Raw genomic sequence first — 115,343 nt, 5'->3', positions numbered from 1 at the left:
TAGAAACAAACATAGAACTTTTACGAGTACATAAAAATTATGACATAATATACAAAGAAATAATAATTAATAAAACAGAATCAATTTTATATGAAGATAAAAAGAAAAGAATAGAATATATAAAACTTAAACATTCAATAGACTGTATTGGATATCTATTTATAGAAAAAAATAAGCCTGGAAAATTTGATACCCAAAAGGCAGAAAGTTTAAACATACCAAAAGGACCTATTAGAAAAAACTTACAGGAAGGACATGAGGTAATACTTAATGAAAAAAAAATATTACCTTCTGATATACTAGGAGAGCCGCAAAAAGGCCTAAAATTTGCATATATTACAGACACGGCTTACTTTGAAGAACTAAGCACACATATCAAAAACTTTAATCTAGTAATTATTGAGAGTACATTCAAAAACGAATTAAAAGAGGAGGCTAAAAAAAAATTGCACTTAACAGCAAAATTAGCAGCAAAAATTACAAAAGAAGCAAAGGTACATCAAACAGGACTGATCCATTTTAGTGAAAGATATACACTAAATAAAGATCTATTCGAGTTACTAGACGAAGCAAAACAAGAATATCCAAATGGAGAGATATTTTTAACAAAAGATGGAATGAGACTTAAAGCAAATAAAGATAAATTTATTATAAAATAATAGTACTTAAGGAGATATCATATGATAAATGTAAAGAATATCACTAAAACATATGGCTCATTTACAGCTCTCTTTAATGTTAGCTTCAAAGTTAACGAAGGAGAGGTTCTTGGAATACTTGGTCCAAATGGAGCAGGAAAATCGACATTAATCAAAATTCTAACATCATTTCATTATCCAAATAAGGGCAATGTAAAAATCTTTGGCAAAGATATTACAGAAAATTCAAAAGAAATATTGCAAAATGTAGGATACATACCTGAAAAACTGGCTCTTTATCCCGAATTATCTGTTAAAGAGTATTTAAATTTTATATCAGAAATTAAAGGTGTTAAAAATCCAAAAAAAGAAATAGATAAGGCAATAGGTATTTTTAAGCTTGAAGGTGTCCAAAATAAACTAATATCTGCACTATCAAAAGGATTTAAGCAAAGAGTAGGCATAGCTGGTGCTATAATCAATAATCCCAAACTTGTAATACTTGATGAACCTACAAATGGGCTTGATCCAAACCAAATTATAGAATTTAAAGAATTTTTAAAAGAACTTACAAAAAGTAGTACAATACTGTTTTCTTCTCACATTTTAAGCGAAGTTGAATCAATTTGTAAAAGAATAATTATTATTAATAATGGAGAAATTATTGCTGATGATACTAAGGAAAATATAGTTAAAAACAGACTTAAAGAAACTGAGCTAGATCTAATTATTTATAAAGATTCTGGAACAACAAAAGAACATTTCAGTAATAATGACATATTTACCTCAATTAAAATAGAAGAGTATGAGACAGAAATAAATGTTTCATTAAGACTTGCACCTGATAAAACTGAAAAAGAACTTTTTAATTATGTTGTAAGTAAAGGAATGATAATAAAAGCAATGATTCCAAAACATGAAAGTTTAGAAAAAATATTTAGTAAACTAACAAAGGAGAAAAAATAATGAAAATAGATCTAAGACAATCCTTAGCTTTGTCAAAAAAAGAATTAAAAGTTTTATTTGGCACACTAACTGCATATGTTGTAATGTTATTTTTCCTAATATTTGTAAATTTTTCTTTTATTTTCTTATCAGGATTTTTTATTAAAGACAATGCATCATTAATGTCTTATTTCTCATCAATGCCTATCATTTTAATGTTAGTGCTTCCAGCTCTTAGTATGGGGGTATTCTCAGAAGAGCATAAAACAGGAAGCATTGAATTACTTTATGCACTACCAATAAGTCCACAAGAGATAGTACTTGGCAAATTTATCACACTTAAGATATTTACATTAATACTTTTTGCTCTCACACTACCACTAACAATAATGACAATTTTTATGGGCGAATTTGACCTTGGTATAATATTTCTTCAATATTTAGGAATAATCCTTTATTCTTACTCAGTGCTTAGCATGGGAGTATTTATATCATCTATTACTAGAAGTCAAATAGTATCTTACATACTAAGTGTGTTTATCTTAATCATAATAGTCTTTTCAGGAAAGTTAGTAATGATATTTGGAAAAGACAATATATTTGGACAAATACTCAACTTTATCTCAATTACTAATCATTTTAGTTACTTTAATATGGGAATATTAAACTTATCAGACTTTATCTATTTTATTACATTTTCAGTTACATTTTTGATGTTAAGTTCATATAGCATAAGATTAAAAAAATGGAGATAATTATTTTATGAAAAATAAACATAAAGAGATTCTAAATTTAACTTTAAATCTTACAATAATATTTTTGCTCTTTTGCAACATATCTATTTTTATTTTTAAAATAGATTTTACTAAAAACAGAGCTTTTACAATTTCTAAAGTTACAAAAGATTTGATTTCAAATGCAAATGAAAACATATATATTACTTACTATAATTCTGCAAGTCTCGGAAATTATTTTGCATTTCCAGAACAAATAAAAAACTTTCTAACAAGCTTTGCCGATTCTTCAAGCGGAAAAGTAATTTATAGGGAAATAGATGCAGACAAATTAACCACTCCTTTAGAACAAATTGGAATTTCATCACAACAAATAGATCTAAGAGAAATCAATCAACTTTCAATACTCAAAATATATTCAGGAATTGAAATAATTTATGAAGGCAAACGTGAGGTACTCCCAATAGTAACAGAAATTAGCAACTTAGAATATGATCTTGCAAGCAGCCTGGATAAGCTAATAAATAATACAAAAAAAGTATTAGGACTTGTGTTTGGAGATGCCAAATTAAAAGCAACACACAAAAATTTCATAGAAATAATGCAGAAAGCTTTCAAAACCGAAGTTAAAGAAATAAACCCCAATAATGAAGAATTAAAAGACATAAATGGATTATTTATAATTGGCTCTAAAGAAATAAATGGGGAGACTTTGAGAAAAATTGACGAATTTATTGTCAATAACGGAAAAGTCTTACTTACTACAAGTAAAATTGATTATAATCCTCAAAGCCCATATACCACAACTTCAATCAAATCCGAACTTTTTAATCTAATTGAAAGCTACGGCATCAAATATAATGATAATATTATCCTTGATAAAAGAGCACCAAGTCTTTTTTTAGGGGGCAATTTTCAAACTTACTACCCATGGATCTTGATTGATAAAAGTAATATCATAGATCTCGGTAATCCCTTACTTAAAAATTTCTATGATGCCATAATTCCTTGGAGTAATTCAATAGATCTGATAGAAGCTAAAGACAATAGCGATATAAAATATTTACCCCTATTTGCAAGCTCTAAAGAATCTTGGCAAGTTAATGATGAAGAAGTTGCAAGCATAGCTATGCATTCATTTAACGTTCCAAAAACCTTTAACAAAGAAGATAAGCAAAAAATTCTTGGATATTCGGTTGAAGGACAAATTAAAAGTTTCTATAAAGATAAAAAATCTGAAAATTCAAAAATAATTTTATTAGGCTCAAGCATGATATTTAGTGATTATATGTATAATGGTTCGCCCTCAAACTTTGAACTTGCCGGAAGAATTTCTGATTACTTGATGCAAAAGGAAGCGTTTTTTAGCATTAAATCAAGAGAAGTACGTTCAAAACTAAATTTTATAAATTCATCAAAAGAAATGTTAAATGCAAAATTTTCATTAATAATCATAAATTTAATTATATTGCCTATAGCAATAATAATATTTGGACTTATTAGATTTACCAAAAAAAGAAGAATCAACTAATCAAGGAGAGTTTATGGAAAATAAAAAAATGTTGCTAGGAATGAAAGAAAACATAAAAATAGTAATAATTATAATATTAATATCCACATTTTTGTTAGGAATAATATTCTCCAATCAAAATCAAGTTGCAAGGCTTCTAGAAGAAAAATTTTTTGCAGTCGATTTCAATCAAACTGCAAAAATCGAGACAGAACTTGACGGAATAATTACAAAATCGGGAAAAGGTTGGGAACTTCAATATAACGACATAAAACTTCCAATTGATAACAAAAAAGTCAACTCTATGATCCAAGATCTAGAAAAACTTCAAAAAAATCAACTTGTAAGTAGAGATCCAAAAAAACATAAAGAACTAGGAATAAAAGAAAAGCCAGATTTTAAATTCTTCGACGATAAAAATAATTTGCTAACAGAAATATTTATTGGAAATTCAGATGAAGGAGATTCAAGATTATCTTACATAAAAAGCAGTGATTCAAACGTATATTTAACAAACAATATCTTCTTACCTTACAAAGGTAACTCTTACAATACATTCTCAAATACTAAACTTTTTGATGAACAAAACACAAAAATAGAACGTCTATCTCTCAAAGTATTAAATAAGCCAAAAAAAACTGAAGAAGATACAATACACAATGATTATAATATATCTATTCAAGACGGTCTTTACTTCTTCAATAAAGAAGTATTACGCAAAGAAAGGCTCTTACAAATGATCCAAGAATTTACAACAGATGGTCTTGAAATAGATAAAACAAAAATTAACGACTATGATCTCCAATATAATATCGAAATACAATGGAATAACAAAGGTGTCAATAATATTGATGTTTATTTCAATAAAGATGAAAAAAACAAAGACATCCTACTAAAGAGAGATAATGATGTATATTACCATATCACTAACAAGTGGACTTTCTTCGACATATTCAACTTAGAGAAAAAGATAAAAATCAAAGATAATGATCCTAATGAAGCTAATCTAAAAGATAACAACGAGCATCATGATCCCCACCATTAATATCTCGATATATGCAATATAAAACAAAAACAGAAAAACAAAAATAGGCAAGAGATATTACAAAGAGATAAAAATGTAAAATGTATAGTATCCTGCTCTTTGGCAGGATATTATAATATACAACTAAACTAACAAGGGCATTATTATTCAATTCAAAATTGACTTTAATTTTTTTTATAAAAACACTATTTTTAAGAAAAGTCGGTTCTAATTTATCACTCAGTTTATAAATTGAATCATCTTTTGATTTATAAATCAACATTCCACTAACCGATGAGAGTAAATAATAAGAATTAACCAAATCATTATCAAATAAAGTTTTATCGAAATAATTTTCTAAATCTAAATCCTTAAAAAATTTTATATTATATGACTTTACATCATCTATTAAATCATCAAAATCAAAATCAATCTGATTTAAAAATTTATTAATGAAATAAAAAAAAGTTAAAAATAAAAATAAAACCGAAGCAACAAAAAACAAAAAATAATATCTAATTAAATAAATAGCCCTACTCTCTTACTAGTAAACGCTTAATTTTTTGTAAAATCTCATATTCTTTTTTAATTTTAAAACTATTACCCTTAGGACTAGACGCAAGATCGCTTTCCAATTTACTAATAAAACTAATTAATGCAACCCGTTCTTTATCACTCAACTTAATCTTACTCAAATAATCATTGTCATTAAACTTATTTATTATAGTCTCAACATCAGAAAAACTAAAATCGGAAGCATAATTATCATCTCTGATCTCTTGCCCCTTTAAAGAATATGAATTCAATTCTTCATCCTGCTCCAACTTTTCTTCCAAATCACTTACCTCAGAATCATAAAGATTGTCTTCTTCAAAATCTTCAATACAACATTGCAAGTCTACACAATTTAAATCTGCCTTTAACACATCTTCAAAATTATCAAGCTTTTTTAAACCAGAAGAAATATTATCAATTTCTTGATTTTGTCTCAAAGAACCATTATCAACAACAACATCTCTTTTACGCAAAGATGCATCATCACTCAAATTTATATCCACACTATCAATTTCATGAATAGCAATATCATTAAAATTACTTAAATCTTCATCTTCTTCCTTAAATTGTTCGCTATTTAAATCTTCTAAGCTTTTGTCTAAATATTCAATTTTATTTAAACTATCACCCAAAGAATAATTATGATCTCTCAAATTATCTTGCTCATAAGATGAAACATTCTCTTCCTCTACACTTTCTACATTGGAGAATTCTTCATCAAGGACAAAATTACCTAAATGAGCACTATTTTTTACCTCTAAGGCAACATTAACAGAACTTTGATCAACTATAGGTTCTCTTAAAATTTTATCATCTCCATCTAAGTTTGTCACCAAATCCTGAACCTTACTATCATCTCCATTAACAACATTAGCTAAACCAAGAGAAGAAGACTCACTAAACAAATCATTATCCTGGGATGTAGTAAAATTAATACCCACAGGCTCTATATCTTCTTTATCTTTTTTATTAGATAACGAATCAACAACATTACGAGTATTACTCTCTGCATTTGAAGACAAAGTATGATCGATATTCACACTACTAGATTCATCTTCAAGAGTTTTGTCAAAAGAAATACCTATATCTGCATCATTATCCGATTTATTGCTACTACTAAAACTTTTTTTGTTATCCCTTGAAATTTCATTAAGTCCTTCAAGTAGAGCATCTAGCTCTTCTTGATCAAGTGAAACATTTGGTAAATTATTTTCTTTTCTTACTAATTCACCAAACTCATTATCTTTAACATTAGTATCATTCTGAAAATTCATAAGATTCATTGTTTTCAAATTAGAATTATCAAGTTCCTCAAGAGAACTCAAACTACGCCCAAGTATTTCGCCTTCAACCCTTGAAATACGACCTTCAACTTTTTTTAAATAATCAACTAACTCACCATGTCTTTGTTTTAAAGAACAATCAAGTTGTAATAATTTTTCATCTAAAAGATCTTTAATCTCCTCAGAACGCAGAGAAATAATTTTACCATTAACTGAATGCTGTAAAAACACACCATCTATATCAAAATCAACTTCTCTAGGACCCTCCTTGATAAAAAAAGAATTTTTATGATTTGTCATATTAAAAAGTTCTTCTCCAAATCTATTAAACAAAAATTATTACAAGTGTATAGTCAACAACTATACACTTGTAAATATAATATATTAAAGATATAATTACAAGGTAATATGTCTTTAACAAAAAAAATTATGCTATCTATTTATACAGGAATAATAAGTTATTTCATAATTACACCAATCTTTGGAGAAACAGGGATTATTAATTACAACAAATTAAATAGTAATCTAATTTTAATGAAAAACCATACTGAAAAATTAAAAGAAATACAAAAAGATTTAACAACAAAGTATATTAACTTGCAAATATCTAAACCAACAATTCTAAAAGAAGCTAGTAAATTAGGATATTATCCAAAAAATTCCATAATCATAAAGAATCTTGATGAAGATGAAAATTACTACCAAGGCAATTTTTTAAATATAAAACACACATCAGAAAACAAAAATATAGGCAAAAATTTTTACTTAATATCAATAGTAATTTCACTGATATTTTACTTTTTATTAAGTTATCTAGACAAAATAAAATTCTTAAATAAAGTAAAATAAAAGGAGATAGAGTTACAGCTGCATTTATTCTAAAAAATATATTATATATGTTGCTTAATGCTATTATATCAACGTTTTTTTGCATATCATTGCTAAACATATTTTCGAACAATAATAATTCAAATATCCCATTTATACAAAAGAATATATTTAAAGATTATTTAGAATACATTGGAATACTTAAGAGCATCGAAAGCTATAAATTAATATACGACTTTGATCCAAACATCCCCCTAAGCAAAGATCATTTTGTTAAACATATTGTAAATAACTTATACATAGTTTATGAAACAAAGTATAAAGGAGTAATATGGGGAAAACCTCACAATTCCCCTCTTACAAACGGCAAATCGTCAATGAGCACAATTTTTAGCAAAATGAAAAACACATTAAAAATATCAATACCAGGTATCGTACTGTCTTATGTAATATCCATTTTTTTTATTATCATTTGGACTTTATTTATAAAAAATAAAATTTTAAATAATATTTTAGAATACATAATGTTATTCTTACATTCACTACCAAGAAATCTGACTGTAATATTAATCGTTTCTCTACTATACTATCTAAAAGTAAATCCAAAAAATTTAATAATAGGTGGATTTGCATGGTTTTTTTCATTTTTCATATTTAATGCTGTCATTTTTAAACAATCACTAGACAAAAATTTATCCGAATTTTATATAATATCTGCAAAATCAAGGGGAATAAAAAATTTTAAAATAATAACAGTTCATGCATTAATTCCCTCCTTAGTTCCATTAATTACCAATCTTAGACCTACTCTCGCAACAGCTTTCTTTGGTTCATCTTTCATTGAAATAATGTTTGGAATTGATGGAATTGGAACTCTAACAATTAATGCAATAAAAAATAATGATTATATTGTCTACAGAGATTTGTTATTCGTCGGTGTATTTATTATGCTCATACCAAATTTAATAACAGATATTGTAACATATAATATTAATCCTTATAAGGACGTATTAGAATAATGTATAAATTCAAAAAACTATATGTTATAGTATTAGGAATCTTCATCTCATTTTTAATGATAACTCCTAAGTTAATTAATGAAGGTTCAAAATTTGCAATATACAAAAAAGATCCAAATAAAACATACATTCATACAATAAACAAACTACCTCAAACACCAACAGCCTCACATCCTCTAGGAACGGATAAAATGGGCAGAGATATATTGGCAAGACTAATACTTGCCACTAGAAACTCTATTTTACTTGCTTTTAGTTATGCAGCAATTTCTGCAATAATTGGAATTTTTATAGGAATAATAATAGGAAACTTAAAATTTAAAACTTGTTTGATAATTTCAAAACCAATAGAAGCACTACAAACAATACCATTTTCTTACATATTAATGCTAATTTTTTACTACTTTGCAAAACAAAAAAATTATAACATATTAGAAGTTTCATTCACTTTAGCCTTAATACACGGATGGATCAAATTTTCATTCATAACAAGAAATAACACACTACTAATTAAAAACCTTGATTATGTGTATGCAAGCAAGATTATGGGTGCAAGTCAATTTAGAATAATCATATATCACATATTTCCGGAAGTTTTAGCATCAATATCATCAATACTTCCCCTCCAAATCTCAAAAAGTCTAACTACCTTTGAAGTAATAAATTTTTTACAACAAGAAGATAAAAGCTCCTATCCAAGTCTTGGAGAACTTTTAGGATATATAGAAATGGGAAGAGAATACTTTTGGATATGGGCAAAACCCCTAATCATATTACTAATCATTAACATTATACTAACATCAATAAGTTTAAAACTTAAAAAACATATGAAATCTTTCATTTCATCATAAAACTACAATTAAACAAGTCTTGGTGCAAATTTCTCTAAAAAACAATTCTTGCAAGTCTTACTACGTGAAGTACAAATAGCTCTTCCATGCTTATTAATAGCCATAGAAAATTTATATTGCTTATCATAAGGTATTTTACTCTTTAAATCTAATTCAATTTTTAAAGGTGTTCTTTCAAATGTAATTCCATGTCTGATAACAACCCTACTAAAATGAGTATCTACAATTATAGCTGGCTTATCATAAACAACTCCAAGAATAACATTAGCGGTTTTCCTACCTACTCCTGGCAAAGACACAAGATCAAAAATATTATTTGGAATAATACCTTTAAAACTTTTTAAAACCATTCGTGCACAGTTTATAATATTCTTAGATTTATTTGAATAAAATCCTAACTTATAAATTAAGTTTTCAACATTTATCAAATCAGCATTCGCCAAACTCTCAAAATCCCCATATCTTTTAAAAAGCTCAGGTGCAACCTTATTGACCATATTATCAGTCGTCCTTGCGCTCAAAATTACCATTATCAAAAGCTCGTAACTATTTCTGAAAGTTAAAAAAGGTTTAACATCTGGATATCTGGATAGAGTCTCATCTACAATTAAATCAATATCAAGCATAAAATAATTATAAAACATACACAATTTTAACAAAATACAAAGTAATAATATTTTTATTGACAAGGGGTTTTCAACATGATATACTCAATTTTAGGCTCAAAAGCGCTAATAGCTCAACTGGACAGAGCAACAGACTTCTAATCTGTAGGTTTTAGGTTCGAGTCCTAATTGGCGCGTAACTTTTTCGGGACATGGCCTAGCGGCTAAGGCACCTGCTTTGGGAGCAGGGGATCGTGAGTTCGAATCTCACTGTCCCGACTGTTTCTATAATAATATAAAGGAAGAACAAAATTTTGTTCTTCCTTTTTCAATTACTTAAACAATGTTTAATCAAAAAAATAATTTAAGATACTTTTTTTAAAGTATTTAGATCCAAAATAATAATCTTTTTAGATGCATCTTGCAAATAAACATGACCTGCATTAACAGTAAAACTTGTAAATGGCAAAACTTCATCCTCTGATAAAATAAACTCACTCAAGTCTCTTGAAGAAAATTTTGCTAATTTCCAAACATTTTTATCCTTAACAACTACCAAAATCATTTTTGAATCAACAAAAAGAGAAGAATCTCTACTTAACTCAAAGTTTGCTTCAGATTCAACTTTTAAATTTTTTGTTTTATTAAGCAACTGAAGCTTTGCAACACCTGAACAAAGTTTGATAGCTACAAAATCATCTTCTCTCTCATAAATTCCATACCTTCTAATACCATACTGAGAAGTTTTCTTATCCAATTGGTCTTTATCTGAGTCAATTAACCTAAGAACTCCTAAATTCGTATTGGGATTTAAAACCTCTAAAAACACAGGTTTATGATTTTCATTTTCAAGAGATAATTTATCTACAGCTTCTTGTTGACCCAACTGATCTTTAGAATTTAAAGGCTTACTGGACAAGGGCTTATTAGATCGATTATTTGAAACACTAGAAGTGCTCTTAGGAGTATCAGCAGTAGCTCTCTTAAGTTGTTTTTTCAACTCTTCAGCTGACTTCAATTTTGTATCTTTTGCTGATGAGCTTACTTCCCCGGTTTTTGGCAAATTTCTATCTTTTTTAACTATATTTTTTTGTTTATCTAATTTTTTCTGTGACTTCTTAAGACTTCCTGTCTTATCCTTTAAAACATTCTTCTCGACTATCTTATCATCATTAATTTGCTTTTTAATATCTGTCTTTTCAACATCATCAGTAGCCTTCTCAAGTTGCTTTTTCAACTCTTTAGCCGACTTTATTTTTTCATCTTTTTTTGATGAACTTACTTCCCCAGGTTTTGGCAAATTCTTATCTTTAACTGCCTCCCTTTCAATTATCTTATCATCAATCTGCCTCTTAATTTCTTCCTTCTCAGCATCATCAGTAACCTTCTCAAGTTGTTCTTTCAAATCTTCAATAGTTTCAGTTAATTGCAATTTTTCATCTACTTTTGGCGAAATTATGTCCCCAGGCTTTGGCAAATTCTTATCTTTGTTCTCCTTATCAATACTTTCTTGTATTTTATCTTTAACTATATCCCTTTGCCTATCCAATCTTTCCTGAGAACTATCTAATTTTTTTTGTGACTTCTTAAGCCCTTTTGTCTTATCCTTTAAAATATTCCTCTCGACTATTTTATCATCAATTTGCTTCTTAATACCTGTCTTTTCAACATCATCAGTAGCCTTCTCAAGTTGCTCCCTTAAATTATCAATAGTCTCGGTTAATTCATCATCAATGCTTCTCAAAGTAACAGACTCAATATCAATTTTTTCCTGATCAACATCACGAATTTCATCCTGTACATCGGTTAGATCTCTTGCAAAGTCCGTACCAACTTCTTCATTTTCACTTAAAAGAGATATTACCACCTTTTCTGTAACTATTTTGTCAAGATCAACATCTGATTCAATGTTGCCTGATAAAATATTTCTCTTAAGAGGAATAAAAATATGAGTCTTCCCAGCCCATTGGCTATAAACTCTTGAGAGTCCTACATTATGCTTACTTAAATCTTTAAGGGCAGGTTGAATATAGGAATCACTATAATACTCCAAATCACCTCGATAAGTAGCATTATATATTGTAATAGCTTTAGCAAGTAATTCTGCACTCTCTTTATTGTAACTAAAACCTTCCATTAAATACCCTATTAGTATTTTTCTAAGATTTAAAATACTATCAAGAGAAGATCTCTCACCAATAATAAAAACATCTGAACTACTCTTTTCATCCTCACTGTCAATATACCTATTAACATAATATTTATTGTAATAATTAGATTTGTTATTGATTAAATTCCTAGCTAAAAATTCACCAATACCTACTATTTGCTGATAAGTATCTGTAGAATCATAAGGACCCCGATAATTAACAAATTCAAGATCCATATTAACAAAATCTTTCAACTTTTTCTTATCAACTTCTCTAGCATGAAAAGTAAAAACATTTAAAAAGATGAATAAAAAAATAAAAAGTACCCGTATTCTTTTCATAATAAAATTCTCCCATAGTCAATTATAAACCCTATTATTAACTAAATCAGCATAAATTAAACATCAATTCTAACACACTATAATAAGATGTATTTAACAAATCATAACATAAAACTAACAACAAAATGAATCAAAGCGCTATAATAATTTCATTAACACACTGATTAATTTTGTCAGAAAAATTTTGTCGCTTTATAAATTTCAAAAGAGTTAAATATTTATTTCTATACTTTTTAAGATTATCCTCTGTAGAATTCAAAATTATCTTGCGCAAGCTTAGAAGAACAGCATAAGCTATCTCTAAACTGCCCTGATAATTCAATATTATATACTGAATATAATTATACACAAGTTCATCTTGCCCATAATAATATTCAAACTTAGCAATACTTTCAACCAATTGAATTACATTGCTAATATCCTTTTCTTCAATCGCCATATTAATAAAATTCTTAACTGAAGCTGCATCATCAACATATATGAAATACTTATAAAGTTGCCCCCTTTGAGCTATTCTATCAATTCCATTTTTTGGAGCAAGCCAATTATTAATAGCTTTTTTATATAAATTCAAATATTTTTTAGGAAAACTACCATATTGAATTACCAGAGAATCTAGAGTACCTAAAAAAGTATCATAAACCCTCCTATTATAGGGAGAATTCAACATTTCATCAAGAGCCAAATAAATATCCTCATGATCTATTAAATATTTTTCGATAAAATCTATCCTATTTTGATGATACCTATTACCTAATGTATGATTCCAAACAATAACATCAAGCTCATCTTTATATTCATAATAATAAGCAGTTAATATCCAATTAAGCCCGCCAGTAGCAATTATTCCAACATTAGCCACAAGCCCCGATATTTCCTTCATACCATCATATCTATCAACCAGGTTGAAATATTCATCAAGAGCTAAAACACCATTTGATTTAATAACAATAAAAAGATTTTTGTTATCATAAAGCACAGCTTCCTTAAGCTTTAAAGATAAATTTTTAGAAAACATAAGTTCAAAGTTTTTACTTAAATTAAAAAAAACCCCATTATCAGACACTGCAACATATTCTCCATTAAACTTTTCAAATAAAAAATTAATAGGATAGTTCAAACTAATAAAATTTAACATATCACCAAAATCACTATCATACACAACGATATCTCCAGATTGATATCCAACAATTATCTCATTATTAGTACTTATCATTAATACATTGGGAAAAGACATAAGAGAAGCACTCCATATTTTCTCTCCCTCAGGATTAAAAGCAAACATTCTATAATGTTCATTTGCAATATAAAAATTACCATTTTCAAGAACAACAGAAGAAGTCACTGCCTTTCCTTCTATATTCACCTCAAAAATTTTCTGACCATCACCAAGTCTTAAAGCAATAACTCTCTCATCAGCCTGAGGAATTAAAATATAACCATTCCCCATTGAAGGAGCTTTTATAGGAGAAGCATCTAAACTATATCTCCATATAAGCTTTCCTCTTCTAATCTTTTGAACTTCATTACGTCCTGTAATAACATAATATCCACTACCAAAATCCTTTAATAGGAAGGGATACGGTACTCGATCTAATCTATAAGAATATTTTTTATCTAAAGACATAGTATAAGTTATCAACCACCTATCCTTTGTTAACACTGTAATAGTATTACGTAGCTCATCAAGAATAGGACTTCCTAAAATCTGTCCTGTTAAAGCTTTCTGGAAATAAAGGTTAACATTTGCTGAAAGTGAAAAACAAACACCTAAAAATATAAAAATACAAATATTTAACTTCAAAACAATAAACATCCTGTAATGGTTAAACATATAACTAAAGTTTCAAGCTGGCATGTCCTTCATAAAACTTATCCCTTAATTCCTTAACTTTAGGGTCATCAATATACTCTGAAAAAGTCATAAAACGATCAATTATACCATTAGGTGTAAATTCAATAATCCTATTAGCAACGGTATCAATAAATTGATGGTCATGAGACGTAAATAATACAACTCCTTTAAAATCTCGAAGACCGGTATTTAAAGATGTAATTGCTTCAAGGTCTAAATGATTGGTCGGTTGATCTAATAACAATACATTAGCTCCACTAAGCATTATCTTTGAAAGCATACACCTTACCTTTTCACCCCCTGAGAGGATATTAACTTTTTTTAAAGCCTCATCTTGACTAAAAAGCATTCGTCCCAAAAATCCTCTAATATAAGTTTCATCCTGATCCTTTGAATACTGCCTTAGCCAATCTACCAAACTTAAATCCACACTAAAATATTTTTCATTATCCTTCTTAAAATACGCAAAATTAACAGTACTACCCCATTCATAATGCCCCTTATAATCTCTATCTTCATTGGTAATTACATCAAAAAGAAAACTTGCTGAGATTGGACTGCCTAAAAAAACAACCTTTTGCCCAGGTTCTACAACAATGCTAAACTTGTTTAAAATATATTGTCCTTCAAATTCCTTAGTCAGATTTTTAATTGTAATAACATTTTTTCCAAGATCTCTCTCACTCTTAAAGTTAACATAAGGAAATTTCCTTGAAGATGGTTTAAGATCTTCAACTTTAATCTTATCAATTAACTTCTTTCTTGAAGTTGCTTGTCTAGATTTTGATGCATTACTTGAAAACCTTTGAATAAACGTCTTAAGTTCTGCTATTTTCTCTTCAGATCTTTTCTTAGCATCTTTTAGTTGCTTATTAAGAATTTGACTGGTTTCATACCAAAAATCATAGTTACCAAGATAAACTTGTATTTTTCCATAATCAATATCAACAATATGAGTACAAACTTGATTTAAAAAGTGCCTATCATGTGACACAACAATAACTGTATTTTCAAAATTAATCAAAAATTCTTCTAGCCACTTAATCGATTGAATATCAAGGTTATTAGTAGGTTCATCAAGAAGTAATATATCAGGCTCTCCAAACAGAGCTTGCGCTAAGAGTACCCTTACTTTTAAAGCCCCCTCAATATCTCTCATCAAATTAGAATGAACCGACTCATCTATGCCTAGCCCTTTAAGAAGTACCGCAGCATTAGACTCAGCCTCATAACCTCCAAGTTCGGCAAATTCAGCTTCAAGTTCTCCAGCCCTAATTCCATCTTCATCGCTAAAGTCAGGCTTTTCATAAATTTCATCTTTTTCCCTTTGAACAGCATAAAGCTTTTTGTGACCCATGATCACAGTGTCAATAACCCTAAAATCATCATAAGCAAACTGATTTTGCTCAAGCACAGCCATTCTTTGATTTTTTGCAATTGACACGTCACCCTTGCTAGGTTCAATCGTTCCACCTAAAACTTTTAAAAACGTACTCTTACCTGCACCATTAGCTCCAATTATCCCATAACAATTTCCAGAAGAAAACTTAATATTAACATCTTTAAATAAAATTCTCTCCCCAAATGCAACTTCTAAATTACTTACTGTTATCAAACTATTTTTCCACCTAAATTTGACATTTTATTAAAAGAATTATCTTTAAAATTAGATGAAGTTTCAAGTATTATCTAAATATATTGACTTAATACTTAAATTTTTCGTATATTTATATTATCAAATTAAGGAGATGTTTGAAAATGAAAAATATTAAACCTTTAGCCGATAGAGTTTTAATAAAAATAAAAGAAGCCGAAAGTAAAACAATTTCAGGACTATATATACCAGAAAATGCAAAAGAAAAAACAAACATTGGAACAGTTATAGCTATTGGCTCTAGCAAGGAAGACATTACTGTTAAAGTCGGAGATACAGTGCTTTATGAAAAGTACGCTGGAGCTGCTGTCAAGATTGAGGAAAAGGAACACTTAATTCTAAAAGCAAAAGAGATAATAGCTATTATAGAAGAATAAAATAACAGAGAAACTAAACTTAAGCTTTAGTTTCTCTTAAAAAGGCAAAACCTTAAGATGAGCGGTTTACATCCTATTATCCTAGTCAAACAAATCAAATTCAGGTTGATATATGACAATAATAATATCACTTTTAAAAGTAGTAACTTTTTTTTAAAGTGAATTTTTATCAATGAGTAAATCACTCTGTGATTTACTCATTTGTTATTTTACTCATGAACAAATTAATATTTAAAGATAAAACTATATATTCAAGTAAATTTGAAGATATTTATTATAATCCACAATATGGACTTGAAGAGAGTATTTATGTATTCATCAAAGGCTGTGAACTAGATATAGATTTAGCAGAGCTACAAAGTGCAACAATTGCAGAATTAGGATTTGGAACTGGTCTTAATTTCATAGCACTTTTAAAATATTTAAAAGAAAATAACCTCAAAACAAAAATTAATTATTACTCAATTGAAAAATTTCCACTGAAAAAGGAACAAATCAAAAAAGTATCACAATTTTTTAGCAAAGATATAAGTTATTTTAAGACATTGCTTAAAAAATATCCTAACACCCCAACAAAGAACATAAAGTACAAAATAACAAACAATATTAATTTAAAAATCTTAGTTGGAGAGGCTAGAGAAAAGCTTAAAGAGCTACCAAAATATATAGACTACTGGTTTTTAGATGGGTTTAGTCCAAGTAAAAATCCCAAAATGTGGAATAAGGAAATATTCACCATAATTGCAAAAAAGAGCAAAATTGGAGCAAAACTTTCAACATTTTCTGCAGCAAGAATTGTAAAAGATGGATTAAAACTCGCTAATTTCAATTACTCTAGAATAAAAGGATTTAACAATAAAAAACATATGATAAAAGCACAAAAGAAACAATAAGAAGGCAAAATATGAATTTTAAAAACATATCTTAATGATTATACACAAAAACTGTTTCAATAAACGAAATACTAAAAATACTGACCGTCAACGCAATGTAATTACAAGTAACATCACAATTTAAAAGGTTTCCACTATTTTTTTAAATTATGAATATAATTGTTAATTTTTGCAATGAAAGAATCAAATTCTTCTAATTTTGACTTCTCAAGATCAATAATCTCTCCAGGAGCATTTGACAAGAAATCTTGATTTTGAAGCTTTGCCAAAACTAAATGCTTAAGTCTCTCATATTTCTCTAGTTGTTTACCAAGCTTTACAAGCTCTTTATCAATATCTATTAGACTCTTAATATCTGCAAAACTCTCAAAATCAACATTAGGAACCCCTATCATACCAACATAATTCTCATTGTAAAAGATACAATTAAAATTAATAAGCTTCTTTGCAATATGCTCATGATCCTTAAAATATCTCTCGTATTTAAAAGTATCACCAAATCGCAAAGCAACATTAATCTTAATATTAGGAACTATACTAAATTCACTCCTAAGAGTCCTAATTGACACAATAAATTCTTTCAATAAATTAAACCGATGATACTCTTCCTTAAAATCTCTTTGACTAACACACTCAGGATACTTTTCCAAAGCTAATACATCTTGCAAAGACGTAAGCTTAGAATAAATCTCTTCGGTAATAAAAGGTATAAAGGGATGCATAATGAGCAAAGATTCTTTCAAGAAAAATATCAGTTTAGAAATAGTCATATTTTGAAGATTAATATCATTACTATTTAAATTAATTTTACTAATTTCAATGTACCAATCACAAAAATCATTCCAAAAAAATTCATATACTGCTTTAGTAGCCTCATTATACTTATAATTTTTAAAAGCCCAATCTATAACGGCAACAGTTGAATTTAAACTCGTAAGTAACCATTTATCGATATCATCTAACTCAAAATTGTCTAATACTAGCCTACCTTCTAAATTTGATAAAATAAATTTAGACGCATTAAATACTTTATTTAAAAACTTAGCTCCAAACATAAAATCTTTAGTGCCAATATTCAAATCCTGACCTTGCACAGATAAAAATGCAAGAGTAAAACGTAAAGCATCACTTCCATACTGATCGATAATTTCAAGAGGATCTATGCCATTACCTAAAGATTTTGACATTTTTCTACCCTTTTTATCTCTTAAAAGGGGTGTTATATATATATCTTTAAAAGGAACTTGTCCTGTAAACTCAAGTCCTGCCATTACCATTCTTGCTACCCAGAAAAATATTATGTCATAAGCGGTAACCAAAGTATCTGTAGGATAATAATTTTTAAAATCAAGAGTAACTTTTGGCCAGCCAAGAGAAGAAAATGGCCATAACCAAGAAGAAAACCAAGTATCAAGCACATCTGGATCTCTAAAGAATCTTCTGCCCTTATACTCTTCACTTAGAGAAGGATCAAATTCACTAACAATAATCTCTCCTGTTTTAACATCATACCAGGCAGGAATTCTGTGTCCCCAAACCAACTGTCTAGATATACACCAATCTCTAATATTTAATAACCAATGTTTATACGTATTTTCCCACTTTTTAGGATAAAACCTAATCTCACCGTTTATTAAAGCTTGTAAAGCAGCAGCAGCTAATGGTTTCATCCTCACAAACCATTGCTTTGATAAATAAGGCTCAATGATCTCTCCAGATCTATGACAATGCCCAACCTGATGTTTATGATTCTTAACATCTATTAAAAATCCTCTGTCTCTTAAATCTCTCTCTATCTTGTCTCTTGCAACACTAACACTTAAACCTTGATACTCAATTGGAACACTTTCATTAAGTTTTGCATCCTTAGTTAAAATATTTATCTTAGCAAGATCATGCCTTTTTGCAATTTCAAAGTCATTAGGATCATGGGCAGGTGTTATCTTTAAAGCACCACTACCAAATTCCATATCAACATAACTATCTGCTATTATTTTAACCTTTCTATTTGCAATAGGAATTATAACGTCTCTACCAATCAAAGATTTATACCGATCATCACTAGGATTAACAGCAACAGCCATATCTCCAAATATTGTCTCAGGTCGAGTGGTTGCAACTTCAATAAAGTTACCATCATCTAATAAATACTTAATAAAATAAATCTTTCCAATAACCTCTCTGTACTCAACCTCTTCATCACTAACAACACTGCCAGACCCAGGATCAAGGTTGACAAGATATTCTCCCTTATAAATAAATCCCTTATTATATAAATCAATAAAAACCTTATTAACAGCCTGACAAAGCCCAGAATCAAGAGTAAATCTCTCTCTGGAATGATCATAGGAAGCCCCTAGCCTTTCTATTTGATTAACAATTATTTCTCTATGTTTATCCTTTAATTTAAAAATTTCTTCAACAAATTCTTCACGACTAAAATCATCCTTACTTTTCCCAAGATCTCTAAGTTGTTTTTCAAAAACTACTTGGGTTGCAATTCCAGCATGATCTGTCCCAAAAAGCCAAAGAGTATTAGCTCCCTGCATTCTCTTGTAACGAACAAGAATATCTTGCAAAGTAAAATTAAGGGCATGTCCCATATGAAGAATGCCTGTAACATTTGGAGGTGGTGCTACTATACTAAATTTAGGCTCAATCCCATCATTAGGAATAAATACCCCATTATCTAGCCATTTTTTATAAATTCTATCTTCAAAAATCTTAGGATTATAATTTTTTGAAAGTTCATCACTCATTACTTAAGATTATCTCCTATAATATCCATTCGACTTAGATTTTTAAAAAGCTCCTCATAATTACTTGAATTCATAATATTATGAAAATACTCGCTACATCTTTCATCTTCATTAAAATAAATTTTAAAGTACTTCTTAAGTTTATTAAAATCCTTAGTAAGACTCCAAGTAGAATGAAAATCTGTTATATGCAATTTTAATATATTTAATCTAAAATTTAAATTATTACTCAAAAAGTTAGGCAAACCTTTTCTAAATAAGTTTAAATTTCTAAAAATTCCACGACCAAACATTACTCCATCAATAGAATGTTTCTCTACAATTTGATGAGCTTGCTCTAAACTCAAAATATCTCCATTACCAATAATTAATGCAGAAGGATTGATTTGATCCCTAAGATTAACAAGTTTATCAAATACAGAAACATCTATCGAACCTTCACTTTGATTAATAGCAAGCCTGGGATGCACGGTTAACATATCAATACCTAACTTAAGTAAAAATCCTAACCAATCTTCAACCTCAGAATAAAAAAATCCATGTCTTGTTTTAACACTAAGAGACAATCCAAATTTTAAACACGCCTCTTTACTTGCCATAATTATCTCACAAGCCAAAGATTTATTATTAATCAAAGCGGAACAAACTCCCTTTTTAACTATTTTCTTCTTAGGACAGCCCATATTAAGATCAATGCCCCAAAATCCCAAATTACTTAAGATTTCTATTGCTTTAAAAAATTCATCAGGATCATTGCCCCAAATTTGAGCAATCAAAGGTCGATTCAGTTCATCATTTTTTGTCAAAATATGTTGTATTGACTGCTTTGATTTATTTAAAAGACCTTTTACAGAAATAAATTCGGTAAAATAAATATCAGGACCATCCTTTCCATTGCCTATCAAATGAATCAAATTTCTAAAAACAGTATCTGTAACATCTTCCATTGGAGCCAAAATCATAATTGGACGACTCATATTGCTTAAAAAATTCATAAAATAAATATATAATAAGACAACACCATGGTAAAGAAGTGCACAAAATGAATTTTAAAGAAACTAATATACCTTTCAAAAGAATAAAAAAATTCTCAATATCAACTACAGATGGATTTAAGAGCATATTAAAAATTAACAAAAACATAATAATTCTTCTTTATATCAATTTTCATTATTATAAAAATATTCAAATTGCAATAAACAATCATATAAACTTTATGGAAAAATCCCTTGATTAGAGATAATAATGATAATTTGGAGCAATATTGCAAGAAATGAGCTCAATTTATAGCAACTCAAAATTAAATAATTTCACAAATAATATTTATAAAAATATTTTTAAAGAATCAATAAAAAGGATACTTAATAAAATTGAACTTAATTGAATATATATTCAAAAAAGCAGAGTTAAACATCAAAGGCTTTGTAAAAAGAAATACACAATTAAAGATGATCGAAAAAATAAGCAAAGCCCTTGAAAATGAAAATTTTTTAGTTATTGAAGCACCAACAGGAACTGGAAAAAGTTTTGCCTACTTAATTGCTGCTATTGACTTCATTCAAAAAACACAAGAAAAAATAATAATCTCAACAGCATCTATTAACCTTCAAGAACAATTAATAAAAAAAGATATCGAATCTCTAGAAAAAATCATTCCTTTTAAAATGAAGTTTGGAATAATTAAAGGAATGAAAAACTATCTCTGCCTTCGCCGGCTTAAAGAATTTGAAAGAAATCTTTTAACATATACATTTAATAAAAAAAATTTACAAGCATTAATCTACTGGTCACAAAATACACAAACAGGTGATAAAGACGAACTTAATTTTATTGATGAGCAAATCTGGGAAGAAGTATCGGCAAGCCCTGAGACATGTTCAGGTATTACCTGTCCTGATGACAATAAATGTTTTTTTAAAAAGGCAAGAAAACAAATATTAGAATGTGATATTATCATAACCAATCATCATTTACTCCTAAATGATCTCTACATAAAAAATGAAATATTAACAGAAAAAGAAAATTATGAAAACGACTCTGAAAACAATGATGATGAGATTAATTTAATATTGCCTAATACAAAAAATATAATAATTGATGAAGCTCATTATCTAGAAGAAGCTGCAAGGACATTATTTAGCAGAAGTTTTTCAAGAATTGGAATAAAAAAAATTTTTACTAAAATAGATAAAATAATAAAAAGACAAAACATAAATAATAAATACAAGAAAAATTTTGAAAATTCAACAATTCAATGCTTTGAAAATATTGAATATATAATACAAACACAAAAAGATTTTCCATCAATCTATAGAGTTACTAATGATACACATAAAACAGATTTTTATATAAGAATTAAAACACATTTACAAAATGTCATATATAACTTAGAAAATTACAAAGCAACCATAACATCTTTAACACAAGAGATAGAAAATAAAACAGCAAAAATAGAACTAAACAGACTAATTAAAAATATAGAATATAAAGAATCATTAATTAAAATTTTAATCTCTGAAAATCAATATGACAATCTTTGTTTTTGGATAGAAAATAAAACAAATGTGCTTATATTTAAAATATCAGAGATTTATTTAGGCCCTAGTCTAAATAAAATTATGTATAAAAGAGTAAAAAGGATAATTTTCACCTCAGCTACTCTAATGACAAATCAATCATTTTCATATTTTTTCAATCAAACAGGATTGAACTTAAATGATCAAAATATCAAAATGGAAAAGTTGTCATATTCTTTTCCTTACAGGCAAAGATCAATACTCACCGTTATATCAGATATTGAATACCCTAATAAAGAAGAAAAATTTTTAAATCAATCAACACAGTATATTAAAGAACTTGTAATGTTAAACAAAGGCGGTACCTTAATTCTTTTAACCTCACTTAAAAGCTTAGAATATATAAGCAAAAACATTAAAGACTTTTTATTTACAAATAATATAAACCTCTTCATACAAGGAAAATTGCCAAAAAATGAATTAATAAATTCTTTCAAAAAATCACAAAAAAAAAGCGTACTCATAGGAATAAAAAATTTTTGGGAAGGAATTGATATTAAAGGAGACAAATTAACAATGGTAATAATTCCCAAACTGCCATTTCAAACTCCTTCTGATCCAATTTTAATAGCAAAAAACGAATTGGCTACAAAATTGAATAAAAATTTTTTCACACAAGAAACACTGCCACAAGCAATAATGAAATTCAAACAAGGATTTGGAAGATTAATTAGAGATCCAAAAGACTATGGGATCATAGTATGTTTTGATAAAAGACTTGTTGAAAAAAATTACGGTACATTATTCCTACAATCCTTACCTAATATTAAAACTTATTACTCAAACTTTGAAAATATCAAACACATAATAGACACATTCTTTAAAAAGATAGATCAAAATACTAATCCATAGAAATACTATCTCCTGGAATTTTAGTCTTTCTTACCAAAATATCCCTATATCCTGTAGATTTAATAAGTTCAACATTTTTATGAATATCATCAGCATAAGTAGGAATGAACACTGTAAAAAAAGGTCCATGAGAATTCACTAAAACATTAAGTCCAGCTTTTTGAAGTATTCTATAAGCTCTTTGAGCATAATCTTTAGTCTTATAAGAACCAACTTGTATATAAAAATCTGGTTCTTTAGTCGAATTATCTAAAATCTTTTCTGCAACTTCAGAGTGATCGTTATCTAAGGCAGCATTACTGTTTAATTTTGAACCCGAAACAACTGAATCATCCTTAGAAAAATCTTCAGTATTAACAGTTTTTTTAGATTCCTGCGTCACAACTTTATTTTCATCCGATTGTTCCAATATCTCAATTTTTACAGGAGCAACACCTATTCCTAGAAAATCTAACTTTTCAGCAGCAGATTTTGACAAATCAATTATTCTATCCTTCCTAAAAGGACCCCTATCATTAATTCTTACAACAACTGTCCTATTATTAAGTAAATTAGTAACTCTTACAATAGTATTAAATGGAAGTTCCTTGTGAGCAGCCGTAAGAGCTGTCATATCAAATTTTTCACCATTAGCAGTAGATTTGCCATGAAAAGCCTCGCCATACCATGAGGCAAGTCCAACAGTAGCACTGTTTAATTGAGTAAAAGCAAAAAACAAAAACAAGAACCCAAATCTAATATCTATAAGATTAAATAAATTTACCATGACATGTATTATATCATATTGCATATTACAATATAAAGCTTAAGACTTATAACATAAAATCAATAAGTTAAGTTAACCTAAATTGTTTATTTACAATTTTTTTGCTTTAATAAATAAGTAAGTAAACTTAATAGGAAATGACATTAATGAAAACAGAGATCATAGAACAACTCGAGATAAAAAAAGCAGCAAAACTTATAAGAGCAGGAGAATTAGTAGTATTTCCTACAGAAACAGTATATGGCATCGGAGCTAATGCATACAATGACGATGCAATACGAATGATCTTTCTAGTAAAGAGGCGTCCTATCACAAACCCTTTAATAGTACACGTTGAATCAATAGAAAAAATAAAAGAACTTGTAGAATATATACCAAAAAGTGCACTGATTCTAATGCAAAAATTCACTCCAGGCCCTCTAACATTTATACTTAAAAATGCGGGTAAAATATCTAACTTCATAAGCGGAGGACTTGACAGCATAGCAGTAAGAATACCATCAGAACCTGTAGCTCTCAAGTTAATAAAGATGAGCGGAGTTCCAATAGCAGCCCCATCAGCAAACTTATCAAGACGTCCCAGTGCCACTAATTTTGAAATGGCAATCAGGGAACTTGATGGTCTAGTTAAGGGAATTATCAAAAAAAATGAAGAATCAAAAATTGGTATAGAATCAACCGTTATAGGATTTGACTCTAAAGGAAATATATCAATACTAAGACCAGGTTCAATCACGAAAGAGATGATAGAAAAAGAACTTAAAGGAAAATTTAGAGTAGAATACTCAGTAGGAAAAGAAATGCTATCTAAATCACCTGGAAATTTACTAGAACATTACAAACCACGCATACCTGTTTATCTATTTAAGCAAAAAGATAATATAAGACAGTATGCATCAAGACAAGATACAAAAGTGCTCATCATGAAAGCTACTCTTAATTCATATTGGTTTAACAAATCTTGGAATATGAATAATATCTGCGTTTTTAATACATTAGAAGAATATGCAAAAAACATCTACAAAGTATTTGTAGAATCTGAGAAAACATACAAACAAATACTTGCTGAATTTGTAGATAACAGTCAACTTGGATACTCAATTAATAATAGACTTAAGAAAGCAAGTCTTAATAAATTTATTCCTTAAAAGCAATACAACATATAATTAAAATTCACTACTCAATAGTTCTAAATATTTAAGGGCAATAGGATCACTCGAATCATATTCAAGAACTATCTCAAAATACTCTCTAGCCTCTTTCTTGCGTCCCATCTTTAGATAAAGAATTCCAAGATTTGAAACAATTTTGATATTATCAGGTTCAAGCTTCAAAGCCCTAAGTAAATATTTAAGACCATCATCAAACTCAAGTAGTTCCATAAAACAGATTGCAAGTTCGTTCATAGCATCGGCATTCTTAGAATCAAGAGATAATACCTTAAGAAAAGCGTCTTTTGCCTCAGAGTAAAAACCCTTTCTTCTATATCCCCATCCAAGCAAGAACCAAGCATTCCAAGAATCTTTATGATATTCTAAAAGTTTAACAAGTTTAGAAATAGCCTCATCTTCCCTCGATAAAATTATCAGATCATATATTCTCTCAAGATTTAAAGCTAAACTTTTATGAACTCCTATAGCATTTAATACTTCACTTACCTTATTTTTTAATCTTAAATTATTAGAAATTTTTAAATAATGCTTAAGCAACTCTTGAGCCCTGTCCAATTTATATTGCTTAACAAAAAAAAAGCCAGCATTTGCAAACACATTTTCATTGGGACTCTCAAATTCTAAAAGTTTTTCATAAATCTCTAAAGCATTTTGATTACTAGTCATAGCATGCATGTTTTGATCAACCCTTAAGAAGTTTTCAGCCATCTTCTCATACAATAATGCCAAATTAAAAAGAAGAACTTCATTTTCATTATCAATACCTTTTAATGCCAAAAAAATTTCAAGAGCCAAATTATAATCTCCCTCATCAACTTTAGTAAGTCCAACATGAATAAGCGTATTGACAATATTAGGATTTAAAGCTAAAAGAAGCTTTTTATAATAAGCAAAATTCACATTACCTTGATCATAAGCCGAAATCTTAAGAATCGCGGACATAATAGCCTCAAAATTAAGTTCATCTTGAGAAAAATGCTCAACATCATCAACCTCAACGGGTAAGAGTACCTTAGGATCAAATATAAAATCTTTAATTTGACTTGTAAAATCTTCTGGAAGAGAAATATAAACAATATTTTTAAGCATAAATCCTCTAATTAAAATAATCATGAATTAACATGGTATAGTCAAGGGGAATCTTTTCCTCGCAGAATGCAATGCCTAAAGCTAAAACTTTTCCATTAGGAGTTTGAATAACACTCAAATTTTTTGCCTTGCCCACAATAGATACTTCCTTGTCTGCAATATCAAAACTTAAAGTTAAATCAGCATTACTTTCATCCATTTCCTCATAATCAAAATAAGATATTAAAAGTGCACCTCCATAAGAAAGGTCTTTAATCAAGCATTTATGCTTAACACCCTGAACTTCAATAAAAGCTTTATCAGAACTAAGATTAAGCTTTCTAAGCGAATCTTTATCAATAATAATACGCTCATGTATTCTTTGATTCTGTCCAAGCTTTAAATCAAGCAGTTTGCCAATCTTAACTGCAACCTCTTCTGGCATAGGAGATAAAAAATCTAGAGTCAGCAAATTATACTCTTTCTCTTGTACAGAACAAGAAGATGTATTGACCAACTTCACAACTAAAGAGGGAATAAAAAAAGAATCATCTCCAATATTATCAAAACTCTTAAGCTGAATATTGCCTGAATTTCCATTTTGTGCTAAAACAGGTAAAACTTTATCTTCTTGCAAAATAACCTTAATAGCATTCATAGAAATAGAATAAATTACACCATAGGCCTCATAATTACCAACTCTAATTTCAACAGAATTTTTAATATTAAGGAAACTGTTGATTTCAGTACTCATCTTAATTTCTTTACCTCTATATTTAGCTTCATAATCTTTTATTTTCCTAGACAAAAACATAAACCTCTCCTTTAAAATCTAACAAACATGTTAAAATCGACATTCAGGAACTTTAAAGTAATAACATTCAAAAAATTTTAAGTTATGCATACACTTTAAAATAATTTTATCCCAAAATATTAGATACAACCAATAGTTAATAACTTATTCAACATATCTACGAAAAACACATTAATACCCCAAATAAAAATCAAAATGTAAAATCAATTGTATAAAAAAAAACACAAAAAAAAGCCTTAACAAAAGAGAAGCCCTTACTTGAACTTACTTTAAATCCATATTCTCATTTCTTGCCAATTTGCATTACAGAATCCACATAGTATATATAAGAAGGAATTATAACAATATTTTCACATTAATAACAACTCATGAAAATATGTTAATTCTAACATATTTATAGTATAATTATATTGGAAGGGTATAATTTGAAAAATCTTAACTTTAGTAAAAAAGCTAACTTACTCATTTATCTAACATATTTTACTATTAGTTTCTCTATTATCTTACTATCAATTGCAATAGTTGAGACTGTAAACATTCAAAGAGACAAAAATTTTGGGGACGTAAATCCTGCCATACCTTCAAAGCTTTTTGATACAAATGGCAGGATAATAACACAATTTATATCCGACGAGAATAGAGAATTACTCTCTTTAAGAGAAATACCTAATAACTTAATAAGTACGCTTTTAATACGCGAAGATCTTAGTTTTTTCTTTCACAGAGGCTTCTCACTAATGGGAATTCTCAGAGCTGCTTTTAATATTGCTATTGGAAGATACTTTTCAGGGGGAAGTACTTTAACACAACAATTGGCAAAACTCCTTTACACCAATCAAGCAAGACGATCAATCTTAAGAAAGCTAAATGAAATTTGGTGGGCCATACAACTTGAAAAGAAACTATCAAAATATGAAATCCTTGAAAAATATTTAAATAAAGTGTATTTTGGAAACGGAAATTACGGAGTAGTAGCAGCCTCAAAATTCTTTTTCAATAAAAGTGTAAAAGATATTAACACTGCAGAAGCGGTTTTAATGATTATACAACTACCAAATGCCAAACTCTATTCACCATTTTACAATCCAGAATTCGCTAAAAAAATACAAAAGGCAGTATTGCATCAAGTAGTATCTAATGGAATTATAAGTACTGAACTAGCTGAGAGAGAATTTAATGAATACTGGGAAAACTACGATTGGACTCGTATGGCAGACACATCAGCTATCTCTGATAAAGAAGATCATGCACCTTATTTCTCAGAATACATAAGGCAAAGAATAATTAAACATCTTCCATCCGGAGCAAACATATACAAAGACGGGTACTCAATATACACAACACTTGATCTTGATGCACAAAAGTATGCAGATGAAATTACACAAGAAATGATCATAAAAACAAGAAAAATGTATAATTCTACTAAATCATCTGAGACACTAGTAATTAACTCAGAAATAGTTCCCATAATTGATACAATATCTGATCTGTTTGGAATAAAAAGCACTAGAGTAAATGGAAGACAATACAAAAAATTAAGAACAAGAAAATTTTATGAAGACAATATTGATTTAATTGCAAGTTTCGCAGCAATATTAGGCATTGATAAAATAGACAAAGCAACAAGAGAATACACAATAAACAATAAAACAAATCCAAACTTCATTGTACAACCAGAAGGCGCATTCATAGCACTAGATACCACAACAGGAGCAATAAAAGCAATGGTTGGGGGAAGCGGATATAGAAAGGGAAGCGAATTTAATAGAGCAACCCAAGCAAAAATACAACCTGGAAGTGCATTTAAAGCCTTATACTTTTCAGCAGCTATTGATCTTAAAAAAATCACAGCTGCAACAATGTTTTCAGACTCTCCAGTAGCATTTTTTAATCAAGAAGGAGAAGTCTATGCACCTGAGAACTACGGAGGAAAATGGAGAGGTAATGTATTAACACGTAAAGTACTAGCTTTATCACTAAATATTCCTTCTCTTAGAATACTCGATACATTAGGATTTGAAAACGCAATTAAATATTCTGCTAAATTATTAGGAATAAAAGATCAAAATGAAATAAACAAAACATTTCCTAAAGTATATCCTCTTGCACTCGGTGTTATATCAACATCTCCAATACAAATGGCAAGAGCATTCGCAATTTTGGGCAATAATGGCAAAGAAGTGGAACCATATGGAATTAAATATATTGAAGATAGGAATGGAAAAGTAATAGCAAATGTAGAATCCGAAACACTAACAGCAATTAAAAACAAAGGAGCCAATGCACAAATAGTATCTCCTCAAACTGCCTATATTATGACAGACATGATGAAATCAACAATTCAATATGGAACCTTAGCAAATCAAAGACATACAAATCTTAAAGACTTTAAATCTGACATTGCGGGAAAATCAGGAACTACTCAAAACTGGGCTGATGGATGGGCAATAGGATACTCACCCTATATAACAACGGCTTTATGGGTTGGTTTTGATAAAAAGGGATATTCATTAGGAATTGCTGGAACAGGCACAGGACTTGCTGGTCCTAGTTGGGGAAAATTTATGGCAGAATACCATAAAAATTTACCTAGAAAAGTTTTCATAAGACCTAAAGGCATAATTAATGTACAAGTACAATCAGAAACAGGACTATTACCAGAAGGAGTACCTAACGAAATAACAATAAATGAAATATTCATTGCAGGGACTCAGCCATTTGAAAAGTCAAAATACTATGAAAATAAATCTGAATTTTTAAATAAAATGGAATTTAATGTTTATGGAATCGATAGAATCGATGACAATAATGAGTTAAACATTGAGGTTAATGAATTTGAATATCTTATAGATGATTTTAATTCATTAAATAAAATAGACAACAAAAAAGAATTTGAAAATGATATCAATGAAACTAATAATAGTAGTTTGGATAATAGTTTAGAAAATGAACATAATCAAGAAAACGTGAATCATGACATACCAGATATAAATCTAGATAATAACATCAACAACACAAGGATAGATGATAATGATGACAACATTAATATAGATGATACTAATATAGACAACAAAGACAAAGAAAATAATGCAGAAATTAAAGCAAATTCTCTCATTGATGAAAATGAACAAATTGATGAAAATGAACAAATTGATGAAAATGAACAAATTGATGAAAATGAACAAATTGATGAAAATGAACAAATTGATGAAAATGAACAAATTGATGAAAATGGGCACAAAGATGTAAATGGAGAAAATATTCAATTGGATTAAGAAAAATGTTAATAGATTTAGAACAAATAAAAATAAAAAAACGAATCAGACAAAATATAGGAGACACCTCAACTCTTAAAGAAAGCATCAAAAAACATGGTTTAATCTACCCAATAATAATAGATAAAAACAAAAATCTAGTAGCAGGTTTTAGAAGATATCAGGTATTAAAAGAACTTGGATATAAAGAAGTCGATGTCAAGGTAATCCCCACAGAAGATAAAAAAATTTTACTTGAAATTGAACTTGATGAGAATAATGCCAGAAAATCATTTACAAAAAGTGAATCAGAGACAGGGGAAGAACAATTAAAATATTATTCAGAAAAAAACATAATAATCAGGTTTTTAAAATTAATAATACTTAAAATAAAAAAAATACTAAAAAGAAAAAAACAAAATAAAACTTAAATATATAAGAACTATTGGAGGAGGCTTCATGCTCAAGTATATCAACCTTAATAAACTTAAAAATTTTCAAGAATTAAGACAAACCAATCCCGAAGAACTAAAAAAGACTCTAAGTGAGGATAGAATAAAAAAATATGACATCAAAATAGAAGGACATCAAGTACATTATAACTATGCTACAAAACAAATTAACGAAACTCACTTAAACATATTTCAAAATTTAAGCGATGAAGCAAATCTAATAGAAAAATATAAAGAAATCATCGATGGAAAACATATTAATATCAGCGAAAATAGAAAAGTTCTGCACCATTTGACAAGAGAACAACTTGGAACAGAAGTCATAGAGAATAATGAAAATATGAGGGAATTTTTTGAAAGAGAACTTAAAAGGATTTTTGAATTTGCAAAACAAGTTCAAAACGGATCGATTAAGAGCATAAGTGAAAAAGTCTTTAAAAATGTGGTACAAATCGGAATTGGTGGTTCAAGTCTTGGTCCAAAAGCACTATATACCGCGATCAAAAACTACGCTAAGCAGAAAAATTTACACCTGATGAAAGCCTATTTTATTTCAAATGTTGATCCAGATGAAACAGAAGAAGTATTAAGTGAAATAGACCTTCAAGAAACCTTATTTATTATAGTATCAAAAAGCGGAAACACACTAGAGACAGCAGCTAATATGCAATTTTTAATTAAAAAATTAGAAAATAATGGTATCAAAGAATACCAAAAACAAATCATAATCATTACATCAAAGGGAAGTATGCTAGCACTTGAAAAGGGATATCTTGAATACTTCTTTATGCACGATTCAATTGGTGGAAGATTTTCACCAACATCAGCTGTTGGACTTACCTTAATTACTCTTTGCTTCACAGAAAACGTTACAAAAGAAATATTAAAAGGAGCTTGTGAGGTTGATAAAAAAGCATTAAATAAAAACGTAAAAGAAAATGCGCCTCTCTTAGCAGCACTAATTAGTGTATATGAGAGTAACATTCTTAACTACAGTAGCAACTGCATTATTGCATATTCAAAAGCAATGGAAAACTTTTATCTTCATCTGCAGCAACTTGAAATGGAAAGCAATGGGAAAAGTGTAAACAGATTTGGAGAAAAAATTGATTATAAAACAGTAAGAATAATTTGGGGAGGAATTGGAACGGACGTTCAACATTCATTCTTTCAAATGCTTCATCAAGGAACAGATATAGTTCCAATGGATCTAATAGGTTTTAGTGAATCTCAACTAAAGCAGGATAGCACCCTAGAGGGAACATCAAACAATGATAAGTTAAAAGCAAATCTAATAGCCCAAATAATTGCATTCTCTTATGGAAAAGAAGATACAAACAAAAATAAAAACTTTGAAGGTGAGAGACCTTCTGCATTAATATATTCAAAAGAACTTACACCTTATACAGTAGGTGCAATACTATCCCACTATGAGAACAAGGTAATGTTTGAAGGATTCTTACTAAATATAAATTCATTCGACCAAGAGGGAGTTCAACTTGGAAAAGTCATTGCGACTAAGATTTTAAAGGAAAATAACTTAAAAGATAAAATAATAAAATCTTATGATAGACTACTTCAATAATAAAAAAGTAACAAAGCTAATTCAAGAATTTATGATTACAATCATGCTCATTACATTAAAATTTATAAATAAGAGGCAAAAAGGATGAACACAACAATAATATACACACTCCTAAATATCACAATCATGCTTACATTAATAGGACTTCTATATTTTCTACACAAAAAACACATCTCATTTACAAAAAGACTACTAGTAGCCTTAGGATTAGGAATAGCCTTTGGTATAACTATGAAATATTATTATGAATCAGAATCAATAATACTAAAAGAAACTATTAAATGGATTAATATCTTAGGCATAGGATATATAAGACTCATTAAAATGATGGTAATACCACTTATACTTGTTTCAATAATATCTGCAATAGTAAAACTAACAAATAGCCAAGATATTTGGAAAATGAGCTTATCTGTAATACTTATGCTTATATTTACAGCAGGAATTGCTGCAATAATTGGAATTGGTACCTCTCTCTTCTTTAATTTAACAGCAGAAGGACTTCAATCTGGAGTAGATGAAATTACACAAGGGAAAAAACTAAATCAAGGTCTTGAACGCCTACAAAAAACCCCAATTACACAAAAATTATCAGAACTGATCCCTGAAAATATATTTGCAGATATGGCAGGCACAAGATCAAACTCAACAATTGGAATAGTAATATTTGCTGCCTTAGTAGGAATCGTTGCTCTTAAAGTTGCCAAAAAAAAACCAGAATCAATAGAATTTTTTAAACAAATAATATCCACAGCACAAGATTTGACCTCTGGAATGATAATTTTAATCTTAAAATCAACACCTTATGCCATATTAGCAATGATTACAAAAATATCGGCAACAAGTGATATTTCAAGCATAATGAAACTTGGAAAATTTGCACTTGCTTCCTATATTGCCATTGGCATTACAATTTTAATGCACATGACACTAATTGCACTTAATAGGCTAAATCCAATTATCTTCATTAAAAAAGCATGGCCGGTTCTGACATTTGCATTCATATCTCGTTCTAGCGCAGCAACAATACCTGTTAATGTAGAAGTACAAACTAAACAATTAGGAGTCAGTGAGGGAACTGCAAACCTTGCAAGTGCATTTGGGGTATCCATTGGACAAAATGGTTGTGCAGCACTCCATCCTGCAATGTTAGCAATAATGATTGCTCCTACCCAAGGAATAAACCCAACAGATCCTTTATTCTTACTCCAACTTATAGGAATAATAATAATAACCTCATTTGGAGCAGCTGGAGCTGGAGGAGGCGCAACAATAGCTTCTTTAATGGTTCTCTCATCAATGAACCTACCCGTTGAACTTGTTGGACTTGTAATATCTATTGAACCTTTAATTGACATGGGTAGAACATCTGTCAATGTGAGCGGCTCAATGGTTGCAGGAATAATAACCGCTAAAAACCTTAATCAATTAGACAGAAATATTTATAATAATCAAAATGAAATAGAAAAATAAGGCATTTTTATGAAAATAATAATTATTGGGGGAACTGCTGCAGGAACTAGTGCTGCTGCCAAAGCAAAACGAACAAATAAAGAATTAAATATCACCATTTATGAGAAAACAAATACTACATCTTTTGGGGCTTGTGGATTACCATATTTCATCGGAGGCTTCTTTGATGAACCAAACAATATGATAGCTAGAACACCTGATGAATTTGAACAAAATGGAATATCAGTATTCACTGAACATGAAGTTATGAGAGTAGATATCAAAAATCATACCCTTCAAGTAAAAAACCTTAAAACAAAACAGATATTCAATGATACTTATGATAAATTAATGATTGCAACTGGAGGCAATCCTATCATTCCACCAATTAGCAATATCCAACTAACAAACTTTTATACTCTAAGAAACATGCAAGATGGAAAAGAAATAAGAGAACTTTTTAAGAAGAAAGATATAAAAAACATAGTAATAATTGGAGCTGGATATATTGGAATTGAAATGGTAGAAGCTGCTAAAGCTTTAGAAAAAAATGTAAGAATAATTCAACTAGATAAACGAATACTAACCGAATCGTTTGACAGAGAAATTACTAATATAATGGAAGAAGAATTAATAAAAAACAATGTTCTACTCCACACAGATGAATTTGCAAAAAGCTTAATAGGAAAAGAAAAAGTTGAGGGAATCATTACAAATAAATCCGAATATAAGGCGGATCTTGTAATTCTTTCCACCGGTATCAAACCTGCTACTGAATTCTTAGAAGATCAACTTGAAACCCTAAAAAATGGTGCAATTATTGTCAACGAATATGGAGAAACCAGCGTAAAAAACATTTTTTCTGCTGGGGATTGCGCCACAATTTATAATCTTGTAAGTAAAAAAAATGATTATATCCCCCTTGCAACAACAGCTAACAAATTAGGAAAAGTAATTGGTGAAAATCTAGCGGGAAGACACGTTGCTTTTAAAGGAACACTAGGATCTGCATCAATTAAAGTCTTATCGCTTGAAGCAGCTAGGGCTGGTCTTACAGAAGAAACTGCTTTAAAACTTGGAATTAAATATAAAACAGTATTTATAAAAGATAAAAACCATACAAATTATTACCCAAATCAAGAAGATTTGTATATTAAACTGATATACAATGAAGAAACAAAAGAAATCATTGGGGCACAAACAATTGGTAAAAATGGAGCGGCAATAAGAATGCATGCATTATCCTTAGCGATCTATTCAAAACTTACAACAAATGAAATTGGAATGATGGATTTTGCATATTCTCCACCATTCTCAAAAACTTGGGATGCATTAAATGTTGCAGGCAATGCAGCAAAATAAATAATAAGAATACTTTTATTTCTTGTTCTTCATACTAAATGGCTGACCAGTACTTGCAAGAACATCCCTCCAAAAAGAACCATTTATATTGACTTTATTTCTGGCAATTACTGCCATTTTTATTGGAATATGTACAAATTTTGTACTCCACAAGCTAATTAATAATTTTGTCTTACCTGCCATAGCAGCATGAACAGCATTGGAACCAAGACGAGCACAATAAAGAGAATCACTAGCATTAGCTGGAGAACTTCTCACAAGATAACTAGGATCAATATACTTAAGATTAATTGAAATATTTTTGGACTTAAAATACATATTAATCTTATCTTTAATATAAAGTCCAATATCTTCATAAAGCAAGTTACCAGAATCGTCTTTTTTACGACTACTAGGATCAAAATACTTTTGTCCTGCGCCCTCTGCTATTAATATTACTGCATGGGGCATCTCATCCAAATTCTCTTTTGCCAAAAGTCGTCTTTCAAGATGTTCAAGAAGCCCATTAGGCCCCTCAATATCAAAATCTAGTTCTGGAATCAGACAAAAATTAACATTATTAGAAGATAAAGCAGTATGAGCAGCAATAAACCCAGAATCTCTACCCATAACTTTAACAAGACCAATTCCATTATAAGCACTATTTGCCTCAAAGTGAGCACCAGCAACTGCAGCAACTGATTGCTCCACAGCTGTTTCAAATCCAAAAGATTTTTGAACAAACATAAAATCATTATCTATTGTCTTTGGAATACCTACAACAGCAATCTTCAAATTTCTCCTCTCTATTTCCTCAGCAATTAGAACAGAACCTTTTTGTGTTCCATCTCCACCGATATTAAAGAGCATATTAACGCCCACTCTCTCTAAAGTATCAACTATTTCAACAGGTTTAATTCCTCCTCTTGATGAACCAAGTATTGTACCACCAAGTTGATTAATATCATCTACTACATCAGGATTTAGCTCAACAAAACTTAAATTAGACTCTGACAAAAGTCCCTGATATCCGAATTTAACTCCATAAATATTATGCACTCCATATACTTTCCATAAAGTTCTAACAATTGAACGAATAACATCATTAAAACCTGGACAAAGACCTCCACAAGTAGTAATTGCCGCTTTAACATTCTTTGGAATAAAATAAATTTTATGTCTAGGTCCGGCTTTTTCTAAAAAAATATTCTCATATTGATCCCACGCCTCGTCATTTTTATAAACATTAAATCTAATCTTATTAGCCTCACCAGTAAAATGAATATGACTCTCATCAGCATAAAAATTAATTAAAGGATTATCTTGTTTACATTCTCCTAAATTTTCTATTGTAAAATCTAAATTCTTATTCCTATGTCTATGCATTAAGTTGCTCCTCCATAATAAGTATCATTATAATTCAATTAATTCCTAATAAATTGACTTTGATCCTTAATCATATCGTATATATCATCATAAATATAAGGTGAACCTTCAACAGGAGACTTAATTAAATTACCTGCAATAAACTCAAAATACTTATTGAGCTTTGATTTTTTATCAAAATCAATAAATGGAATTCTATTATTAACAGATTCTCTAAAACTCTTTGCAAACGGAATAAAACCAATAAATTCTACTGGTATATTAATATTATTTTTAACAACATTGATTAAATTTTCACACATAGCTATTTCTTCACTAGATTCTATCCTATTTAGTATAACTCTAGGATAAAAACTGTTCATCATCTTTTTTATCTTAAGTGATGAACTTAAAGATATGACTTCAATTCCTGTAACTAAATCTTTAAACTTAACGTTTGTACCTTCTATTTTATTTTTAAAAAAATTACTAATATATTCACGTTCAGCGCTCTTTGGGGGAAACCCCAGATATAGAAGCCGATACAGTGCATTTTTCAAAAAAGAATAAGCGTTAAGTATGGAAGGAGTTTCTGGAACAGTAACGATTATACCACTGTAAGCTGATAAATAAAAATCCACTGTATTATAAGATGTACCTGAACCTAAATCTATAAAAACAAAATCAGCAACAAGATCTCTTTGAATCGAGTCTATTATTCTTTTTTTAATAGAAAAAGGAATATTGGCTGTTCCCGTATAAAGAGCATCTCCTGGAATCAGATAAAGCTTCTTATAAGGTGTTTTAATAATTAAACTTGAAAAATCTTTTTCACGCTTATTAATAAAGGAACCTATTCCAACACCAGTATTCTTAACACCTAAACATGTATGCAGATTAGACCCACCAAGGTCAAGATCAACAAGTATTACAGTTTTACCTAAACATGCAAGTTTATAACCAATATTAGCAACAAAAGATGTTTTTCCAACACCTCCCTTTCCACTTGCAACAGGAATAATCTTAGTCATCTAAAAATCCTATTAATCGTTTTTCCTATCTTTACTAAACTTTTTCATGAAATTAAAAAACCTTAAAAATCCTAATTTCTTGGAATTTTCCATGTAAGAAGCATCCTCTGATTTAGAAACTGATATTAAGTCTTTAATCAAATCCTTATTATTTGTAAAATTCTCAATTTTATCAGGCTTCCCACAAATTACAATTTTATCATCCTTTAAGAAAAAATAATCACCATCTACAAACTCATACCTAGAATTGCTTAAATTTCTAACAGCAATAACAGTAATGCCCTTCTCCCTTCTCAAGTCAGCCTCAAGAAGAGTTTTTCCTACATACTCTTTAGGAATAATAGTCTCAGCAACAATGATATCATGACCAACAATACTGTAAGTTGAAAGATTAGGCGATACTAATAGTGGGGTTAACCTTCTTGCAGCATCCTTACTTGGAAATATAATTTTTGTAGCACCAAGTGTTTTTAATATCTCAGCATCATCCCTATCTTCAGTTTTAACACATATCTCTTTAACACCTAAAAGATTACAATAATGAGTAACAAGAGCACTCTTCCCAAGATCATTATCAAAATCAATAATAACAGCATCAGTATCTACAGGTATAACTTTTTTTAAAGTATTTTTAGTAAATTGGTCTAAAATAAAGCTTTCTGTAGAAATAACATCATATTCCTCAACCAATTCCTTTGAAGTGTCAACAATAATAATTTGGCAATCAAGTTTACTCAAATTTTCAAGAACATGAATCCCTAAATTGCTAAGACCAATAATAACAAACGTTTTCACTCTTTCCTAACCCACTAAAATGTCTTGTCTTGGCCTTGTAAATTCTTCAAAACGAGATCTTCGTGAAACAAAAATTGCCATAGAAAAAAGTCCTATCCGACCTGCAAACATAGTAAAAATTATAATTACTTTACCTAAAAATGACAAATCCTGTGTAACACCAACTGACAAACCAACAGTACCAAAGGCAGAAAAAACTTCATATCCCAAATCAATAACTCTCCACTTTCCACCACTCTCAGCAGCAAGAAGAACAAAAAATGAAAAACACAAAATAAAAACAGCCCTTACAAAAAATAAAAGTGCAAATCTTATGCTATCAATTGAAACTTTATAAGAACCAATAATATAACCATTACCATCTTGCGATTTTATTACCGCAAGAATAATTAAAAAAAAGGTAGTAATCTTAATCCCCCCAGCAGTTGAACCTGGAGCACCACCAATGAACATAAATGGCAACGAAAGCATTTGGGTTCTACTTGTGATAAGAGAATTGTCAAGATAATTAAAACCAGCGGTCCTTGTGCTTATTGAATAAAATATTGAATTAAATATGAGAGTTCCAAGTGAATAACCTTCCTTAAGTTTATGCATTTCTGAGAAAAAAAATAAAATTGTACCTAAAATAATCAAAAAGAAACTCAGTAAAAAAACAATTTTAGCATGAAGAGACAACTTTTTCCGATATTTAATCGTATTCGTAATATCACGATATACCATAAACCCAAGTCCTCCACAAATAATCAAAATAGCAATAACAACTATTGCCTCAGGAACATCACGCCAAGCATAAATACTCTCAGAATGCATAGAAAATCCTGCATTACAAAAAGCTGAAATTGTTGTAAATAAAGCTTCAAGTAGTGAAATATTAACACCTCGAAGTCTAAAACACACTAATATTAACAATACTCCAATTAATTCAATTAAAAAAGTTACAAAAAGTATACTTTTCAAAATCTTGATGGGATTATACTCAATATTTGAAAGAGAATATTGTTTAATTATCCGAGCATCGGTTAAATTCAACTTACGCTTAGGAATAAGCAAATAAAAAGTAGCAATCGTTATAAAACCAAGACCCCCAAACTGAATCAATAACATTATGATGATAAAACCAAAAGTAGAAAAATTTTCCATCTTAACGGTAACAAGGCCTGTAATACTAACAGCAGATACAGATGTAAACAAAACATCTATGTACTCTAACTTTTTCTCACCATTCCAAGAAATAGGCAATGACAACAATAGAGAGCCTAGGAACATAATCAAAATAAAATAACTGAAAAGAAAAAACCTATCACTAAACTCAAATTTCAACATAAACAAATAAAATATAACAAAACATATAAGATATCATCATCAAACTTACAGGTCATTGAAATATTACCATAATTTTATTATTTTTAATACATGTTTGAAATTGAATTGAAAGCTTTTATTCCCAAAAATGAACTTAAAGAAATTTTAAAATTGGCTAATCAAAAATTCAAATTTATCAAAGAAGAAATCAAAGATGATACTTATTACTGTAACACAGAAAAAATAATTAGAATAAGAAAATTTAACACTTCAGAAGAGATTGTAACCTTTAAAATTAAATCTTTAGAAAATGACATAGAAATAAACAAGGAAATCGAATTTAAAGTAGACCAAATCAACAATTTTATATCTTTTCTAGAAGAAATAAATTTTAAATTTTTATACAAAAAAATCAAAAAAAGTCTAATTTATAAAAAAGAAAATTTAAACATAGAAATTAATGAAATTGAAAATCTTGGTTTTTTTTTAGAAATAGAAAAAATAATTTATGATAAGAATGAATTAAGTCTTGCCAAGACAGAAATTTACGAAACAATCAAAGAATTCAAATTACAAAACAATATTGAAAAAAAACCCTATTTTGAACTAATACTAGCTAATCAATCTAAAGTATAAAACCTTAAAATCTAAGCTCAGATATGACAATATAAACCCTTTATCTTCATATTTTGAAAACTGGGGCTTACAAACAGATTTTTGAAAAATTTCAGATTCATTAAAAAAATACCAAGTATCATCATCAAAATAAATAAGCCTGATATCATTACCATCTTCAAAAGTTAAAAACAAATCATTCCTATAACTTAAAATATCACTAGTTACTCCATCAATCTTAATATTTGGACTTATATTTTGCCACTTATCATATTGCAATGTAAATACACTAACAACAGGTCTATCCTTTGTTATATAACTTAAAACAACTTGGTCAGATTTAGAATTAGAAAGAATTTTGACAGAATTTGCTACATTTGCAGACTGAATATTTGCATTTCCCCAAGTTTTACCACTATCAATAATAAACTCAGAATTAACATAATCATTTACTTTATAATTATAAAAAATCCCCAGAAAAGGCTCAGAAATAATACCAATACTTGAAACATCATCAACATCAGCATTGCCTTTAGACACATAAGAATCCATGACACTATTCCAAATATTACTATATCCTTTATTTGCAACAAAGTTTACTTTATATTCATTGCCAATTTTCCTTAAGTAAGCTACATACAAATTATCTCTCTTATCGATGCCAATATTTACCAAAAATCCAATATTATCCCTAAATTTAGGACTAATATCAATCCACTTTCGACTATTAAATTTCTTGACTATAAGTTCGCTAGAAAAATCACTGGTATTCTTAGTCGTAAATACAACATATAATTCTCCTTTAGAATTAATTGCAAAATCAAAATATGCAATATCAGTAATATTATCATTAACAGCAGTACTTATATCAAACCAACCAATATTCTCAATAAATGAAGAAACCTTAATATCATCATCACCTTCTAGCTGATAAGCAAGATAAATACTGCGATTATAAGTCCTTAAAATATATCTTTTAAGCTTCGAGCCTAATTGAAAATTTGGCAAATCTTTTAATAAAAAAGTTTTATCTTTTTTCTTTATACCAGATATTTTAGCTCTTAAAGAGCTATCACTTATTATCGACAAATCTAAATCAGTAAGGACAAAATTAATATTTACATCCTCAGATGTGACATAGATCACAGCATAAAGAATATCTTTATTCAATTTAAGCTTGACATCTTTTTTTCTTATCTTATCTGTTATATATTTTTTATTAAAAATATCATATACCATATAGACAAAATCTGAACCTGAAGAAACATCAAAAGTTAAGATATAGTTAGAAGACTTGCTAACCTTTAGATAAACACTTCCCTTTCCACTTTCACTTGAAATACTTAAAGGCTTAACTTCCGTTAACATTTGCTTTAACTGAGCATGAGAATAAAAACCAATTAGTAACCAAATAAATATTAATAATACATTACTTCTCATATTTGCTAAGATACAAAAATATCACAACATAATCAATTAATGATATGACAGTTAGAAAGGCAGACATAGCATATATCATTCCAACAATAAAAGAAAAATTAAAATCTAGATTTAAAATTGAACTAATAAAATTCTCAATCAATGTAGTAATTCTCAACTTGTTTAAACTATAAAAAAAAAGACTAGCAAATGTTGCAATAGCATAGAATAACGACTTTATTTTACCCAAAAATTTAGCTTGTTGGACTATATCAAACTGAATAATTAAATTCCTAACAACACCAACAGAAAGTTCACGGTATATAAATATCATAAAAAAATAATATGGTGTAATCCCTTTATAAAAGAAAAAGGCAAAATATGTTAAATGTTGCAACACATCTGCATAAGGATCTAAAATCTTACCTACATTACTAACTAAATTATATTTTCTAGCAATATATCCATCAATAACATCTGTTATTTCATTAAAAATAATTAAAAACCAAATCAGAATTAAAAATAAATAAGAATTCCAAAGATCTTCAAGACATAATATAAATAAGATAACAAAAGATAATATAATTCTAAAAAAAGTTATTTTATTCGGACTCATTATACTTTCACTATTCAAACTATAAAATCTCCTTATTAGATACCTTTAATTTCACAAATTCAAGTGCTTCTTTCAGCTCAAGTCCATTAATCTGCTCATTTGTCCTGGTTCTAATCGAAATTTTTCCCTCTACTACCTCTTTTTCTCCCACAATAAACATATAAGGAACTTTTTGGGATTGATATTGTCTAATCTTTGCATTCATTCTCATATTACAATCATTATCAAGTTTTATTCTAATTCCTTCATTTTTAAAACGAGACAATACCTCCAATGCATACTCTTCTACAATATTGTTTACAGGAATAATTACAACTTGAAGAGGTGCCAACCACACAGGAAATGCACCACCATAATGTTCTACCAAAATTCCAAAAAATCTTTCAATAGAACCAAGAAGAGCTCTATGAATCATAAAAGGTTGCCTCTCCTTACCATCTTCTGCTGTATAAGTCATTTTAAATCTCTCAGGAAGATTAAAATCAAATTGAATTGTACTCATCTGCCATTCTCTCCCAAGAGAATCTATTATTTTAAGATCAATCTTAGGTCCATAAAAAGCTCCACCTCCCTCATCAATATCATAATCAATACCTAAATTAATCAAAGCTTCCTCTAAGACTTTCACAGACATTATCCAATCATCCTCATCCCCTACAGATTTTTCCGGCTTTGTAGAGAGATATGCTTTTAAAGCCGTAAATCCAAATTTATTCCACATATAAAGAGCAAATCTTAAAACCTCTTGGACCTCAAACTTAACTTGATCATAAGTACATATAATGTGTGCATCATCTTGAGTAAATCCTCTAACACGCATAGTACCATGAAGCGCACCTATCTTTTCATAACGATAAACCGTACCAAGTTCAGCCCACCTAAACGGCAAATCTCTATAAGAATGCCTACCGGTATTATAAATCGCAATATGAAATGGACAATTCATAGGCTTAACATAATAATTACTCTTATCCATCTCCATTTTCTCAAACATGTTTTCTTTATAAAAATCTAAATGCCCAGAAGTTTCCCAAAGCCAAGATTTGCCAATATGAGGCGTAAAAAGTATGTCATAACCATTCTTAAAATGCTCTTCTCTCCAAAAATCTTCTATTAAAGCTCTTATTCTAGCACCATTTGGATGAAAAAATATAAGACCAGGTCCTATTTCTTCATGAACAGAAAATAAATCAAGTTCTCGACCAAGTTTTCTATGATCTCGCCTTTTTATCTCTTCTCGCAACTTAAGATATGCTTTTAAGTCCTTTTCATTGTTCCATAAAGTCCCATAAATACGAGTAAGCATCTTATTTTTCTCATCGCCACGCCAATAAGCACCTGCAATACTAATTAACTTAAATGCCTTTGGATCAATTTTTCCCATATTATCAATATGGGGGCCTTTACAAAGGTCAGTAAAATTATGACTTTTATATATTGAAATCTCATCTGCAATATCAAGCTCATGAATTAAATCAATCTTATAAGGTTCATCTTTGAAAAGAATTAAAGCCTGTTCTTTAGTTATCACTTCCTTTACAAAAGAACTCCCTGTCTTTAGAATCTCTCTCATCTTTTGTTCTATTAACAAAAGATCATCTTCTATAATATGTTTTTCAAAATCAAAATCATAATAAAACCCATCTTTAATCGGGGGGCCTATAGCAATCTTAGTATTTGGAAATAATTCAATTACAGCTTCGGCCATAACATGCGCAATTGAATGTCTTTTTTTATAAAGAACGTCCTCTTTATCTAATTTCTCACTCATAATAACACCTTACAAACTCTAAGATTCTAAATTAGAATATCATAATAAACTTAAGAACTAACCACAGTTATAGATAAACAATAAATCTTCTCAATACAATATACAAAAAAATTTAGTAAAAAAACAGACAAAACAAAAAATGTAATAAAATTTTCTAATCCATAGTGACTATAGACTCAATATTAAAATAAAGAGCCATAGCCAAAAAGAAAGTAATAGTAGATGAACCACCATAAGATAAAAAAGGCAAAGGGATACCTGTAATTGGCAAGAGCCCTAAAGACATACCAATATTAAAAGAAGTATGAAAAAACAAAAGACCCAATACACCAGCAAGTACCAAAGACATATATTTATCTTTACTTTTATTCATTATTATTAAAATCCTAAAAAAAATAAGAAAAAATAATATCAAAACTACACTAACTCCCAAAAAGCCAAATTCTTCAGCAAGAATTGAAAAAATAAAATCTGTACTCTGAGATGGAACATAATTTGCATGAGTGTAAGGACCTTTTAAAAATCCCTTACCGAATATACCTCCAGAACCAATAGCAATTTTTACTTGATTTAAATTCCAACCAGCCCCTTTAAGATCGATATTTGGATCTAAGAAAACCAAAAATCTTTTAATTTGGTAAGGTTTCATGAACTTTGACAAAAATTTAGAAAAAAAAGCCGCAATTAGTAAAATTGAACTCATAAATAATATATAAAAATAAATAAGTCTAATACTGAAATTATACTTTGAAACAAAAAATCCTATAACAGAAGATAAAAACACCAAAATTAATACTAAAAAAGCTAATTGAAAATAAAAATTATTAGAAAAAATCAAATATAATACATTTCCCATATTTGCCTTGTATTCATACCAAACAGGCAATACCACAAAAAGAAATGAAAAAAATCCCGTTAACGCAAAATACAAAATATAGTGTATATCTATACCAGCAAAAAAGGAAATAAATATAAACATATTCAAATAAACTACAGCAGTACCAAAATCAGGCTGTAAAAATACAAATAAAATAACAGGCACAATTAAAATAAAAGCAAAAATAAAAACAAAAAAATTATGATATTCATTCCTACTACTATAGAACTTAGCAAGGGTCAAAATACTAATAATCTTACCAAACTCTGAAGGTTGTCCACCTAATTTCCAAATTCCAATCCAAGATCTAGCTCCATTAACAGTAACACCAAAAAGCGCAGTAAAAACCAAAGAAGCAACCAATAAAAAATACAAAGGATAGATCATGCCATGTATAATCTTAAGATCATATTTTCCTATTATAAAAATTACACAAAATCCACCAAGAACCCATACAATTTGTTTGATATATTCAATCTTCATCAAAGAACCATTAGAAGTATAATCACTAGAATATATAAGCAAAACTCCAATAAAAGATATCATTACCAAACTAAATAATGTTAAACTATCATAACTTTTTCTAAAAACAGCCATTTACTTTACCTAATATACCATGGTCTATACTCTTTAAGAATATCCTCATAACTCTGATTAGCAAAAATCCCTTGCATCATTAAATCTACAGATTTAGCAGACCACATATTATCTGTATTACTTCTTCCTTCAACCAAACTAAAAATAACAACTTGTTCACTAGGTGCAGCATTATAAGGAGCAAGAGCAACAAAAGAACTATTTTCAAGTCCAGTAACACCAGTTTGACCTGTACCAGTCTTTCCTAAAACCGCAACAGCTTTTGTAAGAACTGAATTTCTAGCAGTACCATAAGTTATAACATTTCTCATATATTTTTTCAAAAACTTAAAAGTATTTCGACTAATAATATCTGTTTTCTTAAGGACTTCAGGAACATTTTCAATAATAACTTCATTAGTACTACCATTTAAAATCCTATTAACAATTCTTGGTTTATAAATAACACCTTCATTTGCAATCATAGCTATCATATTGGCAATCTGCATAGGGGTAGCATTTAAAAACCCTTGGCCTATTGAAAAATTGACAGTATCGCCACCTACCCAAGGTTGATTAAAAATTTTTTCCTTCCACTCAGAACTTGGAAGAAGTCCTGAAACCTCATTTGGCAAATCAATCCCGGTTTTTTCACCAAATCCATACTCTTTTGCATACTTAAAAATTTTCTCAACACCAAGATACTTAAGTCCCAATACATAAAAATAAACATTACATGAATGAGCAACAGCATGTTCCAAATCGACATAACCATGACCACCTCGTTGCCAACAATGAAACACTCTATTGCCTACTCTAAAATATCCCGGACAATAAATTTTTCTAGCCCTGTCAAGGACCTTTTCTTCTAATAACGCTGTGGTCAAAACCAATTTAAAAACAGATGCAGGGGGATAAACTGATTGTATTGCCCTATTTAGAAAAGAATAATCTTCTTTAGAATGCTTATTATAAACATCATTCATGGAATAGTAAGGATAATTATGCAGTGCTAAAACACCACCTGTTGAGGGTTTTAACACTACCACAGTTCCATACCTTTTACCTAAAGTGTGCTTAGCAAGCAGTTGAATATCCTTATTAATATTTAAAACAATATTATTACCAGGGGTCATATGCTCTATAATAGAACCACTATCTATTTTTCTTTCTCTAGAATCTACCCTATATTTAATTAAACCTTCCTTCCCTCTGATATAACTATCATAAATGTGTTCAATGCCTAATTTTCCTATTGTAGAATTATTATCATACCCTTTAACATTATAAAAAGAACGAAGTTCCCTTTGATTAATCCTACCAACATACCCAATAGGATGAGAAAAAGAATCATCTACCAAATAATTCCTTTTAAAAGAATATGTCCATAAAAATGCAGGATAATAAATTCTCTTCTCAGCAACTCTAAACAACATTTCTGGACTAAGTTCAACTATTTCTACATCCTTCAAATATCCTCTAGGAGCCTCAATTTTAGAGAGAATAAGTTCTCTTTCAATACCTAAAATACTTGATAAAAAATCTAACATCTCGTCCCTATCCTCAAGAGACATGCCATAATATTGTTCCAAACTAATCTTTAAAACAAATGCTGTAAGATTATTTGCAAGAACATTAAAGTTTGAATCTAAAATTTCACCCCGTGAAGCCTTAATTTTTTCAACTCTAGATAAAAGAACTGTTGCTTCTCTATCATAAAACAAGTGTTTTCCAATCTGCATTTTAAATAAAGTAAAAAGATAAGAAAAAAAAACAAAAAATAAAAGCAACAGGCCAAACATATATCGGCCCTTCAAAATAACTTTCATTTTAATATTCCTCTTTAATAGTATAAATATTTCTCGTACAATAATTTAAAATTGGATACAAAAAATTTAAAAAAACTATATTTATAACAATATTAAAATCAAATATCGAATAATTGAATCCTTTAAGATCAATAAAATCTGCAAAAGTCATTGCTACAAACCAAATAACAAATTTTGAAAAAATAAAAAATATTGTTATACTAAACATGCTCTTTGGAACAATCAACTTAACTTTTTCAAGAAGATAAAATATCAAAACATAACTAAAAACAAAAAAGCCAAGTGGCAAACCATTGAAATATTCCATAATAAAACCATGTAAAATACTTGAAATTAAACCTATATTAAAAACAAAGTTTAGAGAATTAAAAATTAAAATAATTAAAAATATATCTATTGAAAAAGAAAAATTAATATCACAATAATATTGAAAAACTTGTCCCAAAAATATACTAACAATATAATAGAGTATAAAAGATATCACTTTTCTATCCTCTGATTACCCTTAATTAAAAAAACATATTCTAACTTATCTAAAACTATGATAGGTTCTATTTTAATACTTAAAAGAGAGTTATATTCAAGAACATCAAAATGAGTAACTTTTCCTATATAAATTCCACTAGGATAATCACTAAATCCAGCAGTAACAACCGAGTCTCCAATCTTTAAAGTATTTTCGGCTAATTTATTAACATAATTCATCTCAAGAACTTCACCATATCCCTTACCCTCAACTAGACCAATGAATTTGCTATTTTGAATTCTTGCAGAGACAAAATTTTCATAACTGGTTAAAGGTAAAACTCTCGCAGTATCCGCATAAACCTTAACAACTTTGCCAACAAGACCACTAAACCCATCTTGATAAGCAACAGCTATCATATCTTTTTGAACACCATCATTATAGCCTTTATTAATAGCCATTAAAGATGAGACATTTGCATAGTTTAAGTAAATTATTTCAGCTGAAATAAAATCATTAGAATGTACCGAATAAAATCCAAGCTGTTCTTTAAGCCGGGCATTTTCCTGTCTTAACACTTGTACATTCTGAATTACTATCTCAAGTTGCTGTATTCTTTTCTTATAAGCTTCTATTGTCTCACCATAATCTTTATATTCATTTATCGCCTTAAAAATACTAGAAATAAAATTAAAAAACTCATGCACATTGCGTTGAATATACGAACTTAAAGTAAAAATAAAAAAATCGTCTCTTTTATTGATCTTAGAAGCACTTGAATCATAGAGCATAAGAATGATAGCAAATATTAATACACTAAGTACCTTAATAAAATTCTTGAAATTAACAAGAAACTTCATATCTATTCATTGATAAAACTATATATATTTTTACTAATATCTATTCTATTAGCATAATCATAAAATAAACCAGCTCCAACAGCTACAGATAAGAGGGGATTATCTGCAACATACACTGGAACTCCCGTCTCTTTTGATAAAAGCCTACTGAGTCCTTTAAGAAGAGCTCCACCTCCCGTCAATATGATTCCACGCTCAACAATATCTGTTGCAAGCTCTGGGGGAGTTGCTCCAAGCGTTCTTTTAACCTCATCAACAACAATACCTATAGGCTCTTGCAAAGACTCTCGGACTTCCATAGAATCAATAATTTGCTTTCTAGGAAGACCCGTAACAGCATCTGTTCCTTTAATATCTATTGTCTCTACCTTCAAATTATGAGTATCTGGATAAACATTACCTATCTTAATTTTCAATTTTTCTGCTGTTTGTTGCCCAATAATAATGTTATGAGAATTTCTCATATACTTGATGATACTCTCATCAAACTCATCCCCACCCGTTCTAATAGCTCTACTTACAACCATACCACCAAGAGAAATCACCGATATTTCAGTAGTTCCCCCTCCAATATCACACACCATATGACCTGTTGGTTCAAAAATGGGAATATCAGAGCCAATAGCAGCTGCAAGAGATTCTTCAATAACCTTAACTTCACGAGCACCAGCATTCATTGCACTCTCTTTTACAGCTCTTCTCTCAACTTCTGTAATACAAGTTGGTACTCCTATTACCATTCTAGGTTTAAAAAACAATTTTTTCCGAGAAAAAATTTGGCTTATAAAGTATTTAATCATTTTCTCTGTATTTTCAATGTCAGCAATAACACCATCACGAAGAGGTCTTACGGCCTTAATATTTTCTGGTGTTTTCCAAAGCATCTTCTTTGCATTGCGCCCAACAGCTACAACCCTATTATTCTTATTAACGTCAATAGCAACTACCGAAGGCTCACTCATCACCACACCATAATCTTTAATGTAAACTAAAGTGTTGCATGTACCAAGATCAATACCAATATCTATCAAAAAAGATTTAAAAAAATTCAAATCAAGCTCCCCCTAAAAATCCTCTAAGCTAATTTTAAGTCTCTCCCTTGCTTCTTCTAAATAAGGATTAATGCTTAACGCTTCTCTCCAATATTTTCTAGCCTTAGGATAATCTTTATCTCTTTTTCTATATATGTCTCCTATTTTAACATAAACATTAGGATTTAAACTATTAATTTTCAAGACTTTATCATAGCAATTTAAAGCATCCTCATAGGCCTCTCTCTCCAAATAAATATCTCCATACAATAGATATACCTTTTGCATTAAATTATCATCACTTTTTTCATTTTTGAATGATTCATTCTCTTCCTGTAAAAATTTATTTATATATTCGATACTCTTATCAATATTGCCTGTCTTATAATTCACATATGCCAAACTCCAAAGCACAAGATCAGATTTATTCTCTTTATAAGCTTTTTCAAAAAACTTTAAGCTAGAATTATAGTCTTTTAAAATCTGATAAGAATATCCCAGATATTCAAAAATATCCTCCTTTACACTCATAAAGTCAAAACTACTTGAATATAAAGCTTTACTTAAATACTTAACAGAAAGATCACTATAATACTCACCCTTATGAGAATAAGCTTTACCCAAAATATAATAAAGCGAACTCATAGGGACATCATCATTAATTGACATTAAAAACCGTAATCTTTCTATTGCATTGTCTAAAAATTGATTTTTTAAGTAACTATCATTCAACATTAATGAATAATAAAAATATGAAAACCCAAGAAGCAAATTTAGATTAAAATCAAATTTATTTTCTTTAAGACCATTTTCAGCATAATCTATTATTTCTTTATATTCTCTATTATCCCAAAGAACAAGTAAATTTACCTCAGTAGGACCTGCCTTTAAATAAGAATTGGAAAAAGTCTTAAAATAAGATAAAACATAAAAAATAAAGAATAAAAGTGATAAACTTATAATCAAATAAAAAGTACATTTTAGATAATTGATTCCCATAAAAACTCTCTACAAAAAATAGAAGTTGACATCCATAAGCCGAGTTCTGTATTATGTCATCATCTATCTTGCTTTTCCATCACTGGAAAAATCATGCAATCTACCCACAAGCATACCCTCAAGAGCTAAGGAAGCTTGCTTACTTGATTTTGCTCCTAATGAGGTTTATCTTGACCTTATTTATCACTAAATAAGCGGTGAGCTCTTACCTCACCTTTTCACCCTTACCCTAAGGCGGTAATTTTCTGTGACACTTTCTTAAGTTTCAAACTCCTAGGCATTACCTAGCATCATGCTCTTATGGGAGCTCGGACTTTCCTCTTAACATACTTCAACATAGCATATTAAGCGATGACTGGATATCAACTTATTAAAATAAAATACAAAATTAAAAACCTTATTCTATAAGATCTGCTAAACCACCAGGAACCATCTCTAAACCAACTTCAAATTTATCTTGATAATAGAGTATTCTACTACAATAAGGACAAAATTTAACATCATCAGGTTCACGCCTCACCTTATTTGCAAACTCAACAGGAAGTATCATATGACAACCTTTACAAACATTTTCAATCAAAGGCACAACTCCATTGGATTTATTTCTAATAATTCTTTGAAATTTAAACAAAAAGTCCTCATCCATTCGAAAAGCATACCTTTCCTCTTCACCTTTTATAGAATCAAGCTTTTTTATAATCTCTAAAAGCTCATTTTCAAGATCATTACTCTCAGTAGCATACATATCCTGCTCAACTTCAAGCTTAGTCTTAACATCTGCTATTTCCCTATCTACTTTTGTCTTAAGTCCAGTAATATGTGTCATTTTTTTTCTAATAGCAACTTCATCATCTATAATAGTCTGCAATTCTTTCTCAAGAGCCTCATATTCCCTCTGAGTTTTAATGCTATCAATTTTCTCTTCTGCCTTGCCCTTTCTTACATTAATATCTTGAATATCTAATTTCAAAGATGAATCTTCTTTTTGATATTCTTTAAATTTGAACTGTAATTCAGCAAGAGCTTCAATAAGTCCATCAATTTGAGCCTTCTTGGTTTGCAAATATTTAGGAATATTTTTTTGCCTTTCCTCAAGCTCAAACTTAGCTTTATATATGCCTTCAAGATTCTTTAATACATCAATATTACTTTCCATAAAGCCTCCTATTCAATTTAAATCTTCTAAATAATCTTTAAGTTTTTGGGTTTTCTTAGGATTTTTAAGTCGCCTTAAAGCCTTAGACTCAATCTGTCTAATTCTCTCTCTTGTAACATTAAAATGCAGTCCAACTTCTTCCAGAGTTAAAGAATATCCATCTTCAAGACCAAATCTCATCTTAACAACTTCCTGCTCTCTTTCTGGAAGAGTTCCAAGAACAGCTCTTATTTGATCTTGCAATACCACAAAAGACGTGTGTTTTGCTGGATTTTTTATAGCCTTATCTTCAATAAAATCACTAAGAACAGAATCTTCTTCTTCTCCAATTGGTGTCTCAAGTGAAACGGGCTCTCTTGAAACATTTTTTACAGTCTTTACTTTTTTAAGATCCCACCCAAGTCTAGCTGATAACTCTTCATCTGTTGGATCTTTACCTAACACTTGAACCAAATATCTTGTTTCTCTATTCAACCTATTTATCTGCTCAATCATATGAACAGGAACACGAATGGTACGCGCCTGATCTGAGATTGATCTTGTTATTGCTTGACGAATCCACCATGTAGCATAAGTAGAAAACTTAAAGCCTCGCTTATACTCAAATTTTTCAACCGCCTTAATTAAACCAATATTGCCCTCTTGAACAAGATCAAAGAAATGTAACCCTCTATTAGCATACTTTTTAGCAATACTTACCACAAGTCTTAAGTTAGCCTTAATTAACTGATCTTTTGCATGCTGCATCATCTGCTTGCCCTTAAGGATTTCCTCTGACATGCTTATTATCTTATCCATTGGATATTCATAATACATCTCAATTCTCTCAAGCTCTTTTTGAGCAAGTTGAGCTTCTGTAATTTGCTCTTTAATTAAATCTTCTCGAATATTTAAAGATTTTTCTATCCTCTCCCTTCTCTCAGGAATAGCTAAGTCTCTTCCCAAAATTCTCAAATTGCGTACCTTATCTATCTTCAATCTATCCAATATGGACTTTTGTTGCCTCTTTAAATCCTTTATTTTGCTAGCAGAATCAATGTAATCATCTGAAAAAATACGCAACTCTTCTTGATATAAAGGCACCGACTTAAGCATTTCTTTTATATGAAGTCTCTCACTAGTAATACTCTCTTCAAAAATATCTTCCCCAAGCTCATATAAGCTATGTTTTCTTTCAATATATTTTATTAAACGATCCTGAAATGGTTTTAATGAAGCTTTATAAAAAGAAGTGATCCTTTTTTTTTTGTTATAATAATCGAAATTATTATCTTTTTCTCTTTCCTTTTCTTTCTTAAAAAACTCTTCTTTATCTACTCTTGAATAAATAGCATTAACTAAATTATAATAATTCTCTATGACCAGTCCTTCATTTTTAAGAATATTCTCAATTATGCTCTCACCAGAATCCATCTGTTTTGCAAGCTCAACCTCTTGATTCCCAGTTAACAAAAATTCTTTTCCTATTTCCTTTAAGTAAAGCCTTATAGGATCTTCAGAATTACTATCTTTTAATAAACCACTCTTAATATATCCTGAACTAAAATCTTCTTTGTCTAAAACCTCATCATCAAATTCATCCAATTTATCATCAATTTCATCATCACTCTGAATAGAATCGTCTAACATCATACACTGACTATCAAGTTTATCTGCTTCATCAAATTCATCAATATCACAAATATCTGACTCCATCTTTTCATTAACTAAGCTTATCCCCTCATTCTCAAGGACTCCATAAATATAATCAATATTGTCAGGTTCCAACATATCCCCTGATAAAAAAGTAGCTAAATCCTCAAAAGTAATTGTCTTTTTGTCTCCCAAATGACCTAAGATGGCCTTTATTATTTTTGAATTCTTCTTCTTAAAAACCTGCAAGTCTTTATTTTCTACACTATTCATTCAAATATATCCTCAAGTTTTCTCTCTGCATATTTAAAAACATCAATTCCCTTATTTGGACCTTAGCATCTATTGAAACATTATCCTTGCTCATATCTTTAAATACTAAAATTCGATTCTCCACTTTCCTTTTTTTAATTGCAAACAAAATTTGTTTAACCATCTCATCATCCACTTCAAACTCTACTCGTAGCATATTCTCAAAAAAAACTTCACTAACGCTATACTTATTATCTTTTAACAATTCTTTTAAATTAAGTAATGAAAAACTTTCATTATTCTCAAATAGGTATTCAAAGCACATAAAAATTTTTTTTACATCAACATCATACAAGTCACTATCACTAATATTACGCCTTATTATAGTAAAATAATTAAAGTCTTTCAATAAGGCAACTAATAAATATCTCTCATAGGTATTTATCTCATAAGAATATGCATTCCTCTTATAACTCGCAATTGCACTCCTCTCTCTCATACTATAATAATCTTCTCTTAAGGTTTCTAACTTAATACCCACCTTACCCTCAAGCTTTTTTAAAAGAAAATCCCTTTGCGTATTAGTACTTGACAAACTTATCAAAGTTATAAACATACCAATCATACTATTTAAATCTGTTGTTTTACTTAAATCATATTTACCTGAATATTTCTCCAAAAGATACTCAAAAGCATCACAGCTATCGTTAATCATATCCTTTAAAGCAAAAGCACCTTTATTCTTTAAAACATCTGCAGGATCAACTCCACACTTCATCCTAATTACACTTACATCAATATCAAACGGTAAACAAATCTGATAAGCCTTAAATGTAGCTAAAAGCCCAGCAGTATCATCATCAAAACACATGATTATTTTATTTGCATATCTCTTAATTAAAGCAAAATGCTCTCTTGAAAAAGAAGTACCAAGTGTAGAAACTGCAATTTTTACACCCGCTGTAAAAAAGGAGAGAACATCTATATACCCTTCTGTTAAGATTACAGATTTACTTTCCTTAATTACAGAAAAGCCTTCATAAAATCCATAAAGCAATTCTTTCTTTTTAAAAACCTCTGTTTCACTTAAATTAATATATTTAGGCCTATTATTTCTACCTAAATATCTACCTCCAAATCCTACTACATTTCCTTTAAAATCTCTGATTGGAAAAATCAATCTTCCAGATAAAATTGAAAATATTCCCTTCCTTTTTGGGAATAAACCACTTTTACTCAAAATTTCATCAGAATATCCTTTTGAAACCAAAAAATTATAAAAATTAAACTTACCTGGAATATCGAATCGCAAATAACCAATATTAAATAAATCAATAACCTCTTTAGATATCCCTCTCGTTTGCAAAATATAATTTAAAACTTTTTGATTATTATTTAAAAAAAATTCAAAAGTCTTAATCAACTTAGCATTTAAATCATATATTTTTGAAATTATTGATTTATCCTGAGTCTTATTCTTAACTACAGTGTTTTTCTTAATATCATTATATACAATACCTATCCTACTGCACAAAGACTTAACAGCACCATGATAATCAAGTTTTTCAATATCCATCAAAAATTTGATGGCATCTCCGCCCTTCCTACATCCAAAACAATAAAAAAGTCCCTGAGCAGGGGTGATAGAAAAAGAAGGGGTCCTTTCAGCATGAAAAGGACAAAGCCCCTTATAAGATGATCCTGATTTAACTAATCTAACACGCTCACTTATTAAAGCTACAATATCTACTCTCTGTTTAATTAAATCTATAACCTTAGCATACTCCATATTTCCTTAATCCTTAGTAATAAAATTACGAATATAACTATTCACAGCTAAGAGATGATCATTATAAGCTGAAGAAAATTTATGAGTTCCAACTTTAGGATCTTTTATAACAAAAAATAAATACTCTGTGTTAGCTGGAAAAAATGCGGCCTTTAAAGATACAATCCCAGCGTTAGAAATTGGACCTGGGGGATAACCTTTATTAATATAGGTATTATATGCAGAAGTAATCTCTAAATCTGAAAAATAAATTCTTGTAGGATGAGTTTCTCTTAGCTCTTCGGTAATAATATATTCAATTGTAGCACAAGATTGTAATGCCATATTAGACTTTATCCTATTATAAAAAACAGATGCCATTACTGGCGCTTCACTCTTAACTCGATACTCACGCTCAACAATAGAAGCAACGATCACTTTATTATAAAACTCTCCACTAGAATAAGATTTATGCTCTATCCCAATAGAACCAAGTTTGCTAAAAAAATTACCAACAAAAATTCGAATTATTTCCTTCATATCCATACCCTTATAAAATTTATAAGTATCTGGAAATAAAAAACCTTCAAGAGAACCATAACTAAGTCCAAGTTCACTGATAAATTTAACATCATTTATTAAATCAACAAAACTTTGCGCATCACTAATAATGCCTGATTCATAAAGCTTCAAAGCTATTCTTCTACCAGTATACCCCTCAGGGATGGTGATATTAATAGGAAGGATAGGTCTGCCTTTCAAAAATTCTCTATATACATCAAAAGTTGAACAATGACCATTGATTAAATATTTGCCTTCCCTAAAATTTTTATCACTACCAAAAAGATAAGAAATAGCTATCAATAATTTGTCAGATCTAATTAACCCTCTTTTCTTAAGTTCCCAAGCAATTTTTTTTACTCCCCATCCTTTTTGCACTTCAAACTCATATATTACATCAGATTTAAAAGGAGAAGAATTTAAAAAATACAAAAAAAATGCTAAAAGAGAAAAAATAACAAATAACACAAAAAGGGAAATAAAAAAATTTTTTATTGCCATAAAAACTTAAAATCTCTTTTTAAAAAAAGAAAATCACGCTTTCATGCTCTCAATTAAAATAAGAAACAACAAAGCACATTATCCCTGAAAAACATGACTTACAAATATTAATTAAAATTTTATTATAATAAATGCGAAAATATTTAAAAAGCACAACATTAAAATTATATCTCAAATAATCAAACAAAAAAAATTAAACCTCACAAAATATCTGGTTAAATCTCAATTTCAAATTGGGGAGGGTGGGATTCGAACCCACGTAGGCGATGCCAACAGATTTACAGTCTGCCCCGGTTAACCACTTCGGTACCGCCCCCCTAAAAGCCGACTGTCGGACTCGAACCGACGACCTGCGGTTTACAAGACCGCTGCTCTAGCCAGCTGAGCTAAGTCGGCATAATAAAGCTAATGGTTAGTTTATAAAAATAAAATATATTAGTCAAGAGCAAGATTAAAACAAACAAATTATATTTCAAGAAAAAGAAAAATTTTTAAAAAAAAAGCACAAAAACAAATAATAAAACTAAAAACCAAAATGATATAATGTTTAATCCTCTTTCTTCTAAACAAATAAAAAATTAATCTCATAGCCTCAAGTCCAAAAGAAATAGTACTTAATATAATCGCAAATTCAAGTGAAATTTTTTGAAAAGAATACTTAAACACATTATAAGCACCTGCTAAAAACATAAACAAACTAAGTACAGAATTAAAAAATAAAATTATTACTAAAACTCTAATCAAAATTGAAAATAACCTTAAATCTTTTGCATTAAAGTTTTTCATAACAACCTATAAATTTTCAAGTATAAAAAGAGATTGTTTAATTATAAATAATACATTAGCAATAACATACCCTAAACTGATCTTCACATTATCTTCCGTAGACAATTTATGAGAAATATTAAGAGTACTTTGTATAAAAGCATTATTATTGTCTAAAAGAGCAATATACTTCTCCTTAAGATCAACAAAACAAACCATAAACTCAAAAACCAAACCTTTAACAGTCTCAAACTCCCTCAAGCACCATTCCAAAATTTTCTCCCTATAAGAATCATCACTATCATAATCTTTGTTATATTGTTCATACTCCTCATTTTTATAATTAAGCTCAAAATACAAATCATAAACTTTTTTTCTCAGCACACTTATATTTCTCTCAAGCTTAATATACAAACTTCTTAAGTCAGTATTATTGACAAGTACTACATTATTTACGGTTCTTAATATTTCTATTATCTTTACGTCATAAATATACTTGAAGAATTCATTAAGAAAGTAAAGTTTTTTAAAATTTGAATATTCAAGCTCCATTCCCTTAAAAATTATGCTATCTAAATTAATAATAACACTATAATTTTTAATTAAATTTTTAAGTTCTCTATTCACAAGTATTGCTAAAGACTTAGCATAGTTTTTAACAAGCTGTTCAGTAACATTTAAAAATAAAACATTTTCATAAAAACTTTTTACATCAAAACAAGGAACATAATTTTTAGGCTTTAAAACGGGATTTTCATAATAAATTTTAAAAACATCTAAATAAGGCAAAGTTTTTGATAAGCTAATGATTTTTGTCATAATATCCAAAATGTCTTTAAACATAGAATCAATTCCTAAAAGACTCTCTTCACTTAAAATATTATTCTCATTTGATTTTATTATTAAAAAATAATTTTTAACAATAATTTTCAGAACCTCTTCATTTATTTCAATATCTTTTAATGTATGCAAAATCTCAAAGAAACACTTAAAATACTTACTCACACTCTCAAAACTGGTACTAACTGTCCTATCAAGATCGGCAACATCAAAATTACCCATATCGTCTAAAAGCTCAACATTAAAAAAAGAAAAAAAAGATCTATAAGGGAAAAATGCAATACCATTTAGAACATAAAAAAATTCAAACATCTCCTCTACAACTGAATAAATTTGTAAAGGAATTGAAGCAATATAATTACTAATTCTTAGTTTAATAATCTCTTCTAATTCATCTTGGGTTTTATCTTTTTTTAAGAATTGTTCATACTCCTCAGGTTCCAAAAAATCTTCTATCTCACACTGAGAATTAGGAATTTTACTGTGAATAACTTCAAACATTGCTTGTTCAACAATATTCCCTTTTTCTAACATCTTAAAATACCCTTTAAGCTTAACTAAATGGCAATAAAGTTCAAAAAACATTTCTACAAACCCTATACGTAGATATCCTTTTTTAAAATCTATGACAGGATTTTTATAAATATTATTAACATGATCTTCTAATCTTTTTAGAAGATGCATTTTATAAATATCCTCTTTAGTCTTATCTTTTTGAAAAAATTTTAAGATATATACCCATATTCTTACCCAAAATGACTCTTCCATAAAATTTTTAGACAAAAAATCATCAATTTGCATGGCAAAATTTGAATATAAGTAATTAGAATTATTTTCAGACAATACTGAAGAATTTAAGCTTAGATTCTTTTTAATCTCTCTTATCAATTTAGCCCTTGAATCCTTTGAAAGCTTATCAATAGAATCATATATACTAACATTACTCTTGTTCATAAAACCCCATTTATAAATGTTTAAATATACATCAAACAAATATTATTTTATGATATTTTAAGAATAAACTAAAATCATATTTTAACCTTAGAAAAAATAATATTTCAACTATAATATATTCCTATATGAATCTAGGCATTAACAATAAAGACATAATGAAAATTAGTAAAATCTTTAATAATCATAATTATGAATTCTTCCTAGTAGGGGGTGCTTTAAGGGATTTACTTCTTAAAAAGATACCTTATGATTTTGACTTCACAACAAATGCAACTCCAGAAGAAATAATGCAACTATTTCCAAGCAATGTGAAAACAGGAATAAAGCATGGTACAATAAGCATAATTTTTAATAAAAAAATTTTTGAAGTCACAACTTACAGAATAGACATAGACTATGAAAACAAAAGAGCCCCTAAAAACATAAAATTTACAAAAAACTTAAATGAAGATCTTCAAAGAAGAGATTTTACAATAAACTCAATCGCAATGAATATGCTTAACTATGAAATAATAGATTGCTATAACGGAAAACAAGACCTTAACAAAAAAATAATAAGATGTATAGGAAAGCCAAACAAAAGATTTGAAGAAGATGCTCTTAGAATACTCAGAGCTGCAAGATTTGCATCCACACTTGATTTCACAATCGATAAAAATACATTAATTTCCATGAAATATAAAAAAACAAACATCCTATTTCTATCAAAAGAAAGAATAAACCATGAATTTATTAAACTTCTAGAAGGAAAAAACCCAATAAAAGGAATAAATTATCTACAAAAAGTAAATTTCTTTAAATACTTTTTCAACATAGAAATAAACAAAAAATTAAAAAATAAAATTACTCTTTTAAACAAAAATAAATTTTATTTAAAAGCAATGGTCATTTTTACAATAAAAAAAGATATATCATGTTTAATAGAAAATTTAAAATCACTTCGGTTTTCAAATAGAGATATTAAATTAATACTATTATATAAAACCGTTATTAATGAAATCAATACTCTAAGAATTAAAAAATTACATGATATAAGAATTTTGTTAAGTAAAGCTACCAGAGAAAACTATAAGGAAATACTCGACATATATAAAGCTCTTAAAGGAAAAGATCATAAACTCAAATTTATAATAAATAAAATAAGAAGCAAAAAACTACTAAAAGATCCCTTATCCTTAAAAGAATTAAAAATAAATGGCAACGATATCAAAAACCTTAAATTAACAGAAAACAAAAATATTGGAAAAATCCTTGACTACCTATTAAGAGAAGTACTAACTAATCCCAAATTAAACAAAAAAGAGATTCTAATCAAAAAAATTAAAGATCAATATTTGCAATATTCTTAAGTGCCATCTCAGCTGCTATCATCTCAGCTTCTTTTTTAGACTTTCCCTTACCATTAGATATAAATTTATCATTAACATAAAGTTCAACACAAAAAATTTTATTATGATCAGGACCTAACTCTTTAGCCAACTTATAAGTGGGAGAAATTTTATATTTTTTTTGAACATATTCTTGCAAAAGACTTTTATAGTCTTTAAAATCACCACGATTAAACATCAACCTTATGTGAACTTCAAAAAGCTCTATAACAAAATCCAAAGTTTTTAAAAAACCACCATCAAGATAAAGTGCACCAACAAAAGCCTCAATAGCATCTGCAAGAATACCTTTCTTATTACGTCCATCATTATTCTCTTCGCCCCTACCAAGCAAAATATAGTTACCAAGGTTAAGTTCTCGAGCGATACTAGAGAGAGATTCTTCACTAACAATATAAGATCTGGCCTTACTAAGTTCACCTTCACTCTTTTCAGGATAAAATCTATATAAATAATCTGTAATAATAAGATTAAGAACAGAATCTCCTAAAAACTCTAATCTTTCATTATTAGCATATTTTTGGTCAAATTCATTTGCATATGATGAATGACTTAAAGACATATTTAGCAAATCAATATCATTAAAATCAATATGCAAACCCATTAAGAACTCATCTAACTTTTTTCTCCGATCTGTATCCAACTTCATTACAGCAGAACCCATAATATCTAATCCTTTTTTTTCTCAATAAAGGCAACAACATCACCTATAGTCTCAAATTCACTAGCCTCATTTTCTGGGATCTTATCATCAAATGCTTCCTCAAGTAAATATAAAAGTTCATAAATATCAAGACTGTCTGCACCTAGATCCTCAACAAACCTAGATTCCATAGTAATTTCATCTTCTTTTTTATCAAGCTGCTCGGATATGATAGACCTAACCTTTTTAAAAATCTCATTTTGACCCATAAACAAACATTCCTCGTTCAAACTACAATCCTAATTCTAAATATTGACTATTTCTATAATAACCACACTTAACACATACTCTGTGCCTTACTGCAAGATTACCACAATTTGAACACTCTTGAAATTGAGGTATTTTTTTCCTCATATTTATACTGCGCCTCGTCCTACTTCTAGACTTTGAAGGCTTAAATTTTGGAACAGCCATTTCTTTGTCTCCTTAAACATAAACAAACATATCTTAATAATATATATATTATTAAGATAATTTGTCAATAAATTTAGATTTCAACTTTTTTTGCACTAAATCCGGAATAAAACTTGAGAGATCAAAATTCTTATTCTTTATTAATTCTTTAACAAGAGCTGACCTTACAAACAGATATTTATCACTACTTGGTAAAAATACTATGTCTATTGAAGGACTAAGCTTGTTACTAACAACATATCTTTCAAATTCAAATTCAAAATCATGAAAAGCCCTAACACCCCTAACAATAAAACCAATATCATTTTTTAAAGCATAATCCAAAATAATTCCATCATACCTATCTACAAAAATTCTTGACCATCCTAAAGATGCAATAACCTCAAAAGTAAGTTCATATCTTTCAATATCACTAAGCAAATAACTCTTAGCACTGTTATTAGAAACAAGAACAATAACCTTATCAAAAATTAATGATGCTCTTTTAACTAAATCAATATGTCCCCAAGTAATAGGATCAAATGACCCAGGAAATAATGCTACTCTCATAATTAATAAAATTTAAATCCTTTATTCATATCTTGAAGAATTTTTTTTCGCCAACTAGGACAACTCTCTAAATTTTCAAAATCAATTTCCCTGACTATCTTAAAAGCCAAGCTATCTCCTCTAACAGACTTATCAATAACAAAAAATTTACCAACACCCCTATACAATAAACTTTCATTCTTAAAAAGCTCATTCTCAGACTTCAATTTATCAATAGCACAATCAAAATGTATAGGTTTATCTTCACCATTTAACTTCATAGACATACAAGAAATAATATCCCTGATAGGTTTCTCACAAATAGGACATGATTCTTTAAACCTTATACGCAATCTGCGGTCTTTACTAAGTCCTTTTTGTTTATTACCCTTATAATTCTTTTGGTCATTAGAGTTAGTACCCACAGATTTATTATCATTAGTATTTAAAGCCTCAGCATTTTGTTTTTTAAGCTCAGATTTTACTTTTCTCATTTTCCAATAAGGAACTTTGTTTACCTTTTTAAAATCATTGCCACAAGCTTTATTTTGATTAGACTTCAATGCTATCTCCCTTAATCTATACAAGACAAATAAGTAATCTCTTAAAATTGAACACAATATCAAAAAAACATTATAAATGACCTCAAATCACTAAATGTGATATATTCTAATACTGTAACATTTAAAGATTTTATCTCTATAAAATAAAAATTATTAAGCTTCTCAAGCAAATATTTTAAAGCAAAACCCTCGCCACGATTTCCAATTTGTCTAACATTCATAATTTATCACTCTTTAATTTATAAACAACAGATAAAATATGTGCAACTACTTTAAAATACTTAGAATCAATAAAATCACCCTCATTAACCAAAAACAAGCTCTCAGCTAAATATTTATCCTCCACAATAGGAATACTCTCTCGCTTAGCAAGTTCTTTTATACGTAAGACCTTCTCTCCCCTGGCCTTAGCTAAAATAAAAGGCGCTGGAAATTTAGTATCATATTTAATCAATAAAGCTAATTTTTCTCCATGCATATCTTATCTCATATCTCATAATCAATACTCTTAGCTACTATTACTTCACAATCAAAATCTTCAAATTCTTGAATTGAATTTAATATTTTTATATCAGTTATATTATAACAAAAAAGAGAACTTCTCAGCTCTCTAACAATATTATTTAAATCAAAATCTGCATATATTCTTAATTTAGAATCAACTCCGAAATGATTAATCTCACAAATAATTTTTTCTTGTTCATTAAAAAAATAAACGAAACTCCACTTATAAACCACTTCTAAATCTTTATAAGAAAATAAAAATAACAAACCACTTCCTTCCATAAATTTAAAGGGAATTGAAATAATAAAATTATTATTGTTTTCAATAAAAATTGGTAGTTTATTATCCTGTTCTCTTATTCCTAATTTACTACCAAAATAATTATAAATTTGCATAAAATCCTGTTCTGTTATAATTTGATCATACAAAGTTAAAAGAAACTTTAAAACAAACTCATCTTTTATATTAGCAAAAATATTCCTAAACAATTTCTTAGTGTTTTGATCTAAAAAATCACCTCTTCGTTTAAATACAACCTTATCATCAGTTTCAGATAAATCTAAATCTCTAAACATAGATGCATAATTAACATGAATCAAAAAATTACCTGAAGTACTAACCATCTTAGCAAAATACTTAAAACCAACTCTTAATGGTAAATTACTCTTTACTTCAAAATAATTGCCTAAAAAAGATACAAGCCACTTATTAACACCAAGGGACTTAATAACTTGCAATCTTCCATTTAAAGGAAACTTTTTATTTAAAGTAATTTTAGATACTTGAGTATTATTTAAGCTTCTTAATATCAAGACGCGCTTTTACCTTCATAGCGGCTTTACCAATTCTATCTCTCATATAGTAAAGTTTTGCCCGCCTTACCTTCCCTCTCTTTAACACTTGAACCTTTTCTATAATAGGTGAATGCATAGGAAAAATTTTCTCAACTCCAATGCCTGAAGAAATTTTTCTAACTAAAAAAGTTTGTCCAATACCTTTATTTTGAATAGATATAACAAGACCCTCAAAATTTTGAATTCTCTCATTAGTGCCTTCAATTATTTTATAACTAACACGTATAGTATCTCCTACCCTAAAATCAAAACTTTCTGTTCTCTTTCCTTTAGCTTCAATTTTTCTTATTAAATCCATCATTTTCTCCTCTCATTTCCAAATATTTAAGGTACAAATCATATCTATTTTTCTTTGTTTTTTCAATAGACTTCATAAATCGCCATTTTCTTATTTCCTCGTGATGACCTGAAAGAAGCACATTAGGAACTTCTAATCCCTTAAATTCATAAGGCTTAGTATAGTGAGGATACTCAAGCAAGCCACACTCACAACTGAAAGATTCCTCAAGCAAGGAATTCGGATTTATTACACCCTCTAACAATCTATATACACTATCTATTATGACAAGAGCAGCAACCTCACCTGAGGATAATACATAATCTCCAACTGAAATTTCAAAATCAACATACAAATCAATTATACGTTGATCAAGCCCTTCATATCTTCCACAAATTATAACAAGTTCATTCTTCTTTGACAAGTCATAAGCCAATTTTTGATTATATTTCAACCCAGATGGACTTACAAATATTGTGGTTTTTGATCTTGCATTTACATAATCAAGAGCAGCAGAGATAGGCTGGGCTTTTAAAACCATACCCGCACCCCCACCATAAGGAATATCATCGCATCTTTTATGTTTATCATCAGAAAAATCACGAATAGATATGACTTCACAACTGATGATGCCTTTATTTATAACTTTTTTCATTATTGAATTTTCAAAAAATGGAGTAATGATTGAAGGAAATAAAGAGAGAATAGTAATTTTCATTTTAAGAGATCTAACACCTTAAGCTCAATAGTTTTAAATTCCCTATCAATATCTCCAAGATAAATATTTAAAAAGGGAACAAAAAATAATTTACTTCCAACTTTAACTTCAAGAAGAATTGACGCAACACACTCAAAAAAAGATACAACAACTCCCAATTCTTTTCCATTATTAACAAGTTTATAACCAATAAGCTCGCCAAAGTAATACTCACCCTCTTCCAATTTAGATGCAAATTCATCATTTACCCATAACTCGAAGCCGATTAAATCCTTGATAGGCTCAGGAGTATTGAATTCTTCAAATTTCAATAACAATGAATGATTCATTAAAGATACGTCTTCAACTTTAACTTCAATTGAAGAGCAACATTCCTTTTTTAAAACTAATTTATTACCCTTTAAATCAAAAAAATCATCAAAACCATTGGATATGCTCTTAACTTTAGCATATCCATTAATTCCATAAGATGACAATATTATGCCTTTTACAAACATAAATTAGTCCAAAATTTCTAGTTGAACTCTCCTATTTGTTTTTGCAGCACAAGCACTAAGAAGTGTCCTAATAGCCCTTGCAATGCGTCCTCTTCTTCCAATTATTTTGCCAACATCATTTGCAGAAACTCTTAATTCCAAAATAGTTGATTTCTCACCTTCAACTACATTTAACTTAACCTCATCTCTTTTATCTACAAGAGATTTGACTACAAATTCTATAAGCTCAATTTCATTACCGTACTCTTTCATTAAGTCCTCCTAACTCTCAACTTTAAAATTATTTTTATTCAAAATTTTTTTAACAGTATCACTTGGAATAGCTCCTTTGCCTATCCAATCTCTAAATTTATTCTCATTGATTTTGACTTGATTTTGCTTTTCAACAGGATGATAATACCCAAGCTCTTCAATGGCTCGTCCATCTCTAGGCGAAGCAGAATCCATGACTACAATTCTATAATAAGGCCTCTTTTTTGCCCCCATCCTCTTTAATCTTATCCTAACACTCAATTTACCATTCCTCCTTTATCTCCAAAAAGAGATGCTATCTTATTTTGAAAACTCTTATTTTTCATTTTCTTCATCATCAAAACGGCCTGACTAAATTTTTTCATAAGCTTGTTTACCTCAAAAACCGTTGTGCCACTTCCCAAAGCTATTCTTTTCTTTCTTGAAGAACTATTTAAAATTACAGGATTTAACCTCTCTTTTTTAGTCATAGACAGAATAATTGCTTCTTCCCTTTTAAGTTCTCTTTCATCAACACCACGATTTAACATTTCTAATGAAACACCCGGAAGCATTCCCATCAAACTAGAAATTCCACCCATATTACGCATATATTTAAACTGATTTAAATAATCCTCAAAATTAAAGTTGGCTTTCCTAAATTTTTCCTCAAGTCTTAAGGCCTCTTCTTTATCTATAACACTTTGAGCCTTTTCAACAAGACTAACAACATCTCCCATACCAAGAATTCGTGAAGCAACTCTATCTGGATAAAAAACATCAAGATCCTCAGGTTTTTCTCCAACTCCAACAAATTTAATAGGCGCTCCACAAATAGTCTTAAGTGATAATATGGCACCACCTCTAGCATCAGAATCAAATTTTGTAAAAATTACACCCGTAATCCCAACACTATCATTAAATTCCTTAGCAATATTTACAGCACTCTGACCCGTCATTGCATCTGCAACTAATATTGTCTCCGTAGGGACCACAATATCCCTTATCTCTATTATCTCTCTTAATAATAAATCTTCAACCTCAAGACGCCCTCTAGTATCTATTATTACAGTATCAAAAAGCTCTGTTTTAGCATATTCAATGGATTTTTTTACAACTTTAATAGGATCACTCTCACCCTCAAGAGAAAACACAGAAACACCAACTTGCACACCCAAAATCTTTAACTGATTAACCGCTGCCGCTCTAAAAGTATCTGCAGCTACAAGAAGAACTTTCCGATTCTCTGATTTAAGTCGCATCGCAAGTTTTGTACATGTTGTAGTTTTCCCAGAACCCTGAAGGCCAAGCATAAGAATGCATGATAATTTATTAACGGGATTTAAAACGAGCTCAGAATGCTTATCGCCCAGAAAATTTATAAGCTTATCATTAACAATCTTAATAAACTGAGACTTAGGATCAATATTTCTTAAAACTTTAATCCCCTTTGCCTCTTCGACTACAGAATTTATAAAACGTCTTACAACTCTTAAATTAACATCGGCTTCAATTAAGGCATTCTTAATAGTGTCAATGGCTGCTTCAATATTTTTCTCATTTATCACAGATTTTCCAGAGATATACTTTACAAAATCTCTAAAACCCGCACCTAAATTCTCAAACACTAAAAATCACCTTCATTTGCAAAAAATCCTACAAAATATACAATACAAAAAAAGGAAATATTAATCAATATCTCCTCCAGTCAAATAGAATTTATTGAATATAACACTAGAAGCAGGTCCAACAACAGATACTTCAGTATCTAGAGAACTAAGCTTTAATATTATGCTCTCTTTATTCAACCTTTTTATTTCTTTTTTTAATAAATCAAAAAAACTCTTAAGTTTAAAACTTTGTCCATAAAGCACTAAATAATTAAAATCAAGAACCCTTTGAATATTAATAATAACTATTGCCAAGTATTTTACCGTATCTTCCATTATTCTATGTATAAACTCATATTTATCATGAAGAGCAAAAATGTCATATATCGTAACTTTTTTAAGCCTACTCTCATACTTGTCATAAAGCTCAGGAATCTCTCCATTCATAAACTCTTTTGAAATCAAACGCTGAAGTGCAAAATTAGATATCAACATATTAACACACCCCTTATTTCCACATGTAGGACAATTTTTCTCTCCTCCATAATCAATTACCATATGACTAACCATACCCGATTTATTATTAAATCCAGCATAAACATTACCACCAGACCAAATAGAAAGCTCAGCGGTATCTGTATAATCGAAAAACATGATGTTATCTACATTCTTACCCATAAATTCAGCAAGAGAAAGATTTTTAACATAACTCTCAAGATACACTGTAAGTGAAAAATACTCTTCTAATATAGCCTTAACAGGCACATCTTTCTCAATCCATGCACCATGACTATCATTAACAATGCCAGATTCCTTATCCTTAATTATACCAGTAATACTAAATCCCAACCCAATAAATTTATCCCTTGAAAAATTATGTTTCCAGATAATCTCAATCATATGATCTTTGATTTTTTCCAAGATCTCATAAGCGCTAACTGGTGGTTCAAAAGAATAAGTCTCACTTATTAAAACCTCACATTTAAGGTTTGCAATTCCTATTTGAAAATAATTACTTGAAATAATTACTCCCATCGAATATGCAAAATCTTTATTAATATCAAGAAGTATTTCTTTTCGTCCATGCTTTTTAATACCTGATTCCTTTGAACCAACTTCAACTAAAATATTCTCCTTGATCATATGATTAGTAAGAATCGTCACAGCTGCATTTGTCAATGATAATTTACGTGCCAAATCTGTCCTTGAGTATTGCATATTCTTTAAACTAAGGAGTATCTTTTTTCTATTACCACCTCTAATTGAAACCATGTTCTCACCCTGCATAACACAACCTCCTTTATTTTTAAAATAAAAAAATATTAATAATAAGACATAATATCAAAAAATCACCCTAATATTCTAGTAGCACTTACAAGACAAAAAAAATCTTTTTTAATAACAAAAAATATCTTATATTTATTAATAATTGAAATAATCCAACAAAATATTAAAATACAAATTTTAAAGCTCATAACCAAAAGATATAACTGTTAAAACTTTAAAAGAATAGAGAAAATAAAATATCAAACAAACATGTACCTTATAATTTAAAGACATAAACTTATGCATAAATTGATTTATAAATATTTAAAAAAAATGATCACTCACTTTTTTCTTTAAAGTATGAAAATTCCATGGTAAAGACTCCTCTACCTTTAGTAGCGCTTCTTAAAATAGATGTATACCCAAAAAGTTTTTCAAAAGCCGCTTCGGCTTTGATTATCTCATAGTTCTCAATATTACTAATAGAATGAATCATTCCACCAATAAAATTCAATGTAGAAATAACCTCTCCAGTATACTCAATAGGGGTTCTAATTTCTAATATCATTATTGGCTCAAGCTTAATAGGATTTGCCCTTTTAAAAAATTCATTAAAAGCAAGACCCGCTATTGATTCAATGACAGATTCATTAACCTTGGACTTATCATAATCCAATGAAGTAATCTTAATTCCCACATCAATAATCGGATATCCAATAATGCCACTTGAAAAGGAAGAAGTTATACCCCTTAATATCGCAGCCTTAAACAAAGACTCAACATTGCACTCAAATTCTATTTTATTTCCTTCACCTCTCACCAGAGGACTAACAATCATCCCAATTTTTAAATTCAGTTCCTTACCTGCAAATATATTAACAAACTCAAATACATCATTAACTGTCGAACTTAAACTCTCTCTATAGCTTACTTGGGGTTTACCTGTATAAACATTAAGTTTAAAATCATCTCTAATTCTCATAATAATAATCTCAAGATGTAGTTCACCCATTCCAGACACCAATAATTGTCCCGTTTCTTTGCTTTCTTTATAACTAAAAGTAGGGTCTTCTTTAGCAATAATTTCAAGAATTTCTTTAAGCCTAACATCATCAGATGCTTTCTCTGGCTCAATAGATATTAAAACAACTGGTTCTGGAAATACTAAAGGCTCAAGCACAACCTCATTATTTTCCTCAACAAGAGTATCTCCCGTTATAGAATATTTAAGCCCAATAACTGCTCCAATATCTCCTGCTTTGACTTCATCAATTTGCTCATTTTTATTTGAAAAAACCCTAAAAATCCTTGTAAATTTTTCACGTTTATTTTTAGCAATATTAACAATCCTTTTAGACGAATTAAGTGCTCCTGAATATACCCTAATAAAATAAAGATGTGCTGCAATTGTACTAAAATATTGAACCTTAAACACAAGTGCAGATAACTTTTTTTCATTTTTAGGATCAATGGATACACTCCTATCCGTTTTTAAAGAATAAGCACTGATTTGTTTTTCAAAAGGGCTTGGAAGATAATCCACAACTGCATCTATTAAAGGCTCTATACCAATATTTTTAAGACTAGTTCCCATCAAAACAGGAATAATAAAACCACTAATAGTGCATCTTCTAATCTCTTCAATTATGAGAGAATTATCAATAACAGAATTTTCAAGAAAAAGTTTAGTAATTTTGTCACTAAAATTACTAATAGAATCTATTAAATTTTCCCTAAAAATTTTAACATTTTCAATAAATTCTTCACGAACTACACTCTCAAGCACAATAGGTTTGCCATCCCTAAGTTCAAAATGCAATTCTTTATTGCGAATAATATCTATGACTCCTTCAAAGTTATTCTCACTCCCAATTGGAATTTGTAAAACTATCGGAACTATACCAAATTTATTTTTTATGTCCTCAACTACTTTAAAAAAATTCGCTCCTACACGATCCATCTTGTTAACGTAAGCAAGTCTTGGAATACTATACTTTGATGCCTGTTTCCAAACCGTTTCGGTTTGTGCCTGAATTCCATCAACAGCACTAAAAACAACAATCCCTCCATCAAGCACACGAAGCGATCTTTCAACCTCAGCTGTAAAATCCACATGCCCAGGAGTATCAATAATATTTATCTGATGATTCTTCCAATAGCAAGTAATAGCAGCAGAGCTAATTGTAATACCCCTATCTTGTTCTTGTGACATCCAATCAGTAATAGTATTGCCAGAATCAACATCGCCTATCTTATGAGTTCTACCAGTATAATATATAATTCTTTCTGTAGTAGTAGTTTTGCCAGCATCAATATGTGCCATAATCCCAATATTTCTAATTTCCATAAAGCCCTCAAACACCATAAAAGCTATAGATCTTGCTATAGCTTTCTTCAATTAAATCATAATTATATTTAATTAAGACATATAAAATAAATATTAAAAGTATTTTTACATCATATCACAAGATCAATGTTTTTCACTACAGCACCCTCTCTTATGACATGGACACTCATAATCACTTAACAAAGATCTGTACATCCATAAATACTTTTCAAAAGAAACAATAATATCATCTAAAATATTAGCCGTCCCATAATCAGATGTGCTATCAACAAAACACCTTGTCTTAGACATATTTTTAAGAATGTCATTAAGATTACAAATAATACTGTTAATTGAAGGTTCAAGACTTGAAGTGATATCTAAACTAATTTCATTAATAAATGATTTTTTAATGAATTCAGAACATCTAAACTCAGAATCATACCCAAGTGCTCTAGCTCGCTCAGCTAGAATATCGATAACCTCTGCAACATAATCATAAAGTTTTTCGGTTTTTTTATGAATTACAAAAAAATTAATATCTTTTATGTTCCAATGAATACCTCTCAAATTAGCATAAAAAACATGGAGTCCTGCCAACAATTCTTGAAGTTTTAAATTTATTTTATCTAAGTCTTCTGTCTTCAAATAATTTAAATGATTTGCCATATCATCCTCCTACTTAAAATAATTAAATATATGTTATAATGATATTATTTTAGTATAAGTAGGCTTATTATGCAAAAGAAATTTATTTCTATTATTTTAATTTTTACAAGTCAATTGACACTCTTAGGTATAAATGAAGACTTAGAATTTCTTTATTCATCAATTCACCAATTAAGAAATGATCTACACTTAGAAAAGTTAGAAATAGATAAAACTCTTGAAATAGTGGCAAAAGAATATGCAATAAATCTTAATGAAAATAAAGTATTAACTCATACACTATTTGGCACAACTCCCATGCAAAGAGTCAAAAAATATGATAAATACTTTTGTAGGATAAGAGAAATTTTAGCAGCAGGGATGGATGTCCAAGATGTAACTGGTGCCTGGCTTAAAAGCAAAAAACACAAAGAAGCTCTTTTAAATAAAGACACAAGTAAAATGGGAGGATATGTACTACGAACAAAAGATAAAAAAAACATATTTGTAGTTCTTTTCGGAGAAAAATTCTGAACAAATTGACATAAATCAAATTTATTTTATATAATGTCTTTCAGTATCAAAAGGGTTCATAGCTCAGATGGTCAGAGCGCCTGCCTTACAAGCAGGATGTCGGGGGTTCGAATCCCTCTGAACCCAAAATTATTTTATTCAAGCGGACTTAAAGCATGATGTTTACTATAAAGTTACTAAAAAACACTACATAACATGTAATTTATTAGATTCTCAAAACATTTTTTGTATATGTCTTTAATATATTTAACACTTGAATATTCTAAGTGGAAAAAGCAAGTTGATATTATTCTTATCTAAATCTTTACTTAATTCCCCCAAGCACAAGCTAGCATCATTTTTATCTTGGAAAAGCAAAATAAAAGCCCCACCCCTACCAGCACCACTCAATTTGCCAGAAAGAGCCTTAAATTGTCTACCTTTTTCTATTACATAATCAAGCGTACTTGAAGATAACCCCAAAAAATTTAAATAATTATTCGCAATATTCATATTATTCGTCAACAAAAGAATATCGCGTTTATTAAAAGCAACATAAGAATTTTTAACAATACAACCAAGTTTTTCAATAATTTCAAATTGACTATTATCAAGAGAAAACCTGTAATTCAAATCTGATATGATTTTATTTGTTGTACATTCCCTTCTGACTGCTCCAATCAAAAAATAAAAATTACAAAATGCTATTCTTTGATAACTGAAAGACCCATCTTTTCTCTCTAAATAAAAAGTTCCATCTAACTCAACAAGCAAAACATCCATCCCAGAAGATCTTCCATGAAAAATATTTTCAATTTTCCTTGCCAACAAAATTTTATCGTAAGTACGATACTCATCATGACTTACAATATATTCAGCAAAACATAAACTAAGACTGGCAGAGGAACCAAATCCTAATCCAACTGGAATCTGGGAAAATATTAAAAATTCAATGGGTCGAACTTTATTAAACCTCTTACTAATAAAATGTATTACCTCGTCTATTTTTAAAGAAGGAACTCCCAAATATTTCCAAGAATCAGAAAATGTATAAACCAAGTACATATAAAGAGGTATCGTAGCACCAATCACTGGAAAACCATATACAGCACTATGTTCTCCTAAAAATAGTATTTTAGAAGGCTTTTTTATTATAAACATTTACTAAAATTTAACACCATCTAAATCTAGATCTATGGGTTCAATATTAAATTGTTCAAAAACTTCAAAATTTGGCTCATAGACTAAAAAAGTTTCATTTCCAGCACCCAAAGCCTTAATTAAAGTACATTCATTTTTAAGATAAGCAAGATTTAAAGGCAAATTAGCAGAAATGCCTATCTTTTCCCCAATGTCTAATCCTATATTTTTTGCCAATTTCAAACTAGACAATAAATAATCAGAAGAATTGCTAATATTAAGAATAATTTTCTTCATTACAATATTAACATCTTTTACAAAACTCATTAAAGAATCCTTATGTTCATAATATTTAATAATAGAGCTAGTAGTCTTAACTGGACTAGGACCTCGCATTAAATAAAAATTATTAAAACATATATTCTCTAAACGCTCATACGTAGGAAGAATTCCGCCCTTAAACTTAATAACTCCACCAAAAAGACTAGTAGCAATATCATATCCACTACCCATACCTCCTTGAGCATACCTATAAGCTTCTAGACAGTACATAAAAATTTTATCTTTAACAAAATAATTATTATTATTCAAAATCAAAAAAATTCCACATACAAGCCCAACAGCAACAACAGCACTTGAACCAAATCCTTTTTTTACACCACTATTTAAAAAAAAATTACTTGTATCAATATAAACATCAAAGGAAAAATCTTCTAAATTAGCAAAATATTTTTGTTTTAAATACCGAAACATCCTAAAAACAAAATCATCATTATTTTCTATTAAAGTAAAATCATCAATTTTGGTTTTTTTAGCAAAAAAACGCCAAGTATCACTTCGTTTAAAAGAAAAATAAGCTCTTTCTTTTATTGCAACTGCAAGTCCAAAACCATCTTCTTCCAAAATAAAATATTCACCCATTAAAAGTAAATTACCAGGCACTGAAAAACTAATTATATCCATTCTAAACCACTTCCAATTTTTGAAACAACAAAATTAACATCTCTAAAATTGCTAGTAAGTTTAGTCAAAATTAATTCCAAATCTTTCTTTAAACACAACACTTTAACCTGCGGCCCAGCATCCATCGTCTCAAAAACAGAAATACCTTTACTTCTAAGATCGGCAATATACTTGATTAATTCTATAGTATTACTTTTAAAATAAATAATGGAAGATGATAACATTAAAGCAAACATACACTGATAACTCTTTACAATTTTAAGACCAAATCCATTAAAATCTCCTTTTAAAAAAAAATATAAAGCTTCTTTAAAGATATTCCGACTTGACTCAATCCAAGCACCCCAATAAAATTTATCTTGCTTGCAAATCTCCATGGCAACCCTTGAAGAAATCTCTTTTTTTCTGCCATCAACTATAGCAAATATTATGCACAAATCACTAAAACAATTAAAACTATCCAGCTGAAATGCACTCCTTGCACCTTCCTTTAAAAAGGTAAATCCACCATAAATAGCTCTTGATGCTGATGCTGAACCTATTCTTGCAAGCTGTGAAGCTTTTTGATGAGAATATTGATTAAAATATCTTAAAATACAAGCAGCAATAGATGCAAAACCAGAGCTTGAACTTGCAAGTCCTGCGGCTGTTGGAAAATTATTCTCACTAATTACCCTAAACCCAACATTTGGTTTATTTAAGATTTTTCTTGCATGGTTAAAAAAATTTATTTCTCTATCGCTCAATACAACAGCCCTTGAATTTAAAATTATTTCATCCTTACATGACAATTCAAGTTCACTTATTGAATAAAATTTATCAACACTTACAGCAATGCTTGAAGTAGCTGGAATATTTAAAAATTTATCTCTCTTCCCCCAATACTTAATTAATGCCAGACTAGGATTTACCTTACATCTAATCTTCACACTACACTCTCAAATCTTCTAAAATTTTAAGAGCAAAATCAAGGGAATAAATTCCACTATCATTCATTTTAAATAATATTTTTTCTCTCTCATCACTAGAAATATTATAATCTCTTTCAAGAAGATATAAAATCTTATTAACATGCAGCTTCATATGTCCTCTCTGAATTCCATCAAAAGCAAGTGCTCTTAAAGCCGCAAAATTACTTGCAAGGCCAACACAAGAGAGAACACCCATAAACTCTTTTTTGCAATCAATCCCCATAATCTTAAAGCTCAATATAGCCGCTTCATGAGAACCAGCCGAACCTCCTTTAATACCAACCTGTAAAGGCAATTCAATCTCTCCAATCAAATTTTCATTAGAAATATAAAATTTACTAAGAGGTAAATATATACCACTTCTTGAAGCAAATTTATGTATGCATGCTTCAAGAGCCCTTGTATCATTAAGTGTAGCAACACATAAACCTGTTATGCCATTCATAATACCTTTGTTATTAGTAACAGCACGTTCCTCTTCAAAAAATCCTATCTTAGAAATAAGTGAAATATTTTGAGCCAAAACCAAAGATTCTTCATTATCTTTAAGCAAATCATTAACATTTAATTTAAAATTAGCTTTTATAGCAAAATCATTCGAATCATTACTTAAAATTTTTAAAACACACTCATACCCAAACTCTAGAGTAATATGATGAGCCACTCTCTCAGCTACTGAATTTAGCAAATTTGAACCCATAGCATCACAAACATCTACATAGATATTTAATTTCTGAATACCAATTTCCTTAATAAACTTAGTTGAAAGTTTTCTAAATCCACCACCTCTACGCTCCATATTATGCAAAAGAGGCTTAGACCAAAGATCAATCTTTTCAAAAAGACCAAGAAACATATCACTTAAGTCCTTATCTGTCTTTATATAAACTTGAGCAATGCCTAACACCTCACTCACAGAATAACTTAAATTAGCATGCTCAAGAATCTTAGCTGAAAAATTTAATGCAGCAATAACTGAAGGTTCTTCCGTAGCAATAGGTACAGTATAATACTTGCCATTTACCTTTAAATTCTTTACAATACCAATAGGTAAGGATAAATAACCAACATAATTCTCTATCATGTGACAAAGAAAATCTTCATCAATAGAATCATAAAAAAAATCGCAAAGATTCAATTTCAAAAGACTCTTTATCTCTCGTTTTTTCTCTAAAATACTTTTACTTCTAAAATTCTCACTAAGTCTCATAAAAATCTTTAAAGCTCTTAACATTAAACGGCAACGGATGACTTAAAAAATATTTATTTAACCTAAACTGTGCCAAATCCTTACTATTACTTAAAAGCATAGACATCTTTAAAACATATTCATAACCTTTTAAAAGGTTATATAAAGCATTCTCACCCCCCGCATAAAAAACCCTGAGAATGGCTGCTGCAATACCTACCAACTTAGCCCCAAGCGCAATGCCTTTGGCAATATCCATGCCAGTCTCATACCCTCCTGATGCAAAAACTCTATCTTTAAAAAAATCTTTAATACTAAGTAATGTTAAAACCGACGATATGCCCCAGTTAGCAAAACAAGACGCAACGTCTAAATTTTCCTCTTTAATTCCTTCAACCAAAACCCAGTTAGTTCCACCACTACCAGCAAGATCAACATAAGAAACCCCAAGATCTAGTAAGCTGATAACAGAATCGGGAGAAATTCCAAAGCCCGTCTCTTTAACAATAACTGGAATATTTGATACAGAGCAAAACCTCTCAATCGAGTCTTTAATTCCTCTAAAGCTTCTCTCACCCCTTAAATTCATTAATTCTTGACCTGAATTCAAATGTATAATTATAGCATCAACCTCAAGTCTTTTATTCATCTCAATTATTTCAAAAAACCCAAATTCTCTTAACTGAGTAGCACCAATATTTGAAAATAAAGGAATATTATGAGCATAATTCTTTAAGGAAAAATCTTTAATATATTCAGGATATTTAAATATAAGCTTAAAGGATCCCAGGCTCATTGGAATTCTTAAATCATTTGCAATCTTAACAAGAGACTTATTCAGCTTATTACCCTCTTTAACGCCTCCTGTCATTGATGAGATAAAAATAGGCATGGCAATATCATAGCCAAATATACTCTCTCTCGTATCTATCTCACAAAAATCAAGCTCACTAAGTGCATCATGCTTTAAATTAACAAAATTTAAAAGATTATCACTTTTACTAACATCCTCTTTATTTAAACAAATTTCAATTTGTCGTTTTTTATTATTTAATATATTAGGCTCGATACCCATAAACCCGGTATCCATCCTCTCTAATTTCCTTTAAATAAAAACCTTGGGATTCACCTGGAACAATCCTATTTTCAAAAAAATCTCTATACTCATCAAAATTTGCATCATGTCTTACTGAAAGTATTTTATCAATATTCCAGGTCTTAACAACACAATGAGCATTCTCTTCAACTGTAAGCTCATAAATAACCATAATATTACCAGAGCCATAGGAACAAAAAAGTATCCTCTCACCACTAATATCCTTTTTTGCAAATACTCGCTTCAAATAAGACATTAAAGATAAAAATATTGATCCTGTATATAAATTCCCCACTTCTTTAGAAGCCTCAACAGAATCATAAAAGTCTATTGATTCTAAATAAGCATTTCGCTCAGACTCATCTTCACTATAATATTTCTTTAAAACATAATGCATTGAGTCTATAGGCATTTGTGCAAAAGGTACATGTAAAATAAACCTATATTTAGAAAATAAATCCTTAATACTCATATTTTTCTTATATGCAAAATTTGCTAAAGCCTCTTCATTTGCCTTATTATAGCAGTCAATAGAATAACGCCCCTTTACCTTAGCCTCAAGACTTCCAAATGGTCTAAAAAAATCATCAACATCATCAGTATAAACTCCAAACTCAGACAAATTAATAGATAAAACTTTTGGATTTTGCTCAATAAGAACTGCTGTTGCTCCAGCGCCTTGAGTAATCTCTGCTGTAGTAAGATTACTATAATGTGCGATATCACTAGAAAATACTATTCCATATTCAGATTTATCTGAATGACTTAAAATACTTGCAGCACTGTGCAAAGAAAGTGCAGAACCTGCACATGCATGTTGGGCCTGAAAAGTTAAGAAATTATTTGATAAATTAATACCAGCTAACTTCAAAGCTCCATAGACATAAGATGAAATTGACTTTGAATAATCTACACCCGTCTCAGTTCCACCTAAAAATACTCTCATTTTATCTAAATTAAGATTATTATTATCAAAAATCAGCTTAACAGCAGAACTAGCCATTGTAACACTGTCTTCATTAGGACTTGTAAATCTAAACGCTTTCTGAAGGGTTGCATCAATTGCTCTATTAAATTTCTTAAAAAATTTTTCATCAGAATTATATAAAGAATTGCCTAAAAGAACATGTAAGCTTAAACAATTTAAAGGTAAAAAAACTCTAATATCACTAATACCTACTTTCATCAATTTCCCCCGATTAAAAAAATAATTACCAAGTAATATACTATAGATCATAAAAACATCAAAGTTCAATATGCTATGATAAAAGGAGAAGCAAATTATGCAAATAGCAGTACTTCTATCTGGTGGAGTAGACAGCTCCGTGGCTCTTTACACAATGATACAAAAAGGATATAAAAATATAAAATGTTATTATCTAAAAATTTGGCTTGAAGACGAACTTTCCTACATAGGAGAGTGCCCTTGGGAAGAAGACATTAATTATGTAGAGGCTGTGTGTAAAAAATTTAATGTACCACATGAAATCATCAACTTACAAGACGAGTATTACAATAGAATAGTAACTTATGCTATCGAAGAATTAAAAATTGGTAATACCCCAAGTCCAGATATATTTTGTAATCAAAGAATAAAATTTGGTGCATTCTTTGACAAGATAAACGAACATTATGATTTAATTGTCACAGGACACTATGCCAAAATAGAAAACAAAAATGATCACTACATACTTAAACAAGCCAAAGATAAAATAAAAGATCAAAGCTATTTTCTGTCTCATCTCTCTAGAGAACAAATATCAAAACTGCATTTCCCATTAGGAGACCTATTTAAAACTGAAATAAGACAAATAGCACAAAAAATAGATTTGCCCAATAAAAACAGAAAAGACAGTCAGGGGATCTGTTTTCTTGGCAAAATCAAATATGATGAATTTATAAAATATCATTTAGGAGAACTTAAAGGTAATATCATCGAACAAGAAACAGGCAAAATACTTGGAACACATAATGGATATTGGTTTTTTACAATTGGACAAAGAAAAGGTATCAAACTCAGCCATGGCCCATGGTTTGTCACAGAAAAGGATATTCAAAATAACATCATTTATATCTCAAACAGTACAAATTACCTGAAACAAGGGAAGCAACAATTTTTAGTCCACAAAACAAACTGGATAAACAAGCCATTAAACAATGATGACTTAAGTGCCAAAATCAGACATGGAGAGAAAAAAATAAAATGTAAAATAGAAATGTTAAAAAATGATATTATAAAAGTTGATCTAGAAGAAAAAGATTATGGAATTTCACCAGGACAATTTTGCATATTTTATCAAGAAGACGAATGCTTAGGCGGAGCCAAAATCATTAAAACATTAATATAATATTATATATTTTTAAAATCATTATTTATAGGGATATTTAAATTATCCCTATAAATTACTTATCAATTTTAAAGTAATCTACTGATTCCTTTAAATTTTTAACACTATCTAACATTCTCTCAGACATTGCTGAAAGTTCCTCACTACTTGATGCTGTTGTTTGAACCAATTGACTAACTTGTTCTATTGCATTCTTAAATTGTCCGATTTGATTACTTTGATTATAACTTTCACGAGTAATATTCTTAACAAGTTCAGCCGTTTTTTCCATTCCAGGAACAATCTGCTCAAAATTATTACCTGCTTTACTTGCCACAGTCAAACTTTTATGTGCAATATCAATAATTTCTCTCGCAGACTCCTTACTTTGATCAGCAAGCTTTCTAACCTCAGCAGCAACAACCTCGAATCCCTTACCCTTATCCCCTACTCTAGCAGCTTCAATAGAAGCATTTAGAGCAAGTAAATTAGTTTGCCTTGTTATCTCATCAATAACACCTATTTTATCTGTAATAACCTCCATCGCCTCAATGGCTTTAGTAACAGATTCATATCCCTCCTTGGTTTTCTCATTAGTGTTAACAGCAATACTCTCAGTAGTAGAAGCATTATCAGTATTTTCAGTAACACCTTGCGATATCTGCTCAATGTTTGCTGTCATTTCTTCTAATGTAGACGCTTGTTCAACTGCTCCAGAACTTAAATTTTGACTCGAATTTGCTATCTGAATTGCATTCTCATAAAGATAATCAAGGTTTTCAATAACTCCTCTGGCAACAGATGAAAAATTAGACCTTAAAAGCTCCAAATCTTCATATAATCCATGAAGTTCTAACGTTTTCCATTTTAAAGAATAACTTGAAACAGTAAAATCCCCAGAAGCAAGTCTTCCAGAATAACTTAAAATTCCATTTAAAACAGAACTGAGTTTACCTACAAGATAAATAGTAACTAATCCAAGAACAACTAAAGTTACTACAAAACTTATTCCCAAAATAAAAGTAGTAAGTCTAGTCATATAATAAAAATCATTAGCATTAGCTCTTAGATATACTATAAACGAAAAATTAGATAAATTGCATTTTACTTTCTGAGAAAACCCAACAAATTCTTGACCATGAATGTCAACATAACGCCTCAAGCTAATTTCTTGATTTTTTTGAATTAAATCCTCATAACTACTCTTAACTACACTACTATAGTAAGGATTAACATTAACTAAGTTATCACCAGGCAACCAAGTATGGTGCATAAGAAATGATCCCGTTTGGTCAAATACCATAACACGACCGCTCCCCAATGCTCCAAAACTAATACCTTTAAATGAATTATAAAGATAATCGATAGCATAAAAGATCATAAAATAACCAAAAACATCACTGGTATCATGATCTCTTAAAGGAATACCTATTAATAAATAAGGAATTTGTCCTGATTTATTCCTAATCTTAGAAATATCCCTCATCAAAACTTCTTCAACAGACATAGAATCTGTCAAAAGCACAGAAGAGTTATAAATAGAACTAGAGCCCTTTAACTTAATAAAGTATTCTTTATCTGCAACAGAAATGCCATAATCACTATTATCTTTGACAGCAGTAGTAAATATTATTTCACCTTTTTTATTGGTTATCATCAGGTTATTACCTCTGCCTGTTTTAACCAAGATCTCAGTTTGATCCAAAATAGCTTCTATTCTCTTAGGCTTACTTCTAGCAATGGATTCAAATACAGATGAAGAGTCTAAATACATTGAGTTAATTTTCACTCTCTCTTCCATTGAAGAAAGATAAAGGGTTAAAGAATTTTTAACATTTCCAATAAGATTTCTCATAAGATCTAACTGCTGAGCTACTAAACTAGAATTAATCGACATCCCAAATACGAAAAACAATATAGAAATAAAGATTGCTATAAGAATACTAACAATAAGCAATATCCTAACTTTCAGCTTCATACGCTAACCACCTCTTACAAAAATAAATTCTAAAAATCTGAAAAATCCTCATCAAAATCCAAATCTTTATCGACAACATCAATGGCTTTCTTAGGATCTACCCTCTTATTAATAGACTCATAACTTACGTTTGAATCACCATGTATATCATCTTGTCTATCTCCTAAAGATGAATTATTATCCTTATTCAAAGAAGTAAGACTGCCTGTCATCAAAACATCATCACCAGCATTAAGTTTATCAAAAGCAGCAACCTCAAAATCTTTAACTTTGAAAAAAGATATTACTTGTTTGAGCTCTTGAGCCTTTTCAAGCATCCTATCAGCCATACTTGAAAGTTCTTCACTGCTTGATGCTGAAGCTTGAACCACTTCTCCAACCTGATCAAGAGCTTCTTTAAACTGTATAATTTGATCATTTTGCTTATAGCTTCCCTCAAAAATCTTCTTCACAAGATTGGTAGTCTTTTCTATTTCAGGCAACATATCCTTAAATATCAACCCAGCTTCCGTTGCCAATCTAGAATTCTCTTCAACTAATTCACCAATTTCAAGTGCAGACTCTTTGCTAAGATCAGCAAGTTTTCTAATTTCACTTGCTACAACAGCAAACCCCTTACCTTCATCCCCAGCTCTTGCAGCCTCAATAGCCGCATTTAAAGCAAGCAAATTAGTTTTTCTAGCTATCTCTTCAATAACACTGACTTTCTCAACAATAGACTGCATAGCCACAACAGATTCTTCAACAGCCTTACCCCCTATTTGAGCATTCTCATTAGTAATTAGGGCAATTTCTTCTGTTTCTCGGGAATGAGTAACACTCATCTCAACTCCAGATGATATCTGTTCAATGTTAGCTGTCATTTCTTCAAGTGTTGAAGCTTGCTGTAATGCACTAGAACTTAAATTCTGACTTGAATTAGCAACTTCAACACTTACCTTATTAACATAACTAATGTTTTTAAGAACACTTACAATAGAATCCGAAATAGCATCTCGCATTTTAACAATTTGTAAGCCCAATGAACCAAGCTCATCAGAATAATTATACTTATCATTAATAACATAATCTTTATCTAAATTTCCTTGAACTATTTCTTTTACCAATTTTCTAACCAAATTTAACCTAAAGCTAATAATTGACTCTAACTTCACTGAGAGAATAACAACCAATATAATAACGCCTAAAATAGCACATACAATAAATTTAAAAGCCAAACTGTAAATAACCCCATAAATATCTTCATAAGGAATTCTGGCAACAAGAATTCCACTATTATCTCCAAACTCACTTCTAATAGGCAATATGGCACAATAATTATACAACTTCATCTCAGGAAAATACACTCTCTCAATCTGATAAACTGGTATCTGACCTCGTACAAGAGGTTTCAGAGGGGGTTTGGTCAATACATCCTTTAAAACACTAAGAAATTTAGCACTAACTTTAGAGCTCTCATTATATTCTATTAAAGGATTAACAAGATTATTGTATGGATCTAAATATAATAAATTTCCTCTATTATAAAACCCAAATCTAGATCTATCTAACTTATCTCTTATTACATCATCAAGTAAATAACCTACCAAATAGCCAAGAAACACTTTATCTTCTGCTGAATATACAGGAACAACTATTGCAGAAGTTTTTTTATCTTTATAGTGAGATCTAATAGCAACCTCTCCTGCTATCCCTTCAGTAAGACCAGGATACCAACCAATAAAATTTAATTCCCTTTTTTTATATTCTTCTACAGATCTTTTAAAATACTCAGTATTTGACTCAGACTGACCAAAATCTATATTATTGGCATGTCTAGTAGAAACGATTATTTTACCTTCAAAATCAAGAAATGCAAATTCTTCATAAAAAGTATCAAGCTTTAAATTGAACAATATATCATATACCCGATTTCGATATTTTTTATTCCCCTTTACAGCATCAAGAACTATTTTAGAATGCTCTCTAAGTCTATCTAATTCGACCTCTGAAAAAATATTTCCACCATTTTTAATAAACGAATATTCACTCATAGTCTCAAGAGCTAAATTAGAACTTGCACCATCAATTATGATATAAAATGTATCTAACAAAGCCTGCACAGCAAAAGCAGCTCGTCTTATTTGAGCTCTTGTAACTTGTTTATAATAACTTTCTAAATAACTACCCAAAATAAACTTAAAAATTAAAGAAATAAACAATATAGTTATCAACAAATATAAAAATAAAAAACCAATAAACCTGTGCTTAATTTTTAACATAAACCTACCTCGTAAATTAATCACTCACTTAATTAATTTAACAAACATAAGAATTAAGTAGATACCTCTCATAACTTTATATCAAAAAATATAATTCTCAAATAAACCCTAAATAATTCCACCTGTATATTAAAAGAAATAAACATAAAAATCAATCTTTTTTATAAGGTAAACCTAAAGCTTTAGGGGCATAATTCCTTTTTGAAAAAAACATAAGACTCAAAATCACTACAACATAAGGTAAAATGATTAATATTTTAAGAGGAATTATTAAAGACAAAAAAGAAAATTGAGACATCATAACAACTAAAGTTCTTATAAAAGAAAACAAAAAGCTACCCATCAAAATTCCAAAAGGTTGCCAATTTCCAAAAATCACCATAACAATGGCAATAAAACCTTGTCCACCAATAATTCCTTGCATATAACTTGAAGCAATCACAGTAGAGAGAACTGCTCCAGCAATTCCCGCAAATAAACCACTTAAAAGGACACAAAAAAACCTAATCATAAATACATTAACTCCAAGAGATTCTAAAACTTCTGGTTCCTCACCACTAGCTTTAATCCTAAGCCCAATTTTAGTATATTTAAACATAACATGAAAAATCACAACACATATTATTGCAATATAAAATGAATATCTCTTACCAAAAATCTGAAATATAAGAGACCTTTTATCCAAAACTCCGTCAAAAAGTATGGGCAACTTAATATCTATTGGGGGAGTTGAAGCAGAACCAAAAATAAAAGTTCCAAACAACATCGCAATAGATGGTCCTAAGAAATTAATAGCCATCCCAGTTATTACCTGATCTGATTTAAGAAAAACAGTAAAAATAGCATGAAGAATTGAAAGAACAAGCCCTGAGACCCCTCCCGCAAAAATTGCAAATAACGGACTACCATAATAATATGCAACTGTAGCACCAACAAATGCCCCAAGAGCCATTGTGCCCTCAAGACCAATATTGATTATTCCACATCTCTCACTTATAAGTCCTCCAAGACCAGCCAAAATTAAGGTCTGAGAATTTATGAGTGTTTCACTAATTAGAAATATTAGTGCGTTTAACATTTTTTATACTCCTCAAAAACATCTTATTTAAAAAATGACTAGCAGAAATCATAATCACCACTATCCCTATCATTAAAGACACAATTGAAGATGACAATCCCATTAAACTTTGTACTCTGCTACTACCATAAAACAAAATTGAGAATAAAGTACTTGAAAATATTATTCCTATTGGAGAATTATTTCCTATCAAAGCAACAGCTATACCATTAAGACCTGTTCCTTCCATATAAGTAAGCTTAAATATTGCCTTATTAACACCCATAACCTGTATAGCACCTGCAAGACCCGCAAGTGCACCTGCAAGAAACATAGTAAACATTAAAACTTTTTTAATATCAATTCCAACACGATAAGAAGCGACAATATTACGTCCAACAGAGCTTATTTTAAACCCAAGCATCGTCTTATTCAATAAAAACCACATTAAAATAGCAATAATTATCCCAATAATTATCCCAAAATTAAGAGGAGCCTTTAATACATCATTAATAAATGGATGTTTTGCTCTATAAGCAAGTCCCTCAGGTGAAAGTTTCCAAGAACCAAAAAAATCAATAAAAGCACTTTCGCGAATCGGCTTTGATAAATCACTATTATCCTTTTTAATAGCAGGCAAATCTATAATTATATTATTTAAATGAAATAAAATCCAATTAAACATTATCCCTGAAATTACTTCATTTATGTTAAATTTAATCTTTAAATATCCAATTAAAACACCTAAAATCCCTGACGCTAAAGATGCAAAAAAGAAAATGCAAATTACGTGCAATACAGGAGGCAAATCCAAAAAAATTCCAGCTATTAAAGCTGAAATTGAACCAAGCATAAATTGACTCTCAACACCAATATTAAAAAGTCCCACTTTTAAAGCAATGCCAATCGAAAGACCCGTAAAAATCAATGGCGTGACATAGCTTACAATATACGCAAAATGTTTAGGAGAAGAAAATATAACTTCTATCATTAGATAGTACATTCTAAAAGGAGAATACCCAAGAATTAATACTATTAATCCAAGAATTAAAATCCCTAAAAAAAATGCAAAAAAATTAATAAATATCGATGAATTTAAAAATACTACAATTGCCTCTTTATATTTATAATTATTAACTTTCATTCAAACTATACCCCATCATCATTTTTCCAATAACATTAGCATCAAAATTATGCTCTAAAATACCGATGATTTTACCATCGTACATTACAGCTATTCTATCACAAACACTTATAAGCTCATCAAGCTCAAGAGACACAAGAAGAATTGTTATGCCCTTATCCCTCTGCTCTAAAAATTTTTTATAAATGTTTTCAATAGCACCAACATCAAGTCCCCTTGTAGGTTGAACTGCTAAGAGAACCTCGGGTTTCAAATTAATTTCACGTGCAACAATGACCTTTTGTTGATTACCTCCAGATAGATTTTTAACTTTGTTCAAAACATCCCTTGGTGTAATATCAAATGAAGCTGCAAGTCGTTCACTTATCTTCTTAAGAAAAGTTAAATTAAAATTAACAAACTGTTTTTTAACAGCATTTAAAAACTTAACCTTTAATTTACCATTACCTATACCACTACTCTTCATTTTTAAATAATTCACATCATCAAAACTTTTAATTCCAATATTTTGTAAAATGTTAAAGTCTAAAATAAGACCATGCTTTTGTCTATCAGATGGAATATGGCCAATTTTCCTATCTATTATTTGTTTAACACTAAGACCCTTGATTGATTCAAATTTGCCATCAACTCTCTTAAGTATATCTCCGTTAAAGATATCTCTAACCCCAAGAATTGCTTCGACTAATTCTTCTTGACCGCTGCCTTCAACTCCAGCTATCCCAAAAATCTCACCTTCTCTAAGATTCAAACTAATATTCTTAACTTTCAAAACACCCCGTTCATCTTTAACACTTAAATCCCTAATCTCAAGAACGTTTGTGTGATCAACAATCTGCCTCTTGGAGATATCAAGAGAAGTTTCTTTGCCTATCATTAATTTAGTAAGCATTCCCTCATCAGTATTAGCAATATCAAAAGTCCCAACTACTTTCCCAAGACGCATAATTGTACACCTTTGTGCCACAGCCTTTATTTCTTTTATTTTATGTGTAATAAGTATTACAGTATGCCCCTCTACAGACAATATTTTTAAAACATTCATAAATTCATCAATCTCATTAGGCGAAAGTACCGCTGTAGGTTCATCAAAAATAATAATATCTGCATTTCTATAGAGAACTTTGAGTATTTCTACTTTTTGTCCCATTCCAACACTTAAATTCTCAATCGGCTTATCAGTATCTATTTTTAAACCATATCTTTCAGAAAGTTTAAGTATCTTCCTCTTTGCATGATTATAATTAATAAATCCAAATTTTGAACCTTCATATCCTAAAATAATATTTTGTACAGCCGTAAATTTTGGAATTAACATAAAATGTTGAAAAACCATCCCAATACCACTTCGAATAGATTCGCTTGAATCTTTAAGTTTTAGTTCATTTCCTCTTAAAAAAATCTGACCGCTATCGGGCTTGTGAATTCCATAAATAGTTTTCATTAAAGTGGTTTTTCCAGCACCATTTTCACCAAGAATTGCATGTATTTCTCCCTTTTTAAATCTTATACAAATATTATCATTAGCAACAAAATCACCATATCGCTTAGTAACTTTATCTAAAATTAATATGTCTTGCATTAAATATAACCCGAAATTTAACAAAGATAAATAACATTTTATTTATACCTTAACCAAATATATTAAAACTAAAAACAAATATTTTCAAGAGATTTTCAGAAAAAAAATCAAAAATAATGTAAAATATAAAAAATCATGCAATAAATTTAATAAAAGACAAAAAATAATGATAAAATGAAGGCACATTATGATAATGACAAAAGGATTAAAATATGAGAATTAAAGCCTGCATTTTCGACATGGATGGAACTTTAATAAACAGCATCATGGATATTGCATTTTCAATGAACTTGGCACTAAAAAAATTAGGATATACAGAAATTAAAACAGATGAATTTAACACTCTTGTTGGCAGAGGATATTCTAAATTAGTAGAGAACACCTTAGAGCATCTTAACGTAAACTTAAATGATAAACACCTCAAAGATAATCTTTATCAAGAATTTGTAAAAGCATACAATCAAAATCTTTATTCCCTAACAAAAGCATATGATGGTATACCAGAACTTTTAAGAAAACTAAATTCACTTAACATCCCTGTTGGAATCTTAAGCAATAAAAACCATGAAGAACTATTAATAATATCAAAAGATATATTCAAAGACATAAACTTCTTTGAAGTGAGGGGCTACTCACCAAGATTTGAGGCAAAACCAGATCCTTCAAATGCACTTGACATGATAATAGAATTAAATCTCATGCCAAAGGAAATAGCATACATCGGAGACAGCGATGTTGATATGATCACTGCTCAGAATGCAGGATTTTTACCTATAGGGGTTTCATGGGGTTTTAGAACAATAGAAGAATTAAAAGAAAGCGGAGCAAAATACATTTTAAGTAGTCCATCTGAACTTTTGGACATAATCAAATGAATTCAAAAGTATACTTCCCACACCTGTATCATTATTTATTTAATCATGAAAGCATAAAGGGATTATCGGTTTTTGAAAAAGAAATTGAAATAATCAAATATTTAGAAGAAAATAAAAAAACTATTTCAACATTTATAGACGAAAATTTTAAATCTGATACTGATTCACTTATTCAATACGTTAAAGAAAAAACTGACATAATAATTACTCCTCTTGTTTTATCAAACATCGAATCTATTGATCTAAATATTGTAAAAGACCTCTTTAACAAAGAGCTTAATAAAAATAATCTAGAATTAATATTTGGTTCTATTAAAGCAAATCCTTACTTAAGAAAAGAATTCTTATACGATTTCAATGCCATAAGTAGCGGGCATATAACATTTTATATAAACAAACTCTTTGAAGACAAAAATTCTTATACAACACACCTAATCAAAAAAGAAAATGATATGCTTGATTCTTCAAAAATTGTAAAAAATTACATAAAAATTCTACTCTTATTAAGAGTTCTAATAATTAAGTTTTATTTAGAAAAAGAAATAAAATTAATGCCAAGAAATATTGAAAATACAGCAAAATTAGTTAGCAGAGAAATTAAATTTTTAGATGACAATACAGTTAGTCTGATAACTCAAAGTCTATTTAAGTATGAAAATTTAAGTAACATATCACCAATTGCAACATTAATATCCATTTTTTCAAACAGAACCAGAATACCAAACATTAAAAACAATAGAATAAAGGGATTTATAGGTTATGATGAGAGCTGGTTTTCAATAAAACAATTAAACTCAAAGGAGCATGATCCAAGAATTATTAAAGAACTTCTAGAAATAGCTAGGAAAAATAAATGGTAAAAATACTTTCAAATTTTTTTAAGGCCACTTTAATCGCATCAATAATTGCATTCCTAATAGAAGAATTATCAATAATACTTTTCTTGCCATACAAGATCCGATTCGCTCTAATATTCATTGGATTTTTATTCGACGCAATATTGATCTTGATCTTTTTATACAAAATTTCAAAAGCTTATTTTTCACAAAAACTACAAATATATATAAGAAATAATTTATTTTTTGATCTAATTCATTGCTTAATTCCCTTAATATTTTATAGCTCTCATCAAATCCAAAATATAATTAATCCTCACGAAACAATTCTAAGTCCAATCGTACTTTCACTTTTCAAATTAAGATTCTTAAGACTCCTTAGATTTAACGACCTAATGATTGAAATTTATTATAATCCAAAAGAAAAAAATCTAATCTTAGTTGCATTTGCAAGAACATTTTCAATAAGTTTACTAATTCCATTCATATTTTTTATAATATTTTCAAGTTCAGGTTTTGCAAATACAATTCCAGAAAAGCAAGAATTTAATATCATAAAAAACATCTCAATAACAACTGAAAAAAACTATATCAAAGAAAAATATCCCTTTATACTAATAATTAAAGATACAGATAAAACAATATATTCTAAATCTGACGATATATTTTTCTACTACAGTCCCAGCGAATATAAAATTATCGAAATGGATCAAACAAAATTCTATATAGATAAGTATCTGCAAAGAAAAAATGATTCTGTAATGGGGATATTTTTATTTACACTTTTTATATCATTTGCACTGTTTTTAACAAATTTTTATAAATTTTTTAAAGCAAGTTTTCTAAATCCAATTATACTAATGCAAAAAGTATTACAAAATCCAATTGAGTATAGAAAAATTCAAATTCCATTCCATTTCAGCGAAGAAAAAGTATATGAAATGGCAAAAACATTTAATAATGTTTTATTAAAAGACAAACTAAACGCAAAAAGAAGAAGCAAACTTCCCTTAGAAATTGAAAAAGTGAAAAGAATAATCAATAGCAATAAGGAACATGTATGATAAAAAAAATATTTCTGTTACTAATTATTAACACATCAATCCACTCAAGATTAATAACAACTTCAATTGAAAAACGATCATCAGAAGCAACAAAAAAATATTCTGCTTTTAATCTAATAATAGAAGAAGAATATTATACCAAACATTCAAAAGGCACACATGAAATGCAAATATATGAATTAACAGAAAATTTTATAAAGAGCATTTTAAGAGATAAAATTAACTACACAGCAATAACTCCAACTTATAAAGAAGCCAACAAATATTTACTACAAAGTGAAATTATTGACAAAAATTTCTCAAAATATAAAATATTTAAAATCAAAGCCATAGATTCAATTTTTAAAAGCTCAGCACTAATATATACCAAAAAGGGCTTTTATAAGCTAGAGCTATATATAGGCAACAATAACAAAAATAAATTAGAAATTTTTAATCTTAACATGTCATATTTCACAAAACCATTAAATGAAATAAATAATGAAATGATTTTTTATAAAAAATACTAAGCTACTAAGAACATACTATTTCATTTAACAAATACAGACATCACTCTTTGAAGAACCTTAGCTCTATCAAGAGGCTTCACAATAAATGTCTTTGCACCTTTAATTAAACAATCTTTCACCAACTGTTCTTTTCCTAAAGCAGAAATCATTATTACTTTAGCATTTTTATCAAATTCCATAATATTAGAAAGACAAGTTATCCCATCCATCTTGGGCATAGTAATATCAAGAGTAACAACATCAATATTAGGATAATGGTTTTTATATTTAATCACAGCTTCCTCACCATCAGCAGCAGTATCAATAATATTGAATCCTTCAGAAGTAAAAATTTGTGTAAGCTGCTTTACAGTAAAAACTGAATCATCCACGATCAAAACATTAAAAGGAACTCCGGTGTCATAATTGATCCCCTTTGGTTTATTTGAAGAATCCACAGCAATTGTAGTTTTTTGGATCATATTAAACCCTCTTCTTTCATAATAAGTACTTTCAACTCCATAATCATATCAAACCCTCTCTCTTATTGCAATATTAACTTCGATAATTTTACCATCTGGTAAAGTAAAGGGAACTATTAATGCTTCAGAACCCTTATTACTTATTTTCATATTTTCTCCATAAATAAAAGCTGGTGGGGTTATATCAAATACAAAACCCTTAGCATGCAAAGTAGTAACAAAATTGCCAGCAATAATATTACCAACTTCCGTAAGAGTTGCTGCTACCATCTCTTTAGTCTCTTCATCATCAAAATCAACATACTCCTCAAAATTCAACTTTGAAGCAACAAAAAGCGCGGTATCAATATCCATATCAATAATAATACTACCTTCAACAGAACCTGCAAGTCCTACAATTACAGACACTCCTCTTATTTTTTGATTTATCGACTTAAGTCCAGGACTGCCCATCTGAATGTCTTCAACAAGCAACATATCCCTTAAAACTGAAGAAGCAGCATCTAAAAATGGCTCTATATAATCTATTCTCATTAATTTCTCCTTTAAATCCTTTTATACAAATTAAAATATTTAACAGATCTATCTTTCATAAAAAGATCATTGTTCTTAAGTTCTTCATTATCTCCTAAAATCAAAAGAGCACCGCTAACAGATTTTTCTGCAATCGCATCCAGAATTAAATTCTGACCATTATCATTCAAGAAACATAAAATATCCCTTAAAAAAACAATTCCCAAATTTTCTGGAAATTCTGATAAAATAGCATCTGAATATTCAAATAAAATATTATTCATAATCTCTGGTTTGAATTTATAAACTCCAGGACTCTGCTCAAAGGAATTCTTTCTATAAATCTCGCTTAAATTAATATCAGACTCTGAGAAAATCAAACTAGAAGTGCCAATTACTTTAACTAAATTATTATCAATAGCTGTTACCTTAAAAGGATTTTTATAAGACTCATATAAAACATTCACAAAAGATATTGTCTCCTTTCCATCACCACATCCAATCTCAAAAACATTTAAAACAGTACCAACACCACTCATATCATTAACATATGGCTTAACAATTTCATCCTGAAATTCTTTCAAATATCTATCATCCCATAAGCGTCCTGATGATTTTGAATAAAATTCACCTAAAAAATTATCATAAGATAAATCATTAATATTTGCAATATCTAATTGCATACCAATTTTCTTTAAAAATTCATCATTTACTAAAGACGCATTGAAAGAATATTTAAAAAGATTTTCTTTAATAACCTTTAAATCATCTAAATCACCCTTAGACGACGTTGCAAGTTCACTAACAGATGATTCTGACAATTCTAAAAAATTATTGCTATAAGACAATGAGTTATCCTCATTCCCAGAAGCATCTATCTCATCATCATTTCTGCTATCTTCCAATAAAATTTTTTCTTCCCTATCATAATCAAAAATTCTATCAACATCAAGAAGAATATATAATTTTTCACCATACTCAACTACTCCCTTTATGTAACGTATAAGTGCTTCTTGGGATAGAACAGGATGAGGGTCTTGAATTAAAGAAGAATCAATTGAAAAAACATTATTAACCTTATCAACAATAACTCCTATTAATAAATCACCATTCCTAAGAACCATAATATCTTCAAGATCTCTCTTAAGAACTTCCAAATTAAACATTATTCTCAAATCAATAATAGAGATTATTTCTCCTCTTAAATTATCAAGACCAACCACATATTTTTTAGCATTTGGGACATATGTAAAATTACTAGATTTCCTAATCTCCTTAACTTGCATAATATCTACAAGATAATTATCATTTCCAATATTAAAAGAAACTACTTTAAAATCTAAATTAACAGGAGTAGGTCCTTTAACTTGATTACTTACATTATGATCACCTAAACATATCTCTTTTATTTCCATCATAAGACTATCCTTGCATATCTTTCAGGTCAAAAAGCCTAAACACATCAATAATTAAGACAACCTTACCATTACCAAGTGTAGTAGCTCCAACTATTCCGGGACTTGAAGCATACTTATCTTTAATAGGTTTTACAACAAAATCTTCTTCTCCAAGAATAGAATCCACAACTATCCCAGCCTTTTTATCATTAACGCTAATGACTATTAAAAACTTTTCATACAGGTTTTGATCGTTCTTTATATTAAAAAGCTCATCAAGTCTAAGCACAGATATAACTTCTTCCCTTAAATTATACACTTCATGATCATTTTCAAGAAGCTTAATATTTTTTTCACTAATTCTATGTGTTTCAAGAACACTATTTAAAGGAACAACATAAATCTCACTACCTGACTTTACAAGAAGACCTTGCACAATCACTAATGTTAAAGGAAGCTTTATTTTAAAAGTAGTACCAACATTAACTTTTGAATCTATAACAATAGTTCCATTTAATTTCTTAATATTATTTTTAACAACATCAAGTCCTACGCCTCTGCCAGAAACATCTGTAATCTGACTAGCTGTTGAAAATCCTGGTTCAAAAATTAAGTTCAAAATCTCACTCTCAGATAAAACCGTATCTTCTTTTATTAAACCTTTCTCAATTGATTTTTGCCTAATAATATCTGGATCTATACCTCTTCCATCATCCTCAATCTCAATTGATATCACATTACCTTCATTCTTGGCACGCAAAATTATATGACCAGCTTTATCTTTACCCTTGCTAAGTCTCTCATCAGCAGTTTCAAGACCATGATCCATAGAATTTCTAACACAATGCATTAAAGGATCTACAAGATCATCTATAACAGATTTATCAACTTCCGTATCTTCCCCTTCAGTACTAAGCTCTACAATCTTGCCTAGCTTTTTTGAAAGGTCTCTTACCACTCTTGCAAATCTTGAAAAAATACTAGAAACTGGTAACATTCTTGTCCTTAAAACACTCTCATGCAAATCAGTAATTATCCTAGAGAGTCTATTAGAGGCAAATCTAGAATCTTGAAGAATTTTAAATAGTAAATCTCTTAAACCTACCATATCCTGTAAAGTTCTATCAAGCTTATGCTCCACCAAATTTGCTATTTGGTTCTCAAGAGAGCTTTCCAATTCCAAACCCATATCCTTAAAAATCATCTTTAAATCTACCAAAAAACTATTGCGAAAACTTTCTTGATAATCATAAAAATAATTAAAACTATAAAGGAAAGAGGTCATATCAGAATTTATTTGATTATAAGTTGATTTACTTATAACGGCTTCACTCACAAGGTTTAATATGGAATCTATTCTTTTACTATCAATTCTAATCAAATTGACATTTACAGCTGTCTTCTTAGATTCCTTAGAAGAGGCATAACTACCAACTTCGGTATTTAAATTTACATCCTTAATATTTTTTAAATCAATTTCGTTAATATCAAAACTAACAACAACATCTGACAAATCTACCTTTTTAGAAATACTATCCACTGAGGTATTTGATATTAAATAATATACAATAAAATCAAAAAATTTATCAGCTAATAAATCTTCAGGAATAGATTTATAAACTTCTCCTAAACTTTTTAACGCCTGCAACATCTGAAGTCCAGAAATTGTTGACATAGGATTATCTTTATTGAAATTTAACTTTACCTCAAATAACTTAGCATCACCAATACGCTCTCTTAAACTTATAAGCTCATCATTAGAAAGCTGCACTTTTACTTCAGACAGAGTATCATTAACAACAGTATTTCTCTCAATTACCTCTATTTTTGCCAACTCACTATCAATATCAAATTCATCAATTGCATAACTCAAAGCAACACCAGACAATTTGATTTTTTCTTCAATAGTATTATTATTTAAAGATATTAAATAATAATCTACTCTTCTTAAAAACTTATCTGCAATAAGCTGTTCATAATTAGGAAACGTATACAGAATTGGTCCTAAATCTTTTAAAGCTTGAAACATCTGTATACCAGCAATTGTAGACATAGGATTATCTTTATCAAAATAAATACTCACTTTTAAAACTTTTTGACCAAGTCCAACAACTTCGCGCATATCACTAAGCTCACGGGAAGAAAGTAAAAATTCATCATCATTTATATTCTCTAAAGATATTCCGGAAACTGTCTGATGCTCGTCTCCTAAAAACCTTCTTAATTTATTTTTAAGATCGCTTACATCTTGTAAATAAACATCTCCATTAAGACGTGCATCAAGCATTCCTTTTATTACATCAAGTGCATTTAAAAGTAAATCAACAAGGTCATTACATATTTTTAATTTGTTATCTCTAATAGCATCAAATACATCTTCAACAATATGAGTAAAACCTGAAAGTTCCATCATATCAACAGAAGCTGAGCCGCCCTTAAGAGTATGCGCCGCCCTAAATATCTCATCAATAGTTTCTGCATTACTAGGGTCATCCTCTAATGACATAATATTTTCTTCAAGAGTATCTACAAGATTCTGAGCTTCCTCAAAAAAAATCTCTAAAAGCTCTTTGTTTTCTGAATCTAGCATTAGCTTATTTTTCCTACTTTACCTTAATAGAGGCTCAATCTTAAAGATTCAGCCCTATTAACGAATTAAATTTATTGTTCTTTAGTACGTGCTCCAGATTCATCATTACTACCCTTTTCTAAGAAATCTTGAAAAGACTGATCTGGCATTGACACATCTTCTTTAATCTTTAAAACTTTCTTAAGAGCTTCCTGTGCTTTTAATTTTCGAAGTGATTCTGCCCCACGTGTCTCATAAATCTTAAATACAGATTCATTATCAATATCAGAATCCAAAGAAACACTTAACTTATCATAAATAACTCTTACATCTTTAACATAAAAAATCAAATTCTGATCTTTTGAGCTATGAGACTTTGACACTCTAAATGCCTTAAATCTCATCTTACTTGAAGGAAGAGGATAGTTAGGAATATTATCTTTACCTGTTATAGCACTTATGCCTGGAAGATAATTAGGATTTGACCATACCAAATCTGCCCAACCTTTAAATCTTAAGGTACCTAAAGGATAAACATATTCCATCCCACTCATATCTTCAAATAAAACTTCAAGATCAACCTCATGACCCAAACTGTAAACAGTAACCTTAACTTCTCTCATAGTTTTAACATTATCAATTAAACCTTTACCTAAAAATTGATTTCCGTCTTCTCCAGCATGAAAAGGAATCTTAAATGGAGGTAAAATCATTGCAGAAGATTGAGAATAACTTGGAAATAATACTCTCACACCTAAGATTGTATCACCTGCATATCTTTTAGATTCACCCTTAACAACAGCTGGAGCAACAACAGAATTTTTTACATAAGCCTGCATCCTAGATGAAGGGGTTAAAAGAACAGTCCAATTACTTATTCCAAGATCTAAGACCATATCTTCTGCCTTCACAATATTTGAAGCCCCAGAATACACAAGTTCAACATAATCTGTAAGATCAAGCTTAGTTGGGCTTGCATCTCTTGAAAGTTCCGCAAAATCAAGAACTAACTCACCAGGCTCATTTTTCACAGCATTATCACCTGATGATGCTCCAGGTACTTCTTGTCCGAAAAGAGAGCTTAAGAAAATAAGAAAAAATAAAACAAAAACAATATTTTTTACTTTAGACATAAAAATCAACTCCTTCTATAAAATCCTTCTATAAAATAATTTATAGCTTTTTATTTTTAATTACAGTATACCCGAGATTGCCTAAAAATGCCTTAAACATTTAGAACATACCCCTCAATAAAAATAACAATTTTTCTAATATTTCCAGGATAGTTAAAATCAATTGTTTCTTTTAAAGATTTAACAAACAAATTTACTCTCAGTTTATCAGAGTCATTATAACCATCATTTTCAAAAAAATTATAAAACTCTTTTGAAAGATTTATAAAATATACATCATTACTTATAAAAGAATACAAAAATTTTACGTTCCTTGTGCCAAATTGCAAAGAAAAACCCTTACTATTACCCAATAGAAAATCTTTAACTAAAAAATCCAAATTCTCTTTAAGAGTTTTTTTCTCCTTTAAATATCTTAAATCAGCAATCAATTCATTTTCACAATAAAAATAGAAAACTTTCCTAAAGAAGATTTTCTCATAATTTAAAAAAATCATACATAAAGAAAATAGAAAACTTAACAATAAAAGTGCAATTAGTATCTCAAATGAATATTTTGCTCCATTACGACTAAAAAAACTACAATAAATAGAATTATTTTTCATAAAATTCAATAAACCTAATTAAAGATTTAAGTACTAATATATTTATCTTACTCATATAATTGTAATCCAAAATTAACATAGCATCAGCAATGTTAGATAAAAACCCAATTTCAATTAACACAGCAGGCATACTACTATTTTTAATCACAAACCACTGCTCTTCTCTAATTGATCGAATTTTGGTCTCACATAAAACATCAATAAAAGTCTCATATAAAATCTCAGCTAATTTTTTTGACTCATATTTATACTTAATATCTAGTATATCATTAAGCTCCCTCAAGTATCTATTACCTCTAATATCATATCCTTTAAAATTTCTTACAACTTCTCTTTTGGAATCTTGAGGAAGATACCAAAATTCAATTCCCCTGGCTTTAGGATTTGGCGCATTATTCACATGTATTGATAAAAATATAACATTATGTGGAAAATCTGGTTTAATTGCATTCGCAAGCTCAGACCTATCTTGCAATGACACAAAAACATCATCTACACGTGTTAATAAAATGTTTCTGTCTAAAAAATAATTACTCAAGATTTTATATAAATGCATAGAATAAGTTAAAGAAAAATCTTTCTCTAAAAGAGTAATATCATGTTCATTGATTTTATGAGTTACAATAGCTCCTCTATCACGTCCGCCATGACCAGGATCAATTACTATCGACGTTATTCGTGGCTTACTGTAGCTTTGCAAAGCTCTAAAATGATTTTCAATCTGCATCAAAGCCCTCTTGGTTATCAAAATCTCTCCCTCCTTTAAAAGGATAGGATCTACATAAATATAATAACCAACAGATGAGAGACCATATTCAAAACCTACTTTAAGCTTAAGATGTCCCTTCTCATGTTCAATTGTAAGAATATCATTTGCAATATCAAAGTTAAACTTAAAAAACTTACTATCAAGTGAATCCAGAATATTAACGTAATCAACTTCCTGAGCCTCTAAAAACAGATAAACAGAGATTAAATTAATCAATAATATTATTTTCCCAAAGTTCAATTGCACTCTTTAAGTCACCTTTAAACCTTAAGCTATTTTTAGTAATTTCATGTTTGATTTCTTTAAATTCTCTGCCAAATTTAAAAGGGTTAATGCCATATCTTAAGCATAGTTTCAAAAATCTAAAGAACGAAAATTTTATTCCATTTCCAACAAAAATAGGAACATAATTTTTAAGCAAAAAGATCAAAAAACTTCTATTTTTTGTCAAATCTTCTGGAACATTTAAAGCGGTATATTGTATTCGAAGTTTTCTATAGATATGGACACTTTCCCCGAAATAAATAGCCCTAAGTCCAAAATCCAGTCTTTGAAAATATTCATTTTTAATTCTTCTATCAAACCCCCCTAGTTGAACAAACCTTTCTTTAGAGTAAAGACCACAATAATCCATAGTAATTAAACTTTTCTCATAATCACTCTCAGAATTTATCAAAATTACCTTAAATTTCTGCTGTTCATCAATAGTGGGAATAAAAACTGATGGAACAACTTCCTCTTCTTTGTCAAAAAACTCTCCACCAACAAGAAGCACATTCTTTTTAACTATTTCATCAAATATATTAGGAATCCAAAAAGGATTTAACAAATACATATCACTTTGCAACACAAAAACAAAACTACAAATGGATTCTTTCATAGCTAAGTTGACCTTCTCGCCAGAATTCAAATCATCAGAAAGTAAAATAAACTTCAATTTATCATAACTCTCTGAAATAAATTGAAGAGAATTTCTATTACTTTGCTTTTCAATAGAAATAATTTCTCTGATAAAATCAAAATTAGAGAGAGATCCAAATAAATCTTCTCTAAAAATTTTTGTACCCCTATTTAAAATTACAAAAGAGATTCCAAAAGTTGACCTTTGTACATAATTATTTTTAGACTGAATCACTGTATAAGAATAGTCATTACTCTTAAAATACATAAACTTACTTCAAAAATCCTTATAATTAAACTATAATAACTATATGATAAGCACTAAAATGTTAAAAATAAGTATTTTAAACATTGATCAATTAAAATATAGCATAGTTATTGCTGTTTTAATACTCATAACATTGATAAGTTGCAAAGATAAAAATGTAACATACGATAAAAGAATAAAAAAAATACTTGATAATAACAAAATTGAATACAGAATAGATAAAGAAAATGACTTTATTGTATCAAAAATCATCAATGACACAAAAACAGAAATGATAGTCAGATCAAAACTAAATTCATATCAAAATTCAAAAACAAGAGAAATATTTGGAATTGTCGAAATATTCGATGTCAATTCAAACAAAATTCAAGAAATATCAGAATCTCTAATGAGTGATAGCTACAATAACCGAGTTTTAGGATCATGGGAAATCATTCATGATCCTGAAAGGGGAAATAATTCTTTAGTATATATTGTCAAAGCTGAAGAAAATGCAAAAGAAACTTTTCTACTCGACGCTCTTGAAGAAGTCGCAGCAACAATATCCATCTTTAAAAAGGTAATAAAGGGTAATGACATAGAAGTCAATACTAAAAATATATCTAATGAAATTGATAATGATACCTTACAAAATGAAGAAAAAATGAAAGACCATGCAGAAGAAGAGCTTCAAAAAATAAAAGCCGAGTAACTATTCTACGTTTAAAGAATTAACATCAAAATTAAATTTCACCCTGTCACCTACCTTAATTTTAAATTTAGAAAAAGAACCTTCCGGAACCTCAAGAGCATACTTGACCTTATACCTAGAATTTACAACCCTTTGTGAAAAAGGAACTAAACTGTAAATTTCCTTAATAACACCTACAGAATTAATATAAGCAATCTCAAGTGGTACAGAGGTATCTTTCATCCAAAAAGATAAATTCTTCTCTTCTTTAAAAATAAAAAGCATACCATTATTTTCATTTATACTCTCAGTTCCCATATACCCTTTAGATCTAGTAATTTCATCAAGCGCAAGCTTAACAAAAAACTTAGTATCATTAATAATAATTTCTTTATCATATACATGATTGGTACACGATATATAAAAAATTAATGCAAAAAGAGCTCTCAGGATCAACGCTCCTTATTAACATAAGACTTTAATGTCATCCTTAAAATATTACTATTCAAAGCAATAATAGAATCACCAATATCCCAAACATAATTGAAAGGAGTTACAACAGTAGCATCGCCAAATTTTTCCCTGACACTAAGAATAATAGAATATTGAGAAATCAACTTTCTATCAAAAACAAAAGTATATGAATAAAGCCTATCGTTATCAAAACTAAAGTAAGCATACCTTATAGGGGCTTTACCTTTAAATTTTAAAATTTGTGTTTTAGCATAAGGAAATTCAACTTCTTCAATATCAGAATACAAAATAGAAGTTTGACGAACATTATCCTCAACAAATTTAACATTCTCTCCAATCTTAAAAGATAAAAAAACAGAAAACAAGTAAAAAACTGTAATTCCCATATGACTTCATCCTTAGAAAAAAAGAATGTAAACAAAAAGCAAAACTATTAAAAAACTCGCAAATAAATAAAGCATAACACTAACATTAAATCCAAAACAGAATCTCGACTTTAAAAAATCATTATTAGTTTTGGATCCCTTAAATCTTGATCTCTGTCTCATTCTAAAAGTACGCTCTTGAGACTGTTCTTCGAAAGGACTATAACTACATTTTGGACAACCATTCTCAAATGCAGAAATAATACCTACATATCCACAATTTGGACATTCAAGATCGCCTAGTTTAGAGTGACAATTTAAACACACAGACTTATTAAGTTCAACCTTTCCCCCACAATGTTCACAAAAAACCTCAAAATTGACTTTTTTCAAACTATAATCCTTTAAACACAATACTTAAAAAGTGTATATATTAATTATCATATAAAATATATTAATATATTTAAATAGGAAGACTAAAATGAAATCAGGATTTGTATCAATTATAGGTAGACCTTCAACAGGGAAATCTACACTTTTAAATTCAATATGTAAACACCAAATATCAATTATTTCATCCATACCACAAACAACTAGAAACAAAATTAAAGGAATATTTACAGATAAAAGAGGTCAAATTATTTTCATAGATACACCGGGATTTCATCTAAGTAAAAAGCAATTCAATATAGCACTGATGCATAACGTACATTCTGCAATTAAAGAAACAGAATTAATTCTTTATGTAATTGACATTCAAGATAAACCTGGCATTGAAGAGAATGAAATATTAACAATTATCATTAAATCCAAAATTAATTTCTTAGTAGTCATCAACAAAATTGATATTCAAAAAACAAAAGAAAGAGAAATAATGATATTTTTAGAAGAAAAAGGAATAAAAAAAGACAATATTATAAAAATCTCTGCTGAACAAAAAATCAATATTGAAAAAATTAAAGATAAGATTTATGAAAATCTCCAAGAAGGACCTCTTTATTATCCAGAAGAATATTATACAGATCAAGAAATGAACTTAAGAATTAGCGAAATAATTAGAGGCGTAACGATTAAAAAACTCAAAGAAGAACTACCATATTCTTTATATATAGAGATCGAAATCTTAGAAGATAGAAAAAATAAACTTTTTATCAAAGCAAGTATTATTGTAGCCGTAGAGAGTCAAAAAGGCATAATAGTCGGCAAAGGAGGCAAAGGAATAAAAATAATTGGAGAAGAAGCAAGAAAGATAATATCAGAAATATTTGAAAAAAAATGTGATTTATTCTTACAAGTAAAATTAAGAAAAAATTGGAACAAAAACTCTAAACTAATTAAAAATTTAATCAATTAACACAACAACATCTTAAAACATCTCTTTAAAATCTTGAAACAAAAAACATAGAATGCTAAAATTAAGTTTTCAATAGGGGTAATATTTATGAAAACAGCACACTGGGCAGATTTCTATGCAAAAAAAATCATAGAAGAAAAAGGTGAAAAGGAACAATACACAGTTGCATCAGGCATTACTCCATCAGGCACTGTGCATATTGGAAACTTTAGAGAAGTAATTTCCGTTGACCTTGTAGCAAGAGCATTAAAAGATGCAAACAAAAATGTAAGATTTATATACTCATGGGATAACTATGATGTATTTAGAAAAGTACCTAAGAACATGCCCGATCAAGAATTACTGACAACTCATTTAAGACAAGCAATCACAAGGGTTCCTGACACCAAAACTAATCAATCAAGCTATGCAAGAGCAAACGAAGTGGAATTCGAAAAATATCTACCTATTGTAGGTATTAAGCCAGAATTTATAAATCAAAGTCTAAAATATATGTCAAGTGATTACTCGAATCAAATTAAGTTTGCACTAGATCATAAAGATGAAATAGCAAAAGTCCTTAATCAATATAGAACAACAAAACTTGCTGACAACTGGTACCCTATTAGCATTTTTTGCACCAAATGCGACAGAGATACTACAACAGTAAAAAACTATAATCATTGCTATTCCATTGAATACCATTGCGAATGCGGTAATAAGGAATCACTCGATTTAAGAAAAACATGGGCTGCAAAACTTCCATGGAGAATCGACTGGCCAATGCGATGGAAATACGAAAACGTCGATTTTGAACCTGCTGGAAAAGATCATCATAGTAGTGGAGGAAGTTTTGACACCTCAATAGAAATTGTAAAAATTTTTGGAGGAACTCCGCCCATAACATTTCAGTATGATTTTATATCAATCAAAGGACGTGGAGGAAAAATATCTTCATCATCTGGAGATGTCGTGTCATTAAAAGATGTCCTTGAAATATATACTCCTGAAGTTACAAGATTCTTATTTGCATCAACAAAACCCAACACAGAATTTTCAATATCATTCGATCTTGATGTAATAAAGATTTATGAAGATTATGATAAATTTGAAAGAGTATATTATGGAATTGACGATATTAAAGAAAATAAAAAAGAAGCTTTTAAAAGAATTTACGAACTCTCTCAACCAAAAGCACCAGATAAAGAAATTCCATATCAAATTGGTTTTAGACATTTGAGTGTAATTTGTCAAATTTTTGAAGGGGACAAAGATAAAATTTTTAAACTTTTAAATGATGTAAAAGAAAACCAAAAAGAAAAACTTATAAACAAAATTGAGTGTTGCACTAACTGGATCAAAAAATTTGCACCTGAAGAATTTAAGTTTTCACTAAGAACCACATTCGATGACACTGAACCCTTAAAGAATAGCAACAAACAAGGAGTAACACAATTACTAGATTTTTTAAAAAAAGATTTTAACAATATAACTGAAAAAGAAATTCAAGATGAAATTTATAATATCGCAAGAAGCAATAACATTGAACCCCCATTATTCTTTAAACAAATTTACAATATATTAATTAATAAAGACAAAGGACCGAAATTAGCAGGATTTATTAAAGCAATTGGTATTCAAAAATTTGAGGAAATTGTAAAACACTATATTTAGATTTAATAATAAATGACTTATAAATAAAATAAAAAGAGATTATTAATTTAAACAATCTCTTTTTATCAATAGTATTTTATAACTTCTTTATTTTTTCTTTCCTTGATTAGCAACAAATTCCATAGCCGCTTTAATCTTATCCTCGTCACCTAAGTAGTAATGTTTAATAGGTCTTAAATCTCTATCAAGTTCATAAACTAAAGGAATACCAGTAGGAATATTAAGCTTTAAAATATCATCATCACTCATATTATCAAGATATTTAACAAGAGCTCTTAAAGAATTTCCATGAGCAGCAATAATAACCTTTTTTCCCTCAATAATAGCTCTAGCAATTTTATCTGTCCAATACGGTATAACTCTTGCAACAGTATCCTTCAAACATTCCGTTGAAGGAAGTTCACTCTTAGGAATCCCTCTATATCTCAAGTCATGAATTGGATGACGTTTATCAGACTCTTCTAAAGGCATAGGAGGAATATCATAACTACGTCTCCACATTAAAACCTTATCCTCTCCATATTTTTCAGCTGTTTCAGCCTTATTTAACCCTTGTAAAGCTCCATAATGCCTTTCATTGAGTCGCCAAGATTTTTCTACATCAATATAAGATTGACCTAACTCATGCAAAATAATATTTAAAGTATCATTAGCTCTTACCAATACCGAGCTAAAAGCAATATCAAAAGAATAGCCTTCTTGTTTAAGAACTCTACCGCCCTCTAAAGCTTCAGAAATACCCTTCTCAGAAAGCTTAACATCAGTCCAGCCTGTAAAAAGATTTTCTTTATTCCATTCACTCTCACCATGACGCACTAAAACTAATTTATACATAAAATCTCCTAAGAAATGTTTTTATTACTTTAATAACAGTTTATCAATTATAAATTAACACAAAATCTAACTAATGTTAATACTCAAAAATTCTCTCACAACCATCAATACAATAAGTTATTAAAAGATTTTACTAAAAATTTAACACTATTGATTATATTATTCTTAATGATATAATTTACCCTACAAGTCTATAAGTAAATCTATATGATTAAGGATAATACATAATGGAAGAACAAAAAAAGCTAGTTTCACAATACGCAATTGATCATTATGTAAAAAGCAACATGCACCTTGGAATTGGAACAGGAACAACGGTTTTTTATGCAATTAAATATTTAAGCGAAAAAATAAAATCTGGGGACTTAAAAAACTTAAAACTTTATCCAACAAGTAGTAATACAAAATATTTACTTGCAAGAGAAAATATTACATATGAGTCCAAATTTACAAAACTCAGCAAAAATATAGACATAACAATTGACGGAGCTGATGAAATTTTATTAGAAACAAAAGCCCTAATAAAGGGTGGTGGAGCAGCTCATCTAATGGAAAAAATAGTGGCATATAATTCTCATCAATTACTGATTATTGCAGATGAAACAAAAATTGTACAAACTTTAGGAACAAGAACATCTGTACCAATTGAAATTATTCCAGATGCTCTTGCATTTATTACAACAAACCTTGAAAACATGAACTTTAATCCTGTTTTAAGGACTTGTAAGTCTAAAGCAGGACCAATAATAACTGATAATAATAACTACATCTTAGATGTAAAAATGAATATCGAAAATCCTAAAGGAGCTGAAAAATACTTTAAATTACTCCCAGGAATACTTGAAATTGGTATTTTTAATCATCAAAACACTAAGATCATATACTATCAAAATGGACAGATTAAAGAAACTTAAAATTCACTTTAAAAGAATTGCTAACTAAATATTCTCTAATCAACCGAAGATAAAAATCCAATTTAAATCTTTCATGTCCATTCAAGTAAAGAATATCATTGCTAAAAACAAATCCTTTACTTAATCTCAAAAGATAATTAATAAAATTACAAAAATCTTCCTGATTATATATAAACCTACGCTTCAAAACAGAAACCTCAAGACCCTTCTTAGTCCCAAGATTTGTAATAAAATGACAAATAAAAAAATCTAAATCACTTAAAATCTCAAAAGCTGCTGTAGATTTCCCACCACCTAAAAAATTATCATCCATCTTAATTACAGCCTTAAGACCATCACCTTTGGAAATAACAAGCAAACTAACAGAATTTACTCCAAGACCCAAATATGGTTTAAGCTCCCAATATCGCAAATTATGTTTACTCTCATGCCCCCTTAAAGCAAAATTTGAAATCTCATAATTCATATAGCCATTAGATTCCAAAAAATCAAAAGCATAAAACCAAAAATCTTCAGCCTTAGCCTCATTATAATTGAAAGAAACATCTTTAAAAATATCAATAATACAATTTTCCTCATCAACTAGAATTTCTGAAAGACAAATATGTTCAGGAGCACATGCAATTAACTTTATTAAATCATTTCTAAGATGCATTTTTTCTTGATAAGGAATATTAATATTTAAGTCAATATTCAAATCAAAATCAAATTTACGAATACCATTTACTGCGTTATTTATTTCAGCTAAAGATATCTCATAAACACCCATCACTTTTAAAAAGTTTGAAGAAAAACTCTTTATATCAATACTAATCCTACTAACAGAAAAATCATTTAAAATTGCTAAAAGTGAAGGTGTAATCTCTAAAGGATGTAATTCAAAGGTAAATTCATCCAATGTAAGAAAATCAAAATTTTGAGATAGAGAAGTTAAAAATGATTCTAAATCAGAATCATTACCAAGCCCTAAGGTTTCGTATTTAATATAAAGAGTCTTAATTTGTGGAGATCCCAAAACCTTTAAATAATAAGACAATTCTTGCAATATTTTATCAAAAAAAACATAACTAAAACACTTGGTGAGATCAATATAAATACTTAAATCCGTTAAACGCAAAAAATTCACTACTTTATAAACAGCCTTTAAAAAATTTAAGTTTAATTATAATATATATAATGATAGCATCAATTATAATGAATTTAAATAACTTCAATATAACACGAAAAATAAAAACAAGAGGTTTGAATGTCTAAAGACTATTACAACATACTTGGAATACACAAAAACGCTACAACAGAAGAAATCAAAAAAGCCTATAAAAAATTAGCCATAAAATATCACCCTGACAAAAATAAAGGAAACAAATTTGCCGAAGAAAAATTTAAAGAAATAAATGAGGCTTATGAAATTCTCTCATCTCCTCAAAAAAAAGCCAATTATGATAATTTTGGAAGTGCAAATTTTAATAATAATTTCAACACAGAGGGATTTAGTAAAGGATTTAAGGATACTGCCTTTCATAATTTTAAAAGCTTCGATTTATTCTCTGATATTTTTGGAGGAACTACAAAAGGCACACTTAAAGATACAGAGATAACTATTAAAATTTCACTATATGACGCTTATATGGGAGGTAAAAAAGCAATATTAATAAACAACGAAAAAATTGACATTAATATTCCAAAGGGAACAATTGAGACTACTAAATTAAAGTTTAATGAAAAGGGAAGCATAAATCCAATTTCCGGGAAAAGAAGTAACTTAATTATCAAATTTGAAATATCAAGTTATAAAAATTTTACTTTAAAAGAACGAAATTTAGAAACAAAAATTAATGTATATCCATGGGAAATAGCTTTGGGTAGTGAAAAAGTCTTTGAAACAATTGAAGGTAAAAAAATAAAGATAAAAATTCCAAAAGATACAAAAAATGAAGAAATACTAAGTTTAAAAGGTCTTGGCATGCCTGCACTTGGCAATACCAGCAAAGGGGATCTCAGAGTTAAACTAATAGTAAATGTTCCTAAAATCATTAACGATGAAGTAAAAAAAATATATGAACGACTAAAAGAAATATATAATTAGAAATTTTAAACAAATAAATGCTCAAAATTTTTCAAGCTTTTCTCCCAATCAAGCTTAAAATCATTAAGCCTGTTTATTTTAAGTTCATATTCCTTAATTCCATCTTCAATATTATTAAAATTTTTATTAACATCTACTGAAAATTGAATAATATCACCTTGACGAGGAGAAAGACTAAAGAAAGTAAACTTCCAACCCCCAGAATTTATAATAGATATTATCCTTTTCTGAAAAACACAATCTGATACTAAAACAAGTTTCTGAAACTCTTTTCTACGAAAATAAATAAACTCATTCCACTCATTAAAAATAGCACCTGGCAATTCATCTATACCAATCTCAATAATATTACTTATAGACAAAAGGATATTAAGAGTTTCTAATAAATTCAAATAATAACTCTCAAAACACTGAATAGTAATATCTAATAAAGAAATTTTAACAAGCAACTTAGATATATCAAGACTATGATCTTTCATAATTTTTGATATTCTTTCTTTTGCATATTCTATAACAAATTTTTTATGTGTATCTTTAATATACTCACTTACCTTAACCTGCTCCACCTTTTCACAATACTCATCAATTTTCTTATTGATCAAATCCAGACTATTATTATTAGCCTCATTAGAAAAAAAATCAATCGTATTTGCCAATCTTTCCAAAAACTCTTCTTTAATAAAAAAAGTGGCAATTTTGATGCAAGAGTATGGGGTTTTATTTTTTCTATCAAATTCCTCAATCTTTTTCTTAAGATCTACCCTAAAATTCAAATATCTAAGTTTATCTAAAAATTTATTAAAAGTATCTTCATTACTTAAAAGTACATCATATTCTAAATTTAGAAATTCTGATGACGGATAATATTTTTTTATCAAATTTTTAATAGTGACCAAAGCATCACAAAATATTTTCTTATTAAGATTTAAACTATCATTTAACTTTGAAGAAGTACTAACAACTCTAGCAATATCTTTATAAACTTTATCTAAAAAAACAATCTTACTTTTAAGCAAATTAGCATCATTAATAAGACTTGACTGTTCCTTATAAGAATAATAATTTATTAAACTATATCTAAAAATACTAAAATTTAAATGTTTTTGAAAATCAAAAAACCTATAAAACCCTAATGAACCAAAATCAAGAAACTTCATATCATAATATTATAACAAAACATCTATTTAATTTTTTTATAACAACTTAAAAGAATAGGAGAAGCTATAAAAATTGAAGAATAAGTACCAACAACAACACCTACCATAAATATTAGAGAAAAATCTTTAATAGCTCCCTCAGTAAACACATAAATAGAGAGTACAGCAACAAATGTCGTCATAGATGTCAAAATAGTTCTTGATAAAGTTTGCTTAATACTTACATTTAAAATATTTACAAATAAAGTATCTGTCATATTCCTAGAATTTTCCCTAATTCTATCAAAAATAATTATCGTGTCATTTAAAGAATACCCAATAATTGTCAATATAGAAACGATTATTGAACTATTTATTTCTATCCTAAATATCCCTAAAAAAGCAACTACAAAAAGTATATCATGTATCGTTGCAAATATTGATGCAACAGCATAACTCAACCTAAATCTCAACGCCACATAAAATAAAATAAGTGTAAATGTTAAACAAACCAATAACATTGATTTTGTCCTTAAAATAGATGAAAAATTTGAATCAATAAAATAAGAATCAAGAATTTCAACATTAGCACCAAATTCAGTATTCAATTTATCAATTAATGTACTGTGAATCTCTTTTTTTAAAGCATAATCAGTAATGTCTGACTTCACTATAATAGAGAACTGACTCTTAGAATCATCACTTGAAATAATTTTATTAACATCAAATGTTTTATAAACTGAAGAGAGTATTCTTTGTATATCATAATCTTTAATACCTGATTTATCTATTACAAAATTAATATTAACTCCTGAAGAAAAGTCTATTCCCCAATTATAACCACCATGATACATAAAAGTATAAATAAAGCCTGATAAGATCATACAAAAACTAACTATAATAACTTTATTTCCATATTTTAAAAAATTAAACACCTTTTGCATAATTTGAACTCCAAGAGATACTTAAACATTTGCTTTTACTAAAAGACATAATAAATTCCAAAATAAACCTTGAAAAGATTAAACTACTAAAAAGTGATGCTACAATCCCTATAGACAAAGTCCAAGCAAAACCTTGAATAGTCCCGGTTCCAAGAAGAGTTAAAAAAAGCACAGCAATAAATGTTGTAATATTTGAATCCATTATTGCCCAAAAAGCTTTTTTAAATCCATCATCAAATGCTCTCTCAAATTTTCGACCATTTCTAATCTCTTCCTTAATCCGCTCATAAATAATTATGTTAATATCAACAGCCATACCCATTGTCAATACAAGACCTGCAATACTTGTAAGAGTCAAAGTAAAGTTAAATGCTGACAAAATTGCCAATATTAAAAATAAATTATAAATAACCAATGAAAAACCCGCTACAAAACCACTTATCTTGTAATATGCCAACATAAATAAGAAAACCAAAACAAGCGCAAGAAGAGATGCTTTTATTCCAAGTTTAACTGTTTTCTCTCCAATAGTAGGTCCAATAATTCTTAAATCATCTATCTTTATTTCAACTGGAAAAGCTGCTGTTTTAAAAACAAGTGCAAGCTCACTAGCTTCGCGCTTATCAAAAGAATCTCCCTGAATTGAAACATTTCCACCAGCAATAGCATGACTAATATTAGCCACTGATTTAATTTTTCCTTCCATAACTACAGCTAAAGCCTTACCAATATTTTTTTTGGTAAATTCAAAAAATTTTTCACTTCCCTCATTATCTAGATTAAATGTAACCATATCTCTACCTGTTTTGTGATCGTTTAACAACCCAGCATCACTAATATGAGAACCATCAAACGAACTCTCAACACTAGAATCAACAACATAATAACGAACTGTAGATTCATCATCAATACCATAAGAATCCTTAACATACCAAGGAAAAATTTCCTTATTATCTCCAAGTCCCATGCTATTTTTAATATCAGAAATTGAGTAAAGAGGTCCGGCTTCTAGTATTTTAGTATTAAGAACAGAAGTAGTCTCATTATCAACCACATAAAAGATCAAATTTCCTCTACCACTTAAAAGAGAATCAACACGCTTCTCATCCATTTCTCCTGGAACATCTAAAAAAATCTTATTTCCACTTGCTTCTCTCGTAATCTTAGGTTCTGTAAGCCCAAAGGTGTCTACTCTCTCTTTAAGTATTTGCATTGTACGTTCAAAAGCTTCTTCCTTTTCTTGAAAACTCAAAGTTTTTCCCAATTTTTGTTCAAGACCTGAGTAATCAAGAGAAATAGTAACACTCATTCCTCCAGACAAATCAAGTCCAAGTTGTATTATTCTGTTTTTATTCCTCTTTATCTCTTCATAATACCTATAAATTTCAAGACTAAGTTCTTCAATATCAGAATCTGTTAAAAAACCATCTCTTAAGACTTTGACATTATCAAAAGATTTGGGAAACTCTTTTCCATAAATCTTATAATTATTTTGAGCAATTGGAATTAAATACTTCAAATCATCTGGAATTTGAGCATTAGGATTCTTTTGATACAACTTTTTAAGTTCAATAAGTGAACTCAATGCCTTATTTTTAGAATAATCCCTTAAAGCCTCTTTTGAATATGAACTAATTTTTTTATCCTCATCGTTAGTAAAAAAATACCATTTTAGAGTAGGAAATATTAAAAGATAAGCAAATGATGTCACACATAGTATTAATATAAATTTAGAGACTTTATTCATAAATAACACCCTTATTACATTAATTTAACTTAAATATCATGCTAAATGAACATTCAAATTAATATTATATATTAAATCGCTTCTAACGCCTTAATTTTTATCTTTAATTTCATCAAGAATAATTCTTTCAACTGAAGTTTTTATAAACCTTACCTCTGAAGTTGGACTAAGTTCAAGCACAACTTCAGAATCATTAACCTTTTTAACAATCCCAAAAATCCCACCTATAGTTAAGACCTTATCACCCTTTTTAAGGTTTTTGATCATATCCTTTTTTTTCTTCTCTTCTTTACGCTGAGGCGATATTACTAAAAACCAAAATATAGCAATTACGGGAATAAAAACCAATAAACTCCTAAAAAAACTACTGCTATGGCTAAAATCTTGCAATAAAAACATAAAATTTCCTAACTTTTAAACATAAGTAACTTTTATACTAGCAATATTACCTGGATAAATTACCCCAAAGAGGAGCTCAAGCTCCTCTCTTTTACTATAACTAGATTTGCTAATCTTATTATACCTGTCAATTAAGTACTCAATAAGAGTATCATCATTTTTATAAATAGCCTTGCTAAAAGCACTTCTATAAAACCCAAGCTCGCAAAGCTCCTCTACACTCTTATCTTTATGCTGAATTAAAAGCTCTTTATCTACTATAGCCTTAGAACCATCATAACCTATACAAAAGACAAACTCATTTTCACTCAAATCTAGCTCCTTAGTGCAATAAACATCCTAATCAAGGAGAAATTTGTGTAAAACTAATTTACATCATTCCCATTCCAGGATCCATAGGATACCCGCCACCAGTATTACTCTTTTCTTCTTTAACTTCAGTAATAGCACACTCTGTTGTCAAGAGCAATCCTGCAATTGAAGCCGCATTTTGAAGAGCACTTCTTGTAACCTTAGCAGGGTCAATTATACCACTCTCAATCATATTTACCCATTTAAAACTAGCTGCATCAAAACCAAGTCCTTTTTTGTCAGTTTTAATCTGATGAATATAAATAGAACTCTCAAATCCAGCATTAGCAATTATTTGTCTCATTGGTTCTTCAAGACTTCTCTTCACGATCTCAAAACCTTGCTTCTCTTCATAGCTAAGTTTACTTGTATCAACTGTATCAAGATACATAGCAACTTCAATAAGAGTTGACCCACCACCAGGAACAACACCTTCTTCAACAGCAGCACGAGTTGCAGATAAAGCATCCTCAACCCTATGTTTTTTCTCTTTAAGTTCCAGCTCAGTAACAGCACCAACATTAATAACGGCAACTCCACCAACAAGTTTTGCAAGACGTTCTTGGAGTTTTTCTTTATCATATTCAGAACTTGTCTCTTCAATTTGTTTTTTAATAAGCTCTGCACGCTCTTTGATTTGCTCTTTATTTCCAGTATTAATAATTGTAGTATTATCTTTATCAACTTTTACTGATTTAGCCTGACCAAGCTGCTCAAGTTCAACATTCTCAAGAGTAAGTCCCAATTCTTCACTAACAAACACTCCTCCAGTAAGTATTGCAATGTCTTCAAGCATTGCCTTACGTCTGTCACCAAATCCAGGAGCTTTAATTGCACAAACCTTTAAAGCCCCACGAACACTATTTAGAACAAGTGCAGCAAGAGCATCACCCTCAATATCTTCAGCAATAATTAACAAAGGCTTATTTGTATTTAAAACTTTTTCTAGAACTGGCAAAAGTTCTTTAATCGTACTAATCTTCTTCTCACATATTAAGATATAGGCATCATCAAAGCTTACACTCATATTTTCTTTATTTGTAGAAAAATAAGGAGATAAATATCCTCTATCAAATTGCATGCCCTCAACATAAGAGATTGTAGTATCAAAAGTCTTTGACTCCTCAACAGTAATAACTCCATCTTTACCAACTCTGTCCATTGCTTCAGCAATTTTTTCACCTATGGAAGTATCATTGTTTGCAGAAATAGATGCTACCTGCGCAATTTCTTCCTTAGTAGTGATTTTTTTAGCTGATTTACGAATTTTCTCAGAAGCTAAAGCCACAGCATGCTCTATCCCTTTTTTTATTCCAATTGGATTAATTCCAGAAGAAACATTCTTAAGGCCCTCTCTTGCAATTGCATAAGCAAGTACAGTAGCAGTAGTAGTTCCATCCCCAGCTAGATCATTTGTTTTAATTGCAACTTCTTTTAAAAGTTGTGCTCCCATATTTTCAAGAGCATTATCAAGCTCAATTTCACGAGCAACACTCACTCCATCTTTTGTAACAGTAGGAGACCCAAATTTTTTATCAATTAAAACATTTCTCCCCTTAGGACCAAGGGTTACTTTCACAGCATTTGATAATTTTTCAATACCGCTTAGTAAACTTTTTCTAGCATCTTCATTAAAATATATGTCCTTAGCCATAAATTTGACTCCTTTTAAGCATAAAATTTAAAGTTAAATTAAATATCACATTATAAAGTTAGTATGAACTTCATACATATCACTATAAAAATATAAATTTTTTTTACTCATTAATCAAGACAAAATAACATAAAAATCAAGAAACCTCTTTGCAGCAATTTACTGTAAAATCAATACCAGTTATACTAATCTAATATATACTTATGTAAAGATTTTTTATGATGTTTAGAAAATTTAGAAATTCAAGGACTTATATTGTTATCATTTCAATAACTGCATTTGCTGAGAGTAAGTTATATTCCATTTTATCAAATACCAAATATTTAATTGAAAACAAAAATCTCAGCTATAAGATACATTGGACATTCCCAACATATTTTTTTGAAATTTTAAAATTAAATCCAGAATTAAATGAATGGTTCTTTAACAGACTCAAAAATAATGAAGATATTTATATTCCAAGTACATACAGCGGCAGTCCCCATGAATACATGTTACATGATGAAATACACGTAGATCTATACTGGGCTTTAAAAAACCCATTTAAAAGTGGATATAAAGACTTATTTAAGGATAATCCACATACATTTTACGTATACAACATGGAAAAATTAAGAAAGAGAGTACTTGCACTATATAGAAAGCTTAATTTTAACTATATAGAAGGAATAAGAATTGCAAAAAATAATAAAAAATATTTAGTTTTCTATAAAAATAACTGTCAATTTTTGTCAGAAATTCAAAAACCTGAAACACAAAAACAAAATATTGATACGC

109 protein-coding genes, 5 tRNA genes and 1 other RNA gene (2 of these 115 only partly in view) are annotated in these 115,343 nt (G+C 29.1%); 35 read left to right on the top strand and 80 right to left on the bottom strand.

The window, feature by feature from the left end:
• The 5 genes in view from bpSLO_RS03840 to bpSLO_RS03820 are tightly spaced (at most 21 nt apart) and all read left to right on the top strand, a layout consistent with a single transcriptional unit that may run on beyond the window.
• Positions 1-659 carry the 3' portion of a ribonuclease Z gene (locus bpSLO_RS03840; protein WP_025375736.1) on the top strand. It extends 301 nt beyond the left edge of the window, so 659 of the gene's 960 nt are visible here — the last part of the coding sequence; its start codon lies beyond the left edge, outside the window; it ends in the stop codon at positions 657-659.
• Positions 660-680: 21 nt separating this feature from the next.
• Complete coding sequence (locus bpSLO_RS03835) at positions 681-1,604, top strand: ABC transporter ATP-binding protein (RefSeq protein WP_025407301.1); 924 nt, start codon at positions 681-683, stop codon at positions 1,602-1,604.
• Positions 1,604-2,338 carry an ABC transporter permease gene (locus tag bpSLO_RS03830; protein ID WP_025375734.1) on the top strand — a complete coding sequence of 245 codons (735 nt, stop codon included), beginning with the start codon at positions 1,604-1,606 and terminating at the stop codon, positions 2,336-2,338. Before bpSLO_RS03835 ends, bpSLO_RS03830 begins: the two co-directional genes overlap by 1 nt.
• 7 nt (positions 2,339-2,345) lie before the next feature.
• Entirely contained in the window at positions 2,346-3,848 is a 1,503-nt protein-coding gene (locus tag bpSLO_RS03825; protein ID WP_025375733.1) for a Gldg family protein, read from the top strand.
• 13 nt (positions 3,849-3,861) lie between these two features.
• On the top strand, positions 3,862-4,872 hold the full coding sequence (locus tag bpSLO_RS03820) for a DUF4340 domain-containing protein (RefSeq protein WP_025375732.1): 1,011 nt from the start codon (positions 3,862-3,864) through the stop codon (positions 4,870-4,872).
• Here the strand turns inward: bpSLO_RS03820 and bpSLO_RS03815 are convergent.
• Together bpSLO_RS03815 and bpSLO_RS03810 are read right to left on the bottom strand one after the other, a co-directional pair.
• Positions 4,829-5,356 carry a hypothetical protein gene (locus bpSLO_RS03815; RefSeq protein ID WP_025375731.1) on the bottom strand — a complete coding sequence of 176 codons (528 nt, stop codon included), beginning with the start codon at positions 5,354-5,356 and terminating at the stop codon, positions 4,829-4,831. The genes bpSLO_RS03820 and bpSLO_RS03815 overlap by 44 nt on opposite strands.
• A 28-nt stretch (positions 5,357-5,384) precedes the next feature.
• The gene (locus bpSLO_RS03810; protein WP_025407302.1) at positions 5,385-6,989 is read right to left on the bottom strand and encodes a hypothetical protein; all 1,605 of its coding nucleotides are present in this window, start codon (positions 6,987-6,989) and stop codon (positions 5,385-5,387) included.
• A 108-nt stretch (positions 6,990-7,097) separates the two neighbouring features.
• Here bpSLO_RS03810 and bpSLO_RS03805 point away from each other — a divergent pair, with 108 nt between their 5' ends.
• From bpSLO_RS03805 to bpSLO_RS03795, 3 genes are read left to right on the top strand one after another with little or no spacing between them, the layout of a single operon-like run.
• The gene (locus bpSLO_RS03805; RefSeq protein WP_025407303.1) at positions 7,098-7,538 is read left to right on the top strand and encodes a septum formation initiator family protein; all 441 of its coding nucleotides are present in this window, start codon (positions 7,098-7,100) and stop codon (positions 7,536-7,538) included.
• A 47-nt stretch (positions 7,539-7,585) separates the two neighbouring features.
• Entirely contained in the window at positions 7,586-8,536 is a 951-nt protein-coding gene (locus tag bpSLO_RS03800) for an ABC transporter permease subunit (RefSeq protein WP_025375728.1), read from the top strand.
• Positions 8,536-9,387, top strand: a complete 852-nt coding sequence (locus tag bpSLO_RS03795; protein ID WP_038447835.1) for an ABC transporter permease subunit — start codon at positions 8,536-8,538, stop codon at positions 9,385-9,387. The genes bpSLO_RS03800 and bpSLO_RS03795 overlap by 1 nt, the downstream gene beginning before the upstream one ends.
• Before the next feature lie 8 nt (positions 9,388-9,395).
• Here the strand turns inward: bpSLO_RS03795 and bpSLO_RS03790 are convergent, their stop codons facing one another.
• Entirely contained in the window at positions 9,396-10,031 is a 636-nt protein-coding gene (locus bpSLO_RS03790) for an endonuclease III domain-containing protein (protein WP_025407305.1), read from the bottom strand.
• 84 nt (positions 10,032-10,115) lie between these two features.
• On the opposite strand from bpSLO_RS03790, the gene bpSLO_RS03785 reads away from it, so the two are divergent.
• Positions 10,116-10,189: transfer RNA gene (locus bpSLO_RS03785), tRNA-Arg, on the top strand.
• A 9-nt stretch (positions 10,190-10,198) separates the two neighbouring features.
• Positions 10,199-10,271: transfer RNA gene (locus tag bpSLO_RS03780), tRNA-Pro, on the top strand.
• Between the two features lie 85 nt (positions 10,272-10,356).
• Here bpSLO_RS03780 and bpSLO_RS03775 read toward each other — a convergent pair.
• The 3 genes from bpSLO_RS03775 to bpSLO_RS03765 all read right to left on the bottom strand — a co-directional run bounded on the left by bpSLO_RS03775 (position 10,357) and on the right by bpSLO_RS03765 (position 15,953).
• Complete coding sequence (locus tag bpSLO_RS03775) at positions 10,357-12,483, bottom strand: P83/100 family protein (protein ID WP_025407306.1); 2,127 nt, start codon at positions 12,481-12,483, stop codon at positions 10,357-10,359.
• A 130-nt stretch (positions 12,484-12,613) separates the two neighbouring features.
• Positions 12,614-14,299, bottom strand: a complete 1,686-nt coding sequence (locus bpSLO_RS03770; protein WP_432432492.1) for a PQQ-binding-like beta-propeller repeat protein — start codon at positions 14,297-14,299, stop codon at positions 12,614-12,616.
• A gap of 22 nt (positions 14,300-14,321) precedes the next feature.
• The gene (locus bpSLO_RS03765) at positions 14,322-15,953 is read right to left on the bottom strand and encodes an ABC-F family ATP-binding cassette domain-containing protein (protein ID WP_025375724.1); all 1,632 of its coding nucleotides are present in this window, start codon (positions 15,951-15,953) and stop codon (positions 14,322-14,324) included.
• 143 nt (positions 15,954-16,096) lie between these two features.
• On the opposite strand from bpSLO_RS03765, the gene groES reads away from it, so the two are divergent.
• Positions 16,097-16,369, top strand: a complete 273-nt coding sequence (groES, locus tag bpSLO_RS03760) for a co-chaperone GroES (protein WP_025375723.1) — start codon at positions 16,097-16,099, stop codon at positions 16,367-16,369.
• Positions 16,370-16,584: 215 nt separating this feature from the next.
• Positions 16,585-17,262, top strand: coding sequence for a tRNA (5-methylaminomethyl-2-thiouridine)(34)-methyltransferase MnmD (gene mnmD / locus bpSLO_RS03755; protein ID WP_025375722.1), 678 nt, complete (start codon positions 16,585-16,587; stop codon positions 17,260-17,262).
• A gap of 134 nt (positions 17,263-17,396) precedes the next feature.
• Here mnmD and valS read toward each other — a convergent pair whose 3' ends face one another.
• Both valS and bpSLO_RS03745 read right to left on the bottom strand, forming a co-directional pair.
• On the bottom strand, positions 17,397-20,021 hold the full coding sequence (gene valS / locus bpSLO_RS03750; protein ID WP_025407307.1) for a valine--tRNA ligase: 2,625 nt from the start codon (positions 20,019-20,021) through the stop codon (positions 17,397-17,399).
• Positions 20,021-21,016: a tRNA dihydrouridine synthase gene (locus bpSLO_RS03745; protein ID WP_025407308.1), complete on the bottom strand. Its 996-nt coding sequence runs from the start codon at positions 21,014-21,016 to the stop codon at positions 20,021-20,023. Before bpSLO_RS03745 ends, valS begins: the two co-directional genes overlap by 1 nt.
• 47 nt (positions 21,017-21,063) lie before the next feature.
• On the opposite strand from bpSLO_RS03745, the gene bpSLO_RS03740 reads away from it, so the two are divergent.
• Both bpSLO_RS03740 and bpSLO_RS03735 read left to right on the top strand, forming a co-directional pair.
• The gene (locus tag bpSLO_RS03740) at positions 21,064-21,258 is read left to right on the top strand and encodes a hypothetical protein (RefSeq protein ID WP_025375719.1); all 195 of its coding nucleotides are present in this window, start codon (positions 21,064-21,066) and stop codon (positions 21,256-21,258) included.
• 133 nt (positions 21,259-21,391) lie between these two features.
• Positions 21,392-23,449, top strand: a complete 2,058-nt coding sequence (locus bpSLO_RS03735; protein ID WP_025407309.1) for an ATP-dependent DNA helicase — start codon at positions 21,392-21,394, stop codon at positions 23,447-23,449.
• Here bpSLO_RS03735 and bpSLO_RS03730 read toward each other — a convergent pair.
• Positions 23,439-24,215 carry a septal ring lytic transglycosylase RlpA family protein gene (locus bpSLO_RS03730; protein WP_038447838.1) on the bottom strand — a complete coding sequence of 259 codons (777 nt, stop codon included), beginning with the start codon at positions 24,213-24,215 and terminating at the stop codon, positions 23,439-23,441. The two genes, bpSLO_RS03735 and bpSLO_RS03730, sit on opposite strands and share 11 nt — an antisense overlap.
• A 146-nt stretch (positions 24,216-24,361) precedes the next feature.
• On the opposite strand from bpSLO_RS03730, the gene bpSLO_RS03725 reads away from it, so the two are divergent.
• Positions 24,362-25,363 (top strand): L-threonylcarbamoyladenylate synthase, encoded by a 1,002-nt coding sequence (locus bpSLO_RS03725; protein ID WP_025375716.1) that lies wholly within the window; start codon positions 24,362-24,364, stop codon positions 25,361-25,363.
• Positions 25,364-25,381: 18 nt separating this feature from the next.
• Here bpSLO_RS03725 and bpSLO_RS03720 read toward each other — a convergent pair whose 3' ends face one another.
• Together bpSLO_RS03720 and plzA are read right to left on the bottom strand one after the other, a co-directional pair.
• Positions 25,382-26,476 (bottom strand): tetratricopeptide repeat protein, encoded by a 1,095-nt coding sequence (locus tag bpSLO_RS03720; RefSeq protein ID WP_241803691.1) that lies wholly within the window; start codon positions 26,474-26,476, stop codon positions 25,382-25,384.
• 7 nt (positions 26,477-26,483) lie between these two features.
• A complete protein-coding gene (plzA, locus tag bpSLO_RS03715; protein ID WP_025407312.1) occupies positions 26,484-27,269 on the bottom strand; it encodes a c-di-GMP-binding receptor PlzA in 786 nt (261 codons plus the stop codon).
• 425 nt (positions 27,270-27,694) lie between these two features.
• Between plzA and bpSLO_RS03710 the strand changes: the two genes are divergently transcribed.
• From bpSLO_RS03710 to bpSLO_RS03690, 5 genes are all read left to right on the top strand, one after another.
• Positions 27,695-30,544, top strand: a complete 2,850-nt coding sequence (locus bpSLO_RS03710) for a penicillin-binding protein 1A (protein ID WP_038447841.1) — start codon at positions 27,695-27,697, stop codon at positions 30,542-30,544.
• 5 nt (positions 30,545-30,549) lie between these two features.
• Positions 30,550-30,954 (top strand): ParB N-terminal domain-containing protein, encoded by a 405-nt coding sequence (locus bpSLO_RS03705; RefSeq protein WP_025375712.1) that lies wholly within the window; start codon positions 30,550-30,552, stop codon positions 30,952-30,954.
• Between the two features lie 28 nt (positions 30,955-30,982).
• Entirely contained in the window at positions 30,983-32,560 is a 1,578-nt protein-coding gene (locus bpSLO_RS03700) for a glucose-6-phosphate isomerase (protein WP_025375711.1), read from the top strand.
• An 84-nt stretch (positions 32,561-32,644) separates the two neighbouring features.
• Positions 32,645-34,033 carry an L-cystine transporter gene (locus tag bpSLO_RS03695; protein ID WP_025375710.1) on the top strand — a complete coding sequence of 463 codons (1,389 nt, stop codon included), beginning with the start codon at positions 32,645-32,647 and terminating at the stop codon, positions 34,031-34,033.
• Between the two features lie 9 nt (positions 34,034-34,042).
• Positions 34,043-35,374, top strand: a complete 1,332-nt coding sequence (locus bpSLO_RS03690) for a CoA-disulfide reductase (RefSeq protein WP_025407314.1) — start codon at positions 34,043-34,045, stop codon at positions 35,372-35,374.
• Positions 35,375-35,389: 15 nt separating this feature from the next.
• Here bpSLO_RS03690 and bpSLO_RS03685 read toward each other — a convergent pair whose 3' ends face one another.
• From bpSLO_RS03685 to bpSLO_RS03670, 4 genes are read right to left on the bottom strand one after another with little or no spacing between them, the layout of a single operon-like run.
• The gene (locus bpSLO_RS03685) at positions 35,390-36,739 is read right to left on the bottom strand and encodes an ATP-dependent 6-phosphofructokinase (RefSeq protein ID WP_025407315.1); all 1,350 of its coding nucleotides are present in this window, start codon (positions 36,737-36,739) and stop codon (positions 35,390-35,392) included.
• Positions 36,740-36,777: 38 nt separating this feature from the next.
• The gene (locus tag bpSLO_RS03680) at positions 36,778-37,749 is read right to left on the bottom strand and encodes a P-loop NTPase (protein WP_025407316.1); all 972 of its coding nucleotides are present in this window, start codon (positions 37,747-37,749) and stop codon (positions 36,778-36,780) included.
• A 12-nt stretch (positions 37,750-37,761) separates the two neighbouring features.
• Positions 37,762-38,544: a potassium channel family protein gene (locus tag bpSLO_RS03675; RefSeq protein WP_025375706.1), complete on the bottom strand. Its 783-nt coding sequence runs from the start codon at positions 38,542-38,544 to the stop codon at positions 37,762-37,764.
• Positions 38,545-38,550: 6 nt separating this feature from the next.
• The gene (locus bpSLO_RS03670; protein ID WP_025375705.1) at positions 38,551-39,870 is read right to left on the bottom strand and encodes a TrkH family potassium uptake protein; all 1,320 of its coding nucleotides are present in this window, start codon (positions 39,868-39,870) and stop codon (positions 38,551-38,553) included.
• A 90-nt stretch (positions 39,871-39,960) separates the two neighbouring features.
• On the opposite strand from bpSLO_RS03670, the gene cyaB reads away from it, so the two are divergent.
• Positions 39,961-40,485 (top strand): class IV adenylate cyclase, encoded by a 525-nt coding sequence (cyaB, locus tag bpSLO_RS03665; protein ID WP_025375704.1) that lies wholly within the window; start codon positions 39,961-39,963, stop codon positions 40,483-40,485.
• On the opposite strand, the gene bpSLO_RS03660 is transcribed toward cyaB, so the two are convergent.
• The 18 genes from bpSLO_RS03660 to bpSLO_RS03575 all read right to left on the bottom strand — a co-directional run bounded on the left by bpSLO_RS03660 (position 40,462) and on the right by bpSLO_RS03575 (position 59,337).
• Positions 40,462-41,904, bottom strand: coding sequence for a hypothetical protein (locus tag bpSLO_RS03660; protein WP_025375703.1), 1,443 nt, complete (start codon positions 41,902-41,904; stop codon positions 40,462-40,464). The two genes, cyaB and bpSLO_RS03660, sit on opposite strands and share 24 nt — an antisense overlap.
• Positions 41,894-42,499: a CDP-diacylglycerol--glycerol-3-phosphate 3-phosphatidyltransferase gene (pgsA, locus tag bpSLO_RS03655; RefSeq protein ID WP_038447984.1), complete on the bottom strand. Its 606-nt coding sequence runs from the start codon at positions 42,497-42,499 to the stop codon at positions 41,894-41,896. The genes bpSLO_RS03660 and pgsA overlap by 11 nt, the downstream gene beginning before the upstream one ends.
• A gap of 19 nt (positions 42,500-42,518) precedes the next feature.
• A complete protein-coding gene (gene thrS / locus bpSLO_RS03650; protein WP_025407317.1) occupies positions 42,519-44,270 on the bottom strand; it encodes a threonine--tRNA ligase in 1,752 nt (583 codons plus the stop codon).
• Positions 44,271-44,424: 154 nt separating this feature from the next.
• On the bottom strand, positions 44,425-45,744 hold the full coding sequence (gene rodA, locus bpSLO_RS03645; RefSeq protein ID WP_025407318.1) for a rod shape-determining protein RodA: 1,320 nt from the start codon (positions 45,742-45,744) through the stop codon (positions 44,425-44,427).
• 5 nt (positions 45,745-45,749) lie between these two features.
• Complete coding sequence (gene mrdA / locus bpSLO_RS03640) at positions 45,750-47,552, bottom strand: penicillin-binding protein 2 (RefSeq protein ID WP_025375699.1); 1,803 nt, start codon at positions 47,550-47,552, stop codon at positions 45,750-45,752.
• A 1-nt stretch (position 47,553) separates the two neighbouring features.
• Complete coding sequence (locus bpSLO_RS03635) at positions 47,554-48,036, bottom strand: hypothetical protein (protein WP_025375698.1); 483 nt, start codon at positions 48,034-48,036, stop codon at positions 47,554-47,556.
• Complete coding sequence (gene mreC / locus bpSLO_RS03630) at positions 48,033-48,878, bottom strand: rod shape-determining protein MreC (RefSeq protein WP_025375697.1); 846 nt, start codon at positions 48,876-48,878, stop codon at positions 48,033-48,035. The genes bpSLO_RS03635 and mreC overlap by 4 nt, the downstream gene beginning before the upstream one ends.
• Before the next feature lie 2 nt (positions 48,879-48,880).
• Positions 48,881-49,930, bottom strand: coding sequence for a rod shape-determining protein (locus bpSLO_RS03625; RefSeq protein ID WP_025375696.1), 1,050 nt, complete (start codon positions 49,928-49,930; stop codon positions 48,881-48,883).
• A gap of 12 nt (positions 49,931-49,942) precedes the next feature.
• Entirely contained in the window at positions 49,943-50,908 is a 966-nt protein-coding gene (locus bpSLO_RS03620) for a tetratricopeptide repeat protein (RefSeq protein ID WP_025375695.1), read from the bottom strand.
• 19 nt (positions 50,909-50,927) lie between these two features.
• Positions 50,928-51,276, bottom strand: an RNA gene (rnpB, locus tag bpSLO_RS03615) — RNase P RNA component class A.
• A 29-nt stretch (positions 51,277-51,305) separates the two neighbouring features.
• A complete protein-coding gene (locus tag bpSLO_RS03610; protein WP_025375694.1) occupies positions 51,306-52,064 on the bottom strand; it encodes a zinc ribbon domain-containing protein in 759 nt (252 codons plus the stop codon).
• Between the two features lie 12 nt (positions 52,065-52,076).
• Positions 52,077-53,969, bottom strand: a complete 1,893-nt coding sequence (rpoD, locus tag bpSLO_RS03605; protein ID WP_025375693.1) for an RNA polymerase sigma factor RpoD — start codon at positions 53,967-53,969, stop codon at positions 52,077-52,079.
• Positions 53,962-55,737, bottom strand: a complete 1,776-nt coding sequence (gene dnaG / locus bpSLO_RS03600) for a DNA primase (RefSeq protein ID WP_025407319.1) — start codon at positions 55,735-55,737, stop codon at positions 53,962-53,964. Before dnaG ends, rpoD begins: the two co-directional genes overlap by 8 nt.
• A gap of 6 nt (positions 55,738-55,743) precedes the next feature.
• Positions 55,744-56,778, bottom strand: a complete 1,035-nt coding sequence (mltG, locus tag bpSLO_RS03595) for an endolytic transglycosylase MltG (RefSeq protein WP_025375691.1) — start codon at positions 56,776-56,778, stop codon at positions 55,744-55,746.
• Positions 56,779-57,012: 234 nt separating this feature from the next.
• Positions 57,013-57,094, bottom strand: a tRNA-Tyr gene (locus bpSLO_RS03590).
• 6 nt (positions 57,095-57,100) lie between these two features.
• Positions 57,101-57,174: transfer RNA gene (locus bpSLO_RS03585), tRNA-Thr, on the bottom strand.
• 69 nt (positions 57,175-57,243) lie between these two features.
• Complete coding sequence (locus tag bpSLO_RS03580) at positions 57,244-57,564, bottom strand: hypothetical protein (protein ID WP_025375690.1); 321 nt, start codon at positions 57,562-57,564, stop codon at positions 57,244-57,246.
• Between the two features lie 6 nt (positions 57,565-57,570).
• A complete protein-coding gene (locus tag bpSLO_RS03575; protein WP_246989799.1) occupies positions 57,571-59,337 on the bottom strand; it encodes a DUF5312 domain-containing protein in 1,767 nt (588 codons plus the stop codon).
• 125 nt (positions 59,338-59,462) lie between these two features.
• Here bpSLO_RS03575 and bpSLO_RS03570 point away from each other — a divergent pair, with 125 nt between their 5' ends.
• The gene (locus bpSLO_RS03570; protein WP_025407320.1) at positions 59,463-60,686 is read left to right on the top strand and encodes a CCA tRNA nucleotidyltransferase; all 1,224 of its coding nucleotides are present in this window, start codon (positions 59,463-59,465) and stop codon (positions 60,684-60,686) included.
• Here the strand turns inward: bpSLO_RS03570 and rnc are convergent.
• The 17 genes from rnc to bpSLO_RS03485 all read right to left on the bottom strand — a co-directional run bounded on the left by rnc (position 60,658) and on the right by bpSLO_RS03485 (position 71,886).
• The gene (rnc, locus tag bpSLO_RS03565) at positions 60,658-61,389 is read right to left on the bottom strand and encodes a ribonuclease III (protein WP_025375687.1); all 732 of its coding nucleotides are present in this window, start codon (positions 61,387-61,389) and stop codon (positions 60,658-60,660) included. The two genes, bpSLO_RS03570 and rnc, sit on opposite strands and share 29 nt — an antisense overlap.
• Before the next feature lie 5 nt (positions 61,390-61,394).
• Complete coding sequence (acpP, locus tag bpSLO_RS03560; protein ID WP_025375686.1) at positions 61,395-61,637, bottom strand: acyl carrier protein; 243 nt, start codon at positions 61,635-61,637, stop codon at positions 61,395-61,397.
• A gap of 22 nt (positions 61,638-61,659) precedes the next feature.
• Entirely contained in the window at positions 61,660-61,842 is a 183-nt protein-coding gene (gene rpmF / locus bpSLO_RS03555; RefSeq protein ID WP_011772638.1) for a 50S ribosomal protein L32, read from the bottom strand.
• 51 nt (positions 61,843-61,893) lie between these two features.
• Complete coding sequence (coaD, locus tag bpSLO_RS03550; protein ID WP_025407322.1) at positions 61,894-62,391, bottom strand: pantetheine-phosphate adenylyltransferase; 498 nt, start codon at positions 62,389-62,391, stop codon at positions 61,894-61,896.
• A gap of 2 nt (positions 62,392-62,393) precedes the next feature.
• Positions 62,394-62,933 carry a hypothetical protein gene (locus tag bpSLO_RS03545; protein ID WP_025375684.1) on the bottom strand — a complete coding sequence of 180 codons (540 nt, stop codon included), beginning with the start codon at positions 62,931-62,933 and terminating at the stop codon, positions 62,394-62,396.
• A 59-nt stretch (positions 62,934-62,992) separates the two neighbouring features.
• Positions 62,993-63,154 carry a hypothetical protein gene (locus bpSLO_RS03540; RefSeq protein ID WP_156768626.1) on the bottom strand — a complete coding sequence of 54 codons (162 nt, stop codon included), beginning with the start codon at positions 63,152-63,154 and terminating at the stop codon, positions 62,993-62,995.
• On the bottom strand, positions 63,151-63,411 hold the full coding sequence (locus bpSLO_RS03535) for an EscU/YscU/HrcU family type III secretion system export apparatus switch protein (protein ID WP_025375683.1): 261 nt from the start codon (positions 63,409-63,411) through the stop codon (positions 63,151-63,153). The genes bpSLO_RS03540 and bpSLO_RS03535 overlap by 4 nt, the downstream gene beginning before the upstream one ends.
• Positions 63,412-63,419: 8 nt before the next feature.
• On the bottom strand, positions 63,420-64,175 hold the full coding sequence (locus bpSLO_RS03530; protein WP_246989797.1) for a hypothetical protein: 756 nt from the start codon (positions 64,173-64,175) through the stop codon (positions 63,420-63,422).
• Between the two features lie 52 nt (positions 64,176-64,227).
• Positions 64,228-64,590: a 50S ribosomal protein L19 gene (gene rplS / locus bpSLO_RS03525; RefSeq protein WP_025375681.1), complete on the bottom strand. Its 363-nt coding sequence runs from the start codon at positions 64,588-64,590 to the stop codon at positions 64,228-64,230.
• Positions 64,568-65,287, bottom strand: coding sequence for a tRNA (guanosine(37)-N1)-methyltransferase TrmD (gene trmD / locus bpSLO_RS03520; protein WP_025375680.1), 720 nt, complete (start codon positions 65,285-65,287; stop codon positions 64,568-64,570). Before trmD ends, rplS begins: the two co-directional genes overlap by 23 nt.
• Positions 65,284-65,784: a ribosome maturation factor RimM gene (gene rimM / locus bpSLO_RS03515; RefSeq protein WP_025375679.1), complete on the bottom strand. Its 501-nt coding sequence runs from the start codon at positions 65,782-65,784 to the stop codon at positions 65,284-65,286. The genes trmD and rimM overlap by 4 nt, the downstream gene beginning before the upstream one ends.
• A 3-nt stretch (positions 65,785-65,787) precedes the next feature.
• Positions 65,788-66,036 (bottom strand): KH domain-containing protein, encoded by a 249-nt coding sequence (locus bpSLO_RS03510; protein WP_011772630.1) that lies wholly within the window; start codon positions 66,034-66,036, stop codon positions 65,788-65,790.
• A 9-nt stretch (positions 66,037-66,045) separates the two neighbouring features.
• Positions 66,046-66,297 carry a 30S ribosomal protein S16 gene (rpsP, locus tag bpSLO_RS03505; RefSeq protein ID WP_011772629.1) on the bottom strand — a complete coding sequence of 84 codons (252 nt, stop codon included), beginning with the start codon at positions 66,295-66,297 and terminating at the stop codon, positions 66,046-66,048.
• Positions 66,294-67,643 (bottom strand): signal recognition particle protein, encoded by a 1,350-nt coding sequence (gene ffh / locus bpSLO_RS03500; protein ID WP_025407324.1) that lies wholly within the window; start codon positions 67,641-67,643, stop codon positions 66,294-66,296. Before ffh ends, rpsP begins: the two co-directional genes overlap by 4 nt.
• Positions 67,644-67,703: 60 nt before the next feature.
• Positions 67,704-68,912, bottom strand: coding sequence for a host adaptation transcriptional regulator BadR (badR, locus tag bpSLO_RS03495; RefSeq protein WP_011772627.1), 1,209 nt, complete (start codon positions 68,910-68,912; stop codon positions 67,704-67,706).
• A gap of 316 nt (positions 68,913-69,228) precedes the next feature.
• Positions 69,229-71,238, bottom strand: coding sequence for an elongation factor G (fusA, locus tag bpSLO_RS03490; protein ID WP_025375677.1), 2,010 nt, complete (start codon positions 71,236-71,238; stop codon positions 69,229-69,231).
• Between the two features lie 123 nt (positions 71,239-71,361).
• Positions 71,362-71,886: a Dps family protein gene (locus tag bpSLO_RS03485; protein WP_025375676.1), complete on the bottom strand. Its 525-nt coding sequence runs from the start codon at positions 71,884-71,886 to the stop codon at positions 71,362-71,364.
• A 69-nt stretch (positions 71,887-71,955) separates the two neighbouring features.
• Here bpSLO_RS03485 and bpSLO_RS03480 point away from each other — a divergent pair, with 69 nt between their 5' ends.
• Both bpSLO_RS03480 and bpSLO_RS03475 read left to right on the top strand, forming a co-directional pair.
• Positions 71,956-72,399: a CAP domain-containing protein gene (locus bpSLO_RS03480; protein WP_025375675.1), complete on the top strand. Its 444-nt coding sequence runs from the start codon at positions 71,956-71,958 to the stop codon at positions 72,397-72,399.
• A 52-nt stretch (positions 72,400-72,451) separates the two neighbouring features.
• Positions 72,452-72,525, top strand: a tRNA-Val gene (locus tag bpSLO_RS03475).
• A gap of 120 nt (positions 72,526-72,645) precedes the next feature.
• Here the strand turns inward: bpSLO_RS03475 and mvk are convergent.
• Genes mvk through bpSLO_RS03445 form a run of 6 tightly spaced genes read right to left on the bottom strand, consistent with a single transcriptional unit; the run spans position 72,646 to position 78,923 of the window.
• Entirely contained in the window at positions 72,646-73,539 is an 894-nt protein-coding gene (gene mvk, locus bpSLO_RS03470) for a mevalonate kinase (RefSeq protein WP_025375674.1), read from the bottom strand.
• A 3-nt stretch (positions 73,540-73,542) separates the two neighbouring features.
• Positions 73,543-74,481, bottom strand: a complete 939-nt coding sequence (locus bpSLO_RS03465) for a phosphomevalonate kinase (RefSeq protein ID WP_025407325.1) — start codon at positions 74,479-74,481, stop codon at positions 73,543-73,545.
• Positions 74,472-75,410 carry a diphosphomevalonate decarboxylase gene (mvaD, locus tag bpSLO_RS03460; RefSeq protein WP_025375672.1) on the bottom strand — a complete coding sequence of 313 codons (939 nt, stop codon included), beginning with the start codon at positions 75,408-75,410 and terminating at the stop codon, positions 74,472-74,474. The genes bpSLO_RS03465 and mvaD overlap by 10 nt, the downstream gene beginning before the upstream one ends.
• 1 nt (position 75,411) lies before the next feature.
• Positions 75,412-76,662 carry a hydroxymethylglutaryl-CoA reductase, degradative gene (locus tag bpSLO_RS03455; protein ID WP_025375671.1) on the bottom strand — a complete coding sequence of 417 codons (1,251 nt, stop codon included), beginning with the start codon at positions 76,660-76,662 and terminating at the stop codon, positions 75,412-75,414.
• Positions 76,652-77,716 (bottom strand): type 2 isopentenyl-diphosphate Delta-isomerase, encoded by a 1,065-nt coding sequence (fni, locus tag bpSLO_RS03450; protein WP_025407326.1) that lies wholly within the window; start codon positions 77,714-77,716, stop codon positions 76,652-76,654. The genes bpSLO_RS03455 and fni overlap by 11 nt, the downstream gene beginning before the upstream one ends.
• Positions 77,700-78,923, bottom strand: coding sequence for a hydroxymethylglutaryl-CoA synthase (locus bpSLO_RS03445; protein ID WP_025407327.1), 1,224 nt, complete (start codon positions 78,921-78,923; stop codon positions 77,700-77,702). Before bpSLO_RS03445 ends, fni begins: the two co-directional genes overlap by 17 nt.
• 97 nt (positions 78,924-79,020) lie before the next feature.
• Here bpSLO_RS03445 and mnmA point away from each other — a divergent pair, with 97 nt between their 5' ends.
• Positions 79,021-80,085, top strand: a complete 1,065-nt coding sequence (mnmA, locus tag bpSLO_RS03440) for a tRNA 2-thiouridine(34) synthase MnmA (protein ID WP_025407328.1) — start codon at positions 79,021-79,023, stop codon at positions 80,083-80,085.
• A gap of 55 nt (positions 80,086-80,140) precedes the next feature.
• On the opposite strand, the gene bpSLO_RS03435 is transcribed toward mnmA, so the two are convergent.
• The 5 genes from bpSLO_RS03435 to bpSLO_RS03415 form a co-directional block, all read right to left on the bottom strand.
• Complete coding sequence (locus tag bpSLO_RS03435) at positions 80,141-82,042, bottom strand: methyl-accepting chemotaxis protein (protein WP_025407329.1); 1,902 nt, start codon at positions 82,040-82,042, stop codon at positions 80,141-80,143.
• Positions 82,043-82,071: 29 nt separating this feature from the next.
• Positions 82,072-84,303: a methyl-accepting chemotaxis protein gene (locus tag bpSLO_RS03430; protein WP_025407330.1), complete on the bottom strand. Its 2,232-nt coding sequence runs from the start codon at positions 84,301-84,303 to the stop codon at positions 82,072-82,074.
• A gap of 151 nt (positions 84,304-84,454) precedes the next feature.
• Positions 84,455-85,381, bottom strand: coding sequence for an ABC transporter permease (locus bpSLO_RS03425; RefSeq protein WP_025375665.1), 927 nt, complete (start codon positions 85,379-85,381; stop codon positions 84,455-84,457).
• Positions 85,353-86,504 carry an ABC transporter permease gene (locus tag bpSLO_RS03420; protein WP_025375664.1) on the bottom strand — a complete coding sequence of 384 codons (1,152 nt, stop codon included), beginning with the start codon at positions 86,502-86,504 and terminating at the stop codon, positions 85,353-85,355. The genes bpSLO_RS03425 and bpSLO_RS03420 overlap by 29 nt, the downstream gene beginning before the upstream one ends.
• Positions 86,494-88,086 carry an ABC transporter ATP-binding protein gene (locus bpSLO_RS03415; protein ID WP_025375663.1) on the bottom strand — a complete coding sequence of 531 codons (1,593 nt, stop codon included), beginning with the start codon at positions 88,084-88,086 and terminating at the stop codon, positions 86,494-86,496. Before bpSLO_RS03415 ends, bpSLO_RS03420 begins: the two co-directional genes overlap by 11 nt.
• A gap of 212 nt (positions 88,087-88,298) precedes the next feature.
• Here bpSLO_RS03415 and bpSLO_RS03410 point away from each other — a divergent pair, with 212 nt between their 5' ends.
• The 4 genes from bpSLO_RS03410 to bpSLO_RS03395 are packed head-to-tail and all read left to right on the top strand — an operon-like array spanning position 88,299 to position 91,370.
• Positions 88,299-88,961, top strand: a complete 663-nt coding sequence (locus tag bpSLO_RS03410; protein ID WP_025375662.1) for an HAD family hydrolase — start codon at positions 88,299-88,301, stop codon at positions 88,959-88,961.
• The gene (locus bpSLO_RS03405) at positions 88,958-89,821 is read left to right on the top strand and encodes a hypothetical protein (protein WP_025375661.1); all 864 of its coding nucleotides are present in this window, start codon (positions 88,958-88,960) and stop codon (positions 89,819-89,821) included. Before bpSLO_RS03410 ends, bpSLO_RS03405 begins: the two co-directional genes overlap by 4 nt.
• Positions 89,815-90,861: a hypothetical protein gene (locus tag bpSLO_RS03400; protein WP_025375660.1), complete on the top strand. Its 1,047-nt coding sequence runs from the start codon at positions 89,815-89,817 to the stop codon at positions 90,859-90,861. The genes bpSLO_RS03405 and bpSLO_RS03400 overlap by 7 nt, the downstream gene beginning before the upstream one ends.
• Positions 90,858-91,370, top strand: a complete 513-nt coding sequence (locus tag bpSLO_RS03395) for a hypothetical protein (protein WP_025375659.1) — start codon at positions 90,858-90,860, stop codon at positions 91,368-91,370. The genes bpSLO_RS03400 and bpSLO_RS03395 overlap by 4 nt, the downstream gene beginning before the upstream one ends.
• Before the next feature lie 20 nt (positions 91,371-91,390).
• Here the strand turns inward: bpSLO_RS03395 and bpSLO_RS03390 are convergent, their stop codons facing one another.
• From bpSLO_RS03390 to bpSLO_RS03355, 8 genes are all read right to left on the bottom strand, one after another.
• Positions 91,391-91,831: a response regulator gene (locus bpSLO_RS03390; protein WP_011772607.1), complete on the bottom strand. Its 441-nt coding sequence runs from the start codon at positions 91,829-91,831 to the stop codon at positions 91,391-91,393.
• A gap of 48 nt (positions 91,832-91,879) precedes the next feature.
• A complete protein-coding gene (locus tag bpSLO_RS03385; RefSeq protein WP_011772606.1) occupies positions 91,880-92,365 on the bottom strand; it encodes a chemotaxis protein CheX in 486 nt (161 codons plus the stop codon).
• Between the two features lie 11 nt (positions 92,366-92,376).
• Positions 92,377-93,759 (bottom strand): CheR family methyltransferase, encoded by a 1,383-nt coding sequence (locus bpSLO_RS03380; protein ID WP_025407331.1) that lies wholly within the window; start codon positions 93,757-93,759, stop codon positions 92,377-92,379.
• Between the two features lie 7 nt (positions 93,760-93,766).
• Positions 93,767-96,331: a chemotaxis protein CheA gene (locus tag bpSLO_RS03375; protein ID WP_025407332.1), complete on the bottom strand. Its 2,565-nt coding sequence runs from the start codon at positions 96,329-96,331 to the stop codon at positions 93,767-93,769.
• A 71-nt stretch (positions 96,332-96,402) separates the two neighbouring features.
• Positions 96,403-97,443 carry a flagellar filament outer layer protein FlaA gene (locus bpSLO_RS03370; protein WP_025375656.1) on the bottom strand — a complete coding sequence of 347 codons (1,041 nt, stop codon included), beginning with the start codon at positions 97,441-97,443 and terminating at the stop codon, positions 96,403-96,405.
• A gap of 92 nt (positions 97,444-97,535) precedes the next feature.
• Positions 97,536-98,048: a hypothetical protein gene (locus bpSLO_RS03365; protein WP_025407333.1), complete on the bottom strand. Its 513-nt coding sequence runs from the start codon at positions 98,046-98,048 to the stop codon at positions 97,536-97,538.
• Entirely contained in the window at positions 98,038-99,033 is a 996-nt protein-coding gene (locus bpSLO_RS03360) for an N-acetylmuramoyl-L-alanine amidase family protein (protein ID WP_025375654.1), read from the bottom strand. The genes bpSLO_RS03365 and bpSLO_RS03360 overlap by 11 nt, the downstream gene beginning before the upstream one ends.
• Positions 99,026-99,985, bottom strand: a complete 960-nt coding sequence (locus bpSLO_RS03355) for a hypothetical protein (protein ID WP_025375653.1) — start codon at positions 99,983-99,985, stop codon at positions 99,026-99,028. Before bpSLO_RS03355 ends, bpSLO_RS03360 begins: the two co-directional genes overlap by 8 nt.
• 58 nt (positions 99,986-100,043) lie before the next feature.
• Between bpSLO_RS03355 and bpSLO_RS03350 the strand changes: the two genes are divergently transcribed.
• Positions 100,044-100,676 carry a hypothetical protein gene (locus tag bpSLO_RS03350; RefSeq protein ID WP_025375652.1) on the top strand — a complete coding sequence of 211 codons (633 nt, stop codon included), beginning with the start codon at positions 100,044-100,046 and terminating at the stop codon, positions 100,674-100,676.
• On the opposite strand, the gene bpSLO_RS03345 is transcribed toward bpSLO_RS03350, so the two are convergent.
• The 3 genes from bpSLO_RS03345 to bpSLO_RS08085 are packed head-to-tail and all read right to left on the bottom strand — an operon-like array spanning position 100,677 to position 101,887.
• The gene (locus bpSLO_RS03345; protein ID WP_025407334.1) at positions 100,677-101,111 is read right to left on the bottom strand and encodes a DUF192 domain-containing protein; all 435 of its coding nucleotides are present in this window, start codon (positions 101,109-101,111) and stop codon (positions 100,677-100,679) included.
• The gene (locus tag bpSLO_RS03340; protein WP_025407335.1) at positions 101,108-101,515 is read right to left on the bottom strand and encodes a hypothetical protein; all 408 of its coding nucleotides are present in this window, start codon (positions 101,513-101,515) and stop codon (positions 101,108-101,110) included. Before bpSLO_RS03340 ends, bpSLO_RS03345 begins: the two co-directional genes overlap by 4 nt.
• Before the next feature lie 12 nt (positions 101,516-101,527).
• Positions 101,528-101,887, bottom strand: a complete 360-nt coding sequence (locus bpSLO_RS08085; protein ID WP_025375649.1) for a hypothetical protein — start codon at positions 101,885-101,887, stop codon at positions 101,528-101,530.
• Positions 101,888-101,975: 88 nt separating this feature from the next.
• On the opposite strand from bpSLO_RS08085, the gene era reads away from it, so the two are divergent.
• The gene (era, locus tag bpSLO_RS03335) at positions 101,976-102,848 is read left to right on the top strand and encodes a GTPase Era (protein WP_025375648.1); all 873 of its coding nucleotides are present in this window, start codon (positions 101,976-101,978) and stop codon (positions 102,846-102,848) included.
• An 87-nt stretch (positions 102,849-102,935) separates the two neighbouring features.
• Positions 102,936-104,501, top strand: coding sequence for a lysine--tRNA ligase (gene lysS, locus bpSLO_RS03330; protein ID WP_025375647.1), 1,566 nt, complete (start codon positions 102,936-102,938; stop codon positions 104,499-104,501).
• Between the two features lie 87 nt (positions 104,502-104,588).
• On the opposite strand, the gene gpmA is transcribed toward lysS, so the two are convergent.
• Positions 104,589-105,335, bottom strand: a complete 747-nt coding sequence (gene gpmA, locus bpSLO_RS03325; RefSeq protein WP_025407336.1) for a 2,3-diphosphoglycerate-dependent phosphoglycerate mutase — start codon at positions 105,333-105,335, stop codon at positions 104,589-104,591.
• A gap of 227 nt (positions 105,336-105,562) precedes the next feature.
• On the opposite strand from gpmA, the gene rpiA reads away from it, so the two are divergent.
• Positions 105,563-106,249 carry a ribose 5-phosphate isomerase A gene (gene rpiA, locus bpSLO_RS03320; protein ID WP_025407337.1) on the top strand — a complete coding sequence of 229 codons (687 nt, stop codon included), beginning with the start codon at positions 105,563-105,565 and terminating at the stop codon, positions 106,247-106,249.
• Here the strand turns inward: rpiA and psgB are convergent.
• Positions 106,236-107,375 (bottom strand): HemN-related non-iron pseudo-SAM protein PsgB, encoded by a 1,140-nt coding sequence (gene psgB / locus bpSLO_RS03315; protein WP_025375645.1) that lies wholly within the window; start codon positions 107,373-107,375, stop codon positions 106,236-106,238. The two genes, rpiA and psgB, sit on opposite strands and share 14 nt — an antisense overlap.
• 120 nt (positions 107,376-107,495) lie before the next feature.
• Here psgB and bpSLO_RS03310 point away from each other — a divergent pair, with 120 nt between their 5' ends.
• Positions 107,496-108,335, top strand: coding sequence for a DnaJ domain-containing protein (locus tag bpSLO_RS03310; RefSeq protein ID WP_025375644.1), 840 nt, complete (start codon positions 107,496-107,498; stop codon positions 108,333-108,335).
• Positions 108,336-108,340: 5 nt separating this feature from the next.
• Here the strand turns inward: bpSLO_RS03310 and bpSLO_RS03305 are convergent, their stop codons facing one another.
• From bpSLO_RS03305 to groL, 6 genes are all read right to left on the bottom strand, one after another.
• On the bottom strand, positions 108,341-109,492 hold the full coding sequence (locus bpSLO_RS03305; protein ID WP_025375643.1) for a hypothetical protein: 1,152 nt from the start codon (positions 109,490-109,492) through the stop codon (positions 108,341-108,343).
• Between the two features lie 23 nt (positions 109,493-109,515).
• Positions 109,516-110,415, bottom strand: coding sequence for a protein translocase subunit SecF (gene secF, locus bpSLO_RS03300; RefSeq protein ID WP_025375642.1), 900 nt, complete (start codon positions 110,413-110,415; stop codon positions 109,516-109,518).
• Positions 110,399-112,162, bottom strand: a complete 1,764-nt coding sequence (gene secD / locus bpSLO_RS03295; protein WP_025375641.1) for a protein translocase subunit SecD — start codon at positions 112,160-112,162, stop codon at positions 110,399-110,401. The genes secF and secD overlap by 17 nt, the downstream gene beginning before the upstream one ends.
• A gap of 90 nt (positions 112,163-112,252) precedes the next feature.
• On the bottom strand, positions 112,253-112,561 hold the full coding sequence (gene yajC / locus bpSLO_RS03290; RefSeq protein WP_025375640.1) for a preprotein translocase subunit YajC: 309 nt from the start codon (positions 112,559-112,561) through the stop codon (positions 112,253-112,255).
• A 15-nt stretch (positions 112,562-112,576) separates the two neighbouring features.
• Positions 112,577-112,873 (bottom strand): hypothetical protein, encoded by a 297-nt coding sequence (locus tag bpSLO_RS03285; RefSeq protein WP_025375639.1) that lies wholly within the window; start codon positions 112,871-112,873, stop codon positions 112,577-112,579.
• A gap of 58 nt (positions 112,874-112,931) precedes the next feature.
• Entirely contained in the window at positions 112,932-114,566 is a 1,635-nt protein-coding gene (groL, locus tag bpSLO_RS03280; protein WP_025375638.1) for a chaperonin GroEL, read from the bottom strand.
• A gap of 221 nt (positions 114,567-114,787) precedes the next feature.
• Between groL and bpSLO_RS03275 the strand changes: the two genes are divergently transcribed.
• Positions 114,788-115,343 carry the 5' portion of a hypothetical protein gene (locus tag bpSLO_RS03275; RefSeq protein WP_025375637.1) on the top strand. It continues 1,133 nt past the right edge of the window, so only the first 556 of its 1,689 coding nucleotides appear in the window; its start codon is at positions 114,788-114,790; its stop codon lies off the right edge, out of view.

It is taken from the genome of Borrelia parkeri (genome assembly GCF_023035815.1).
In the GTDB taxonomy this organism is placed as follows: Bacteria; Spirochaetota; Spirochaetia; order Borreliales; family Borreliaceae; genus Borrelia; species Borrelia parkeri.
The sequence above is the reverse complement of the archived record's forward strand: the minus strand, read 5'-3'. Positions and strand labels throughout refer to the sequence as shown.

Bases quoted from the DNA above. Each gene is read 5' to 3' on its own strand.
- bpSLO_RS03835 (WP_025407301.1), top strand. From the start codon at position 681: ATGATAAATGTAAAGAATATCACTAAAACATATGGCTCATTTACAGCT.
- bpSLO_RS03830 (WP_025375734.1), top strand. From the start codon at position 1,604: ATGAAAATAGATCTAAGACAATCCTTAGCTTTGTCAAAAAAAGAATTA.
- bpSLO_RS03825 (WP_025375733.1), top strand. From the start codon at position 2,346: ATGAAAAATAAACATAAAGAGATTCTAAATTTAACTTTAAATCTTACA.
- bpSLO_RS03820 (WP_025375732.1), top strand. From the start codon at position 3,862: ATGGAAAATAAAAAAATGTTGCTAGGAATGAAAGAAAACATAAAAATA.
- bpSLO_RS03810 (WP_025407302.1), bottom strand. From the start codon at position 6,989: ATGACAAATCATAAAAATTCTTTTTTTATCAAGGAGGGTCCTAGAGAA.
- bpSLO_RS03805 (WP_025407303.1), top strand. From the start codon at position 7,098: ATGTCTTTAACAAAAAAAATTATGCTATCTATTTATACAGGAATAATA.
- bpSLO_RS03800 (WP_025375728.1), top strand. From the start codon at position 7,586: ATGTTGCTTAATGCTATTATATCAACGTTTTTTTGCATATCATTGCTA.
- bpSLO_RS03795 (WP_038447835.1), top strand. From the start codon at position 8,536: ATGTATAAATTCAAAAAACTATATGTTATAGTATTAGGAATCTTCATC.
- bpSLO_RS03790 (WP_025407305.1), bottom strand. From the start codon at position 10,031: ATGTTTTATAATTATTTTATGCTTGATATTGATTTAATTGTAGATGAG.
- bpSLO_RS03775 (WP_025407306.1), bottom strand. From the start codon at position 12,483: ATGAAAAGAATACGGGTACTTTTTATTTTTTTATTCATCTTTTTAAAT.
- bpSLO_RS03770 (WP_432432492.1), bottom strand. From the start codon at position 14,299: ATGTTTATTGTTTTGAAGTTAAATATTTGTATTTTTATATTTTTAGGT.
- groES (WP_025375723.1), top strand. From the start codon at position 16,097: ATGAAAAATATTAAACCTTTAGCCGATAGAGTTTTAATAAAAATAAAA.
- mnmD (WP_025375722.1), top strand. From the start codon at position 16,585: ATGAACAAATTAATATTTAAAGATAAAACTATATATTCAAGTAAATTT.
- valS (WP_025407307.1), bottom strand. From the start codon at position 20,021: ATGAGTGATGAACTTTCAAAAAATTATAATCCTAAGATTTTTGAAGAT.
- bpSLO_RS03745 (WP_025407308.1), bottom strand. From the start codon at position 21,016: ATGAATTTTTTAAGCAATATGAGTCGTCCAATTATGATTTTGGCTCCA.
- bpSLO_RS03740 (WP_025375719.1), top strand. From the start codon at position 21,064: ATGAATTTTAAAGAAACTAATATACCTTTCAAAAGAATAAAAAAATTC.
- bpSLO_RS03730 (WP_038447838.1), bottom strand. From the start codon at position 24,215: ATGGTAAATTTATTTAATCTTATAGATATTAGATTTGGGTTCTTGTTT.
- bpSLO_RS03725 (WP_025375716.1), top strand. From the start codon at position 24,362: ATGAAAACAGAGATCATAGAACAACTCGAGATAAAAAAAGCAGCAAAA.
- bpSLO_RS03720 (WP_241803691.1), bottom strand. From the start codon at position 26,476: ATGCTTAAAAATATTGTTTATATTTCTCTTCCAGAAGATTTTACAAGT.
- plzA (WP_025407312.1), bottom strand. From the start codon at position 27,269: ATGTTTTTGTCTAGGAAAATAAAAGATTATGAAGCTAAATATAGAGGT.
- bpSLO_RS03705 (WP_025375712.1), top strand. From the start codon at position 30,550: ATGTTAATAGATTTAGAACAAATAAAAATAAAAAAACGAATCAGACAA.
- bpSLO_RS03700 (WP_025375711.1), top strand. From the start codon at position 30,983: ATGCTCAAGTATATCAACCTTAATAAACTTAAAAATTTTCAAGAATTA.
- bpSLO_RS03695 (WP_025375710.1), top strand. From the start codon at position 32,645: ATGAACACAACAATAATATACACACTCCTAAATATCACAATCATGCTT.
- bpSLO_RS03690 (WP_025407314.1), top strand. From the start codon at position 34,043: ATGAAAATAATAATTATTGGGGGAACTGCTGCAGGAACTAGTGCTGCT.
- bpSLO_RS03685 (WP_025407315.1), bottom strand. From the start codon at position 36,739: ATGCATAGACATAGGAATAAGAATTTAGATTTTACAATAGAAAATTTA.
- bpSLO_RS03680 (WP_025407316.1), bottom strand. From the start codon at position 37,749: ATGACTAAGATTATTCCTGTTGCAAGTGGAAAGGGAGGTGTTGGAAAA.
- bpSLO_RS03670 (WP_025375705.1), bottom strand. From the start codon at position 39,870: ATGTTGAAATTTGAGTTTAGTGATAGGTTTTTTCTTTTCAGTTATTTT.
- cyaB (WP_025375704.1), top strand. From the start codon at position 39,961: ATGTTTGAAATTGAATTGAAAGCTTTTATTCCCAAAAATGAACTTAAA.
- bpSLO_RS03660 (WP_025375703.1), bottom strand. From the start codon at position 41,904: ATGAGAAGTAATGTATTATTAATATTTATTTGGTTACTAATTGGTTTT.
- pgsA (WP_038447984.1), bottom strand. From the start codon at position 42,499: ATGAGTCCGAATAAAATAACTTTTTTTAGAATTATATTATCTTTTGTT.
- thrS (WP_025407317.1), bottom strand. From the start codon at position 44,270: ATGAGTGAGAAATTAGATAAAGAGGACGTTCTTTATAAAAAAAGACAT.
- rodA (WP_025407318.1), bottom strand. From the start codon at position 45,744: ATGGCTGTTTTTAGAAAAAGTTATGATAGTTTAACATTATTTAGTTTG.
- mrdA (WP_025375699.1), bottom strand. From the start codon at position 47,552: ATGAAAGTTATTTTGAAGGGCCGATATATGTTTGGCCTGTTGCTTTTA.
- mreC (WP_025375697.1), bottom strand. From the start codon at position 48,878: ATGAAGTTTCTTGTTAATTTCAAGAATTTTATTAAGGTACTTAGTGTA.
- bpSLO_RS03620 (WP_025375695.1), bottom strand. From the start codon at position 50,908: ATGGGAATCAATTATCTAAAATGTACTTTTTATTTGATTATAAGTTTA.
- bpSLO_RS03610 (WP_025375694.1), bottom strand. From the start codon at position 52,064: ATGGAAAGTAATATTGATGTATTAAAGAATCTTGAAGGCATATATAAA.
- rpoD (WP_025375693.1), bottom strand. From the start codon at position 53,969: ATGAATAGTGTAGAAAATAAAGACTTGCAGGTTTTTAAGAAGAAGAAT.
- dnaG (WP_025407319.1), bottom strand. From the start codon at position 55,737: ATGGAGTATGCTAAGGTTATAGATTTAATTAAACAGAGAGTAGATATT.
- mltG (WP_025375691.1), bottom strand. From the start codon at position 56,778: ATGGCAATAAAAAATTTTTTTATTTCCCTTTTTGTGTTATTTGTTATT.
- bpSLO_RS03580 (WP_025375690.1), bottom strand. From the start codon at position 57,564: ATGAAAAACTTTAATGCAAAAGATTTAAGGTTATTTTCAATTTTGATT.
- bpSLO_RS03575 (WP_246989799.1), bottom strand. From the start codon at position 59,337: ATGAACAAGAGTAATGTTAGTATATATGATTCTATTGATAAGCTTTCA.
- bpSLO_RS03570 (WP_025407320.1), top strand. From the start codon at position 59,463: ATGAATCTAGGCATTAACAATAAAGACATAATGAAAATTAGTAAAATC.
- rnc (WP_025375687.1), bottom strand. From the start codon at position 61,389: ATGGGTTCTGCTGTAATGAAGTTGGATACAGATCGGAGAAAAAAGTTA.
- acpP (WP_025375686.1), bottom strand. From the start codon at position 61,637: ATGGGTCAAAATGAGATTTTTAAAAAGGTTAGGTCTATCATATCCGAG.
- rpmF (WP_011772638.1), bottom strand. From the start codon at position 61,842: ATGGCTGTTCCAAAATTTAAGCCTTCAAAGTCTAGAAGTAGGACGAGG.
- coaD (WP_025407322.1), bottom strand. From the start codon at position 62,391: ATGAGAGTAGCATTATTTCCTGGGTCATTTGATCCTATTACTTGGGGA.
- bpSLO_RS03540 (WP_156768626.1), bottom strand. From the start codon at position 63,154: ATGAATGTTAGACAAATTGGAAATCGTGGCGAGGGTTTTGCTTTAAAA.
- bpSLO_RS03535 (WP_025375683.1), bottom strand. From the start codon at position 63,411: ATGCATGGAGAAAAATTAGCTTTATTGATTAAATATGATACTAAATTT.
- rplS (WP_025375681.1), bottom strand. From the start codon at position 64,590: ATGGATTTAATAAGAAAAATTGAAGCTAAAGGAAAGAGAACAGAAAGT.
- trmD (WP_025375680.1), bottom strand. From the start codon at position 65,287: ATGAAAATTACTATTCTCTCTTTATTTCCTTCAATCATTACTCCATTT.
- rimM (WP_025375679.1), bottom strand. From the start codon at position 65,784: ATGTTTGTAAAAGGCATAATATTGTCATCTTATGGAATTAATGGATAT.
- bpSLO_RS03510 (WP_011772630.1), bottom strand. From the start codon at position 66,036: ATGAAAGAGTACGGTAATGAAATTGAGCTTATAGAATTTGTAGTCAAA.
- badR (WP_011772627.1), bottom strand. From the start codon at position 68,912: ATGCAGGGTGAGAACATGGTTTCAATTAGAGGTGGTAATAGAAAAAAG.
- fusA (WP_025375677.1), bottom strand. From the start codon at position 71,238: ATGGAAATTAGAAATATTGGGATTATGGCACATATTGATGCTGGCAAA.
- bpSLO_RS03485 (WP_025375676.1), bottom strand. From the start codon at position 71,886: ATGGCAAATCATTTAAATTATTTGAAGACAGAAGACTTAGATAAAATA.
- bpSLO_RS03480 (WP_025375675.1), top strand. From the start codon at position 71,956: ATGCAAAAGAAATTTATTTCTATTATTTTAATTTTTACAAGTCAATTG.
- mvk (WP_025375674.1), bottom strand. From the start codon at position 73,539: ATGTTTATAATAAAAAAGCCTTCTAAAATACTATTTTTAGGAGAACAT.
- bpSLO_RS03465 (WP_025407325.1), bottom strand. From the start codon at position 74,481: ATGGATATAATTAGTTTTTCAGTGCCTGGTAATTTACTTTTAATGGGT.
- bpSLO_RS03455 (WP_025375671.1), bottom strand. From the start codon at position 76,662: ATGAGACTTAGTGAGAATTTTAGAAGTAAAAGTATTTTAGAGAAAAAA.
- fni (WP_025407326.1), bottom strand. From the start codon at position 77,716: ATGGGTATCGAGCCTAATATATTAAATAATAAAAAACGACAAATTGAA.
- bpSLO_RS03445 (WP_025407327.1), bottom strand. From the start codon at position 78,923: ATGAAAGTAGGTATTAGTGATATTAGAGTTTTTTTACCTTTAAATTGT.
- mnmA (WP_025407328.1), top strand. From the start codon at position 79,021: ATGCAAATAGCAGTACTTCTATCTGGTGGAGTAGACAGCTCCGTGGCT.
- bpSLO_RS03435 (WP_025407329.1), bottom strand. From the start codon at position 82,042: ATGAAGCTGAAAGTTAGGATATTGCTTATTGTTAGTATTCTTATAGCA.
- bpSLO_RS03430 (WP_025407330.1), bottom strand. From the start codon at position 84,303: ATGTTAAAAATTAAGCACAGGTTTATTGGTTTTTTATTTTTATATTTG.
- bpSLO_RS03425 (WP_025375665.1), bottom strand. From the start codon at position 85,381: ATGTTAAACGCACTAATATTTCTAATTAGTGAAACACTCATAAATTCT.
- bpSLO_RS03420 (WP_025375664.1), bottom strand. From the start codon at position 86,504: ATGAAAGTTAATAATTATAAATATAAAGAGGCAATTGTAGTATTTTTA.
- bpSLO_RS03415 (WP_025375663.1), bottom strand. From the start codon at position 88,086: ATGCAAGACATATTAATTTTAGATAAAGTTACTAAGCGATATGGTGAT.
- bpSLO_RS03410 (WP_025375662.1), top strand. From the start codon at position 88,299: ATGAGAATTAAAGCCTGCATTTTCGACATGGATGGAACTTTAATAAAC.
- bpSLO_RS03405 (WP_025375661.1), top strand. From the start codon at position 88,958: ATGAATTCAAAAGTATACTTCCCACACCTGTATCATTATTTATTTAAT.
- bpSLO_RS03400 (WP_025375660.1), top strand. From the start codon at position 89,815: ATGGTAAAAATACTTTCAAATTTTTTTAAGGCCACTTTAATCGCATCA.
- bpSLO_RS03395 (WP_025375659.1), top strand. From the start codon at position 90,858: ATGATAAAAAAAATATTTCTGTTACTAATTATTAACACATCAATCCAC.
- bpSLO_RS03390 (WP_011772607.1), bottom strand. From the start codon at position 91,831: ATGATCCAAAAAACTACAATTGCTGTGGATTCTTCAAATAAACCAAAG.
- bpSLO_RS03385 (WP_011772606.1), bottom strand. From the start codon at position 92,365: ATGAGAATAGATTATATAGAGCCATTTTTAGATGCTGCTTCTTCAGTT.
- bpSLO_RS03380 (WP_025407331.1), bottom strand. From the start codon at position 93,759: ATGGAAATAAAAGAGATATGTTTAGGTGATCATAATGTAAGTAATCAA.
- bpSLO_RS03375 (WP_025407332.1), bottom strand. From the start codon at position 96,331: ATGCTAGATTCAGAAAACAAAGAGCTTTTAGAGATTTTTTTTGAGGAA.
- bpSLO_RS03370 (WP_025375656.1), bottom strand. From the start codon at position 97,443: ATGTCTAAAGTAAAAAATATTGTTTTTGTTTTATTTTTTCTTATTTTC.
- bpSLO_RS03365 (WP_025407333.1), bottom strand. From the start codon at position 98,048: ATGAAAAATAATTCTATTTATTGTAGTTTTTTTAGTCGTAATGGAGCA.
- bpSLO_RS03355 (WP_025375653.1), bottom strand. From the start codon at position 99,985: ATGTATTTTAAGAGTAATGACTATTCTTATACAGTGATTCAGTCTAAA.
- bpSLO_RS03350 (WP_025375652.1), top strand. From the start codon at position 100,044: ATGTTAAAAATAAGTATTTTAAACATTGATCAATTAAAATATAGCATA.
- bpSLO_RS03340 (WP_025407335.1), bottom strand. From the start codon at position 101,515: ATGGGAATTACAGTTTTTTACTTGTTTTCTGTTTTTTTATCTTTTAAG.
- era (WP_025375648.1), top strand. From the start codon at position 101,976: ATGAAATCAGGATTTGTATCAATTATAGGTAGACCTTCAACAGGGAAA.
- lysS (WP_025375647.1), top strand. From the start codon at position 102,936: ATGAAAACAGCACACTGGGCAGATTTCTATGCAAAAAAAATCATAGAA.
- gpmA (WP_025407336.1), bottom strand. From the start codon at position 105,335: ATGTATAAATTAGTTTTAGTGCGTCATGGTGAGAGTGAATGGAATAAA.
- rpiA (WP_025407337.1), top strand. From the start codon at position 105,563: ATGGAAGAACAAAAAAAGCTAGTTTCACAATACGCAATTGATCATTAT.
- bpSLO_RS03310 (WP_025375644.1), top strand. From the start codon at position 107,496: ATGTCTAAAGACTATTACAACATACTTGGAATACACAAAAACGCTACA.
- bpSLO_RS03305 (WP_025375643.1), bottom strand. From the start codon at position 109,492: ATGAAGTTTCTTGATTTTGGTTCATTAGGGTTTTATAGGTTTTTTGAT.
- secF (WP_025375642.1), bottom strand. From the start codon at position 110,415: ATGCAAAAGGTGTTTAATTTTTTAAAATATGGAAATAAAGTTATTATA.
- secD (WP_025375641.1), bottom strand. From the start codon at position 112,162: ATGAATAAAGTCTCTAAATTTATATTAATACTATGTGTGACATCATTT.
- yajC (WP_025375640.1), bottom strand. From the start codon at position 112,561: ATGTTTTTATTGCAAGATTTTAGCCATAGCAGTAGTTTTTTTAGGAGT.
- groL (WP_025375638.1), bottom strand. From the start codon at position 114,566: ATGGCTAAGGACATATATTTTAATGAAGATGCTAGAAAAAGTTTACTA.